We start from the raw sequence: 108,687 nt of genomic DNA, 5'->3' as shown, positions 1-108,687 counted from the left end.
CAAGAAAAAGAAAGTGACAAGCTGCACATGAGAATTTTTGGGAAAAGAAACGACCTATACATAAGTAAGTTTTATAAAAAGTAGAAGAGAAGATTTCAGTTGCAGTAGGTGACACAACGATGTTGAATTATATTCAAATGCAGGTGACCAAAAGAAAAAAATGTACACAGAACTCCAGGTAACAACTAATTTTACTTTCCTGCGCGGAGCCTCTCATCCTGAAGAGTTGGTTGAGCAGGCTGCTGCTTATGGATATAAGGAAATTGCAATAACAGATCGAAATACATTCGCAGGGATCGTACGGGCACATGCTGCCGCAAGAAAATTGGGAATAAGAATAGTAGTGGGTTGCAGGTTAGACTTGCTGGATGGGCCAAGCTTATTGGCATATCCCACTAATAAAACTGCTTACTCTCAATTAAGCAATTTACTTACGTTAGGAAATAGTCGGGCAGAGAAAGGAGAGTGTCATTTATATAAAGCAGATGTTTTTGAGTATGCCAGGGGAGTGAAATTTGTTGCGTTGCCGCCGGATGAATTGAACGGGGCTTTTGAGTTTGACTCATCGTTTGAAACTGCTTTGAAGGAATATAAAGGAGTTTTCCAGGGAGACTTATATATTGCTGCAACCCGCCGCTACCAGGGAAATGACAGCAAATATCTATACCGCCTTAAGCAGTTGTCAAAGGAATTAGCTATACCAATTGTTGCGACTAATGATGTGCATTATCATACTCCATCCCGAAGGCAGTTGCAGGATGTTATGACCTGCATTCGTGAAAAATGTACGATCTATAATGCAGGTTTTCGATTACATTCAAATGCTGAACGATACCTGAAACCGAGTGATGAGATGCTGCGTCTTTTCAGGCAATACCAAGATGCAATCGAGAAGACACATGAGTTGACTGAAGCCTGCAGGTTTTCTCTGGATGAATTGAAATATGAATATCCTGAGGAAATAACGAGTGAAGGCCGAACTCCGCAAGAAGAGCTTACCTACCTCGCATGGGAAGGCGCCAAAGAGAAGTTTGGAGAAGACGTTCCAGTGAAAACAAAGGAGGCAATTAAATACGAACTGGATTTCATCGAGAAGATGAATTATGCTGCTTATTTTCTTACGGTCTATGATATCGTCCGCTTTGCCCGCAGCCAAGGTATTCTTTGCCAGGGAAGAGGCTCTGCTGCCAACTCTACGGTTTGTTATTGCCTTGGGGTCACTTCTGTTAATCCTGCAAAATTTGATTTGCTGTTTGAGCGGTTTATTTCTTCTGCCCGCAATGAACCTCCTGATATTGATGTGGATTTTGAACATGAACGACGTGAGGAAGTCATTCAATACATCTATCAAAAGTATGGACGTGACAGGGCAGCTATAGTTGCCACCGTAACACAACAACATCAAAAAGGAGCAATAAGAGATGTGGGCAAAGCAATGGGGCTTTCTGTTGACACTATCAATCGTTTGTCAAGCGCTATTTGGGAGTTTACAGATGAATGGTTCGAAGGAAAACGAATTGCAGAACAAGGCTTTGATCCACAGAATAAACACCTGCAAAAGGTATTGCAACTTACCAAAGAGTTTATGGGTTTTCCGAGACAATTGGGGCAGCACACGGGAGGCTTTGTAATTACCAATGGCAAACTTTCAGACTTGTGCCCCATCATGAATGCCCGCATGGAAAACAGGACATGTATTGAATGGAACAAAGATGATATTGATGCATTGGGATTTATGAAAGTTGACGTGCTTGCTTTGGGAATGCTTACATGTATAAGAAAAGCTTTTGACCTTACAAAAGAGCATTATGGACTTGACCTCACGCTTGCTAATATTCCACAGGATGATCCAAAGGTGTATGACATGATTTGTCATGCTGATACAATTGGCGTGTTCCAGATAGAGAGCCGGGCACAACAAAGCATGTTGCCACGATTGAAGCCTCGTTGCTTTTATGATCTTGTAATAGAGGTTGCAATTGTTCGTCCGGGACCTATACAGGGAGATATGGTGCATCCTTATTTACGTCGGAGAAATGGAGAAGAACCGGTTGAATATCCTTCAAAAGATTTGGAAGAAATATTAAAACGGACTTTAGGTGTACCACTGTTCCAGGAGCAAGCGATGAAGATTGCAATCGTTGCAGCAGGGTTTACGCCTGCTGAAGCTGATGAACTGCGGAGAAGTATGGCAACTTTTAAAATGAAGGGAGGGGTTTCTAGGTTTCATAGTAAGCTCATCAACGGTATGACTGAAAGAGGCTATAGTTTAGAATATGCAGAACGTGTTTTTAAACAACTGGAAGGCTTTGGAAGTTATGGCTTTCCGGAAAGTCATGCAGCCAGCTTTGCCTTATTGGTATATGTATCTTCGTGGCTTAAATGTTATTACCCCGATGTGTTTGCCTGTGCCTTGCTTAACAGCATGCCGATGGGTTTTTATCAACCTGCACAAATTGTAATTGATGCACGTAAACATGATGTTGAAGTACGAGCAATTGATATCAATTATTCGCATTGGGACAATAAGCTTGAAATGCCTCCCTCTCCGCGAGGAGAGGGACGGGGTGAGGCCGCCCTTCGCCTCGGATTTAGACAGGTAAAAGGGATCCGCGAAGAAGACATGGATTTACTGGTGTCAGCAAGACAAAAAAAATATGAAAGCATACAAGATTTACGAATGATTGGCTTGTCGGATGCTGCATTAGAAAAACTCGCAGATGCAGATGCATTCAGGTCGATTAACCTTGACCGTCGACAGGCGCTTTGGGAAGTATCCACAAAGGATAAACCGGTAGCAATGTTTACGGGGCAGCCATCGGCAGATGAAAAGCTTGAAGATATATCACTGCCTCAAATGTCAACTGCAGAACATGTGGTGCATGATTACGCTTCCACTTCACTTTCTTTAAAAGCTCATCCTGTAAGTTTCGTGCGGGAGAAGTTGCAACAGCTGCACATTTTATCAACCAGTCAACTTGCTACTGCAAAAAATGGACAGCCGGTAAAAGTGGCCGGACTTGTATTAGTACGTCAAAGACCGGGTACAGCAGGGGGCATTTGTTTTATGACCATTGAAGATGAAACTGGGGTTGCTAACCTGGTTATTTTTCAGAATCTTTTTGATGAATATCGAAAAGAGATTTTACAATCAAGATTGATCATGGCCGAAGGTCATTTGCAGGTACAGGGGGAAGTAATACATGTAATCGTAAAACGTTGTTATGATTTATCAAAACTGCTGCGAAAACTAACTCCATCAAATAACGAAACACCACAAGTGCTAACCCTTGCAAGACCTGATGAAAAATCAATTCCGCCGGGATTAAACAAGAGAAGCCAGGTTCGTGAGGATGCGCAGGAAAAACTTTTTCCAGAAGCAAGGAATTTCAGGTAAGTACCTTGCTTCTTTATAAGAAAATCAATAAAGCATACTAAAATCATTTAAAGTAATTTTTGTTGAAAACCAACCAAAAGAGCCAACTTAATAATTCGTCTACGCAAAAGCTTTCTAAATATTCAATACATTTATCGAATTCTAAAAAGCTTTGCCAAATGAATAAATTATCATTTCTGCTGACCGTCCTTTTGTTTTCTAATGCTGTTTTAAAGGCACAACAAAAGGTGATACAGTTATATCCTGGTGCTGCACCCGGTTCTGAAAGCTGGAACTGGAACGAGGCGGAAAGCGATAATAATGCCTGGAAAACAAAAGCTGTCTATAATGTTTCGCACCCGACACTCACTGTTTTTGCTCCAGACTCAATGTCTTTAACCGGAACGGCTGTGATCATTGCGCCCGGAGGTGCATTTCATGCTTTATCTATCAATAGCGAAGGATATGATGTAGCCAGGTGGCTGGTCAAAAAAGGGGTTACCTGTTTTGTTTTAAAATACAGGCTTGCTCACAGTCTTACCACAGATCCCGTTGCTGAAATGACAGCTAAATGGGGGAATGCAGATTTTAATCAAGCCCTCAAAAACACCATTCCACTTTCTGTAGCTGACGGAAAAGCAGCCATTGCTTATGTACGAAATCATGCAAGGGAATATGGGGTTGATCCACATAAAATAGGGATTGTGGGTTTCTCTGCTGGTGGTACCGTAGCTGCGTCTGCCGCTTTCAACTACACTTCAGAAAACCGTCCTGATTTTGTTGCGCCTGTGTATCCTTACTTTCCTCCGGAAATGGTTACTGAGGTTGCGAGCGATGCGCCGCCTTTGTTTATTGCTGCTGCAACCGACGATGGTTTAAATCTTGCCCCTCATAGTACTAACCTCTACCAGCAATGGCTTACTGCAAAACATCCTGCCGAAATTCATATGTACTCTAAAGGTGGCCATGGCTTTGGTATGCGCGTGCAACATCTGCCTTCCGATACGTGGATTGAACGTTTTGGGGACTGGCTTCGATTAAACAATTATCTTAAGTTGTTGCACCCGCCCGAGTGGGCAAAGAGGCTTGAAGACTGGCAGCTCGATGATATAAAGAAGAATGACGAAAACCGTTTTCATAGCGACTGGCAAAATTTAAACCGTTACAAAAAAGCTAACACTGCTTTGGCTTCCAGCAGCTCTGCAAAACCTCGCGTAGTTTTTATGGGAAACTCAATCACTGACGCGTGGATCAATGTTGACTCTTCTTTTTTTGCAGGTAAAAATTATATAGACAGGGGTATTAGCGGACAAACGACTCCCCAAATGCTGATACGTTTTCGTCCTGATGTTATTGACCTAAAGCCAGCGGTTGTTGTCATTCTTGCAGGTATTAATGATATCGCAGGAAACACCGGCCCAATGACCCTTGATGAAACGTTTGGTAACATTGTTTCTATGGCCCAGTTAGCGAAGATGAATAATATAAAAGTTGTCATTTCATCTGTTTTGCCTGCTTATGATTTTCCATGGAGGCCGGGAATGCAGCCCGCAGAAAAAGTAATAAAGCTAAACGCAATGCTGAAAGAGTATGCCGGCAAAAACAACATTGTATACCTCGACTATTTCAATGCGATGAAAGATGAGCGGAATGGTTTGCCTGCTAGCTTATCTCAGGACGGGGTCCATCCAAATCTGAAGGGATATAGAATTATGGGGCCGTTGGCGGAGAAAGCAATCGCTGAAGCTTTGAAGCGTAAGTAGTGCTTTTTTATTTATTGACTTATACTAAAAACTTTGAATAATATTCCGCCAGGAATGCTTTACTCAATAGATGGTAAGGCTGCCATTCCTGTTTATCAGGAAACAAAACTTCTACAGCAGTTGGGTCAGGAAAGGTTTTATAATCGAAGCGGGTACTTCCGGTACTGATGTAGCCAGTATAGTAAAACGTTTTTTTCTGGGAGAGGGCGTATTGCAGCTTCTGCAACATCAGGAATTTGCCTAGGCTATATTTATTGTAATCGGGATGGTAAATGTTCATGATCCCTGCAATTGATTGACTTCCCTTATCAAAATACCCGGTAGCAATTAACTTGTCATCGTCACGCACCTGCACCATCATTGAATCAAAAGGATGAGGTACAATTTCCTGGTGCAAATAATCGGTACAGGTAGTAGATACAGAAAAAGGAACATGATTTTTATAGAGGGCGTACAGACTTTCAACTTCATCATCAACACTAGCAGGTTGGACACTTACGGAAAAGTTTTCGGCCTTTTTCAGAATAGTTTTAGCGGCCCTGTTAAGCCCGCATTGGTTTACGAGCGTGCGTAGCCAAAAGACAGGAACAGCAGGCATGTCTTCTCCTAAAGCTGTGTCGTTGCAGGTAAACATAAGGTGCTGCATCCTATAGTATCCGGCAGCGAGGAGATGATCGAAAGATTCATTCTTGAAAGAATTTTCATCGGCAGCTATGTAGTAAAAAGGTCCCATAAATTTCGCAGCTGCAATTTAGGTAACGATGTTTATCTACAATGATCATTTAGTTAAAACAGAAAAGAACTGCCAGGAATGTCGCAAGCTAAAACGAACGATTAAGCGAGGTTCGCTATGATTTAGTCTAAATATTTCTTTATAAAAAAGGCCTGCATGTGCAGACCTTTTTAGCTTTACAGGTTCTATTTATGGGATTATAATAATTTAGAAAAACAATAAATACTGATGGTTGCGTTTACAATCATGCTTAACGCGAAGCCCAGTAAAACCCACTTCATCTTTGCTTGAGCAAGCGCAATGCTATTTGATAAGAAAGCCAAAGAAATTCCTGGAGCCATCAGGAGAACGGATGCACCAATCATAGGCGGAATAACAACGTTAAAACCTGCTATTGAAACCTGCAGCAAAATTAGAATGGCTGTAACACCGAACCTATTTTCTTCTGCAACTGCGAGTGTCTTATTGAGCCACTTAGAAATTGAAGTTGTTTGAAATTGAACTGATCTTTCTGTTTGTGAGTGGTTTAATGATATCGTTTGCATATATAATTATTTTATACAAATATCTTTTGGAGTATTGGCAAGAAAGATGATCTACATCATCCCGTCTTCAAATTTTTGTCATTTCTCCTTGCGCTTCAAAATTGTCGAACGTTTGTATAATTGGACGTCTTTATCCACGCCAATACTCGGCTAACCTCTCAAACACGTTGCCGCTGTACTTCTTTCTATATTCTCTAATTTGCACTAAAATCATTTGTTCTATGAAAAAATGCCTGCTACTTTTTATCTTTTTTGCTGCATTTATACAGTTCGGGAAAACGCAATCGAAAGGATTTTTTTATGCAAAGGGCAAGGAGATTATTTCTGCTGATGGAAAGCCATTCCTGATTAAGGGAACCAACCTTGGTAACTGGCTGGTTCCTGAGGGTTATATGTTTAAACTGAACAACGCTACTTCTCCAAGGCTAATTAACCAGGCATTTACAGAGTTGGTTGGACCGGCAGAAATGAAAGTGTTCTGGAAGAAGTTCCAGGACAATTATATCACTGCTGCTGACATTCATTACCTCAAAATACTTGGGATGAATTCTATCAGGCTTCCTTTTAATTACCGCTTGTTTACGAATGAGAATTATATGGGACAGAATAACGACCAGCAAGGTTTTATCCTTTTTGACAGGCTTATCGGTTGGTGCAAAAAGGAGCAACTGTATATTATACTCGATATGCATTGTGCACCAGGAGGTCAAACGGGAGATAATATCGATGACGGTTCTGCTTACCCTTTTTTGTTTGACAGTCCCGCCGATCAACAACAAACGGTAGATATCTGGACCAAGATTGCAAGCCGCTACAGCAATGAAAATATTATTTTAGGCTACGATTTGTTGAACGAGCCGATTGCTCATTTTTTTGATAGCTCACACTTTAACCCTACACTCGAACCACTGTATAAAAAGATTGTAGCTGCTATAAGAACTGTTGATAAAAACCATCTTATTTTTCTTGGCGGTTCTCAATGGGACTCAAACTTCAGACCTTTTGGGAAACCCTTCGACAGTAATCTTGCTTACACTTTTCATAAGTACTGGACCCCAGCCGTGAAGTCGGTGGTGCAGGATTACATTGACTTTCGGGATAAGTACAACGTACCGATATATGTTGGCGAAACTGGTGAAAACAGTGATGGCTGGGTAGATAGTTTTAGAGTTGTTTGTGAGCAAAATAATATCGGGTGGCATTTCTGGCCTTACAAGAAAATGGATAGCAAAAGCGGCATTGTCTCCTTTGATAAACCTGCCGGGTACGATTCTATTATCAATTATGCAGACGCGCCAAAAAAGAGTTTTCAGGATATCAGAGATTTAAGGCCGAAAAACATTCAAACCACAAAGGCTTCATTTAACCAGTTGTTAGATGCAATACTCTTTAAGAAGTGTCAAGGAAATGAAGGGTATATAAAAGCTTTAGGTTTGAAGTATGAAAGCATACGATAGGCGTGGAAGGAACAAACTGATGAACAGTTGTCCCCAAACAAGCTTTAATAAAATGGTTAATTGAATTTGAATATTTTAATGAAGTTGTTTGTAGTTTTTATGATGGTATCTCAATCGATAAACACGCAGGCCCAGCAAAATGAGGAGTTGAAATCATTTAGAAACAATAAGGTAATACCGGCTGCGGTAGAAAAAAATGTGCTTAAAGCTCTTTCGTTTTACCCTGAATTAATTCCTGCCAACATCAGCTTTATTTTTAAAAAGAACATTAAGACATCAGTGATGCAGGCGCAACCTGTTTTTATGACCTTACTAAGCAGAAGAAAAAACAGGCGTTACAGAGTCAATATAAGTAAGCAGTTCAAGCTGATACATTCACAAATGCCTATTGAGCAAATACCAGACGAAGTAATGGTGGGATGGATAGGACACGAGTTGGGCCATATTCTCGACTACGAGAGTAGGAGTAATGTGGGGATGATCTCGTTTGGCTACAAGTACTATTTTCACTCATCCTTTGTAAAACATGCAGAAATGCTGGCAGACTCGCTGGCAGTTGAGCGCGGAATGGGGAATTATATTGTCGCCACCAAACGTTTTATTCTCGATCATGCAGAACTTCCGCAAGCTTATAAAGACAAAATCCGGAGGCTGTATCTCTCACCTGATGTAATTGTAGAGCAAGTAAGAAAATTAGAGGAGAAGAAGCTGCTTGAGAAGCAGAAGTAGAATCAGCTACCTGTTATCCTTTAAGTCAAAAACCACTTTTGCATTTCTTTGTTCCGTGGAGGAAATGAAGACCTCATGACGCCGGCCGCCTGCAGTAACAATCATTAAAGAAGTATTCGGGGGAATAGAACCCAGGTTATTTGCTACCATAACTAGCTCATGATGCGGATGGTTATAATCAACGAGGATTTTGAATGTCAGGGGTTTTTGAGTAAGGCCAACATTTGCAAACAACATCGTGTTGTTATGATAAATAGTAACTGTATCTCCGTCGATGTCACCATTGTCATACAAGTCGATTCTAATTTCGCCCATCTCGGTTTCGATTCGTTTTACCAGGGGACTTGATCGGGTTGTAAGGTGAGGCGGCAAAACAGGTAAAGCAGAAGGTTGCGGCTTTACCACCGGAACCGTTTGTGCTGCTACCTCTTTTTTAGGTTTTACAATTGGAATGATTTCAGCTTGTTTTTTTGCAGGTCGTGAAATTGCTTTTTTCACAAGCAATGGCGGCGCTTTCTGAACTTTTTTCGGTTGAACAATGGGCTTGGGTGGAGTTGTGATTTTTACAACAGGCTTTACGCATTCGCGGAAGGTGATGTCATCTAGCGCGAAATCATTTCCGCAACCACCAGGAGAAATGTCAATCATGGTAAGGATTAGCGGCGTGGGGGAAGCCGGGGTTGTAAAGTAGGCTTTGTGCTGGGTCCATTGCGGGGACTGTCGCCGCACAAGTTCGCCTGTTCTAAATTGCCCTACCAACTTTCCGGCAACTGTTTCTAACCTCACTATAATTACTGGAAGCAATGGAAAAGGGCATTTTTTTGTGATCTTACAAAGGTTCATCATCCATGCGGCAAATTCATAAGTAGTGTTACCTTTTAACCCGTTGATGGTTGTGCTTAGAAATGCGCCGCCTCTATGAGAAGCATTTACAAGCATCATGTTACCGGCAACATCTCCCGGGGTATGGTCTTCTTCCAGGGTAAACCAGTCGTCCCGAAAACACTTGCTGGTGTAGGGAGTAAAAGTGTAGTGGCCGTCGGTTGGACAGTAATATGAAACAGGTTCGTAATTTTCTAGTGCTGAGCTGTTGAGATCTTGAATGTTGCCCGTACCGAAATTAATACCGACTAGTGGCTGTTTAAGTACACAATCGGCAGGCTGCGCCTTTACTTGAAAAGTAAATAGGAGAGCTATCAAAAAAAGAAAAGACTTGTTCATAAGTCAGGAATTCTTTCCTTATAAAGCTACTGAAAATTTACTGCTGTTCCCAACGCTTTTGCAGGTAATCGGGAGATGTAAGGCGATTATTTAGTGCTCGGAAACAGTTTTTTTTTCAACAACGGCAGAAGCTTAAATACTACTATTAAGCTTGAACTAATTGTTGAACATATTCTCTGAATTCAATAAAATCCTGTTCTTTCATTACCCTTGGGATCTTTGCCTGTCCACCCAGTTTCTTAAATTCTTCACTCCAACTATAAAAGTGTTCTACAGGCACAGCCTCCACTTCAACTCCTTTCAAAGCTTTAGTACGCGCGACTTTGTAGTTTTTATTGTTTTCAGATAATTCGGCGTCAATAATCTCAGATGCTTCCGCCGTATTAATTTCCTTATCGGTGCCGATGACGAATTTCATTTTGTATTCGTCATTTTCAAACACCGTTGACGCAACAAACTCTTTGATCTCCGTATCAAAAACATCTTCGATTTTTTCAATCGCCATGTTCATTTTTTGGACTGACAGTTGCTCACCTACAACATTTAAGTAGTGTTTTGTACGCCCGCTAATTTGAATTTCAGATCTCTTTTTATCAGTGATAATTACTGTATCCCCAATCATATATCTCCATGTTCCCGACACGGTTGAAATAAGCAAAACATATTCGACGTTTTCCTGGGCCTGCTGAAGTGTAAGTACTTCCGCATCTTGTTTAACCCGTCCTTCATCGTCAATGTTTTCTTCTAAGAAAGGGACAAACTCGAAAAAAATACCGTTGTCAACAATCAAAGCCATTGAGTTAGTATTGGGCCTTTTTTGCGTAGCAAGGTAGCCTTCGGAAGCAAGATATGTATCGATGTAAATAAGGGGACGAGCCAACAACTTTTCCATACTTTTTCTATATGGTTCAAAAGCGACACCCCCTGATGTATAAACGTGAAGGTTAGGCCAGATGTCGTGAATTGTATTAAGATTGTTGTGGCTTATAATCTCCTTCAACATTAATTCTACCCACGACGGAATACCGGAGATGCTACCAATATCCCAACCTGGTGCTTCCTCAGCAATCCTCTTAACTTTTTCGTCCCAGTTTTCAATTGAGGCTATTTCTGCACCTGGTTTGTAAAACTTACTAAACCAACCGGGAATGTTTGCAGCGCTGATGCCACTGATTTCTCCCTCAAAATGATCGATCTCTTGTATCAGGCTGGTGCTGCTGCCAAGCATTAGAATTTGCTTTTCAAAAAAATCTGTAGGAAGATCAAAGTTTTTCAAGCTTAACACTTGTTGCATACCCGATTTCTTGATAGCACTAACCATGTCGCTTGTTACGGGGATATATTTTTTATTACTCGTGGTGCCGCTACTAAGTGCAAAGTATTTTTGCCCGCCTGGCCATGTGATGTTTTGGTGTCCTTTTAGCAGATAATGCCACCATTGGTCATACATGCCGTCGTAGTCATGCACCGGTACTTTCTCCTGGAAAGCACGAATTGGGTCAGCACTTTCTAAAATTTCATTAAAATGATAATGCATTCCAAACGCGGTAAGTTTGGCTTTCTTTAAAAGCTGTAAAAGAACTGCTTTTTGTGCTTTACCCGGCTTTACCTCGCGGCTTATTAATCCATTAAAATCTATTGCTTTTTTGATTACTCCACCTAACAGCGCCATGCTCTTTTAATTTTTTTCTAGGTTAAGCAATATTTATACCTGCCGCAGAATTCTGATAAATTCATTATGACAACTGACAGTTTTGCTAAGAAAAAGGGTTAAACCATAAGTTGTAATAGGGTGAAAACAAGACTAATACAAACAAAAAAAGGAACGAGTGTATTCGCTCCTTTTTGACGTTTTCTACATTTCTGCCCCAAAAAGGTTGAAACTATTATAAACTGTCTTTTGCAATAACACTCCAATCATCGTTACCATGTCCCTTGGCTATCCATTGATCCATCACATCAGCAATCGCTGGTATGATTGCTAAATTTGCGCCTGCTTCTTTAGCAGCACTTAGCATTAGTCCCGCGTCTTTGCGAGCCATATTGAGTTCCCATGAAGGCTCGTCGAATTTTCCTTCTGAAATTTTCTTTAACCTGGCGGGGGCGGCTGCACCGGGATTCCAGCTACTGAAAAGATTAAGAATTTCCTGTGTTTCTATGCCATGTGCTTTGGCAAGAGCAAGAGCGTCTGAAAGTCCTGCTGTCAAACTAAGCAAAAACAGGTTACCGGTCAATTTGATACCTGCCGCTCTACCTTCTTGTGGTCCGAAGTTGATCAGCTTTCCCGTCATTTTTGAAAGGTCTCCTTCCACCTTCTCAATCAATTGTTGATCACCTGATACCAACATATAACCGCTACTTTCACGAGCATTCTGAGGGCCCATAAAAACAGGAGCGTGCAAATAATTAATTCCTCTACTTTTCCAGGTCTTGGTTCTTTCGATGGCTCCTTTGGCAGAGGTCGTCGTATGATCAATCACAATTGCCCCGCTTTTAAATGCTTTACTTGCTGTTTCAAGTACTTCGTTCACTGTATCGTCATCCTTCAGGGTCACATGAATTACGTCTGCATCTCTAACCGCATCTTCAACGTTATCAAAGGCCTTCGCCCCGTCAGCTTCAAGGGCTTTAGCTTTAGCCGCTGTTCGGTTCCAGACATGCATCGTTTCGCCTTTTTGAATCATAGCCTTAACGAAGTTTGAACCTAACAAACCCATTCCTATAAATGCTTTCATACTTTTTTTGATTTTTACAAAATTATATAAGAAAAAATTTAGCCATCTACGAATGGCTTTGAGAGACGAGTGGCAAAATGAACAATTTATTTTTCAAAGCGATTACCTACAATTTTAAGATCCCCGCTAAAAAAAGATCTCCTAATAGTCACTCCAAAACTTGTGGTCAGGAGGCTTTCTTATCATTTTGGAAGGAATAACATAGCCTACCTTTGCGAAAAATTGTTTTTGATTGAAACATCTTTCGGCGGTCAATAAGTATTTCTGGAAATATAGATTCAGGTTTCTTGCGGGGATTTTGTTCATAGCAGCCTCCAACTACTTCGCGGTTTTAGCGCCTCAAGTAACTAGTTATGTGGTGAATTTGGTGCAACAACGATTGCCCAATGCTAAACCTGCTACCACTCATGCTATCAATGATCCACTAGTTGAATGGTTCATTGCTGTTCTTGATCCGATTAAGGGAAACTTCATTAAGCTTGTCACCATTTGCAGCGTAACCATATTACTGCTTGCGCTTGCAAGAGGATTACTTATGTTTTTGATGCGGCAGACGATTATTGTAATGAGTCGTCATATTGAGTATGATCAAAAAAACGAAGTGTTTGCTCACTACCAGTTACTGGATACAAATTTCTACAAAACCCATAGCACCGGTGATATGATGAACCGGATAACAGAAGATGTTAGCCGCGTTAGAAGTTATACAGGGCCGGCTATCATGTACCTCATCAACCTGCTTTCGTTGATCGCCTTCTGCGTGATAAACATGGTTAGAAAAGATCCATTGCTGACATTGTATGTTTTAGCTCCGTTGCCGATTTTGGCTGCCACCATTTATATAGTGAACCAGATTATCTATAAGAAGAGCGAAAAAATTCAGTCGCTACTATCTGATCTCACAACAAATGCCCAGGAAAGCTACTCTGGCATAAGGGTAATAAAATCTTTTGTGCAGGAAAAAGCAATGTTTGGATTTTTCGAAAAAAACAGCGTGGATTATAAAAACAACGCCATCGGTCTTGCAAAGGTGGAGTCAATTTATTTCCCTAGTATGGCGTTGATGATTGGATTAAGTACACTAATAACCATTTTAATTGGAGGGGTACAAGCATTGCACGACACAACAAAAGTGGGTGTAATCGTTGAGTTTGTTATCTACATCAACATGCTTCAATTTCCTGTGAGTGCAATTGGATGGGTAGCTAGCATGATACAGAGAGCTTCTGCATCGCAGAAAAGGCTTAACGAGTTTTTACAGACTGAGCCTTCAATAGCAGACAAAGGCAAAGCCATTGAGCATGTAAAAGGAGATATTGTTTTTAAAGATGTAGATTTTATTTATCCGCATACCGGCATCCATGCAATTAAGAAATTTTCGCTAACAATAAAAACAGGTGAAAAAGTATTGATACTAGGTAAAACAGGGTCAGGCAAATCCACCATTGCACAACTATTACTTCGTTTTTATGATGCACAAAAAGGGGATATTACCATAGGTAAGGTTCCCCTGCAATCATATTCAATAAAAAATTTAAGAGAGCAAATAAGCTACGTGCCCCAAGATGTTTTTTTGTTTAGTGATACCGTTGCTAACAATATCAGTTTTGGACTTGAAGCAGCTAATCATCCGCAGGAAATAATAAGTAAAGCAGCCCGCCAGGCAAGTGTCGAAAACGAAATAATGCAGTTTGCAGAGGGTTACGAAACGATGGTAGGAGAGAGGGGCGTAACACTAAGTGGTGGTCAAAAACAAAGATTATCAATTGCCCGTGGATTAATCAAGCAGCCGGAAATTGTAGTCTTTGATGACTGTCTCAGTGCGGTGGATACAGCTACTGAAAATACCATTATATCAAACCTATATCAGTACCTGGAAGACAAAACAGCCATTATCATCACGCATCGCATATTTACTTTACTACACTTTGATAACATTGTTGTCCTGGAAGATGGCAAGATAACCGAGCAGGGAACACATAATGAGTTGATGATGAAAAATGGCTACTATGCTGAGCTTTATAAAATGCAGACTGTTCAAGCGCACACTGAATAATTCGAGGAAACTGCTTTGCTTCATTGCCGATACTTGCTTATAAAAATCGACTTTTTAGTTTGTTGTCAAACCGCCTTTCCGTTTATTATTCAACTTTTCTTTAAAAATTTTGGTAATTGAAAAGTAATTATATATTTGTGTATCATTGTTTTTAATGAAGTCTTAACAAAAAAACCAACTTACTGTGGCGTACGAAAGCAACGAACAAAAAATTGAAAGTGTTTACAGCAAAAGGATCCGTGCGGGAAAAAGAAGAACTTATTTTTTTGATGTAAGGGCTACCCGCAGCAATGATTATTTTTTAACCATTACTGAAAGTCGCAAGAGATTTAACGACAATGGTTATGACAGGCACAAAATCTTTTTGTACAAAGAAGATTTTAATAAGTTTACGAAAGCGTTGAACGAAGCTGTGGATTATGTAAAGACAGACTTAATGCCTGACTTTGATTTTGATGCTTTTAATCATGACAACTACGAAGAAGGTCAACCGGTAAATGAAGTGGTTGCTGTTGAAGCAGAAATTGAAGAAGTAGAGATACCGACTATGCCAACTGAATTAAGCGAAGTAGTAGCATCAGTCTCTATTCCAGCAACAAATCATAGCACTGAAGAAGTAGATAAATGGTAATCTGTTTTATCAATAATTCTTATTGATAAAACAATAGATTTAGAAATAATAAAAAAAGCAGGCATGTCATTCATGCCTGCTTTTTTATTATAATTCCATGTGCTTCTTGCTAATCAGGTATTCGCAGGTATTTCTTCACTTCATCGTAATTGTCCCAATTTATTTTGCTTTCCATACGTGCTGCCTTACCTCCAGGAATGAGAATGTACCTGTACTGCAAATAGTTAAAGTTTCTTATTTTACGTGAACTTAAATTAGCGTTTGACGCCAGTTCAATTGCCTTGTTTGAGTAATAAGGACTCATAGTGACGAGCCCGTTAAATAGAAAGAAGTCAACCATTGGCAATGGCACCACAAATTGAGCATTGGTTGAGTCGCTTCCTAAATTAAGGTAGACCCTTATTTCACCCCTGTTTAAAATAGAGTCTACAAGCAGCGGTGCTGGGATAGTGGCATCATATCCGGTGGAGTCAGTGCCGGTAAAAGTGACATTTAACCATGCCGAATAAACAACGTTGGCGGTCCCAGGTGCACCGGGAGCGCCAGGTACACCAGGTGCTCCCGGTGCACCTGTAGGGCCAGCAGGACCAGCAGGACCGGTTGCGCCAGCAGGACCTTCTTTAGAACATGAAGCAAACAGTATTGCAATGGCTAAAAATAAAGAACAATGAATAGTTAAGAGTTTTTGTTTCATGAGCGTTGACTTTTAATAATTGTTAAAGCTTTTGATAAATAATTAGGATTGCTGAAGAACAATTTAGGGAAAGTTTAGAATAAAAAATGCGCTTCTAAAGATTCTTTGAGAATTACTATTAATTGCGCAGTACATCTGCTTAAGAACTTGTTTTCGTGCATAATTCTTATTTACTGCTATACCATGTAATCCACGATTTGCCGTCCCGTGAACTTACCATGTCGTAGGTTGATCCACTGGTTTGAACAAGGTAGAAACCGGAAGAGTTATATAAGAGTTGTCTTGATGCATTTGCGCCGCCGGTAGTAGGATAGGCGCCGTACATACCTAGTTCCCTAAACAACACTCGTCCATCTGCAGTAAAAGTCGGAATTCTTGGTGCTGAACCGTAATCTACTACTAGAGAATTTGCTGCCTCATCTAAGAAAACAGGTGCAAAAAGGTCGTTAGTAGTACTGTACCTGGGATAGTATATCAGAAAGTAATAAGGCAAACCGCCACTACTTATAAGCTTGTTTACACCATACGCGTCTTCCACTCCGTTCACGTGGAAACCATCAATCGAGTACCAATAATCGTCTGTAGCTGCGGCATAATTCCACCATCGGGAAGGAGCATTAAGATCGACCTTTAGTGGTACAATAACTTCTGCTATAGTTGCTGCAACATTATTGGCAGTAGCGGAAATACTTTGTGAGGTTGTTGAAAAACTTAGGTTAGTAATTTGGGATATTTTTTGATTTCCCACGGTAATCGGTCGTGTAAAACCTATGCCTCCTAAGATTAAAAAGTAATCTGACATTCTTGTGGAGTCCATCAAGTTTCCATTAACGTCTGTCCATTTTATACTTCTCGTAAGCGGGTCGAAATAAAAATCCACTGAGGTCGACCCGATTGTTAACCTCTTATAATAGGTTTGAATTTTGTTGATTAAAAGGCCATTTGCTAACTGTCCACTTGCAAAAGCTGTTGCCTCGGCTTGCGTTGCTTTAACTAAAACTGCCTTACTTCCGTTAAACCTTCCAACAAGATTGATAGTATCGGCAGAGCTTGAATCAAAATAATATTCGAAGTCGGACTGTAAACCTGCACCTACCGGTCCGCCGCTTACGTCAGGGTTAGGATCTGCCAGTACATGCAAATAAGAGTAGGTATCAAACAAAAGGCTAGGCTGCTGAACAGCCTTCAAACGGTAACTACTTTCTTTCATTGTAACTGCGGACGCAGAGTCGAAGCTCGACAGCATCTGCACACGGTTCGAACTATTAAATTTAAAATAGAAAGTATAGATGCCCCCGCTCTTTGGATAAATTAAACCCTTCCACCCGTTTGTTGCACCCGACAATTGAGTTTGATAAGCAGTAAGCGCATCATTAATCCTTTCGTCAGGAGATTTACTAAAAATACTTCCATCATCCTTTTTACAACCAGAAAAAAGGGAAACGGCTGCAACAATTATTATAAGTAGTTTTTTCATTTATTATTGAGCTGTTTAAATTAAAATAGAAGTGCGTTTATTTCTGCTCTTGTTCTTAATTGCAAACTATAAAAATTAATATTCCACGCTTGCTTAAAGTAGTTAATCACAACCGCTTCCTTTTGTCTCAACCTTGCGCGTGCTTTCTCTGCTGTAGTCCCATTAGGTGTAGTACCGGTATAGTTGATAGAGTTCACAAGATTATCGAACCAGGGTTTTCCGTTAACAAGTAACAAAGAAACCATTTCAGCCCAATCTTCTCCTTTTTGAGATTGTGCATAAGGAGTTATGAAGCCATCGTTTAAAGCGTCCTGGTCAAAAACGTTCAGCCAATCTGATGTATATGAACTGGCACTTGACGCACTGAAATCGATCGGAACTTTAATAGTCTGATCTAGAATATGGGCAAACTCATGGTGTATTACATGAAACATTCTTAATACAACATCGTTATCAGCGGAAGAGTACCCCGGCATTCCTTTGATACGAAAGTTGTTGATATTGCTGAGAACTACTTTCCGTCCTCCTTCTGCAAACCCTTCCACTATCGCACCGCGCACATAAATAGGACTGCCAACGAGCACCATAAACTTAGGACTAACAGTCTTGAAAAACTGTTCCCCACCTTCAGCTATGTAAGTGTTTATCCAGACCTTTCTTATTGCCCGCATCACAGGTATGATTTGTTCTTCTTTAGGAGGAACAAGGGTTTTATCCAGGAAATTGTTTATTTCAAACTGGTCCCACTTATACTTGACTGAAATATTATAGGGAACAGTCAGGGTATCGAGTATCCATTTATCTAAGGGACCGCTAGCCCACGTATCACCACCTAAACCCTGAATATTTTCAACGCTACCCACTGCAGCTTCCTTTTTACAAGAAGAGGCCAAAATGGTTAGTGAGAATAAAAAGAAAGCAATTTTTATAATCTTCATAATAATTGTGTTTATAAACTTACCTCGGATTTGCTGCCAACCCTGCAAGCGTTGTTGATTGCGGAAGCTGCAGAACTCTTCTTGGGTCATCAGGAGTAAGTGTAATAATTTGTCCGTCTCGGGTAGTATGAACTACGGGAATTTTATATCTTAAGATGTCGAACCAGCGCATACCTTCATGGATAAACTCCGCTCTTTTGTAATAAAGGATTGCACTAATTAGCGCCAGTCGGGTATCGTTAGTTCCAAACACTGTTCTGACTTTTGCTTCAGTAATGTTATTAGATGCTGTATAATTATTTATCCGCGTACTTGCATAAGCATTCAGATTGGCGATTGCACTGGCGAAGTTGTTAGTATAAGCATAAGCCTCTGCCTGGTTAAACAGTACTTCCTCTGCTGAAAAAAGAGGAACCATTACATAGGGATCGCCAATGTTAGCATTTACCGAAACCTTCACAAAATACTCGTCAATTTTAGGTATTAAAGCATGGGTGCCTTCGAAAACAGAATATTGTTTAAAAGCAAAAGTGCCGCCAGTCAACGGGTCGGGTCGCGGAAATATTTGGCTTTGCTTTTCCTCGCTAACTCCATACCGAACAGTATAGAAATTTCGTGCCCATGAAGATTGGGTTTCAACAAGAAGTAAATTGGCAGCTTCCGTTGATTTAGCATAGATTTTAAAAAGTTCGGTAACGTCTGAAATATCCTGGTAAGTACTATTCCAACCGCGCAAATAGGGAAGATAATTGTTGCCAGGAATAGCTTGATTCGCGTACTGAATTACTTTATTATAATCCTTTTTGAACAGGTAAAATCGCGTTGCAAAAGCATTGGCAGCCGAACGATTAAAATGATACTTTGGAACATTATAGGCCTTATCTTCTATTAACGGAAGACCTTCCAAAATATCTTTTTCAACCATGTCATAAACATATTGCACAGTTTTTCTTTCGTACTGTTTGATCACTACGGTCTCCGGTTGTGTTACATAAGGAATACCCGGATCGGATGAAGCAGTCGTGGCATCATAAGACTTTGAAAAGAAATTGACAAGCATAAAATGCGCATAAGCTCTTGCCAGTAGAGCTTCACCCTTTTGATTCCTAAATACATTCGGATCAGTAGATTTATTAATTGTCTCCAGGGCAAGGTTTGCAGATGCAATGGCGCTGTAGCAAGCGTACCAGTATCCCTCGGGAGAGTCCTGCTGATTTTCTTTAGTATCTATATAAAAATATAAATCGTGAATTGTATTATCCGGCAAGCCATTGCCGATATCTGTAACGTTATCAGAAAGTGTTTCCCCAATAGCCTGGTAGTTAAATTGCGGATAGGCAGTACCTAGTAGTTGAGAAACTTTTTCAGGGCTGTTTAACTTGGCCCTATTGTCGGGTTCTTTATCAAGGTATTTATTGCACGATGATAAAATCAGTACAAATAAACAAGAAGTATATAATAAGATCTTTTTCATAGAAAGTATTTAAAGACCCACTTTAAGTGAAAGTGTAAATTGTTTTTGTATAGGTTGAGCCACTCCACCTGAGTTAAAAAATTCAGGATCCTGACCTTTTAGTTTAGGATCAGAATAAATGAGCCATGGATTTGCAGCAACGGCGGTAACTGCTAAAGATTTAAAGCCTATTCTATCTAATGTTTGTTTAGTGACATTGTAAGTAAGCGATACTGTTTTTAATCTTACGAAACCTCCGTCGGCTATTCGCGCAGTCGAATAGTTGTAATTATTGTACGGGTAAGCGCCTGTTCCACCTAATATGTAACGCTGATAAGCATCCACAATAGAAGGTACATTAGTTAGTTTTTCATCTCCCGGCATTACCCATCTGTCGTTAAACTCTTTAGGCATAGCATCAAAGTCTGTATAGGCAGTTCTGAATGCAGGATAAAGTCGAATTTTATTGCCGGCCTGGTAGGTAACAAAAACATTCAGTGAAAACGCTTTGTAGTTAAAGGTGTTTGAAAACCCGCCTGTTAATGTTGGATCGACCGGACCTTCATAAACAAGATTAGAAGTGTTTTGATCTTGCAAATAAACATTAGAACTGACCTCGCCCTTCTCGTTGACGAATTGAGGGACACCGGTAATATGATCCAGGCCTTTGAAATTAATAGAGAACAAACTATTAACAGGATATCCTTGGGTGTTGCCGCCTTCTGCTTTCACTAAATCGAAAATGAGAGGTATATTCTTTACGTTGGTTATCCTGGTCTCATTGTAGCCAATCGTAAAATTCGTTCTCCAGCTCCAATTCTTTTTACGAATAATAGTTCCGCCAATCAGGGCTTCTGCACCTCTTGATGTCATGTCGGCGTAATTCGCAGCTTTAAGTGCTTCACCACCAATACCAGGTGTTTTTATAATGCTGATAAGATCAAAACTATTTCTTTGGTAAACGTCAAGGCTAATGTTGAGTCTGCCTTTAAATAGTCCCCCATCGAGACCAAGGTTTGTCTGGTAGTTTTTCTCCCACGTCAGGTCTGCGTTTTCCAGATTAGCAAGCCTGATAACTGACTCCCTTTCTGTTGGAAAAGTTCTATTGGTGGTAATACTTCTCAAGACGATATTGGAGTTTGTTGCAGGCCCAAGGCTGGCAGTTAGTCCATAACTTCCTCTTAATTTAAGAAAGTCTATCGCAGTAAGATTCTCCATAAATCCTTCCTCTTCAATATTCCATGCCCCTCCAAAACTCCATGTAGGCAGCCATCTTGCTTTAGGGGAAGAACCTAGCCTGTTAGAACCATCATATCGGACAGTTCCATAGAAGTTATATCTTTTATTAAAGGTGTACTGCGAGTTGAGATAAAAAGCTGCAAAGCGATCGTATTCTTTACTCATTCCATAATAAGGGAAACTACTTTCTATGGTTTGCTTAAGGATACGGTAGTCGACAAACGGAACGCCACCATTTTCGTATTGATAGCCATATCCGGTATTAGAAAAATTCTGGCGGTCTGCATACTTCACCTGCTGCCCGACCAAAATGTTTATATTATGTTTTTCATTAAATGTGTTAGTATAGTTTAAACTATTTCTAACATCGAAATTCAGTAACTGGTCTTCTGTACGATTGTAAAATCCTCCATAAGGCAAAACGACCACCGGCGGCGCAGATGGATTATCAGGGTCTGTATATAAAAACTTATTGGCTGCGGCAATGGTGGCATTTCCGTTTGCCCTATAGGCCTGCGCCATGTTCGCGTTCTCAGTTATCTGGTGTTCGCGCGAAGACTTTACATAACGAAGTGCACCAATGAATTCATAGCGAAGATGCTTATTAAATCTGTAGCCTAACTCGCCCTGTAACTTCAAATCGATTACATTAATGTCAAGGTAATTATTCTTCAATTCGTTGATAATGTTGAAAGGAGCAAAATTCCTCCTAAAAAACTCAAGATTACCCTTGTCATCAACGGCAGTCATTGTTCTACTGGTATTGAGGCCATAACTGAAAGGATTAATATCGAAATCCCTATCAAACTGTCCGGAAACCGGATTGCTAACACGACTTAAAGTTCCGGGTGCTTTTTGCTGGCGCACCGAGCCCACAGTCATAAAACCGGTAGATAATTTGTCCGAAAAGTTATAGTTGTTACGAAAGTTTAGCGTGTATCTTTTTACTTTGTCAGCAATGGTCCATCCGTTGTCATTATAGAAACTGGTAGAGAAAAAGCTTTGAGATTTATCAGTTCCGGAAGAAATGCTGAGTGAATGTTCCTGGGTTAAAGAGTTCTTGAACAAAACATCAAACCAATCTGTGTTAGCTGCTGCATATTTTTTAAGAAAAGCGGATTTAGCTTCTGTAGTATTTGCGAGCGGAAAAGCTCCATAGGCGTCTGGAGTACTAATCAAGTCAAACATTTTGCCGTAAACACCATAGTCTGGTCGACTCAAAATATCAGCCTGTAATATTCCTTTGCGTTCCAATTCCCCCAACACCGACATTTGTTGAGCCGAATTCATGATGTTGTAATTGCTATACTGAGGTTTTAGCTGGGTGCTAAAGTTGCCGGTGTAATTTACTGTCGGCTTACCTGCACGACCTTTTTTAGTGGTGATAACTACGACACCATTCATTGCTCTTGCGCCATAAAGGGCAGTGGCCGCAGCATCTTTCAAAATGTCAAATGTTTCTATGTCATTTGCATTGATACCAGCAACTGAAGAACCTAATAATGTTGTTGGATCTCCACTTGACAATTGCTCATTTGATATATTTACGATGTCTTCCAAAACTACTCCGTCTACCACCCATAAAGGTTTATTTTCTCCATTAATAGAGGTAGCCCCACGAACACGCACCTTAGGAGCGCTACCAAAAGTGCTCGATACGTTCTGAACAGATACGCCCGCTGCACGGCCTTCAAGCATACGACTTACATCTATAACACCTTCAATTTTTACGTCCTCAGCTTTTAACGTGACAGCAGATCCCGTAAATCTCTTTTTGTCAATTCGCTGGTAACCTGTTACCACAACATCCTGGAGGGTACCCAGGTCGGGCAGCATGCTAATATTGATCGTTCTTTGTCCGGAACCAAGTCTTATTTCCTGTGTTGCCAGGCCTACAAAACTGACTACCAATGTAGATCTCTCAGCAACTCCATTTAATTGAAACTCGCCAGCTGCATTAGAACTAGTGCCATTTTTACTTCCTTTTACAACGATCGAAACTCCTTGTATAGGATTTGCAAGCGAGTCTGTGATTTTGCCTCTTACGGTATTACCCTGAGCTGCAGCTGTTGAATCGATTGACAGGAGTATAAATATCAGGCTAACGAGACCGATCAACTTTTTTAGGGTCAGTAGATAGTTATTGGAAAATGCCAACGCATTTTTTATCATAATCTTTTTATTTGTTTCGTTCTTTTTGTTTGTCTAATTCTATTCAAGATCCTATAACTAAAGTTTTTAATAAATACGTAGAGGTAATTAAGAGGGATGCCAAGCCAATAGTTGAGTTATTTGTCTGTTGTAAATAATATTCCGAAAATATGTTAAAAACAGAAATGGATTCATTTAAAATATTTTTTTAAATACGGAAATCAGCCTCAAAATGTTTTAAAGTTGATAACAGAAAAAACTAGTGAGGCTTCAAGCTCGTGAAGTACCCATCAACTTTTTCAATAAGAAATTGAATATTTTCCGCTACTGCGATAACTATAATAAAGCAAAAAGTCTTTTATTATAGGAAAAGTGTAAGACTAAATACGCTGCTTTTAGGATTGAGTAATTCGATATTTAATGGACGAACGGTAGATAGACCAGATGAAAATCCAGAGAAGGATAATCACGGGGTGAACAAAAGTAAAATCGGAGGGGAGTAGCCCGAAAGAAGAAGTGCTTTTTTCTAAGTATTTCCAGAAACAATAACGGCCGTTTCTAACGTTCCTCCAGCCATTGCAAAATAAGGGGGCGTATCATATTTAAAATCACCCAACATACCAATAGGAATAAGATGGCTTCAACGATGTATCTGACAATTTCCATATTGGTTTCGACCTTTTTTAAACGTTTTTACTAAAACGAATCAAACTAAAAAGTATTTCGCGTCACGATTATTTGACCGTCATTTCCCAGATATCTTTCCTGGCAGCAATTCTTGGTAAACTATTGAACGTAAAATTTATCTTTGCAAAAACTGCTCTATGCCATCATTCGACATTACCAGCAAAGTTGATTTGCAAACCTTAGACAATGCTATTAATACTGTAAAAAAGGAGATTGAAAATCGTTTTGATTTTAAAGGAAGCCCGGTTAAAATAGAACTGAATAAGAAAGACTACAAGGTTGACCTGGAAGCTGAAAGTGAAATGAAACTGACGCAGATAACTGATGTAATTCTTAGCAGGAGCATGAAACAAGGAATTTCTCCTGAAGCTTTTGACTTTAGTAAAGAACATTCGCCAAGCGGAAAAGTTGTTAGAAAGGAAGTCCCCGTAAGAAATGGCATAAAACAGGAAGACGCAAAAAAAATCATAAAGGCTATTAAAGACAGTGGATTAAAAGTGCAGTCCCAGATAATGGACGACGTTATAAGAATTACTGCTAAAAAGATTGATGACCTTCAGGAAGTGATCACCCTTTGTAAGAACAGCAACTTTGGAATTGCGTTGCAGTACGTAAATATGAAATCCTAAAGAAGCGTAAATGTTTATTTTACTTTCAATTTCTTTTGGAGGAGAAGTAGCAAACACATAATTTTGCACGTCGAAAATAAAAAAAGCGGCCACTATAAACACAGGAAAATTGTGGCTTCGAAATATCAATACATTTATTATGAAACAAGGTCTTCACCCAGCAAATTATCGTTTAGTAGTTTTTAAAGATATGAGTAATGGTCACAGCTTTTTAAGCCGTTCTACAGCCAACTCAAAAGAAACAGTTCAATGGGAAGATGGTAATGAATACCCGGTAATTAAATTAGAGATTTCCAATACTTCTCACCCTTTTTACACCGGGAAAAATATGCTTGTTGACACAGCAGGTCGTATTGATAAGTTTAAAAAGCGTTACGCAAAGAAGTAGTTCTATTTCAATATTATTCTGCAAGCCCCTCTATTGAGGGGCTTTGTTAGTTTAATCAAATTCCGGGTAGGGGAAATATGGCATTATGATGCAAGCTTTATATCCTTTTTCGACATTGTTGTGTCACTCACTTGTACTGTAAATCTCCATTATCATTGTTTCATAAATTTTTATTCCGCGTATTTTGGAACAGTAAATACTCAAGCGGATAAGTTATGGTCAAGGCAACTACAACCCCAACTGCATAACAAATCCAGTCACTCCACACAAAGCCATAACCAAGCAGAAGTCCGAATGGGTAGGTATGCCTCACTTTTTGTATCCACGGTGCCTGGTATAACTGAAGAGTTTCTATGCACAGACAAATCAGGTAGGCGATCGCTCCAACCTTCGACAATTGTTTTTGTGTTGCAAGAAAACGAACGCCAAAAAAAATACAGGTAGCAAAAAATGTGTCACCTCCATAATTTCGTATTAAGTCAGGTAGAATAACCCCGGTAGAACGAGTTCCGATACCAAGCGGTATCATAATTATAAAAAGTAATAAATAAATCCATCGTTTTGTCTTTGTCATAGTTCTTCGCAAATATAAACTTCAATGTTTGCTCGTGTCATTCAACCCAACGGAGATGTTTCACCTTTGTTCGTAAGAATAACTTTGTAGCGTAAATTTTTAACTGGCCTCCCTCTTTGTAACGGCTAGTGGCTGTACATTTAGTATTTTTGCCAGAAGAATTTCTACCAATACACTTACAATGTCTTCTGTAAAAAGCTACCTCTCTCTCGTAAAATTTTCGCATACTATTTTTGCCATGCCATTCGCCATGATAGGCTTTTTTCTCGGAGTGGTAAGGGCGGGATATATCAATGTAGCTTCGTCGTCAGACGCTGGTAATCATGTTGCTGGTTTTTTTGCTTCGGAAAAAGTTATAAAATTCATCCTCGTTGTTCTTTGCATGATCACTGCACGTAGTGCAGCCATGGCCTTTAACCGTTACCTTGATAAGAATTTTGATGCTAAAAACCCTCGAACTGCTATCAGGGAAATTCCCGCAGGAATTATTTCGGCAAACAGTGCGCTCATGTTTGTAATTATTAATTCTATCGTGTTTATCGCTTGTACCTGGTTCATCAATACAATCTGTTTTTTTCTAAGTCCTGTTGCTTTGTTTGTCATCCTGTTTTATAGTTATACAAAAAGGTTTACTGCGCTTTGTCACTTGGTTCTCGGATTAGGGTTATCGCTTGCACCGATTGGCGCTTACCTTGCTATTACCGGAAGGTTTGATCTTTTACCAGTGCTTTTTTCATTTGCCGTACTTTTTTGGGTTAGCGGTTTTGATATAATTTATGCTCTTCAGGACGTTGACTTCGATATTTCGCAGAACCTTTATTCAATTCCTTCGGTTTTAGGTAAACAGAAAGCACTTAGAGTTTCGGAGTTGTTGCATTTTTTAAGTGCGGTTTTAGTAATTATTGCGGGATTTGTGGCATCATTTGGTTTGCTTTATTGGATCGGTGTCGTCGTTTTCTCGGGAATGCTTATCTACCAGCATTCGATTGTAAAGCCAAATGATCTCAGAAGAGTGAACTTAGCCTTTATGACTGCCAACGGAATAGCAAGCGTAGTGTTTGCTTGCTTTGTTTTAGCTGATATGTTTTTCAAATAGTTTAGAGTTTAATTAAACATAGAACTGAATTTTCGTTAATTCCTAATTATCAATTCCTAATTCTTAATTCTCAAATTCTCCCATTGCCCCGCATACTATCAATAGATTACGGTTCTAAAAGAACTGGTCTTGCAGTCACCGATCCTCTTAAGATAATTGCGAGCGGTCTTACAGGAATTCATACAAAAGACCTTGAAAACTTTCTAACCGAATATTTTAAAAGAGAGGCGGTTGAAAAAGTTATCATCGGTCATCCGACAAATTTGGACGATAGTGATACTCATGCAACTCCACTTGTTCAGGCGTTTATCAATCGTTTTAAAAAGATATTTCCGGCTATGCCAATCATAAAAGTTGACGAGCGATTTACCTCTAAGCTGGCTGTACAAAGTATGATTGACAGCGGCATGAAGAAGAAGAACAGGCAGAATAAGAACCTTGTCGACGAGATAGCAGCTACGATAATGCTGCAGGAATATCTTAACAATAATGGCTGACCTTCCTTTTGTAGTTTGCCTCGTTTAGGGGTAAATTTGCGATTTATCACTAATTGATTCTATTTCATGATATTGCCGATAGTAGCTTATGGTGCGCCTGTTTTACGTAAAGTTTGCGCTGATATTACTCCAGATTTTCCCAACTTAAACAAACTCCTTGAGGATATGTGGGAAACTATGTATGCCAGTAATGGAGTAGGATTGGCGGCACCGCAGATAAATAAAGGCATTAGGCTATTTGTAATAGACAGTCAACAAATTTTCGAAAACCAGGACGAAGAGGATAAAGGAAAATATCCCGATAAGCCCGGTGTAAAGAGAGTTTTCATAAACGCACATATTAAGGAATTTGATGGCGACGACTGGAGTTATAACGAGGGTTGCTTAAGCATTCCGAAAATAAGGGAGGATATCATGCGTCCGGAAGAAGTTGTTCTCGATTACGTAGACGAAAATTTTCAGCCTCACACAGAAAGATTTGTTGGAATAACAGCCCGTATTATTCAGCACGAATATGATCACACAGAGGGCAAACTGTTTATCGACTACCTGAAGCCTTTAAGAAAAAAGATGCTACAGGGAAAACTGAACGACATAAGCAAAGGCAAGCTGAAACTGGATTATAAGATGATGTACGCGAAATAGTTTTATAAATATTTCTAAAACCCTCTCAAATTCATTAAAGGCTTACTCTGTTATAAGCTACAGCTCCATGTAGACTTGTAGGCGAAAGGATTGCGACGCAACAATGTTGCTATGAAAAGCCGATGTTGGTAACACAAAAGAAAATTTCAGAAAGCTCTCTGGCATTATTTCCTTTCTATCTCAACAAGGTAATGCTCCCGGATTTCTTTTCGTTTTCCATCAAATCCTGGTTAAAAAGGGTAAGCGTATAATAATAAGTAGCAACAGGTAAGTTGCTTCCGTTATACCTACCGTCCCAGAAGCTTTGATAACTTTTGGTGTCAAAAACGACTTGTCCGTCTCGATTAAAAATTGTCAGATGGTAGTCTCGGGGAAAGCACTTTATACTCGGTCTGTACACATCATTAATTCCATCACCATTAGGGGAAAAGGCGTTAGGCATTTTGATGTCGCAGGCACAAAGCTTTTGCATCACCGTTACACTATCGCGGTAGCTGCATCCATTTAATGTTGCTTCCGCCCAGTACATTCCACCCTGCCTCGCAGTATAAATAGTGTCTGCAGTATTTGTACTCCAACGAAAGGTAGCGCCGGGATAGGTTGCTTTTAAAGGCAAATCGTATCCGTTACAAATTGTAGTGTCTTTTCCCAGACTAAATATTGGAAGTGGCTTAACTACTACCGTCATACTGCTTGAATGTACGCACCCTTTAAATTCGGCAGCCACATGATAAGTTGCGGACTTATTTATCATGCGGGAGTAATCGGTAGTGCCGTCATCCCACATAATCCTGCTGCCTGATGTTGGGTTAAGAGTTAACATATAACCGGAACTTTCACAAAAGGAGGTATCGTTGGGTAGCTCGAAAGAAGAAATTGGGTTCTCAGACACTTTAACCGTATCTCGTACGAGGCAACCTTTTGTATCTTTTGCTTCAACCCAATAAATTCCAGACTTTGAAGCAATATAGGTAGCTGTCGTGTCGCCTGTATTCCATTTCCATCCACTGACGTTAATCGATGCTTTTGGCGATAGTGTAGTTGGTCTGCCTTCGCAGAGTAACGTATCAGAACTTAAGGTTACGGTAAAAGGATCGAGTTGCTTTACATTAATAGTATCACGGTTTTTGCAACCCTTCGCATCCAACACCTCCACCCAATAACTTCCGGCCGATTTCACGATAATATTCGATGTTCCTTTTTGACTGTTACTCCAGTGATAATTATTCGTTGTAGCGAAATTTGCAACAGAAAGCATCAAACTACCACCGTTGCAAATAGTTGTGTCATCGGCTAAACTGGGTTTGGCAGGAATAGGGTTTACAGTCAGTCGTATGGTTGTGTCGTACGAACAACCGTACGCATCTTTTACATGATAGGTGTAAGGAAATACACCTGCAGCGCGGGGAGAAACCAAAGCCGTCGCCTGATTAGTAGAAACTACACCGACCGCTGGAGCCCACACTTGACTGATAATCGGAACAGTGTAAGTTTCAGCGTTGGGAAAAATTGACTTTTTGAATTCCACTTTCCAGTTAAAAACAAAGCCGTTGTCTATTGCCTGCTTATCGCAAATCTCAATTGTCCACCTGCCGTTCAAAGGAGTTCCTATTAGTGGAAGCAAAGTTTCTTCTGACTTGTAGCTGCCGGCTGGCAGGTAGTAATGTTGCGTAATTACCTGTCCGCCATTGTCAGTATAGCTGTAGTTATACTTACTTACCTCATCCCACATCGTCCCATGCTCAGGGGTATTGCTAAAAGAATAGTCATATCCTTTACCCCTGGTCTTCGAGAAGTTGTTATCAGTAGGGTCGCCCCATAAAGACTCGTCGACAGGCTCACCTAGAAAAGTTCCATCGTTTGCACTGCCCTCTACTGTAGTTTTCAAAAACACTTTTGCACCATTGGGAGCTTCAATCGAAATGGTTAGATCGCCAAGGTAGGAGTGCTCCATATTCATAAAAATTCCTTGCAGGTCTTCTAAGTTTTGCAGGGTCTGATTAGGAGCAAATTGTTCGATCACAATACTACTGGTAAAACATTGCGGAGGATTGTCAGGCAAAAAAACAGAATCACCGGAAACGGGTAAGGTTACAAATGAGCCGACAGGGGTAGTAACAGTGGGCTGTCGGTTTGTTGTAGCGGTTGGTTGTAGGGTAGCAGTATCAAATAAACAAATGTAGGGTGGGGGAGTTATGCTGAAAATCGGTTTCAAACTTGTTCTAACAGGAAATCGAAAAGGCTCAGTATTTGAGCAACCATTGGAGTCGGTAATAGTTAACCGGGCATAATACCCGCCGGCTCTATTGTATAAATGTTTTACAGATAGCAAGTTTTTACCCGTGGTATCTTTTCCATCTCCAAAAACCCAATGAAAGATGGACGTGCTGTCAGATTGATGATAAACAACGTTGTTGTCAGGATATTGTATGGCTGCAGAAAAATTTATGGCGTCACCAAAACAAACATTTGTATAGCCGGTGGCATCTTTAGCAGGTAATGAAAAAATACTACCTGTAATCTTTTGCTTGCACGGGAATATACACCTGATATCCGCCTCCCATCCGCTTCTCTCTTCGAGGCCATTTGAAACAAATTTGAAAGTGATACAACCGCTCGCGTTAGAAAGCGAGGGGGTGTAGTAAAGACCATTTTGAGTACTATTTGTAAAAGTGTCTAAAACCGGGGAGTTGATGCTGTTGCCATCAAAAGAAAATAAAGTATCCCCGGCAGCAATACTTATGGAGCTAAAAACTACCTGGATAATTTTGTTACCGGTTCCCGAACAGAAAGTGACCGAATAGTTTTCGTTTGGGTTGTAGTTATTGGTTGGATCAGAATCGAAAAACTTACCCGTGCAAGTTGTTATTGTAGCTCCGTTGGTGAAACCACGATGTAAGTAATAAGATTGTACCTGTGCAGAAGCTTTAGCCACAAAAAACAGTAGTAGAATGGAAAGGACAAAAAAGTGGTTTTTCATTTTAGAGACAAGGGGGCAATCTATTTATTCGCTGCGCCCTTTTACATATTTCCGCCATTTTTCAATGACTTGTTCAATATCATCAGCGAGAGGAGATTCAAAAAACATATCCTCGTTTGTTACCGGGTGTTTAAAGCCAAGCGTAAACGCATGAAGCGCCTGCCGGTGACAAATTTCAAAACAATTTTCGACGAACTGTTTATACTTCGAAAAAATAGTTCCTTTCAGAATTTTATCGCCGCCGTAGGTGCTGTCAGCAAACAAAGTATGACCGATGTGTTTCATGTGTACTCTTATCTGGTGCGTGCGGCCAGTCTCAAGCTTGCATTCTATTTTGGTTACATAATTAAATCGTTCTAAAACCTTGTAATGTGTGATCGCCTCTTTGCCATGTTCACCTTCCGGGTAAGCATCAAAAAGTTTTCTAAAGCGCTGGTTTCGCCCGACATGTGCTACAACCGTTCCTTCTTCTTCCTCAAAGTCACCCCACACGAGCGCTATATATTTCCGCTGGATAGTATGGTGAAAAAATTGTTTTGCCAGGTGAGCCGCGGCCTGTGCAGTTTTAGCCATCAACAATAATCCACTTGTATTCTTATCAATTCTGTGGACAAGGCCATACCTTGGAAGCGAGTTCTCATCCACTTCCGGGTTTTGTTGTTTCAGGTAATAAGCTATTCCGTTCAGCAACGTACCGCTGTAGTTTCCGCTGCCAGGATGTACTACCATTCCGGCAGGTTTATTTATAATCATTACCGCGTCATCCTCATACACAATGTTTATATCCATTGGCTCCGGAACGACATCTGTCGACTCAGGATGATCGGTAGAATAAATAATAATCTCCTCAAAAGCCTTCACCTTATGATTCGACTTCACCTGTTGCCCGTTCACCGTTATTAGGCCTGCTTCAAGTGCTTGTTGTATTTTATTTCTCGTCGCCCCCTCAATTCTATTCATTAGAAACTTATCAATTCTAATCGGTTCCTGGCCTTTGTCTGTTTTTATAACCCTCGTCTCATACAGTTCTTCGCCGCTTTCTTCTGGCAACAATTCATTTTCCTGGTTCATAGTCAGCAAAGGTAAGGCGGGCCAATAACGAAAAGTTTTTCAAACTCATAACTCAAATCACTATCGATTATTGTGATTGGTTTTACTCAGTTAACAAATTAGAAATCTTTTAAGAACATGATCAGGTCTCCAACAGCACTTTTCATGGCGACATCGTTGTGGCACACCCTTGTACCGCAAATCTTTATTCATCTCTAGCCTTCAAGGTTTGGAGCTTTTTGAAGGGTAAAACACAAATCCTTGGAAACCTTCAGTCCGTTGTAATTCTGCAACTGCTATGTATGCTATAACTTTGCCTGTTCATGAAACAACTTGTTTTATTCACAGATCTGGGCAAAGATCAACCGTACAAAGAAACATGGGATTTGCAGGAGCAATATTTACAGCAAAACTCATCGATAAAAGCTGCGGCACGAGGCTTACCAGGTCATCAGGAAACTTCACATTCAACAACTCGCTCAACAACAAACCATCTTCTTTTCGTAGAACATAGCCCTGTCTATACTCTTGGCAAAAGCGGTGACATTGCTAACGTTTTAATTAGCGAAGAAGACAGGCAGAATAAAGGCATCGATTTTTTTAAAATAAACAGGGGAGGCGATATAACCTTCCATGGCCCGGGCCAGCTGGTAGGATACCCAATTATGGATCTTGAAAAATTCAAAACAGACCTCGGGTGGTATTTAAGAAGTCTTGAAGAAGTAATCATTCTTACAATAGCTGAATACGGTTTAAAAGGCGAAAGAAGCAAAGGCGAAACCGGTGTATGGCTAGACCCTGACATTGGGGGCAGAGAAAGAAAAATTTGTGCAATGGGCATCCGTTGCAGCCGCTGGATTACGATGCATGGTTTTGCATTTAATATAAATACTGATTTAGACTATTTTAATTATATCGTTCCCTGCGGCATTCAAAATAAGCAGGTGACCTCACTGCAAAAAGAACTGGGCTACGAGTTGCCTATGGAAGAAGTGAAAGAGAAAGTGAAAACTAATTTCGAAAAAATTTTTGATGTCGAGATACAACCTGCTGCATCCGAGTCTCTTGCTTTGTGAGCTGTCTCTCACGTCAACCAAATTATTCTCTCTTAAAAAAAACGTGCTTGAAAGGTTTAAAGCTTAAGTGGACTAATGTGAGAATTTCTAAAATTCTTTCGGTACAAACAACCGGTTTTTCTCTTTTAATTTATTGTCCTCGTACAGTTCAAATAAAAACCATCCTGAGTGGATGAAATTCGATTTATCAAGAATTAAGGGAGATTCTTTTACCATATGGATTTCAAAAAGCGCAGTCCCATTTTCTTCGAAAAACTTCACATGATATTTCTTGTCGTTCACCTGCGGGACGGATACATTTATGTAGCCGTCTTTACTAATGAAGACATACGACGACGTCTTGTAAATCTCAACCACCACAAAAGGGCTGAGCCCTATCGAAGTGTCATTAATTGAATAGATCGTATCCTTCGTTTGACGGAGAATACTGTCCCTGAAACTTCTGAACGCAGTCACTGGCAGCTTCCTGAAAATCGAATCCTTTATTTTTATTGCCACCATTCTTTTATCACCAGCGATGGGATTATTAAAAGCACCGTTTGTCAAATCTCTTGCATTGGCAACATCTCTTGAATTGTCAACAGGCGCAGCCGCTACTGGTGCCGATCCAAAAGCTCGCTTCGATCTCGAAAAAAAGTAGGAGCCTCCTTCGAGCACATAAAAAATACGATAGAAAGTACGATTAGTCGCCGGCCTTGGATCTGTGAAACCATTTTGCGGAAGCTGGGGCGAGGTTGCAGAATACACGGTGGAGAAGTTCTTCAAGCTGTCATAAGACCTTTGAATGTTTAACTGCACCATACGTTGATACGGATTTGTCCAACTCACCGTTACCTTATCGCCTCTTTCGGTAATTGTAAATTTTGGTAATGTATCCTGGCTAAATAACCTGCTTGCTATAAACATGACAAGTACCAGGCTAATGAATTTTTTCAACTTCTTTTTCAATTATTGCGGCAAAGATAATGGGTGAAGAATAATTAAAATGCTAAGACTTTTGCCCCTAAACTCTCGTTTCCCTGCAGACCTCCACTATGAATCATCAGTACTTTGCTTCCTGCTTCAAAGTATTTTTTCTTCACCAGGTCCTCGATGGCGTAAAAAGTTTTACCTGTGTAAACAATGTCAAGCGGCAGGCTATGTTTATAATAAACGTCATTAATATAAGCAATCAATTCCTCGGGATGTTTTCCGTAACCACCGAAATGATAATCATGTTTAATTTCAAACAAAGCTTCGCCATTTTCCTGTTCCAGCAAATCCCTTATCTTTTCCTCGATACTATAATTGCCCTTCATCGAGCTTATGCCGATTATTGATTCATTTTTTGTACTTCCCATAACTAGTCCGGCCAACATTGTTCCCGTTCCAACAGCGGCAACGATATGAGTATATGCGGATACCCTTACTGTTTTTAAAATTTCAGAGGCACCTTTTGCTCCTGTCTTTCCATAGCCTCCTTCATCTACCCAGAACCAATTCTCATTTAAAAAGGAGGTTACTATCTCTTGTTTTCTTTGATACTGATCTCTGCTGACATAATGCAGTTCCATATCAAATTCTATTGCCTTAATAAGCGTGTAGGATAGAACGCCTGGTTTTTCGCCCCGAATGATTCCCACGCTTTTTAACCCGGCTTGCTTTGCAGCGAAAGCTGTCGCGATAATATGATTTGACCATGCGCCACCAAAAGTTGCTATAACAGTCTTTTGCTGCTTTTGTGCTTCTAATAAATAATATTTAAGCTTGAACCATTTGTTTCCGCTTACGACTGCATCCATTTTGTCGAGCCTTACAACATCCAGTGAAACATCGTTATCTATAAGCCATTCTGCTTCTATACGCTGAACATCAATTGAACTTAGATCCACTGGTATCGTTTTTGCAAAAGTCAACAAAATTATTTGCTGCATGAGCAGTATAAATTAGTTTCGCAAAGTTTAAAAATTCAATATGCAACCAACACTAGTGATTTTAGCGGCAGGTATGGCAAGCCGATATGGAAGTATGAAACAAATCCAATCTTTTGGTCCTTCAGGGGAAACCATTATGGATTATTCTATTTATGATGCTATCAGGGCAGGGTTTAAGAAAGTGGTTTTTATTATCAGGGAAGACTTTGCAGAAAACTTTAAAAGTATATTCGAACCAAAGCTCAAAGGAAAAATCGAGACAGATTATGTTTTTCAAAGCTTACAATCTTTTTTAGGCAACCAGCAGGTTCCTACAGAGAGAACAAAACCTTGGGGAACGGCGCACGCAGTTTTGTGTTGCAAAGAAACAGTCAAAGAGCCTTTTGCAGTGATCAATGCAGATGATTTTTACGGAAGAGACGCTTTTCAAAAAGCCTATGATTTCTTAACTACCGACGTTAGTGAAAAAGCCCAATGTATTATCGGCTACCAACTGAAGAAGACACTTAGCGAAAATGGAAGTGTTAGCCGCGGAGTTTGTGAGGCAGATGAAAACAACAACCTGATTTCAATTAATGAGCGTACGAGCATTTACCGGAACGAACAGGGAAAAATTACTTACGAAGATGAAACAGGTTTACATGAAGTAAGCGAAGACAGCTTAGTAAGCATGAACTTCTTTGGCTTTTCTCCGGCTATATTTCCGATTATCGAAAAGCAGTTCCAGGAGTTTTTAGCTGAAAATATAAACAAGCCTAAAGCGGAATTCTTTATTCCCCTGGTTGGTGATAATTATATTAAATCGGGTTTAGGTGTTATTAAGGTTATACCAACTGATGCACAGTGGTTCGGTGTTACTTATAAAGAAGATGCTCCCGGCGTTCAAAAAAGTATTGACACGTTAGTGCAGTCCGGAGAATATCCGAATAACTTAATGGCGCAATAATACTAGTTGTAAATGCTGAGTAAACTACAGGAGTAAAAGTGCGCGACGCAACAATGCCTAATTTATTTTATAAAGCTTAGTACAAACAAATTTCTTCTAATAAAAAATCCTGCTAAGAACTTAGCAGGATTTTTTATTGCTGTCAAATCAGATTTACTTGGTAAAACTTTTTACCATGAAAACACAATCTTGTATTTGCTTTATTTGTTGAACTCTGTCTAATCCCTTTAAACTTGAAACTGAAGATGCCTTCAAATTTTGATAGCTGGTATCTTCCTTCTTAAGAGAGTCAATAGCCTGGTAAACGTTTCTAGATTTAATTGCAAAAACAACTCCTTGCGCAGTAGGTTGAGACGTACTTAGGATACCAATCACTTCACCATTTCTATTAAAGACCGGACCGCCACTATTGCCAGGATTTGCGCTCACCGCGATCTGGTAACTCATGGTGTCTCCATTGTAACCTGTTTTGGCACTCATGTAACCTTCATTATACACAATCTCGTCTTTTGGAAACCCAAGAGTATAAATTGGTTCACCTAGGTCAGTTGTGCCTCTACGAATTCTATAGGGCAGGCTTGGAAAGGATTTGAAATCTTCATCGTCAATCTTTAGGATGGCAAGATCTTTCATGTTGTCAATATGAGCAATCACGGCTTTAAACTCCTGTCCCTTATTATTTTGAACAAGGATCGTTGATGAACCTTTCACGACATGAGCGTTAGTAATAAGAAATCCGCTGCCATCTATAAGAAAGCTTGTACCACCATTCAGCGCTTTCTCATACATTGGCACCTTTGACTTCAGCTCATTCAACTGCTTGCTCTGCACATTGTAGCTATGCATCACCTGGTTAATCTTACGGTTAAGCTGTACAATCTCACCTTTGTTTGTAGGAGAAAAATAACTAACCAGTGCGCTGATTACCAAAGCTGTAACGCTTGCAATAGTCGCAGCAATGCTTGTAACCTTTTTATACCGCTTCCATAATTGAACAACTTTTCCTTCACCGGTAACTACACCATTAGAAATTTCTCCCGTCTCTTCAAGACGTTCATGAACTTCATAAAGCTGGTGTTTGTATTCACGGTTTTCCCCGAAAGCCGTTATCTGGTGTAGGAACATGTTATGCTCGACCACCATTTGGTCTACCTCGGGCGTGGTTCGACGCAACTGTTCAAAGTCAGCCTTTTCGGCAGCACTAAGCTCACCTTTCAGGTATCGTTCAGTAGTGTCTAATAGTAAAATGTCATCCATCACTTATTCTCCTATGTTATATTGCGAAAAAAATAGTTTTTTCAATCTTAGCAGACACTTATACTTCTGGTTCTTTGCATTATCGGCGTTGGTATATCCAAAACTTGTGGCGATGTCCGTCATATCTTTCTTCTGCAGGTAGTAGGCTTCAAGTAAACTTCTGCAAGGTTCTCCCAGGCTTCCCAGCGCTCGTTCCATGATTGCAAAATCTGCATTCAGTTTTTCCTGGTATTCGAGATCTTCTTCAACGGCAACAGTTTCTTCAAGACTTTCAGCAGGACTAGTATACCTGTTAAGATGTTGCAACCGCTTTAGCCAAAGCCTTCTACATATACTGTACACATAAGTTTTTATCTGGCAGGTTAAGACAAATGAGTCTGTTTTTGCATTTTCATATAACACAATCATTGCCTCCTGAAAAATATCTCTAGCGTCGTCGTAAGTTCCATTGTTATTTAAAACAAACGACTGCACCATGCTAAAATTATTCTTATATATAGTCTCAATAGCCTTTGCATCACTTTTAGCCAGTCCCTTAAGTAATACCTGTTCGTTGATTTCGGCTTTCACAGATGTTTTATTTAATACCGCTTTATTGCTAAAGTAACCCACGGATTTTTATCGATTTCAAAAATACTGCTTGTTCAAGCTTACCTTCTAAACAATATGGTTTGACTCGAAAATTTATTAACAAAAAATCTATGAATTCCTGGAAAATGGAAAACTAGTTAGTGGTAGTTTATGCGTGATTTTATTATTGATTGAAGCACTAATACTTCAACAGAAAGTAAAGTAATCGTTGATGGCGTTACAATAAATCAGACCGCATTTTTGCTGAAGTTTTTTTTATTGCTTTAAATCAAAAAATTCTTTTTGACAGCCGGGTTACCTTTCTCGTATGATTGTATTAACCTTCAATTATAAACAAACAAACAAAACAAAGAAAAATGAAAAAACTATTATTCGTATTCGTTTTAGGTGCTTTCGCAGCATGTGGTAGTGGAGATTCAACAACAACTTCTGATTCTACAACTGTATCTACTGATGCATCTACATCTACAGGAACAATGAGTACTGATACTACTGGAACTGGTGCAATGAGCACAGATACTACAACTATCGCTCACTAATTCGATTTAGATAAATCAACTGCCAATCTATTTATTACATCGGCGCTTGCATTATAGGTAGTTGACTAAGAATTTTATGGCAAGCAATCGTTAAAGGCCATTTCCATTCGTGGGAATGGCTTTATTTTTTTCTTAAGATTTATTAAAAAAAAATTAAATGACTTGGGTTACTTTTCCTTGGCCCTTGTATTAACACTTAAATTAAACGTTAACATTAAACCAAGAAACAATGAAAAAGTTACTTTTCGTATTCCTTTTAGGCGCATTTGCAGCATGTGGTGGTGGAGATTCAACTTCAACTTCTGATTCAACTACTGTATCTACTGATGCATCTTCATCAACAGGAACAATGAGTACTGATACTACCGGCACAGGTGCAATGTCTACGGACACAACAAGTATGAGCACTCCTCACTAAAATAATTTATGCTTCTGCTCTTATGTTAAAAGTAGTAAAAGCTTGCAAAGCAGAAGTAGTTAAGATTTTCATATGGCAAGCAATCGTTAGAGGCCGTCCCTATTCTTAGGGATGGCTTATTTTTTTTGCATAGTTCCATGGCCGAGTTTTTAACCTTTTAAAAAAAGCATATGAAAAAGCTCTTACTATTACTTCCGCTTGCTGCAATTGTTTCTTGTGGAAACGATAACTCGGCTAACAGTCGAAGTGCAGATTCTACAACAGTCGACACTTCTTTTTCAAAAGGTGTAGTTATAGACAGTTCAATAAGTAATAAAATGAACGCCGACACAACCGGAATGAGCGAGGCAAGATAGAGTTTGCTATACGGGGCTTTTTTTGACCGCTCATATTTCTTAGCTACACAAGCTTTTGCTGTTTTTATAACCAATTTTGCTCAGAGCCAAAAAGTATAACGGCAGGGATATGAGTACGTTGTGTTATGTGGCAAAGCATTAATAGGTATCTAGTCGGCATCACGACCCGGTTATTTTCTTTTTTGGAATCCGGCATTAAGACTCTCTCAAACATTGTTGCGTCGCACACTTCAGCACTTTGTCTAACTTTTGGAATTCGTAAAAAGGAGATAAAAAAATTTGCCTTTTTTATTTCAATTCCTATTTTTACTTCACAATGAAACAAACAATAGCAAACACCTGGTTTAGCTTTTATTATTACTTCTACTTTAGAAAGTGGACCGGGAGCCTATTGAGATTGAAAACTAACTAAACAATCAAAATATAAAGTCCCGGCCAAACAGCCGGGACTTTTTTTATTAACTATGTCTGACGGGAAAAAACAATCAAAAGCAGGGGCATTAACGAAACCGCTAAGAGTTGCGATCCAGGGTTACGAAGGGAGTTTTCACCAGGAAGCAGCACGAAAGTTTTTTGGTAAAAATGTCGAAGTAATTCCTTGCGACAACTTCAGACAAGTGATAAAAGTTGCTTGTGATAAAAATGAAAGCAACGGTGGAGTTATGGCTATCGAAAATTCGATTGCAGGTAGTATTCTTCCAAACTATAATCTTTTACAAAAAAGCGACCTCACGATTGTGGGGGAAAAATACTTGCATATTCGTCAACATCTTTTGGTTAATCCGGGAGTAGAGTTATCAGACATAAAAGAAGTTCATTCGCATCCTATGGCATTGTTGCAATGCATCGATTATTTAGAACAACACCATTCCTGGAAGCTGGTTGAAACTGATGATACTGCCCTAAGTGCCCGTTACATTCATCGGCATAAAAGCAAACATACTGCGGCTATAGCAAGTAAACTTGCTGCGGAGCTATACGAGTTGGACATCATCGCGCCAGATATCCATACACTTAAAAACAACTACACACGCTTTCTTATGGTGCAACGAAAGGGAGAAGCAATGGTAGTTGATGGTGCAGACAAGGCATCAGTGTATTTTGAAACGGACCATAGTAAAGGCAGCCTGGCTAAGGTGCTGACGGCCATCGCAGTCAATGGAGTAAATATGAATAAGCTTCAAAGTATGCCAATACCAGGAAGCGATTTTCTATATGGTTTTTATGCAGATATGGAGATCGAAGGCACTGAGCAATTTAACCAGGTTGTAGATGATATAAAGCCGTTAACTGCGAAGCTTAAAGTCTTTGGTACTTATAAAAGAGGGAATTTAAAATAACAGCAAAACGCATAAGGATGGATATTAAAGTTTCAGAAAGGCTGGAAGGAATTGGAGAATATTATTTTTCTCAGAAGCTGAGAGAAATTGAGGAATTAAATAAACAAGGCAAAAAAATAATTAATCTCGGGATAGGAAGTCCGGATTTGCCGCCTCATCCTGAAGTTGTAAAGGTCCTGCAGGAAGAAGCTGCTAAACCAAATGTGCATGCCTATCAGAGCTATAAAGGCAGTCCTGTTTTAAGAAATGCGATGGCGGCTTTTTATAAAAAATGGTATCAGGCAGATGTCAACCCAGACATGGAGGTGCTGCCTTTGATCGGAAGCAAAGAAGGTATCATGCATATCTGTATGACTTATTTGAATAAGGGTGATGAAGCCCTGATTCCAAATCCTGGCTATCCAACCTACAGCAGTGCAGTGAAATTGGCAGGTGGTACATGTAAAGAATATGCTTTGAAAGAGGAAAATAATTGGGAGCCTGACTTTAAAGCATTAGAAGAAATTGATTTAAGCAAGGTGAAACTGATGTGGATCAACTACCCTGAAATGCCAACGGGCAAACAAGCTTCAAAGGAGCTTTTTGAAAGAATTGTGGCATTTGGAAAAAAACATAATATTCTAATTTGTCACGACAATCCATACAGTTTCATTCTTAACGAACAACCTATCAGCATATTAAGTGCAGAAGGCGCAAAGGAAGTGGCGCTGGAATTAAATTCATTAAGCAAAGCCAGTAATATGGCAGGTTGGAGAGTGGGAATGATGATAGGAGCGAAGGAGAGAATTGAAGAAGTTTTACGCTTTAAAAGTAATATGGATAGCGGAATGTTTTTGCCTGTTCAATTGGCGGCGGCGAAGGCTTTGAGTTTAGACAAGGAGTGGTATGATCAATTAAATGGCATTTATTCAGAAAGAAGAAAATTGGTTCACCAGCTATTAGACGTGTTGCAATGCAAGTATGACAAGGCTCAGGTAGGTATGTTTGTTTGGGCAAAAATACCTTCGTCGTACAAAGACGGCTACGAACTGAGCGATGAAGTTTTATACGATAAGAATGTATTTATTACTCCAGGAGGTATTTTCGGAAGCAACGGTAACGGTTATATCAGGATAAGTTTATGTGCTAAGAAAGAAGTGCTTGAGGAGGCTTTGGAGCGGGTAACAGCATAATGGAACGAAGCCTACAACAGGATCTAACAGAAGGACTATGATTTCAACAGAAAAACATATTAATAAGGTAGATACAGACAAAACGGTGTCCTTGCTTACTGTAACAATTATTGGTACGGGCTTAATCGGTGGATCGTTGGGATTGGTATTAAAAGATAGAGGTCTGGCTAAACATGTAATTGCAGTTGACAATAAACCCGAAAATCAACAACGAGCGCTGGAACTTGGTATTGCAGATGAAGTGTTGCCGATAAAAGAGGCAATTGCCAAAAGCGATTTAATTGTATTAGCCGTTCCGGTCGATGCTTTACACAGCTTATTACCAGCAATTTTAGATGAGGTTCAAGATCAGGTGGTAATGGATATGGGTTCTACAAAAGAAAGTGCGATAGGTCTGGTGGCGGATCATCCGAAAAGAGGAAGATACGTAGCCACTCACCCCATGTGGGGAACGGAATATAGCGGGCCGGCGGCAGCTGTAAAGACAGCTTTTGCAGACAAGGCAACGGTTATCTGTGATGCGGAAAACTCTGATGAGGATGCATTAAGAATGGTTCAGGAAATGTATACTGCAATAGGAATGCACCTGATTTATATGAATGCTACCGCTCATGATTTACATGCTGCTTACGTGAGTCATATATCTCACATTACTTCCTTTGCATTGGCAAATACTGTGTTAGAAAAAGAGAAGGAAGATGAAGCAATTTTTGAACTTGCCAGTGGAGGTTTTGAAAGTACTGTTCGTCTTGCAAAAAGTAACCCTGCCATGTGGGTTCCGATATTTAAGCAAAACAGAGAGAACGTGTTGGATGTACTTAACGAACACATTACACAGCTTAGAAAATTTAAAAGTTGTCTTGAGAAAGAAAACTACGAATACTTACAGGAGTTGATAGAGAATGCAAATGGAATCAGGAGGATTTTGAAATAATTGGCGATTAAATGATATTAACTCAAGTCTTGAAAATTGCTCTTAAAACATCAAAAGTAGAGAGCTCGAATAGTAGAGGCTGAGTAAAAAAATAAAGGCAAAAGTGAGTGACACAACGATGTCGAAAGTAGTGCTACAGTTTGTTCAATGAGAAAAAATTGATTGAGCTAAGCGCGAAAATTGAGGGAGGGAGTTACTATCATTCATCAATCGAAAACTAATGGTCTTACAACAGAAACATAACAACAAAAGCAGCAATACGGCTAGAATTAAATAGTACCTTTGCGCAAATTTTAGATTATATGATGACATTTGAAGGGTTGGGAATTGACGCAAGGTTAATTCAGGCAACCGACGAGTTGGGGTTTGTGAACCCAACCCCTATACAGGAGCAGGCAATCCCGGTGCTATTGAGTGGCACAACTGACTTTGTGGGATTGGCTCAAACCGGTACAGGTAAAACAGCAGCATTTGGCTTGCCATTGTTGCAATTGATTTCGGTAGAGAATAAGCATCCGCAAGCATTAATTGTATGTCCTACACGCGAGCTGTGCATGCAGATTGTAAAGGAGATTGAACTTTTTAAAAAGCATATAAAAGGATTGCATGTTGTAGCTGTTTATGGTGGCGCTTCTATCACCATGCAGATTCGTGATTTAAGAAGAGGTGTTCAAATCGTAGTGGCTACTCCGGGCCGTTTAATTGACCTGATTGAGCGTAAAGCAATCGACCTTGAACAAATTAAATACGTGGTGCTGGACGAGGCGGATGAGATGTTGAACATGGGCTTTAGAGACGATATTGAATTCATTTTAAAGAATACCCCTAACCGTGAAAGCACCTGGTTGTTTAGTGCAACAATGCCGCCTGAGGTAAGACAGGTAAGTAAGCGCTATATGAAAAGCCCCGTCGAAGTAACGGTAGGTAAGGCAAATACGGGAAATAAGAATATCGATCACCAGTATTATGTATGCTCGTCGCAACATCGCTACGAGACGCTTAAGCGGATCATCGATTTTAACCCCGGTATGTATGGTATCATCTTTACCCGTACAAAACTTGATGCGCAAGGAATAGCGGAAAAGCTTACAAGAGAAGGTTACGATATTGATGCATTACACGGTGATTTATCGCAAGGTCAGCGTGATGCAGTAATGGGACAGTTTCGCGATAAAACATTGCAGCTTCTAATTGCAACCGACGTGGCAGCACGTGGTATTGATGTGAAAGAGATAACCCACGTGATCAACTTCGAACTACCGGATGATGTAGAAGTTTACACGCACCGAAGTGGCCGTACAGGTCGTGCAGGTAGCCAGGGAATTTCGATGTCCATCGTGCATTCAAGAGAGATCTTTAAGCTTCGCCAGATAGAGAAAATGGTTCAACAACCTTTTCATAAGTTAGATATTCCTTCCGGTAAAGATGTTTGCCGTAAGCAGTTTTTTTACTTCATGGATAAGTTGCTGCAAACAGATGTAAGTCATGGCGACTACGAAACATATATGCCCATGCTTGCAGAAAAGTTTGCAGACGTAAGCAAGGAAGAAGTGTTGAAAAGGGTGGTCGCTACAGAATTTGACAGGTTCCTAAAATACTATGAAAATGCTTCAGACCTTAATGCCCGTACTGATACACGTGTGAGGGAAAGAACGCCATACGATCGCGGAGACCGAAGTGACTCAAGAGGTGATCGTGCTGATGGACGTACCCGGGACACAAGAGGCAGAGAGTTTTCTGGAGGTGATGGCAACTATGCAAGGTTGTTTGTAAATCTTGGAACCAAGGATGGTTTTTACAAGGCAAGTTTCCTGCAGTTTATTCTAGATATGAGCGAACTAAAGAAAGAAAACTTAGGACGCATTGATATGAAGGAAATGAATAGCTGGATTGAAATAGATAAAAGCGTGGCAGATAAAATGGTGCGCGCGGTCGACGGCAAAACTTTCAAAGGCAGAAGGATCAGGATGAATGATGCTAATAGCAGGGGGTAGAAATCTCATGCTCCAACTCTTTCTTCAGGAGAAGGAGCGGTAAATTAGTTCTTTAATAAGCAGTTCGAACTTCCACGTCAGTAGCAGAGCATTGATAAGCGAATGAAGGATAAGGTTCAAGTTGAAGTGTAAGAAACAAAAGATAAAATAAAAAACGTTCTCCCGACCTCCCTCTCCTTGAGGAGACGGAGGTTGGGTAAGCTCGAATAAGATGCACAACTATCTCGTTAACGCTTCCATACAAATTCTCCCTATTGTACAGGATAAACATCCTTACGAATGGGTTGACGAAGCGATAGTAGTTATACAACAGTCAGGAATAAAACATGAGATTGGACCTTTTGCAACGGTAGTGGAAGGAACATATGCAGAAGTAATGGCCATAGTAAATGCAGTAAACGAGCACTTGCTCTCAAAGAATTGTAGCGAATGGATCGCAAGTGTTCAGATAAATATGAGAAGCAAAAGCGATATCACGGCCAACGAAAAGGTGTCGAAGTTTGGTTTATAAATTAATATTTTTACTTCAATAAATTAAAAATGGAACAAACATTAAATGCTGCGTCAACAATCGATGAAGTACTTTCTAAACGTCCGCTAATTATCTCCGGACCTTGCAGCGCCGAAACTGAAGAGCAGGTAATTGAAACAGCTACCCGTTTAAAAGCAACAGGCAAGGTAGATGTACTTCGAGCCGGTATCTGGAAGCCGAGAACCCGCCCGGGAAGTTTTGAAGGCGTGGGTACAAAAGGTCTTAATTGGTTAAACCAGGCAAAAAAAATTACTGGTCTTCCTATTGCGATCGAAGTTGCTACCGGTAGACAGGTAGAAGATGCTTTGCATTTTGATGTTGATGTTTTGTGGATTGGAGCACGAACCACTGTTAATCCATTCAGTGTACAGGAAGTTGCTGATGCACTTCGCGGAGCAAATGTGCCTGTTCTTATAAAAAATCCAATCAACCCTGACTTAGAGTTATGGATAGGCGCCGTTGAGCGTGTTGCTAAGGCAGGCATCAAAAACATAGGTTTAATTCATCGTGGCTTCTCTTCTTATGGTAACACAGAATATCGTAACGCGCCCATGTGGCACCTTGCTATCGAAATGAAACGTCGTAACCCAAATATGATGATCATTAACGATCCAAGTCATATCTCAGGTAACCGTACGTTGCTGCAAAGTGTTGCTCAAAAAGCAATTGACCTTGATTACGATGGTGTAATGATTGAAAGTCACATTGATCCTGATAAAGCCTGGAGCGACGCAAAACAACAGGTTACCCCAGAAAGACTTGCAGAAATTTTGGATGGCATCAAGTGGAGACACGAAACAACTAATGAAAGAGAATTTGTTGTCGCACTTGAGAAATTGAGAGAACAAATCAACCACATAGATGATGAGTTGATGCAGCTATTAGGTCAACGTATGAAGATAGCCGACAAGATCGGCCAGTACAAAAAAGAGAACGATATCACTATTCTTCAGACAAATCGTTGGAACGAACTTTTGGAAAGAGCCTTCAGAAAAGGTGAATCATTAGGCTTGAGTAATGAGTTCATAACAAAATATTACGACGCGGTTCACATGGAAAGTATCAATCACCAGACTGCAATAATGAATAGCTAAGAAAATACTTCCTGGTCGCCAGCCGTCCGTGTTGGCGACCATTCTTTTTTAAGCCTCTATTCTTTCTTTTCTACAACAGCTATGGCTGTACAATAACCGTTACCTGCAACCAGCAGGGATCACCACTGCTTATGATCAAGAAGTCATTTTCATTTTCCTCTTCCACCGTCAACTATTATTTCAACGCTGATTTCAATTACCTAGAGCAATTAGTCTCTAAAGACAATGCCGTAATTGTAACTGATGAAAATGTTTTTGCTAAACACCAGAAAAAATTCAAAGGCTGGAAATCAATTATAATAAAAGCGGGCGAGCAACATAAGGTACAGGCGACAGTAGACGATATTATACAGCAATTAATAGATGTAGGTGCAGACAGGAACACAACGTTAGTCGGTGTTGGAGGTGGGGTGATTACAGACATTACTGGCTATGTGGCTGGTATTTACATGCGAGGTATTGCATTTGGATTTGTTCCTACTTCAATCCTTGCCATGGTGGACGCCGCAATTGGTGGCAAAAACGGAATTGATGTAGGTCTTTATAAAAACATGGTTGGTTTAATAAAACAACCGGCTTTTCTATTGTATGATTTCTCGTTGCTCAAATCATTGCCGAAAGAAGAATGGGTAAATGGTTTTGCCGAAGTAATCAAGCATGCTTGTATCAAAGACGCTCCGATGTTTAACATGCTGGAGGAAAATAAACTTGATTATTTTCAAAAAGACCCCGAAAATCTTGCAAAGCTTATTCAGCGGAATGCGCTTTTAAAAACTAAGGTAGTCGTTACAGATGAGTTTGAAAATGGAGATAGAAAACTGCTAAACTTTGGTCATACGATTGGACATGCTGTTGAAAATCTCTATAAAATTCCGCATGGTCATGCCGTGAGTATTGGTATGGGTGTGGCTTGTAAATTCTCTGAAGAAATCACCGGTTTTAAAGACACAGCACGTGTTGTGAACGTTTTAAAACAATACGGTCTTCCTCCGCAGTTTGAATTTGATAAAGAAGAAACTTTCAGAATTTTAAAGAGCGATAAAAAGAAAAGCAATCAATCTATCAATTACGTACTTCTAAATAAAATAGGTAAAGCAACGATTGTCCCTTTACCTTTTGAACAAATTCACGCATTAATCAATAATCTATAAAGTTCCCTTCACGGAATTTAGGAGTATGATAGTAAAAATTAAACCTTCCGTTCTAACCGGTTCTGTTATTGCGCCTGCCAGTAAAAGTAGTATGCAACGTGCTTGCGCTGCTGCGCTGCTTTCTGAAGGTGCTTCCGAAATAATAAATCCGGGCAAAAGCAACGACGACCTTGCAGCGTTGGACGTTATTCAGAAACTAGGCGCAAGAGTTGTAGAAAATGAGGATGGATCAATTACAATACATAGCCTCGGAGTTGACCCCATAGAAGAAGAGATTAATTGTGGCGAAAGCGGTTTGGGCATTCGCATGTTTACGCCCATTGCTGCCCTTAGTAACGGGCATATTACAATTAACGGTACGGGTAGCTTATCTACCAGGCCCATGCACTTTTTTGACGAGATTTTTCCAAAGCTGAATATCAAGATTCATTCGAGAGAGGGTAAGCTTCCATTGCAAATACAAGGTCCTTTGGTTCCTTCAGACATTGAGGTCGATGGCTCTTTAAGCTCCCAATTTCTCACAGGGTTGTTGATGGCTTACGGCGCTTCAGTCACAAAGCCGGTGTCAATTAAAGTAAACAATCTTAAAAGCAAACCTTACATCGACCTTACGCTGAAGGTGATGGAAAGTTTTGGCAGAAAAGTGACCCATACCAATTATGAAGTCTTTCATCTTGAGCCGCAGGGAAAAAATTACGAGCCGCAGGTGTACACAGTTGAAGGCGATTGGAGCGGAGCTGCTTTCCTACTGGTAGCAGGTGCAATCTCTGGTAAAATCACCGTAAAGGGATTAGATCTGTTATCAACACAGGCAGATAGAGAGGTGATGCGAGCTTTGAAGGATTGTGAGTGCGATTTAACCGTTGGCCCAAATGCTATTAACATCGGCCCACCGACAGATTTAAAGGCTTTTGATTTCGACGCTACAGACTGCCCTGACCTTTTCCCCCCGCTGGTTGCGTTGGCTGCTTACTGCGGTGGAACGTCAACTATTAAGGGAGTAAGCCGGTTGGCGCATAAAGAAAGTAACCGCGGCCTTACCTTGCAAGAAGAGTTTGGGAAGATGGGTACCAAGATAACCTTGCAAGATGATCTCATGTTGATTGAGGGTGGATCTGAGTTATTTGGTACCACAGTTCATTCACGTCACGATCATCGGATTGCTATGGCGTGTGCGGTTGCTGCATTGCAGGCAGACGACGAAGTAACCATCGAAGACGCTGAAGCTATTAATAAATCGTATCCCGACTTTTACCGTCATTTACAGAAATTAGGAGCGACAGTTAACTTTTAGCTTCACGAGGTTTGCATCTTTTTTAAATCGTTTTTGGTAACCGGCATATAAACACAGATGGATCATTCGTTGCGTCGCACTCTTGTACTGTGTCAATATCTAATCTTTTTGCAATGTCCGAAAACGTGTAATTGGAACCGTGCAACAAAGAACTTAAGGTACAAGTGAGTGACACAATAATGTTGATTGCAGGTAAAATGACGATAACACAAGCAGTTATAATTTCGACCTTTAAGATGCATTTTTCGGTTTTAATAAAGACAATTAATAATCTGAATCAATAAAAAAACTACGCACTTGAATAGTTTCGGCCGCATATTTCGTATTCACATTTTTGGAGAATCACATGGTGAAAGTGTTGGGCTAACGATTGACGGTTGCCCCGCCGGATTATCATTATCGGTAGAAGATTTCCTGGCTGATATAGAACGACGCAAAGGCGGCGCCAAAGGCACTACGCCCCGAAAAGAAGATGATTTGCCGATTTTTAAAAGTGGCCTGTTTAATAACAAAACCACCGGCGCCCCCATCACCATCCTTTTCGAAAATAACAATACCCGAAGTACCGATTATGCAAAGCAGCGGTCGTTTCCAAGACCTGGTCATGCTGACTTTGTGGCCAGCAAAAAGTATGGCGGACACGAGGATTACAGGGGCGGCGGACATTTCAGCGGACGACTTACCGTGTGCCTGGTCGCAGCAGGCGTTATAGCAAAAAAATTACTGGGTCAAGTAAAGGTTGAATCCAAAATTCTAGAGATTGGTGGCGAGCCCGATATTGAAAAAGGATTGCAAAAAGCCATTGATGCAAAAGACACTATTGGAGGCATTGTAGAGTGTCGTGTAGCTGGCCTTCCTATTGGGCTTGGAGAACCTTTTTTCGACTCGGCTGAGTCTGTCATCAGCCATGCGGTTTTTGCAATTCCTGCTGTACGCGGAATTGAATTCGGAACCGGTTTTGAAGCAGCAAGGATGTTTGGAAGTGTACATAACGACGCTATTGAAAATGCTGCCGGCAAAACAGTAACGAACCACGCCGGAGGCATTGTAGGTGGAATAACAAATGGAAACGAATTGGTTTTTAGAATTGCGATAAAACCTACTTCATCGACCCCGAAAGAGCAGCAAACGCTTAACTGGGAAACAGGGGAAGTAGATACATTTTCGGTGAAGGGAAGGCACGATCTGTGCATTGCATTGAGGGTTCCGGTAGTATTAGAGGCGGTAACAGCATTTGTGCTGGCCGATTTGCTAATGCTGGAAAATAGAATCAACCGCATTGTATAATTTAAAAATCAACGAAACATGGATTCTCAGGTTATTTATCATCTAACAACAGTTGAAGAGTGGGAAGACGCACAAGATAAAGGCAGCTATGAGCCACCTTCATTTCAAAGAGAAGGATTTGTACATTGTTGCACGCAGGAACAATTGGAAAGTGTGCAGGAAAGACACTTTAAAGGACAGGAAAACCTGGTGAAACTAGTAATTGATCCTTCACTCCTCAACCAGAAGTTGCAATACGATCGCGATGAACAATTGCAACAAGAGTTCCCCCATGTATACGGTCCTTTAAATTTATCAGCAGTAATTGAGATAGTTTTTCTGGCTCCAATAACTTCGGACAAAGAAAACATCGACAACAGAAGAGTTGATTAGTACAAGGCTTCTTAGTTTGAACATATAAAAGAGAGTTTTTCTTAATTGAAAAACTCTCTTTTGATTATTGCTTACTACTGACTGGAAGCGTTTTTGCTTTTAAAATCCTCTGCAAAAAATGCTTAAACCCTTCTCTCCGCCAAAGGCCTCATACTTTATTTTACTTAAAGGAAATACGTGTGGAAATTTTTCGCCATGTTTCGGCATAAGCTATTGTTTTTCAATGGCATTACTTTTATGCACACTGAAGTAATATTAACTCATCTAAAATATTTATTTTATGGCAAAGGCAACAGGTAAAAAAGCAGCAGCGCCTAAGAAAGCTGCAGCAAAAAAAGCAGCCCCTCCCAAAAAGGCAGCCGCTAAGAAAGCCGCAGCAAAAGTAGCTCCAAAGAAAGCTCCCGCTAAAAAAGCTGCTGCTAAAAAAACTGCTGCTCCAGCAAAAAAGGTAGCAATGAAGAAAATAGCTCCCGTTAAAAAAGCTGCTCCGGTAAGCGACGAAACAATGTTGCAGACGTTGTTCTTAGACTCTTTGAAAGACATTTATTATGCTGAAAAGAGTGGAGTAAAAGCTCTACCTAAATTGGCAAAAGCTGCAACTTCAGAACAATTGAGAGGCGCTTTTGAACAGCATTCGCAACAAACAAACGGACAGGTTCAAAGATTAGAGCAAGTATTTGAAATATTAGGTAAAAAGGCACAAGGAAAAAAATGCGAAGCAATTGAAGGCTTGATAAGAGAGGCTGATAGCATGATTAAGGATACCAAGAAAGGAAGCATGACTCGCGATGTAGCATTGATTATGGCTTCTCAAAAAATGGAGCATTATGAGATTGCCAGTTATGGAAGCTTAGCCACGCTCGCTGCGCAAATGGGAGAGAGCCAGGTAAAAGAACTTTTGGGACAAACACTCCAGGAAGAAAAAGACACAGACATGTTGCTGACCCAAATTGCGGAAAGTAACATTAACCAGGAAGCAGAGGCAGAAGGTGGTGAAAGTGAAGTAAGTGGTGAACAAAGCGAGGGAAAAGATGAAAAGTTAGATGCTGAGGCGGGCGATGATGGTAATACTGAGGATTAGTTTTGGGGTTTATAAAAGAAAGAGGACGGAAATATTTCCGTCCTCTTTCTTTTATATCAGTTTTTCGAAAATGGTCTGGAAACATTTAAACTACAGGGTTGAAAAAAGTTAAGGAAGATGCATTTCTGCATTTGCCGATCCAGAAACTAGTGGCATGAATTTTCTCTAACAATAATATTATTAATAAAATTAACAGGAGGTATCTATGGCTAATGAAGATAAATTTCAAGAACAGCAAAACAATGCTGGAAATGCTGAAAGTAATGCGGAAAGAGACCAGGATCATGGAAATATGAATAATGGTACCATAGGAGGAAATATGGGCATTATTGGCAGCAGTAACGATGCGGACAGCGAAAAATATTCTAAGCACGGGCATGATGGTGGTCCTGCAACTGTGCCTGGAGACACAGGGGGAGGTGCAAGTGATGGTTCTAAAGCCGGAAGTGGACTAGGACCTGATGGAAGCGTAGACAATGCGGCATCAAAACATGAAGGCAGCGCAACACAGCAATAACTAATAAGCGTAAGCAAAAAAGTGCAGGGCTGCAAATGTTTAGCTCTGCACTTTTTCTTTAACAAGAAAGGGGCAATATTATTATGATCTATAATGAAGAAGCAATAAATGCCGTAAAGGATATTTTAATAGAAAGGGAAGAAACAATTGCTGCCGCAGAAAGCGTGACGGCTGGTCATTTACAGGCAGCATTTTCAGCAGGCATCGATGCCTCAAAATATTTCCAGGGAGGAATAACTGCCTACAACATTGGTCAGAAAGCAAGGCATTTACACATCGATCCAATATTGGGTGGAAAGGTCAACTGTGTAGCGGCTAGAATTGCAGATACGATGGCCATTGAAGTAAGTAAAATGTTTTCGAGTGATTATGGAATTGGTATTACAGGCTATGCATCTGTTGTACCTGAGTGCGAAAAAGAAGGCCTCTTTGCCTACTTTTCATTGGCCTATAAAGGACAGGTTGTTGTAGCTGATAGACTGTCCGCGCCGGAACAACTTCCTTATGAAGTGCAGATTGATTATGCAAAACAGGTTGTCAATAAAATTCGGCAACATTTGGAATTTGGCAAAAAGTAGACTGACATCTGAGTTTGATATAAAACGAAGAGGCGATCTTTTTAGATCGCCTCTTCGTTTTATAAATCACTAATTAAAGATCATCTTCGTCGTCATCGTCATCTTCGTCCAGGTCAAGATCGTCATCTAAATCTGCATCATCAATAACAGGCTCTGCAGCAGTTTCATCTACTTCATCAATATCTAAATCATCTACATCATCAAGGTCATCGTCGTCATCATCAATATCATCGTCTTCATCTAAATCATCATCATCGACTGATAATGCAGAGGTGAAAAAACCAGTATTAGTAAGAAAATTTTCGTCACCGCTAGTTACGCCGGTTTCATTGTTTCGAGTGTTGGTTGTTATCATTTGAATAAAAAATTTAAAGAGTGAACTGGAGAAAGAAAGTTAATAAATTAGTTATAAAACCATGCCATTAACAACAAAATAAGTAAAACAGATCTAATAACATTCGTTATGATTTTAAGTTGCAATAATAATATTTTTTGAATGAATATAACATCGATTGTCTTTGTAAATGATTGTAAATGAAATAAAAAGAAAGCTGTAGACTATTTTCCTCGAATGTCTTTAAGAAACTTTTTATATGCTATTCTTTCGTTTGTTTAGAAAAGGCACGAAACTTTCATTGTATTTACATAACTCCCTATTAATGAGAGTTTAGTAAGTGGAGAGGTAATAGAAAATAAAACTTTTGATGAAGTGGAAAGATTGAGCCGAAGTGAGTGACACAACAGGAGACGAACGATGAGCAACAGCAGGTGACATACTTACTCTCCTTTAATTCATCAATAAAAAAAGTAACATTATGAGACCTATTTGGACGGGAGCAATCGGATTTGGATTGGTGAACATTCCCGTAAAAATGTACAGTGCCACTGAACGTAGCGAATTGAACCTTGACATGCTTGATAAGAATGATCTTTCGAGGATTAAGTACCAGCGTATCAATGAAAAGTCTCAAAAGCCTGTTGATTGGGACGCGATTGTAAAAGGATATAAGATTGGCGATAAATACGTGATCTTGGACGAGAAAGATTTTGAAGCTGCCAATGCAAAAAAAACAAAGACAATTGAAATTTCAGACTTTGTAAAAGAAGAGGAAATTGACAGCGTCTATTTTGAAACACCGTATTATTTAGAACCGGATAAAAGTGGTACAAGAGCATATGCGTTGTTGAGAGCGGCGCTGCTTAAGACAAAGAAAGTAGGCATCGCCACGTTCGTAATGCGTAATAAGGAAGGACTGGCAATCTTACGACCGCGAGATAAGGTTATCATTTTAAACCGGATACGGTTTGCCGAAGAAATTCGGGATCCTAATCAACTGGCACTTCCTGATGCGCCCGAAATAAAAAAGGCAGAGCTGGATATGGCTATATCTTTAATTGATCAGTTAACTTCTAAGTTCGACATCACTGCTTTCAAAGATACCTACACCGAGGAGTTGATGAAGGTAATAGAGGCAAAATCGAAGGGTGCGAAACCTGCCCCAGGAAAAATGAAAGTAGTTCACAGCGCAACAGAGGATTTAATGTCTCAATTAAAAGCAAGTTTAAGTACTAAGAAAAAGAAAGCTTCATAACAATGAGTTTAGCCACCTACAATACCAAAAGAGATTTTAAGCAAACATCTGAACCATCCGGTAAGAAAAATAATAGCAAAGACGATACGCTTGCGTTTGTAGTCCAACGCCATAAGGCTTCGCATTTGCACTACGATTTTCGATTGGAAATGGATGGGGTGCTAAAAAGTTGGGCAGTACCTAAAGGACCAAGTCTTAACCCTCATGACAAACGATTGGCTATGATGGTGGAGGACCATCCGTATGATTACAAAGATTTTGCAGGAGTCATCCCTGAAGGAAACTATGGCGCAGGCATTGTTGAAATATGGGACAGTGGTACCTATACTGCTATACAAGACAAGGGCTCCTCCAAAGAAAATGAAAAGCTTTTAAAAGCCGGCCTTGAAGCAGGCAACCTGAAGTTCGTCTTGCACGGGAAGAAATTGAAGGGCGAGTTTGCGCTCGTAAGGTTAAAAGGCAGCAACTCAAACAGTTGGTTGTTGATAAAACACAACGACAGCTTTGCGGTACAAGAAGATTATAACAGTGAAGAAAACACTCCTAAAAACTCTCCTATAAACAAATGGCTTGCTATTAATAGGTTGGATGACAAACAGGCAAAAAAAAAGCCCTGATGGCTGATACTACCTCAACAAGGAAGCTAGAAGAATTCATTCCGGCAATGCTGGCAAAAGATACAGATACCCCGTTCTCGAAGGAGGACTGGATTTATGAAATGAAATGGGATGGGTATCGCGCTATCGCTGAGGTTAACAAAGGCAAAGTCAAGTTGTATTCGCGTAACGGCAACTCATTTCTTTCTAACTACCCGGATGTTGTAGATGCGCTTTCAAAACTAAAAGTAAATGCGGTTTTCGACGGGGAAGTAGTGGTTTTAAATGAAGAGGGCAACCCGGACTTCCAGAAGCTGCAGCACTACGAACAGTTCAGAAACTATCCCTTGCAGTATTACATTTTTGATCTGCTTGAATTGAATGGAAAAAAACTCTATAGTACTCCATTAATTGAAAGAAAGAAATTGCTTGAAGAAACGCTTCCGAAGGATGACGTAATTAAGTACAGCGATCATATAGAAGAAAGAGGGGAAGATTTTTTTGAAATAATAAAACAAAGAAATCTTGAGGGAATGATGGCTAAAAAAAAGAGTAGCGAATATTATCCCGGTAACCGATCTGCAGATTGGCTCAAGATAAAACACCATAAGTCAGACGAAGCAATCATTGCAGGCTTCACTGCTCCAAGAGGTGGAAGAAAATATTTTGGAGCATTGGTCTTAGGAAGTTTTGTAGACGGTAAACTTACCTACATCGGTCACACAGGTTCAGGCTTTGACACTTCTTTGTTAAAAGAGATTTCAGCGAAGCTTCAACCATTAATCATAGAAAAATCGCCATTTGCTGAAAAGGTAAAAACCAATATGCCGGTCACATGGGTTGAACCGAAATATGTATGTGAAATAAAGTTTACTGAATGGACCTCAGATGGAAAATTAAGGCATCCAATTTTTTTACGATTAAGAGAAGACAAAGACATAAAGGATGTAAACACTCAATTTATTAATGCAAATAAAATGGAGATTACAGACACTGTTGAAATCGAGGAAGAAGAAAATATAGAAGAGACGCCGGTTAAAAAGTCGCCTAAAAAAGCAGCGGTCAAAGAGGCTGCTCCAAAAAAAGAAGTTTTGAAAAAAGTGGCTTCAAAAGCTTCAAAGGCGCCAGCTAAGAGCGAGGAAATCAAAAAAGCCAAAGGAGCGAAAAAAAGCGAAGCCAATAAGCCAAAAAAGACAGAAGAAAAACCGGCCGTAAAAGATGTTGTAAAGAATGAGAAAGAAAGAATCTACACGTTTGGCAAGGCGCAAGTAAAAGCGACGAACATAACCAAGATCTACTTTCCTGATGAAGGCATAACGAAAGGCGAAGTGCTCGAGTATTACGAACGTATGGCGCCCCTTATCATCCCGTATTTAAAAGACAGACCGGAGTCTTTATTCCGTACGCCCAACGGTATTAATCAAAAAGGGTTTTTTCACAAAGACGCCGGCGATGAAGCGCCTTCATGGGTCAAGCATATTCCCTTGTATTCCGACTCTGTAAAAAAAGACATCGATTATATCTTATGCAACGATGCAGCTACGCTCGTATACCTTGCTAACCTCGGTTGTATAGAAATCAACCCGTGGCATTCGAGAGTGAAGTCATTGGACAATCCTGACTATTTGATCATTGACATCGATCCCAGTGACAACAATACTTTTGAGCAGGTTATAGAAGCGGCCAACGTCGTAAAACAAATCTTCGATCAAGCCGGGGCTATGAGTATTTGCAAAACTTCCGGCGCTTCCGGCCTTCATATCTACGTGCCTCTTGGAGGTAAATACAATTATGACCAGGCAAAGGATTTTGCGAACATTGTGTGTATGTTAGCAAGCGCGCAAATACCGGAGTTCACTACGCTCGAAAGAAGTTTAACCAAAAGGAGCAAAGACAAAATTTATATGGATTACCTCCAAAACAGGAAGGGGCAAACGATTGCGTGCGTATATAGTTTGAGGCCAAAGAAAGGAGCAACTGTGTCTACGCCATTGGATTGGAGTGAAGTTAAGTCGGGCCTCACGCCACAAGCATTCACGATAAAAACTATACACAAACGAATTGAGAAAAAGGGCGACCTGTTTGCCCCAATGCTTGATGCGAAAAATGCGATTGACTTGGTTAGTTGCATAGAAAGACTCGGAGGATAATGTCGCGTCCAGGACTCGTTTATTTCATTTATTTTGGTACCCTGCATTAGTATTTCAATTGATCATCGTTGCGTCGCATTTCGTTTGTCTGAAACGCCTTAATGTAGCTTTCCTAAATACTTAACCAATTGTACTTGCTCTATAAGTACATTTCAACATTTTTTAAAATTGATCATTAATATGTCTATTCCTCTACAAACAGCTATCTGTTCTTTCGGTATGTCTGGTAAAGTTTTTCATGCGCCCTTTATTCATGCTAACCCAAACTTCAATCTGTACGGCGTTTGGGAAAGAAGTAAAAAAACAGCCCAGCAGTTCTATCCTGAAGTGAAATCGTTTGATACGCTTGAAGAAATGCTATCTGATCAGGCTATCGAACTTGTTATCATCAATACTCCCAATGTTACTCACTTTGAATACGCCAAAAAAGCTTTACAAGCAGGAAAGCATATAATCGTAGAAAAGCCTTTTGTTATCAATACTGCAGAAGGAATAGAATTGATTGAACTTGCCGCAAAGCAAAAAAAGAAGATGTCTGTTTACCACAACAGGCGATTTGATAGCGATTTTAGACTGGTAAGAAAAGTGGTTCAGGGAAATTGGTTAGGAGAAACGAACCAGGTTGAAATAAGGTATGATCGTTTTAAAGAACAATTAAGTCCTAAACTACATAAAGAAACTCCGGGACCTGGCGCTGGCTTGTTTTACGATCTGGGCTCACATTTAATAGACCAGTCATTGCAACTCTTCGGATTGCCTCAAGCCGTTTTTGCTGATCTTACTATCCTTCGTCCCATATCAAAAGTGGATGACTATTTTGAAGTGATCCTTTATTATAACAGAAAAAGAGTCATTCTAAAAGCAAGCAACCAGGTAAGGGAAGGTTTGCCAGCTTATGTATTGCATGGATCAAAAGGTTCATTCATTAAGTCAAGAACAGATATACAGGAAAATGATTTGATTGCAGGTAAAGCGCCGGATAGTGAAGGGTGGGGGATAGAGCCAGAAGATGGTCGAGGGTTGTTACATACCGAGAGAAACAATGAAATTGTCAGAGAACTCGTAACTCCTCCTCAAGGGAATTACATCGATTATTTTAGCCAGTTTTATAGAGCCGTTAGATTCGAAGAAGCTCTCCCTGTAACAGCAGAAGAAGGCCTGGACGTTATCAGAGTTATCGAAGCTGCAATCGAAAGTAGTAGAGACCGACGGGTAGTGGCATTTAACTCTAGTAAATAAATAAGAAGCTTTTGAATTGTCGATTTTGCTTAAGCATTCTCTAACTATAGCGCTGATGTCACGCGCATACTTAAATACTACGGAGTAGAGTTAGGATGGCGGGAAGACTTCCAGTATTCCATAATTTGTTTTAGCTGCCGCTGTATACCGTCGTACGTGTTTTCCTTTACAAAAAAACCTTGTACGCTCAACTCAAAAGCTTCGTACACGGCTTTAGCATCAGCACTGGTTGAGAGAAATATGAAAGGTATTGCCTTGTCCTTCAAATAGGGATTCTGCTGAATTTCTGATTTTAATTGCAAACCATTCATGATTGGAAGGTTTACATCAGAGAGTATAAGAAAAGGTTGTTGATCGCTGGTTAGTAGGTAATCAAGTGCTTTTTGGCCGTTGTCAAATATCTCGACAGGGTTGTCTACTCCTAGTGTTTGCAATGCGTCGATAATAAATTCCTGGTCGTCTATATCATCCTCAACCAATAGGATCGGCCCGCTTTTCAAATTGTTATATGAGTTAGGTTATAATTGATAAAAGTAAACAGAACAGTTAACAGAGAAAAATTAGCTTTAAGCCTTTTGAACAGGCTTTCGTTTATTAGTAAATACTATAAATAAACATTCAAACTGCTAATTAAGTTTCATCTCATATAATAAGGGCCACTTTTTTCCGGTGATGTAAAGAGAGTTTTTTACGCTGTCGAAAGCAATTCCGTTCAACACGTAACCGTTGTCTTTATTCACCGTCTTACCAGATTTTTCCAGCAATCCCGATAGGTCAAGTCTACCTGTAATATGACCGTTGGAAGGATCAATTCTAACAATATAATCTGTGAGGTAGATGTTTGAAAAAACGGCTCCGTTCACATACTCCAATTCATTAAGATTTCCAACAGGACCGTTATTGTCGGTAACGCCCACAATCCTTAATAGTTTAAAAGTTTCAGGGTCTACAAAATAGAGATTACTATCTCCTGTACTAATGATTAGTTCCTTTCCATTATGAGTAATGCCCCATCCTTCATGATCCCACGCAAATTCCTTTATCTTTTTAAAAGTTTTTGCATCATATACATACACCACATTGCTCTGCCACGTTAGCTCATAAATTTTATCATTTAGAATAGTTATTCCCTCACCAAAGACAGCGGGATCAATTGAAATGGATTGTTCTGCTTTACCGTTTTTAAGATCAACTTTCATCACACGACTTTCACCTTCGAGTCCGGTGCTTTCATACAAAGCATTGTTTTGCCAAATTAGTCCCTGGGTATAAGACGACGTGTCGTGAGGGTAGCTTGCAACAATGTTATAATTAATGTTTGCCGGAGCTGCAACTGCATTAGCTGTAGTGGTTGCCGCAGTATTGTCGCTACTCGAAGAGTCATTTTTACAACCTATAACCAACAGCGCAAGAGAGGTAAATGCTAGAAGTCTTTTCATGTTTTAGAGTCTTATAACAAATGTATGCAAGATGAATAATCGCTTCCGTTAAAATTACTTCGCTTCGTTGTTGTCAGTAAGCCTGACTTTTAGCTGATAGCAAAGCAATGACAAAATAGATTTCACGAAAAATATCACTGACAAGTCTATCAACAAGGAAGTTGTACAACTCATTTTTGAAGGAGTTGAAAGGGATATATTACCGGCATTTGTAATAATATATTCTTTAACACTGACTAAGATGGTATTTACCGATCTTTCACTTGAATGGTATCATTTTTGACTTTGCAGCACAAACCATAACATGAAAAAATTTATCCTCTTTACTTCTTTTTCTTTCATTTCCATCATAAGTATAAACGCGCAAGGCCTTAAAGGCTTGATTAATAAAATTTCAAAAGATACTTCGCGTTCATCTTTGGGCAAGGTGATAAATTCTGTTGGAGGTTATAGTGGAGACTCATTATCGACGAACACTATTGCAAGTGGATTAAAGGAAGCGTTACAAGTCGGTACAGAAAGAGGGACATCAAAACTATCAGCAGTAGATGGCTTTTTTAAGAACGCGGCATTGAAGATTTTAATGCCTGCTGAGGCTGTGAAAGTTGAATCGAAATTGAGAGCACTCGGGTTAGGCAAACAGGTAGACAATGCTATCTTGAGTATGAACCGCGCTGCGGAAGATGCAAGTAAAAGCGCTGCGCCGATTTTTATAAATGCTATTAAACAGATGACGATTCAAGATGCTGTCGGCATTCTGAAGGGAGGAGATTTTGCCGCGACTAATTATTTAAAAAGTAAAACAACGGCTAACCTCACTGAGGCTTTTCGCCCGGTGATAGAACAGTCACTTGCAAAAGTAAACGCTACAAAATATTGGAACACCCTCTTTACAACCTACAACACCTTTAGCACACAAAAAGTAAATACAGATCTTTCCGCCTATGTGACTGAGAAAGCTCTGTCAGGCATTTTCCAGGAAGTTTCGTTGGAGGAGCAGAAGATTCGTAAAGATCCCGCTGCACAAACGACAGCGTTGCTTAAGAAAGTTTTCGGAAAGTAAAAGGCAGGTAGGATGGCGTAAGAGGTAATTTTTTAAGGATGTTCAGATTGTTGAACATCCTTTTTCTTTAGTATTAATTTTCGCTACTTTAAACAGAAAAAAGCAGTTTTTCTAGTTGAGCAATATCAACACTTTTGTGTTTTCACCGCTTTCTATTTCTTCATGTAAATTTAGCAGTTCTGCTTCTCTTACAATGACTGCCAGTCAGTTACGTAAGTTTTGTTGCGTCATTTTTTCCGTTATTTCTTTCCGGATTACATTTTGAATACTAATATTCAGTTTTTAAAATAGTTCTCTTAAAACCTCCATACCTGGTGCCAAAAAAGATTAACCAGGTTTGTTGCTGATAAAGAATTTGCAGGAATTTTTCATGAACACCCGTTGCTTATAAAACTCCTGCACAAGTGAGTGACACAACGATGTTTGGCGGAGAACTATGGATGGAACACTATATAGAAATACTAAAATAAAAACATTATTGATATATGAACCTGAACAATTATACCATCAAGGCGCAGGAAATCATCCAGCAGGCGCAGCAACTCGCTTTTAATAATGGTAACTCAAACATTGAGACCAACCATGTATTGAAAGCTTTGCTTAATGACGAAGACAGTCCTGTGGAGTTTCTATTGAAGAAAAACAATGTGAATGTCGCTTTTCTAAAAAGTAAGGTTGAAGAGTCTCTTGGTAAGCTACCAAAAGTTTCGGGTGGCGAACCGGCACAAAGCATCAGCCGTGAATTAAATAATGCACTCTTACGTGCTAATGGTTTATTGAAAACTTTTAAAGATGAATTTGTAAGTATTGAGCATCTTTTGCTTGCATTAATTCAAGGTACCGATGATGTTGCGAGAATGTTGAAAGATGCAGGGGCTAGCGAAAAGGGAGTTAAAGCTGCTATACTTGACCTGCGAAAAGGATCAACAGTTAATTCTCAAACAGCTTCGCAGCAATTCAATGCTTTGCAGAAATATGCCCGCAACTTGAACGATATGGCCAGCGATGGCAAACTCGATCCTGTCATTGGCCGCGACGAGGAGATCAGAAGAACGCTTCATATTTTATCTCGTCGTAGCAAAAACAACCCGATACTTGTTGGTGAACCAGGTGTGGGTAAGACAGCAATTGCAGAAGGCCTGGCTCATCGTATTGTAAATGGTGACGTACCAGAAAATTTAAAGAGCAAAATAATTTTCGCTCTTGATATGGGCCAACTAATTGCCGGCGCAAAATATAAGGGCGAGTTCGAAGAACGTTTAAAAAGTGTGGTGAAAGAGGTTGCTGAAAGTGATGGTGAGATTATCTTATTTATAGATGAAATTCACACCTTGGTTGGCGCTGGTGCTGGTGAAGGCGCAATGGATGCAGCTAATATTTTGAAACCAGCGCTTGCGAGAGGTGAACTACGGGCGATCGGTGCAACTACATTGTCTGAGTATCAGAAGTATTTTGAAAAGGACAAGGCGTTGGAGCGCCGCTTCCAAAAGGTGATGATCGATGAACCTAGTATTGAAGATGCTATTTCAATTTTGAGGGGATTAAAAGATCGTTACGAGACACACCATCACGTGCGTATAAAAGATGAAGCAATCATTGCCGCGGTAGAATTATCCAGCCGGTACATAACTGATAGATTTTTGCCCGACAAGGCCATTGACCTCATAGATGAAAGTGCTGCTAAGCTCCGTCTTGAGATGAATAGCATGCCTGAAGAATTGGATGAATTGGAAAGAAAAATTCGCCAATTAGAAATTGAACGAGAGGCAATTAAACGTGAAAACGACGATGAAAAATTAAAGCAACTCGCTTTAGATATAAGCACGCTTAGCCTTGAAAGGGATACGCTCAAAGCGAAATGGCAGCAGGAAAAAGAGGTGGTTGAAAAAATACAGACTGCTAAGTCGGAAATAGAGAATTTAAAACACCTTGCCGAGCAAGCCGAGCGCAACGGAGAGTATGGACGTGTGGCTGAGATACGTTACGGTAAAGTGCAGGAGCAGGAAAGAATAATTGCAGAGTACTCTGAAAAACTAGAAGAAATAAGCGAAAACAAGCGCTTGCTAAAAGAGGAAGTTGACGCTGAAGATATCGCGGAGAATGTTGCGAAAGCTACCGGTATACCTGTCGCTAAAATGATACAAAGTGAGCGAGAAAAGCTGCTGCGCCTCGAGGATGAATTACACAAGAGGGTAGTGGGACAGGATGAGGCAATCGGAGCGGTTGCAGATGCTATTCGCAGGAGCCGTGCAGGTTTACAAGACCCTAAAAAGCCCATTGGCTCATTTATATTTCTTGGAACAACGGGTGTTGGTAAAACAGAGCTTGCTAAAGCATTGGCCGATTATCTCTTCGACGACGAATCGATGATGACCAGGATAGATATGAGTGAATATCAGGAAAAGCACACCGTAAGCCGTTTGGTTGGTGCGCCTCCCGGATACGTTGGATACGATGAAGGCGGACAGTTAACCGAAGCGGTGCGTCGCAAACCATACAGTGTTGTTCTTCTTGATGAAATTGAAAAGGCGCATCCGGATGTATTCAATGTGTTGCTACAAGTTTTGGACGATGGTCGTTTAACTGATAATAAGGGTCGTACTGTGAACTTTAAGAATACGATCGTTATCATGACAAGCAATATGGGCAGCCAGATTATTCAGGAGGCTTTTGAGAATGTAGATGAATACAACATGGATGAGGTGGTTGAACGTACAAAAGAGGATGTGATGAATGTGTTGAAGCAAACGATCCGTCCCGAGTTTCTAAATAGGATTGATGAGGTGATCATGTTCCAACCACTGATGCGGAAAGAGATCAAGGGTATTATTCGCATTCAATTGGAGAATCTCAAAAAGTTGGTTGAGCAAAATGCTGGTCTTCATCTTGAGTTTAGCGACTATGCACTTGATTACCTTGCTCAGAACGGATACAATCCTCAATTCGGAGCCCGGCCATTAAAGCGACTAATTCAAAAAGAAGTGGTAAACCCATTGAGTAAGAGAATACTGGCAGGAGATATTGATAGGACAAAACCAGTACTTGTAGATGTCTTTGATGGACTGGTGGTATTTAGGAATACCGAAGTTGAGTTAGCTTGAAGCAATACATAAATTAAGTCCCTCGTAATTAATAACGAGGGACTTTTTTGTTTTAGGGTCTTCCAGGAAAGTTGCACAAAAGGTTACTGGTTGATCAAATCTTTGGCCTCTTCTGGTGCTGCGACCCATCCTTTTGCGAGTTCAATATCAGACACAGGGAACCCCTTTGCTTCGGCAGGTGAGATGTAGGTAAAAACATGCGCAAGCTTCTCAACGATTTTTTGGTCGCTTACTATTGCGATTTTGTTCCATTTTGCGAAATGCTTTAAACTCGCTTTTGCATCTTGCATCCATGCGCCGGGTGTGAAGTTTCCTAAGTCTGTTTCTAATACCATTAAGAAATTAATCTCTCCAAATTCTTTTGATGCCTTTTCTAACGCAGGTACTATGGAGGTTTTATAATCCTCTTCTGTAACTTTTCCTAAAGCGCGTACACCTACCACGCCAGTAGGTACATCTTTCATTATTTGTAACATAAGTGATGTTTATTTGTAATATAAATAACAACTGTGCCAGTAAACAAGCCGGAAGAAGTGTGTGTGGAGGGCAGACATGTTTTGATTAAGACGTAGTCTTTTAGAGCCAAAGCTGTTATATAGAATACCTCCTGCGATTTTTTAAGCATCGCACCTTTAAGCAAACATCCTTCAACCTTTCATTACCGTCTTAAAAAAGATGAAAGCGCTTTCTCTTACCCATAACCATTTTATCATAAGTTAGTAAGGTGGAAAGTTTTTTAGAGAACTGTTAATAGTTTCTGTAAAGACGTGATTATTAAAAGTTATATAGAAATTTGCAACCATAGCAGTAAACAGGAGGAGGCTTTGCATGGGCGAGGTCGGGCAGAAAGGATGAATGAATATAAATACCAGAGATGATTTCAAAAGAAGAAAAAGACATTTTGCAAATTCGCTGGAAGGATGCATGGGCGTCGCCGGTATATAGAACAAAATTGATTGTAGGATGGATCTTATATATTGGAGTACTCCTTTACTTGCCACATTTCTTTGCTGCAATACAGCAAAAACAGGGCGTCGAAATAAATGACTTCGTGTTGGCCTACCTGCCTTCGGTTAATATGTCTTTGGTCATATTTGCGCTGTTGTACATGACTGTCATTTATACAATATTTAAGGCTGCTAAATCTCCTTACCTGTTTTTACTTTATCTGTGGGCTACTCTTTTTGTAAGCCTTTCGAGGTTGATTACAAACAGTTCTGTTCCGTTAGAGCCGCCTGCCGGACTTGTATCCCTTGTTGATCCAATCTTACTTCCTTTTTACGGACCCAACGGTATAACCAAAGACCTTTTCTATTCAGGACACACTGCCTCTGTTTTTCTTGCTTATTTAATTCTTAGAAACAAAAGAGAGAAGACAATGGCTTTAATTGCAACGATTGTGGTAGGTATAGCGCTCCTTTTGCAACATATCCATTATACAATCGATGTTGTTGCTGCTCCTGTAATTGTTTATTTTTTATTTATCCTGGCAAGGAAGTTTACTTTGGTTCCTTTAGAGCAGGTTAATGAAAAAGTCGTAAAACAACAAAGCCTTAAACACACTGAAAAAGTGGTTTAAGGCTCGCTTTATTAATTTCTTCCTAGAATATTAAGCTGGTCTAATCCAGATGTTACGAAAACTGATTGGCTCGCTTTTATCGCCATGTGCCTGCAGTTTAATAGGGTTTGCAGGATTGTGTTTTTTGTAAGAAGGCTGACCGACATATTGGGTTGGACCTTTCAATTCTACGTTGTTTTGTACAAGTATTCCATTGAAAAATACAGTAACTCTTGCAGGACTTAGCAAACTGCCATCTTCATTGAAACGTGGAGCTTTCCAGGCAACATCATAAGACTGCCACTGGCCCGGAGGTAGGTTTGGATTTACCAAAGGAGCATACTGCTTGTAAACACTTCCTGCCTGGCCATTTACATAAGTAGGATTATTATAGCTGTCCATTATTTGTAATTCGTAGCCTGCGTCGCCCTTACCAATAGAGGCAAGAAACAAACCGCTATTACCTCTTCCCTGGCTGGTACCCGTGATATTACTAGGTATTTTCCATTCAATGTGTAATTGATAATCCTGGAACGATTGCTTCGTTTGAATGTTACCTCCCGTTTTGTTTACTGTCATAACTCCACCTGATACATCCCACGTTGCAGGCTTTGTTGTGTCGTTAGTGGTAACCCAGTTGTTTAAACTCTTACCGTCAAAAAGAACTACAGCATCTTTTGGAGGAGCCGCAAAATTGGCTGATGTTGGAGTAACCACAGGAGGCACAGGAGTGTAAAACTCAGTGTCTTCATGCTTGGCTTGTGCTGTTGCCATGTTGGCGCTTGCTACCAAAGCAAAGATTGAATAGGCGATTTTTTTCATTATAGGCATTTTTTAAAAAGGCAAATTAGTTAAATGATTGATTATACAACTCTAAAAATTATTAAAGTGAATAAGATTAAAACTAGGTTGAGTCCGCATATTTTGTTTGCCAGTTTATTATTTTGGCTGTGTCAATTCCTCTGATTAGCTCACCTAATTATCGTTAGTACTGATGAAAATTTCATCCTCACACAATATCACACAATTTTTACTGTTATAACGGTTGGTTTTCTGTTTCTATACGCTCGTTCACTTTGAAATATTTTTTTTGCGACAATGTTCAAATTATCAATTAAGAATATTAGCCTTTTTGCCCTTATTTGGTTAAATATCGGTTTTGCATTAGGGTTTACTGTGTTGATTGGTCCGGTTAGATGGATTGCTACTTATTCAAGGCAAAGAAACTATTCGGACAGTCATGAGGCACTGCTAATAAAAGGCGTCATGTTAGTTCTTGCAGCTGTCTCGTTTATAATATCAATGCGGTTGTCTGCAGCAGTCCTTAAAGCAAAATTTAGAAGTGTAAAAATAATTATACCTGTTGCTTGTCTTACGGTGGGAATTCTTGCATTGTATCAACTGCTACATCCCGAGAATTTGAAAATGTTTTCAAGCCAATTGAAAGATAGTGACAACAGGCAATTCGTTTTTGGTTCTTATCCCGGTTTAAAAGAATTAGAAAGTTTAAAAAAGGAAGGATGTAGCAGCGTTATCTCTTTGTTACATCCTGCAGTTACCCCCTTTGAGCCGGTCTTGCTGAAAGAAGAAGAAGAGAATTGTAAAAAAGTGGGGTTAACTCTAATTAGCATTCCTATGCTGCCCTGGATAAGTGAAAATCAAGACGCCTTGAATAAAATTCGGCATCTGGCAGAGCATCCTACTGGTAGATATTATGTTCACTGCTACCTCGGGAAAGACAGAGTAAACCTGGTGAAGCGATTAATAAGTAACTATAATAATTCAGTAAGACTAGACGATAAAGAAAACAAAGGCAGAACCCTTGAAAGTATTAGCAAGTTTGAAAGAGGCGAAATTTTGAAAATAAATAAAGACGTTTATTATACACCTTATCCGACCGATGAAGAGTACTCCAGTTACCTGATTGCCGGTGGTGTACAACAAGTAATATCGTTAATGGACCCAACTGATCAGGAACAGAAGTCCAGGATAGAAGATGAAAAAAAACTGGTTCAAACATACCAAATGCCCTTTCAAAATATTCCCATTAGCTCAATTAAAAACAAAAAGGAATTGGATCTTTTGAAGGAGATTATTGCTAAATCACCAAAACCCCTGGTTATTCACCGTTTCTTTTCAAGTACGGCCGAAGACATTGAAATTTTTGAAGCACTTAGGAAATAATCCGTAAAGACTCATTTGTTGAAATTTCTTTCAACGCGTTTTCGACACTATAAATATAACGGTCAGCTCTCACTCTGGTGTTGCTGAGAAGAGCTCTATTCCCACACTGCCTTCCATCAGTATATTTTTTATCTTGAGAATGTAAAACAACTGCTATGGTAGACACCAGTAATGCTGGCAGGGTCTTTTGGCCTTTGCCCAAAAAAATATTATTCAGGTTCTTCTTTATATATTTCTTGTTGTACGTTTCTCCCTGGTCGTGGGTTGGAATACTGCCTGGAGTAAATTATCTGTTGGGTTTCTACTACGATGTTGTTGAGACGCTTACTACTAAAGCTAATTTTTACTTCTTCCAGGTTTTTAATATCAAAAATGTACATCCTGTATCAAATGGTAGTGGCGACACATCTTATAGCTGGGCCCAGAATTACCTGTTTCTCAGCATTGCTGCCATTGGTTGCATAATATGGACCACTCTTGACAGAAAGAGAAAAGGTTACAGGCAATTAAACTACCTGCTCTGCTTGTTAATAAGGTATAATCTCGTTCTGATTGCTTTTGTTTACGGTTTCAATAAGATATTGTACATGCAGATGCCCTTTCCACTGCTTAGCCAGTTAGCGACGCCTTTGGGAGACCTTCTACCTATGCGCTTCTCGTGGTTATTTATCGGGTACTCTACTCCATATCAAATATTTTCAGGGGTGATGGAAGTGGTCGCAGGATCTCTTTTGTTGTGGAGAAGAACCGCAACAATGGGCGTGCTAGTGGCTACTGCAGTATTTGTAAACGTCATGATGCTGAACCTGTGTTACGATATTCCGGTGAAGCTTTTTTCAATGAACCTGGTGTTAATGTGCCTGTATCTACTCTCGAACGAATATGAACGTATCGCTTGCTTTTTTGTGTTAAACAGGCCGGCGCCTGCTTGTACAGTATATCACCATCCTCTGACCAAGAAATGGATGAGAGTAACTCGAATAGTTTTAAAGCTTTTAGTACTATTTATCATTGTAAGAGGGTTTTACGATAACTGGAAATATTTCAACGAGAACAAGATGCAGGCAGAAATTCCACCGATTAAGAGCGGAGTATATGATGTAATAAGGTTTGCAGTGAATCGGGATACACTTGCGCCCTTGATAACTGATACTGTTCGTTGGCAGGACTTGATATTTGAACGGGGCGGTATGGGTAGTATAAAAACTTTTGATACATCATTCAGGAGACGGTATGGAAGGGGTTACTTTTTCTATAAGCCAGATTCAATAAAACAAACACTCGAGTTTAAAAAGTTTCCAGAAGATAGCCTCCCGATCTTTAGTATGAATTTTCTAATGCCAGATAGCAATACTGTGCGCTTGTGGGGCAAAAAGCAAAACGATTCTTTGTATGTAGAGCTTAAGAAAAGTAACAGGCATTTTCAGCTGGCCGAAAGACAGTTTCATTGGTTGAGCGAGGCAAATAGATGATAAGAGTTTTATCTTATCATCTACAGGTGTTGACAGTGAGAAAACTAGCCAAGGTGATTAAGCACCGCTTTAAAGGCTTGAAATGCATCCTTTAATCTATCTGTTTCAGTTATTCCTCCTTCAAGTTCCAAGCCTAGTACGATTTCTTTGTTAGCGCCAATTTTCCGTTCCCTGATTTTAAAATCAACAACCGGATGTTTTAATAATTCAGAAGAAACCTTTTCATCAGAAAGAACCTTCTTTACCTTATCCACATCATTACTTTGAATGAGAAACTTTTTATCAAATTCACGGTTTCCAATAATTACATCCTGCATTCCAAAAAGCTTTCCTATTTCGTGTTTTATTCCTTGTTTCTGAATCTTAAACCTAAAGCTGGTCTCATCAGGAAGTTGAACAGAAAATGAAGTCACAGGTTTTTCGCCTTCCTCGCCGCGATCTGGATGAATGTCTATATCAAGATCAACACAGTGGTCAGTCGTATTGAATTGAGCCGTATAATCAAGGTCGTCTTTTTTGTTGTTTAATTGATCCGCTATTGTTTTCCAAACTTCATCTTCGGAGTTTCCAGTAATAATGTTTTGATGAGGCATAAGAGTGTTTCGGTTTTTTATTTTATTTATAAATATAGGAAGGCAATATAAGAAACGTCAAAAGGTTTCCGCAAGGAAATACCTAAGAAAGTTTTAGTTCGTAAGGGCAAACAGTGCTTGTGTTCTCTGCCTTTACTTTTCGCAGGGCTGTAAAAGGAACGGTTTCTTGGGAATAGATGTTAACGAGCACCTATTATCTTTGCTTATGCCGCAAACAATATGTCAGAAGCTCAAGATAAAAGATGAGATGAACTTGCTTACGCTTCACGCGCCACCTGATTTTGCATCACAGCTACAACCGCTTCCAAAAGGTGTAAATATCTCAACTAACCTAAAAAAGTATGACCAGGTGCATTGGTTTGTTTTAAATAAAGAACAGCTGGACAAAGAAGTCGAGGGGGTAGTAGCAATGATAAAAGACGCAGTAGTTTGTTGGATTTATTACCCTAAAATCACTTCCAAGATAAAGACAGATCTCACAAGAGATAAGGGTTGGGATTCACTTTTAAAGCATACAGAGTTGCAGTGGCTTAGCCTTGTTGCGTTTAATGAAACATGGTCAGCATTTGCATTTAGATTAAAAACGGCAGCGGATGAAAAAAAGGAATCGAAAGCAGAACCAAGGGAAATATTTAATTATGTTGATTCGGCAAATAAAACCGTTCGCCTTCCGGAAGATCTTGCTTTGCAGTTTGAACAAAATCGGGCAGCTTTTGATCTTTTTCAACAATTATCCTTCACCAACAAGAAAGAATATGTCGAATGGATTGTTACCGCAAAGCGGAATGAAACAAGATCAGAAAGATTGAAAGGCACAGTAGAACGATTGTTGAAAGGTTGGAAAAATCCATCAAATCGATAGGGTGGGTGTATTCCCCTTTACAATTAATCCACATTTTTTTAAAGTTATTCACCAAAAAATTTTTGAATTATAAAGTCTCTTTACATTTATTTATTGAAACTATTAATCAGGTTTTAATTTCTGTGAAAAGGTTAGCTAAGCAAGAGAATTTGATTTCTTAAACACAAACGAAAGCCCTAGTATATGAAAGCAAATCCATCTGAAATAGTAAAACTTCTTGAAAAAGAAAAATGTCCAACTCATAGATACCGCGCTCTAGTTTACCTGGAAACAGAAGCAATTAAAATAAATGCCTGTTGCGATCCTTTCAAATTCCACCTCGAGGAAATGTCTAAACAATTAGTTGAAAAGGAATTGTTTGAACTTAGCGACCAGGAGCATTAGAATTCATTTCCCACATTCTCTATTGTTCCACAACCCCTGTAAGTCTTTGAGGGTAATAGCTACTTCTTAATCAGCATGTAGCCGTACGCACGTGTTTACGGTTATAGAAGGCTTTTAATCATGACGAGCGGTAGGTTAGGTATGTTTTTATAGGTTTATTTTTGCCTGTTAATTACATACATACCCCCAAACTAATGCGCTACTCGTTCTTCGTGATATTATTTCTTTTCTTTTATTCCTACTCTTATTCTCAAGTTCAAAAAAAAGAATTGCCCGCAATTAGAAGCGTGGGTTCGATAAAAATTGATGGGGTACTAGATGAATTGGCATGGAAAGAAGTAAAGTCAGCTACAAACTTTATAGAACAGAGACCTAATGCAGGAAAACGTGAGGACTCAAGCAGCCGGACGACGATGTATCTTCTTTATGATAATACGTCTGTTTACTTTGCTGGATATTGTTACGAGAAAACAAAAGACAGTATTTCAAAGGAACTGATAGGAAGAGACAAAGTAGGTATAAACGATTTTGCAGGGGTTATCCTCGATACTTATAATGATAAAATCAACGCACTTGGTTTTTTTGTTACCCCTTACGGAGAACAGTTCGACATTAAATACTCCACTAACAATGAAGATATAAGCTGGAGTGCTGTGTGGGAAAGCCGCGTAAAAATCAATAGCGATGGATGGTCTTTTGAAGTAAGAATTCCTTATTCGGCGCTAAGATTTGTGAGTAAAGAAACGCAATCGTGGGGATTAAATTTTGTAAGACGGCGCAATAAAACGGGCCAGCAATTTACCTGGAACTCTATCGATCCAAAAGTAAATGGCTTTATTAACCAGGAAGGTCAATGGCGCGATATCGGAAAAATAGAAGCACCTATTCGCCTATCTCTTTCACCTTATTTTTCTTCTTACATCAATCATTACAAACTTGACTCAAAGCCCTGGAACACTTCCATAAATGGTGGTATGGATGTAAAATATGGCATAACCGAAAGTTTTACTTTAGATATGACGTTAGTGCCTGACTTTGGGCAGGTGCGAAGTGATAACCAGGTTTTAAACCTTTCTCCGTTTGAAGTTAAATACAACGAAAACAGGCCTTTTTTTACTGAAGGAACAGAACTTTTTAGTAAAGGAGATCTTTTTTATTCGCGACGAATTGGAGGAGTTCCATTGCATTTTGGAGATGCTTACAATAATCTAGGTGCAGGTGAAAAAGTAACGAGGAATGCGCAGGAAGCAAAGTTGGTAAATGCAACGAAAATTTCCGGTAGAACCAGCAAAGGTTTAGGTATTGGTTTTTTCAACGCTATAACGAATCCGACATATGCTAAAATAGAAAATAGCCTAGGGCAAACAAGGGAGATAGAGACAAACCCCTTGACCAATTACAACATCCTGGTGCTCGATCAGACCTTAAAAAACAATTCCTCCGTTTCGTTCATTAACACAAATGTCTTGCGAAATGGTTCAGACTATGACGCTAATGTAAGTGCTGCCTTATTCAACTTCAACAACAAAAAAAACACTTACAATTGGACCGGCAAGTTTGCTGTCAGCCACCTGACTAATCCTTCTTCAAATGGCATTACTGGTTACTCACATAATCTCGGTTTCGGCAAAACTGGTGGCAGGTGGAACTACCAATTGATACAGGAGATCGCTGACAAAAAGTATGACATCAATGACATGGGTATCCTAAATACCCGCAATTACGTCGACCATTATTTATGGACAGGTTATCGGTGGATAGAACCAAAGAATTGGTATAAGAGAGTGCAGATAAACTTCAATGCGTATCAAAGCAGCTTGTTTCAGCCTTTTGCAAATCAAAAGATCGGTTCAAACTTTCAAAGCTTTAGAACAAATGTGAATGCTAATAGTCAATTGAAAAATCTTTGGTGGGTAGGGCTGTTCGTTGGTTATGTTGCTGAAGGAAATGACTTTTATGAGCCCAGGGAAACCGGATACTCGTTTAAGTCCCCGCAGCGAGTCCAGTTTGCCGGATGGTTTGAAACCAATGAAGCGAAAAAATACTATGCTAGTGTCAATTACTTTGTTGGTATAAGAAAGTTGTTTAATAGCCCTAACCATGAACTTACTTTATTACACCGATATCGCTTCAGTGATAAGTTCTCCTTAACCCAATCGTTGCTTTATAACCCTGCAACCAATGACGCAGGATTTTCTCAAAAGCTTTTTGAAACAAATGCCAGCGGAACTAACGTGCTAAAGAGTATAATTTTTTCAAGAAGGGATGTAAAAACGATTGAAAATGTGGTGGAGGCAAAATACAATTTCAACAATAAATCGGGTGTTACCTTTAGAGCAAGACACTATTGGAGCAAAGTTGAACAAAGGCAGTTGTATGATTTGAATACGGATGGCTCACTTTCACCCGCCAGAGAAACTAACATTGCATTGAGACCTCAAAATTTCAATATTTTCAACATTGATGCTATTTATACGCTTCAGTTTGCACCAGGTAGTTTTATTAATATAGTTTGGAAAGACCAGGGAATCTTATCAAACCAGGCGATCGATTATAGCTACTTCAAGAATTTCGACAGAACTATTTCAGAGCCGCACAACAACAATCTTTCAATAAAAGTTATCTACTACCTCGACTATCTCAATTTAAAAAAGTTGAAAAAAAGTAAAAGCTAACTTTCAGGAAACGTCTAGTCCTGCCTGCTTTAAGTGTGGGTTATTAAATATTTCCATCAGCTCTTTTTCATTATTAAACAACGTAGCCCTACTTTTTTTCCATGTATCGATTTTTGCCTGACCGTACATTTCCATAAGTCGTGCTTTGTCCACGAGGGAGTTTTTAGACCAGTGAAGTGTGTATTTAATGTTCTGAGCTTTCAATCTATTTATTAGTAATTCTTCAAACTTGGGATATTTGGCGTCGTTGCTAATTCCAAACTCAAACACAATAGCGCGGGGCGAATGGTTGGTAAATCCAAATACGGCATGGCCTGGATGAACCGTTCGTGTCTGGAAAACAAGGGGCAGTTTTAATTCTCTCGTAGCTTCTTTTGCTATGTTTATAGTTTCTACAATATCGTTAATTGAAACAGCGAAAGCTGTCTCGTTATATCCTTCGAGGTAAGTAATGGTGGCTGTAAAGAGTTGACCCGACGTACCCCGCACTTCGCTTAACAATCCATTTTTTAAATATTCTTTGAATAGGATTTGATTTTTTTTCTTTCCCGAAACCAGCGGAAGATTAAGTAACAATTTTGTAGTTAAGTCTCCCGGCGAGTAGCCGAGTTTATCAGTAATCACCCAGAGCGGACGTGGGTTGGGAAGACCTTGTTCATAAATTACCTGCGTTCCTTCGACAAGGTAGAAAGTATCGTCCTCATAGGGATTGAAAACCATTTCAAGGTGACGAATATTAGCGTAATAGGATGGGTCGCGAAACAACGCCGTTACTTTACTCAAATTAATCTCCTGGATTTTCGGAAATTTCATGTGATAGATTTTTTCAGTTTCTATCGCATAAGCGGTAATTATTCCAAAGGCACCAAAGCTTACTAAGGCAGAATTAAAAATATTGGTGTCGGGAAGAAGCTTTGAATTTACTTTTTCAATGAACACATCGTTCATTACCCGGTAGTCTGCCCGTTCAATCCATATAGGTTTTTCTGCACCAACGCATACTTGAATTGCTACCACAAAATCAGGTATGGCGCCAAAGTTAACTGCGGCACCATGTGTATTTCCAGATACCGCACCAACGATGGTTTGACCGGCGCCTATTCCAACTGTTTTCAAGGAACGGGCTATCCTGTTTTTGTTTTTGGGGAGTTCGAGGTATACATTCAATTCGGCTATTGATATTCCGCATTGAACAATTACCAACAGTTGTTTTTTATCTTCCGGGTAAGTTTCGTGAAAAGCTTCTTTGTCTACTTCAAAACATTCGTTTAATAGTTTGGTATTTAAAAGCCAGTTTTCTGTTACCTGGATGTGTGACAACGCCCATCCTGATCCAATCGCCCGGATGTGCTTCTTTTTTATTCGCGCTTCTTTGATCAGATCATTGATGTCTTTAGACGCCTGGTTCAATAGCTCGTACTTAGTTTGTGAAAACCCTTGCGCATTAGAGTTGTCGATATCGATTAAATCTTCAAGCGTTAGATTAACAGTAGCATGAATATTCTTCCAACTCTTTGTACCATTTCTTCTAATCATGACTGGTGGTTTTAGGTTTGGCACATCTCCAACTGATTTTGACTGGCTCCCAAATGCCAAGTGTTAAGACTGTAGCTACAATGCGACCGAAGTTTTTTTCAACTTTAATTTCTTCAATATTCAAACGCGATCCATCACCGAGAACACAGTTTTCAATTTTCACATCTTGCCTTATTGCGCCCCATAAAAACGTACTTGTTGGCTTGCTTTCCCACTCAGTTCCCGGCTGGTTACCGCCTTCCCGTCCTTGCGGTCCGCCTGCCTGGTAAACATGTACTGTGCTGCAACCATTATTAATTGTTGCCAGCATAAATAAGAGAATGATTAATAATGCAGGTCTTTTACGAATAGTGGATTTCCTCATGTTTATAGATTTAAATTAAAGGGAGTTCAATAAAGGTTGTCACAATACAATTCCAATCCTTGCTATTAATAGGCTTTCTCTACCTCTTGACTGGCAATCAAAATAGCAATAATTATCAGTGAATCATAGGCAAAGAAAGTGAGGTAGTTTGTTTATGATCAGTGCAGCACGTACAAACGATAGCTTAAGTTCAACTGTACAAGAAAGTTGATGTTTCAGATAATGCTATTGGCTTCTAACAAGAGTATGCCGAAAAAAAATTAAAATGTTTTAGCGGCAAATGGAAAAGCAGAATATGAAGGCACAGGCATAGGGCTGGCTTTAGTGAAAAATTAGCAGAAAATCATAAAGGTTTATTACAGCTCAGCGCATCCATGAGTGGGCGGTACTTTCAACGTATTTCTGCCAATAAATTAAAATTGAGAAAATAGGGTTTGAAATGATCAAAGCTTACATATTGCACCGTCATCAATTCCTGCAAGGCGCCTTAAAAAAATACGGTAAACTTGGCTCTGATAAAGAAGGGTGTACCAGGCGTAAAGTTTAATTCGCTAATGGGCGAAGGTTCGTTTTGAAGCCTGCTTTCTGTTGCAAACTGCGCTTCATTCCACTCATTGTTTAATATGTTTTCCATAGCTAGTCCTACCTCATATTTGGGTTTGGAGTAGTTGACAGACGCATCTAACAAAAAGTAGCCTTTTGCAACAATTGAGTTGTCTTCATTGGCGGGTCTGTTCTTTATATATCTATATGTCACTCCTCCGTTAAAGCCTTCTTTCTTTTTATAAAATAATCCTCCCGTACTTGTAACCCTTGGAGCCAACGGAATATAATCAGCACCCTTTGGCTCACCAAGAGACCTCGGTTTGGTAAAGTTGATATTCGTATTTGCAAAGAGGTATTTTGTAAGTTGGTAGCGTGCAATTATGTCAATGCCCGTTCTCTTTGTTCTGCCACTGGGTTCAATATTACCGTCGTCGCCGACGTATACAAACTCTTGGTTTAGATGTAAATAATACGCGGCTATATTCACGACAAGGTTGTTAATGGGTTTAAAGATGACGCCAAGATCAACCCCATAGGCAGCAGGTAAAATTTCCTCTCCTTTGTTTGCAACTACCACTCTAGTATCATTTGAATGAAAACCTTTACCCGCTTTTACATAGACCTCCATTGCTGGTGCCAAGGCGTATTGAACACTTATTTTAGGACTTAAGATCGTTTTACTCCGTGCGGGCTCGCTTGGTTGTAATTTGTCTAAATAATTGAAATGAAGGTAATCGAACCTTAGACCGGCATCTATTACCCATTTACTAAAAGTTGCCTGTTTTTGTATAAAGCTATAAGCATTAGCTTCTCTTATATTACCCAGTTTCACGTAATCAAGAAACACTCTTTTAACTGAATGGGCGAGGTAGCTATTCTTTGTTGCATCATAACGAACTCCAATCCCATAGGTAGAATTTACCGTCCAACTATCGTAAATACTCTTCTTAATCAGCTTTGAACTATAACCAAAAATGTCTCTTTTTTCCGCCTGGTTTATTTCGTCTCCATTAACAGGATCGTTAAGATAAAAAGTGAAATTTGAGAATAAGCTAAAAATATTCCTTGTATAAAATCCCTGGTTTATTAGGGAAAGACTTTCTGAAAATGCATGGGTATGAATGACATTTGCATTATACCTTTCAGTATGTCCACCTTCTGAAGGGTCTATTGAACCAAAGCGATCAACACTACCATCTATTACTGCTCTCACAGGTATCTGCCCCGACGCATCCCACTTACTTTTAAAACCTGAACCGGAAATCGTCAATTGTGTTGCAGGAGTTATCGCAAGGTTATACTTACCAAAAAGATTGAAGCGGTTAAAATTTTGTTTGTTGATGGTAGCTCCATTAGTGTAATTAAATTCTCCTGCAACATAAGCGCTTTGCTTCTCCTTATTCTTCTTTAATAAATCGATAACGGCCAGAGTGCGAAAGGTGTTATAGCGGCCTGCTTCTACCTGTACCTGGCTTTTTTGAATGTTATTATAAGTTGAAAATGCAACGTAACCGGCTGTATTTAAGTTGCCGTGTGGCGTGTAATAAGGACCGGTACCATAGTCGATATTATTAATAGTTTCCGGAATAATAAAGTGAGCGTCAGCATATCCTTGCCCGTGGGCGTGCGATACCATATTAACCGGAAGTCCATCTACACTCACCTGTATATCTGTTCCATGATCACAGTCAAATCCTCTTAAAAAGATCTGTTCTGCTTTGCCTCCTCCAGCGTGTTGCGCTACAAACAAACCAGGAACAACTCTTAATAGTTCCTGTGTATTTCGTACCGGGTGTAAGTCCAGGTCCACTTTTGCGAGAGTTGCAAACTTTTGCTGTACGTTTTTATTATCAAGCACAACATCCTTTAGATTCACAGAAGCAGGCTGCAATTCTATCCTTGCATTTTGTTGTGCCGTAACGGTGATGCTTGCAGATTGGAAGCCTATAAAAGAAACTATGAGCTTTGTGGTTACACTGCTTACACGAATTAAGAAATTACCATCCTGGTCAGAAAGGGCAGTATGCTTTTGGTTGCCCTCTTCCGCTATACTTGCTGCAACAAGTGGTTGCCTGCTCGTTGCATCTATTATTTTCCCTGATACAATTCTTTGAGCGTTAGAAACAGTTATAGCGAAAACAAGATTTATAAAAATTAGGAAAAGACCGCGGCTTAGTCCGCATCTTTTGAGTAGAGATATTGACATAAGATAAATGTTACCTTAAGGAGGTAGATTTTTTACCGTGAAGATTAGCGCAGCTTACCTCATGCTTTTTTGTATTATCCAACAGCCGTACATCAGCCAATAGCTTTAAAGCTTATGGAGGCAATATTTAAAAAATACGGAAATACCTAGCAGATGGGGGAATGCTGCAATGGGGATTGCGAGATGCGTATTTAACAACGAAGTTTAGGAGGAGGCCCTTCACGGGATATAAAAACACACAGGAGTTTGTTATAATGAAATAGCTGGTATTGTGTGTCGCTTGAAATTGAAATATTGAAACTTTCAAATTGTTGCTCTAAAACATGAAAAGGAACCGGGTCTTGAGACTTTACAGAACCGCCGTTGTTATGACTTTTCTCTGACGTGTTTTCTGCCATATCTTTTTCAAGATGATGGTTCCCATAAACCATGTGAACCTTGATCTCATGTTGAATAGGGTTAAACTCATGCTCATACCAATCGGTAACCGCGGGCAAAAACGGCTTTATCATTATGGTTGCATAAAGCAACAAAAGGTAATATGCTGTATGAAACTTCAATTACTGTCTCGCTATCTGGTGAAGGTGGATACCAGATGTACGGGATAGAGATAAAATTAGATTTGCGAAGTGCTTTTATACTTGCAAACCATATCGAGTGCAGGCAAAGATTTAGTGCTGACATTAAAGTAAGGAAGTCAATGCCTTGACTTCCTTACTAACAAGCTCGGGTAGAAAAATAAAAAAAGTTATTTTTATAACTTCCATTCCGGGCGAAGGTAATGGCAGGTATAGCCGCCCGGATATTTTTGAAGATAGTCCTGGTGTTCCTTTTCTGCATCCCAGAAATCGCCTGCCGGTACAACCTCTGTTACAATGGTTCCCGGCCACTTTTTTGATGCCGTCATTTCTTCAATCAACCTGTTTGCGGTTTCTAGTTGTTCTTCATCCAAATAAAAAATGGCAGACCTGTACGAGGTTCCTCTATCGTTACCCTGCCTATTGCGCGTGGTGGGGTCATGAATTTGAAAAAAGAATTCCAACAGTTTTCTATAGCTAAGAATATCCGAATCGAAGGTTACTGCAATGGCTTCAGCATGAGTACCGTGATTTCTATACGTGGCATTAGGAACGTCACCACCTGTATAGCCTACGACGGTATCTATTACGCCTGGTAAATTCCTTATAAGCTCTTCAACTCCCCAGAAACATCCGCCGGCGAGAATTGCCTTTTCAATTTTCATAGTATGCTGTTTTAATATTTCTTCCGCAAAAGTAATTAAAACAAAAACGAATTGAAGGATGCGAAGAAAGAGGTAACCTTAACCGGGCTCGTTACTAGAGTCAGTATTATTCTCCGCGTATTTCTTGAAGTTGTTTAACACTGCCTGGCAAAAATCCTTCTGCACGTCAAGAGGCGTTTTAGCTTCCACTTCAAACGCTTCGGTTATCAATACCTCGTCTCCATTAGTAGAAAATGTGTTTGTCGTTTTTCTTCCGTCGGAAGTTGTAAGCTCAATCAACTCGTGCATTTTTATTTTATCATATTTACCGCAATAGTCAAAACCATCGCTACCGTCTTTCAATTGCATGGCAAACAGGAAAGAACCTCCTTCCCGAAAGTCGACTTCAACTTTCACATTGTGCCAGTCATCCGAAGGATTGTTCCAATGAATAATGTCGGATGGAGTAGTCCAACATTTCCAAACCTTTTCCGGGCTTGATTTTACAACTGTTTGAACCGTGATGATTGGATTTGACATAAGCGCATGGGTAATGAGTGTTTAAATTATTTGTCTCTTGAAGAAGTACGGTTATGCACAGAAGCAGCGAATGATTCTTAAGGTTTAAGCCTTTCTGAAACAGTTTCTTTACATCGGATAAATTCCACTCGCGTCGATTATTTTTTCTCCCCACAGTTAAACATCCAGTTGACTCCAAACTTATCGGTACAACTTCCATAATAGTCACCCCAAAACATATCCTGTAAAGGCATGGAAACCTTGCCGCCTTCCTGTAAAGCATCGAACAATTTTTTGGTTTCATCCCTCGTATCCGGCTGAAGATTTATATGTACGTTATTGCCGAACGTTACCTGAAACCCAAAAGACTCCGGTGCATCTGTTCCCATCAACATATGACCCCCAACAATTGGCAGTTCAATGTGCATGATCAGATTTTTGTCTTCCTCTGAAATAGGAGGCATGCCTTCCATAGGAGGAACTTCGCTAAACCTCATAGGTTTTCCGAAGAAGTCTCCACCGAAAACAGTTTTGTAAAAGTTAAAAGCTTCTTCTGTATTGCGGGGAAAATTAAGGTAGGTGCTTGTACTTGCCATGGTTGTTAGTTTTTGTTTTTTTAAATATTTGTACTCGTAAAACTACTTCGAGCAAGTGATTGTAAGGATGTGTAAAAAAGACAATTTAGAGGGGCATTTGCGTCAGGAAAAACTTGTAAAAGGAGAGATAAAGTCTTTAGACATTCCGGGCGAGCATCTTACTCGTACACACATGATGTATGAGCCCTTTGTTAAGTATGTAGCGGAGGAACTAAAAAAATATTTGAGTTGAATAAATTTTGATAAAAAAGAAAAAGTCATTCTTAATTCAATCAAACTGGTGGCAGGAATTACGTGAGCTATTTAGCTACCACAAGCACTTGAAAGACCCAAATTAGTTTTTAGGTTTTAGAAAAAATTAAACCCGTTCTAAGCGAAGTGTGTCATTGCGCTTAGCGGTAGCCGAAACGGCGGCTATGCTACTTCATTAGCAGCACGTTTCTTTAGCCGCTCAAACAACCCGACCGTTAAAATCAACCAGGCAAAACCAATACATATGCCGGCAACAACATCGCTGGGATAATGTACTCGTAAGTACACGCGGCTGAAACCTATCAACAGTGAAAAAAGGATAAGAACCGAACCAATTAAAAATTTGTACACCTTCCTGATTTTTGTTTTCCACACGAGGTAAGTAAGCAATCCATAAAAAATAAACGCAGAAGTAGCATGACCGCTGGGAAAGCTGAAATTCTGCAATTTCTCAATGAGCGGATGAGGTGGACGAATGCGTTGAAAAGATATTTTCATAAAATAATTTACCATAAAACCACCTAATCCGATCGCTGCAATTTCTAAAGCCCTTTTTACATTTTTTTTGAGGACATAGAAAAACACAAGCACACCGTAAGCAATCTGTAAAAAGGTCGCCGAAGCGAAGTAGGTGACACCTTTCATAAAGGGTGTTAGTCGGTTGCTGATTACATTAGCCGAAAGAAAAGCAAAAACGCTGTTGTCGGCTTCCACCTCTTTTTCAGACAGCACTTCGTGCATGATAAATACAAATGAAAATATCGATGCGGCAAAAAAGATTAGAAGTATAATTAAGCCGAAGGGCAGCTTTTTGAAATATTCTTTATTAAACTTCCTGGTGCTTTGCATGATACGAATTAGTAAAAAAATTACACCTACTTTTATTTTTGCAATTAGTAAAGGCCCTGGTAAACCTGGATATTTCTACTTACCCCCCTGACCGCACTACAAAAAACGTACGAATGAAAGCAAGTTTTCAAACTGTTGATGAGTACATAAAAAATTTTCCGGAGATTGTACAAGTGATACTGCAACAAATCCGCGAAACCATTAAACTGAATGCGCCGGAGGCTGTTGAAAGTATTGCCTATCAAATGCCTGCTTATAAAACAAATGGAAAGCCGCTCATTTATTTTGGCGGCTATAAGAATCATATCGGGCTTTATGCGACGCCTTCGGGTTACAGTGAGTTTGGTGAAGAACTTTCAAAGTACAAGCAGGGAAAGGGCTCTGTCCAGTTTCCTCTTAATAAGCCAATACCACATGGGCTGGTACGAAAAATTGTATTATTTAAAGTGAAAGAAAATGCAGCAAAGGTGAAATAACCTCGTGAAACTGGAGTAATACAAGTCTTTCAATACTCAATATATTTTAGCAGATGGAATTGCTATTTACTAAGCAGCCTATAAAATTCATCATGAAGATAATACTTGTCCCGGTTATTATTACTTTGCTTGCTTTCCACGGTAATGCGCAAAGTGTTAGCAGTTCTTCTTCCACTTACAACGAACCACATCGTCCTCAAATTCATTTTTCTCCTGAAGCCCATTGGATGAATGATCCCAATGGCATGGTCTTCTTCAATAATCAATATCATTTATTTTACCAGTACTACCCTGATAGTACGGTATGGGGACCAATGCATTGGGGACATGCTACCAGTAAAGATTTAATACATTGGCAAAATCTTCCGATTGCCCTGTATCCCGACAGTCTTGGCTATATTTTTTCCGGAAGTGCTGTCGTAGATATAAATAATACTTCTGGATTTGGTAAAAACGGCAAAGCTCCCCTGGTTGCTATTTTTACCCACCATGATCCCAAGGGAGAAAAATCAGGAAGCAATACATTTCAAAACCAAAGCCTCGCCTATAGCCTCGATGAAGGCATTACATGGAAGAAATATGATTCTAATCCTGTGTTGAAAAATCCGGGAATAAAAGATTTCCGCGATCCAAAGGTGAGTTGGTTTGAACCTGATAAGAAATGGATTATGACATTGGCAACATTGAATGACATTACTTTTTATTCATCAAAGGATTTAAAGGATTGGACAAAAGAGAGTGAATTTGGTCAAAAGCTAGGAGCGCACGGTGGAGTATGGGAATGTCCTGATCTATTTCCACTTACGTATAATGGTCAGAAGATTTGGGTGCTGATCGTTAATATCAATCCTGGTGGACCAAATGGAGGTTCCGCTACTCAGTACTTTACCGGCAATTTTGACGGCCATACTTTTACTCCTAATCAAACAAATACAAAATGGCTTGACTACGGGCCTGATGAGTATGCGGGCATTACCTGGTCTAACACCGGCAGTAGAAAAATTTTCCTCGGCTGGATGAGTAACTGGCAATACGCCAACGTCGTTCCAACGGAGAAATGGCGAAGCGCAACCACGGTTCCCCGTGAACTGGGTATCGAAAAAGTAGGACAGCAATTTTTAGTTACATCAAAACCTGTTTCAGAGCTAAGCACTTTGGCAGCTGCGCCTGTAGCGATAAAAAATATTAAAGCCAGGAAATTCGATGTTACTGCAAAGGCAGGTAAAATGGAAGGACCGTTCAGGTTAGAACTTTCTGCTGATAAGTTAGAAAGCTATTCCATTACTTTTTCAAATAAGCTGGATGAAAATGTTGTGGTTGGTTTTGATAAAGCCGCTAACGAATATTATATAGATCGAACTAGATCAGGTAAAGTTGATTTTGAAAAAGGATTTGCTAAAAGGCATACAGCTCCGAGGTTTTCATCCAGACAAAGCGAAAAAATGACCTTAATAGTAGATAATGCTTCTATTGAATTGTTTGCCGATAATGGACGTTCGACAATGACTGCGATCTTTTTTCCTCATGAGGTGTATTCTAATATTCAAATTAAGTCAACCAGTAATTTGAATATTAAATCACTAGTGTTGACAAAGCTGAAGCGGATCTGGAAATAAGATGCTTTACATTTTGTTGATGTTGTCGCGTGCCAGGCTTTCATCCAATAACGCTACCACTCCAACCTATATTTTTCCGCCGAACTCTTCATTTAACCGTTTAACCCAACCACACATTTGTGCGGTTGTCTGGCCTCTTTTAAAGTGCTTTTTTTGAATATAATAATTTTAAAAGCACGGTCTTATGCGTTATAATATTTTCAATAAAGCTCACTTTCCTCTTAAAACATCGTTACTATCGGCTTGCGTTTCCATTGATAAAATAGCAACACATGGGGTAACTTTTGCGGCAGATGCAGTTGAGAAAGTAAAGAATGTCTTACAGGCCTACAATGAAACAATTGTGTTCGAGGGTCTTCATATTTTTCCGCTTGTCTTTGAGTATGAGCCTTCAGTTTGGAACAACTACGCAAGTGAACATAATCGAATGACCCGCCTGGCCAATTATCTAAAGAGCCTCATTCAATCTTATTATCATCAGTCGAAAGCTAAAGACAAATTGGATCTGATAGCATCCATATCGAAAAGCTACAACGAATTTATGATGGCCAATTTTGATCACATGAATGACGAGGAAGCCGTGTTGAACGAAATATTGTGGAGATATTACCGGGACCAGGTTCTATCGCAGTTGGAAGAAAAAATGCACACATTACCCGATCTTATCAAAACGCAATCATACGAGAGGAAACTTCAAATTGCTACAGCAGCATAAAGAAGAACAATGGTAAGTGATTTCAAAGTGGAAAATAGAGGAAGGGTGACTGGTCAAATCATATTTGTAATTGCTTTATAAGCACTGTCGACTACAGCAGTCATCTTTTTAAAATCAAGTGTATCAATTGTATCTGACTTCATATGGTAATGGGGGTTCCTGATAAAGGCTGTGTCATTTATCATTAGGGCGGGATAGCCAAACTTCCAATAACTACTTTGATCAGAAAGTCCGGCCAGTCCATTATCCGGAGGAAAGCTGATTACCTGCACATCTACTGCTGAGTCTTTCGACATCAACTTGTGAACCTTGTTATTAAAAGCCGCGTACTTCTCAGTACCGATAACAATAATAAAATTAGCTGTAGGCGGATAAAGTTTTGCCAAGTCGGCCGATGGGTAAGGTTGTGAATTAGGCGCATCTGAAAAGTAGCCAATCATTTCAAGAGAAATCATTCCGATAACGCCAACGTTATTCTCATGTAAAGACTTTGCATGAACATAACTACCCATCTTATCACTGGCAAAAAAAGGTGGTTCTTCCAAACAATAAGCAACAAAGTCAATCCGGTAATCAAGAGTTGGTTTGCTTTCAAATGTTAGCCGGACGATCTCGATTAGTCCTGCAACCGCACTTGCATTATCATCTGCGCCTGGTTGATCGCCGCATACATCGTAGTGTGCTCCTACAACCAGTCTTTTTGGTTTGTCCGCATTATAAGACGCGCTCACATTGACGTACTCTTTCCCCTGAACATTCCACTTTTGTAACTCCGCATTTGCGCCTGCTTTGGAGAACTGATCTTCTATGTATTTGTATGCTTTTTCCAGAGAAGAAAGGTTTTGAAAATTTCTTGGGGGATTTAATGATGTTAGAAATTCAACAATCTCATACAATCTCTCGGTATTTGCTTTCATCATTTTTCTTTTTGTAGCCCGCTGGGCTATAGTTTCGTTTTCGGTTAATTGATCCTTATTTCCCGTTTCTTAAAAAAGTGCCTAAAAATATTCTTACCTGATAATATTCCATCTGTTATTAGCTTTACGCCTGTACTAGTTTGAACCAAAAACCGCACCTTTTAATTTTTGATCAATTATATCTTGTCATGAAAATAGCCACTTACAACGTAAACGGAATTAATGGTCGCTTGCCCGTGCTTCTTAAATGGCTGAACGAAACTGAGCCCGACATCGTATGCTTGCAGGAATTAAAAGCGCCGCAGGAAAAATTTCCTGAAAAAGCGATACAGGATTTGGGCTACCATGCAATTTGGAACGGACAAAAGAGTTGGAACGGGGTTGCTATTTTGTCTCGCACAGACGAGGTGCAAGAGATTTGTAGAGAGCTTCCAGGGGACGAGGAGGACATCCAAAGCCGTTATCTCGAAGCGATGGTTGCCGGTATTCACGTTTGCTGTCTTTATCTACCTAATGGAAATCCTGCTCCGGGACCGAAGTTTGATTATAAGCTGCGTTGGTTTGAAAGGTTAACAACACATGCTGCAGAACTTCTCGCTTCCGGTAAACCAGTTGTTTTAACAGGAGACTATAATGTAATGCCGACCGAGTTGGATGTGTACAAGCCTGAGCGCTGGCATGAAGACGCTTTGTTTAGACCCGAAGTGCGACAAGCTTTTAAAACCCTTGTAGACCAAGGGTGGACTGATGCGATCAGGAAATTATATCCAGATCAAACCATTTATACCTTCTGGGATTACTTTAGAAATGCTTATGGACGAAATGCTGGTTTACGGATTGATCATTTTTTACTTAGCCCTAGTATCGCTCCCCGTCTTACGGCTGCCGGTGTTGACTCCGCAGTAAGAGGATGGGAGAAAACAAGCGATCACGCGCCGGTTTGGATTGAGTTGTCGGATGAGTAGAGCCTGAAATTAATTACAACGTCAGAAATTATTTTTGATAAACCCTCACGTAATCGACCATCATCTTTTGGGGAAATATGCTGGTTGCATCAGGACTTCCAGGCCAATTACCACCCACGGCAACATTTAGGATAAGGAAAAAATCTTTATTAAAAGGATTGTTACCTCCGGTAACGTCTACCTTGTTTACACTATTGAATCTGTTTCCATCATAAAACCAAACGATTGAATTGGCATCCCACTCTACAGAAAAAACGTGGTAATTGTCGGAAAAATAACCTGACGGGAGAGTATAAAAGCTGCCTTTGCTTAAATGGGTGGAAGTGTTGATTCCCCAATGCGCTGTTCCGTAAATTTTTGAAGGCGTCTCCTTATTGATTGCTTCCATTATATCAATCTCGCCACAACTTGGCCAACTAACCTGGTCTATATTTTCACCCAACATCCATATAGCCGGCCATAGCCCGGCTGTTGCCGGTACTTTGGCTTTTATTTCAATCTTGCCGTAAGTAAATTTTCTTTTACCTTTTGTAGTAAGTCTTGCTGACGAGTAAGCATTGTTACCAGACCTTTCCTTTTTTGCCTCTATTACTAAATTCCCATTTTCAATATATGCGTTATTAGTGCCACTGGTATAATTCTGCAATTCATTATTACCCCATCCTCCTCCGCCCACCTCATAGTTCCAATCGGCGGTATTGACGGAGGTTCCGTTAAACTCATCACTCCATACAAGCTGGTAATCAAATCCCGGATTTTCAATAAATACTGTGGCTTGGTCCACTTTTAAATTGGCATTTACTGCGTTTGACAGTTTTACAGTAAAGTCTTGTGTGCTACTCAAAAGCTTTCGACCAATTAGCTGCACAGGTATTTCCGCGCTTGCTGCGTTGGCGTTAATAGTTAAAGTACCTGAAGTAGGCACAAAGTCAACATTCGTTTTAGCGGTACCGTCGACAGTAGTATAAGCAACGGTAATAGTTTTGCTGCTTACCGGCTCAACAGTTACCACTAGTTTTATTGTCGTGTTTACGCTGTCTCTAACAGGAGAAATATTGGATATAGATATGCCAGAAGTGGCTTCATTTCCGCCGATGCTTTTTTTGCAATAGACAAAGGGGATTACCAGTAATAGACAAACAACGGTTAAAAGTTTTGGGGTGTTTTGCGGAAGCATCGTTAGAAGCCGTTAAGGTGAAGGCTCATGCAAATCTATGGATTACAATTTCTAATCAACTTTTAGTGCGTGAAAACATGTCCGAAAAAAAGAAGCCCCTGCAATTTTCATTACACGGGCTTCTGCATCTTTTATTTTAATTCTAGCTGCTGTAAGCGTTTCCTTCACCGAAATGAGAATTAGCGCTTGCAGTACCACTTGTAGAGCTACCTGCAGTACTACCGCTATTTTTAGAAAAAAGGCTTTTGTACTTTTCAGGTACATACTCGTCATACAGCTTTTGTCCCTTAGCTTTTAGATCACCGAACAAGTTTTCTTTTTCCTCTGAGCTAAGCTTTGAGTATTTATAATATGCAAAGGCAGCTAATCCTGCTAATAATAAACCTCCGGTTGGTCCTTTCTTATTGTGAAGCATAATTTTATTTTTTAATGGTAAATAATATTACTTAGTTTAATAAAAACCGTGCCTTAATCATTCATAGCTCTTGAAAGTACTGTTGCTTCTTAGCTAGCGAAACCAGGAAGAATTATCTCGCCAACTCCTGGTGAATTAAATTTTCCCACTCTTTTTGCTTTGTTTTATTCTTACTGTGCCTTGTTTGGTCATCATACTTTTTTTGCAGTTTTTGTAGTTCCCGAGTATACCTGTTGAAGATCCTGGTAATTTCATTCTTATAATTCTTAGTATAAACGGTTTGTTCTGCCTCTTTTCTGAATTCTCTACTCACTACCTCACAAATATCGAAATGTAGCTGCTCATGCTTGAGGGTGTTAACGGTCTGTTCCGATCTTTTACTCCACGACTTCGTTTTGTCGAACGCTGCATTTATTTCAAAGCTGACCTCAACAGCTTTTCCTTTGGAGACGGAATTATATTTATAATTGATGCCCACTGCTGACATAGCTGCAAACGGACTACTTGTTTCTACTACACCTTTAAAATCTGCCCACCTGATTTTAGTGTTGTCGTGCCAGTTGATATAGTTATTCTGACTGTATCCTTTAAGAAAGGTGACGGCAGTGAATAGAGCTGTGAATAATATTTTCATTTTAGAAGAATGACCAATTAAACGATCGAAACTAAAGTAGAAATTAATAGAAGTATACTTTCAGTTTGCTAAAATGTTGCTGCAAATAAGGTGAGAATATAGAACCCATTTTTGAAGGCCTGGTATGAACAAGAAGAGATGTTCATGTGATTAACGTAAAATTATTAAGTAGTCAGCAAAAGCTATTTCTTTTCTAAATGCCGTAATTACAATCTGATATGCTGCTGCAGTTAAAAATGTTAGAGACATTATTCCTCATTTTTAAGAAACACGAGCAACAGGTGTTTAATGCAATTTCTTAAAAGTCTTTAATAAATAAACAAAGTACAGTGGAACGATTTGTACAACCTGTCTCAAAACAAAAATTGTAATTATGGACTTTATTAAAACAATTGACTCGTCTTCAGGAGAAGAAGTGCAACTATCTTTTAAGGATTATGGAAAGGGTAGACCTGTAGTTTTAATACACGGTTGGCCATTGAGCAAAGAGATGTGGGAGTACCAGATTGATGATCTTGTAGAGGCAGGCTTCCGGGTGATTAAATATGATAGAAGAGGGTTTGGTAAGTCATCGAAACCGTGGGGTGATTATGATTACGATACGCTGACTTCAGATCTTCATTCAGTTATGGAAACTCTTGATCTTCGTGATGCAGTGTTGGTCGGTTTTTCTATGGGTGGAGGAGAAGCGGTTCGTTACCTAAGCAAATATGGAAGCGAAAGAGTTTCGAAGCTTGTATTGGTTAGTGCCGTAACGCCATACTTGAAAAAAGCTGACGACAACAAGGATGGTGTTGCCAATGAAGTGTTTGAAGAAATGATGACTGAAATGAAAAAGGATCGTATAGCTTTTCTCGACGACTTTGGAAAGAAATTCTTCGGCGTTAATCTTATTAACCACCCGGTTAGTGCGCCTTTGCTTGAGTACTACCGGGCGCTGGCTTCTGTTGCTGCGCCGATAGCTACTCAGCAATGTGCAATTGCGTTTGCATCCACTGATTTTAGGGCAGACGTAAAATCAATAAAAATTCCTACACTCATTATTCATGGTGATGATGATCAAACCGTGCCGATCAAAGCCAGTAGCGAACGGACATCTACAATGATACCAAACGCTGTTTACAAAGTGTATGAGGGAGCACCTCATGGTTTATTTTATACGCATCGCCAAATGCTTAACAAAGACCTGATTGAGTTTTGTAGATAAGAAAATGTTTAGTTGATTTTGGAATAGCGGCATCATTGCCGCTATTCGTTTTTATGGGAAAAATCTATTGACCGTCGCTGCGTTCCTATCAACTGTACAAGGGAGTGACACAACAAAAGCAAGGGGAATAATACCACGGCTGGCAACATAAAAATCAGAAGGTTTAGATCTTTTTAAACCTATTTATTCTTTAAGAGAATAATGAGAATAGAACCCGCTATCATAATCATGGAACCAATCAACTTCTTACGGATGTCCTGTTCGTGGAAAAACCGATGTCCTAGTACGACACTTACAATGATAGAAAGTTGAAAAAGGGATAAGGCGTAGCCAACGGGCATGTGCCCGAACGTATAATTGGTAGAATACTGCATGGTGCCGATGCAAATAATAAGAAATAGGTATTTGCTAAAGTCCCTGAAACGTATTCTTTTCATTTGAGACACGACGTTAAGCTGGTAGACAAAAAGTAGAAGAAACGAAAACACCGCACCGAACCAACACCAGCTAATAAAGGCAATTGTTGCAGACGATGCGAGGATGATTTTTTTTAGAAAGACCGCCTCAACAGCGGTCAGGATTAGCGCCCAAAGTCGGAACTGGATTTCGCTTTTTTTAAATAAACCCCATGAAAACCTTTCTTCTGTGGTGTCTAAAACAAAATAGCTTCCGTAAACAATTAAAGCAATCCCAAGAACGCCCCAAACGTTAGGGATTTCTTTTAAAAGAAAAATGCCTACAATGATTCCGACAACTGATTTGTATGCGTTTATTGGACCGAGAACAGAGAGATCGCCTTTTTGAAGTGCCTTTACCAAAAAACCATTTCCCAGTGCTCCGACTATACCTGCTAAAACAGAATAAAGCCAAAATTCTGCAGGAAGCTTTTGCCAATTGATGTGCAGTGCAAATGCAAGGCAAACAAAAGATAAAAGAAGGTAAGTTAGAAAGTTGATTAGTAGAGGGTGATTACCTCTTGCAGTGAGTTGTTTTTGAAACACGTTTCCAACGGGATTTGAAACTATTCTTAGTACAACTGCTGCAGAGGTTAAAAGAGTTTCTATCAACTATCTCAAGTTTATTACTGCAAAAGTACAGCAGGGATTTACTACGGTAGAGCTACCGTTTAAGCTTAATAAGAAAAGTTGTACCGACACCAGGTTCGCTTTCAATCGCGATTGAGCCTCCGGTAGATTCTATCTGAGATTTGATTATAAAAAGCCCGAGGCCTTTGCCTTCAACTTTGTCATCAAACCGTTGGTAGAGGCCAAAGACTCTTCCCTTATGCCTGTTCAAATCTATCCCTATGCCGTTGTCAGTAAACTTTATACAGACGTAATTATTATCCTCCTCTTTGCTCTCGACCTGTATTACCAGGTTTCGATGTGGAGAATGATATTTAACGGCATTTGAAATGAGGTTGATGAAAATACTTTCGAGAAATACTTTTTTTAGTTTTACTGAGGGTGATTTAAAATCAGCAATAACTTTTCCGCCGATTTCATTGATGGCGCCAGTGTAAGTTTTAAGTACATGATTAAAAGTCTCTTCGAGATTTAGGTCAGCAGGATCAGGATTTACATTATTCTTAATTATAAGAATCTGCGTCAAATCTTCGATAGTAGTGTGTAGTTGATGGGAAGTAGATTTCAACATCTCTACCAGTCGACGATTGTGCTCATCTTTTTGGTCTAAATCAAAGAGGTTTAAGATGCCTTGGATATTTGATAAAGGCGACCTCAAATTGTGAGATGTGATATAGGAAAATTGTTTGAGGTCAGCGTTAATTGCAATGAGTTCCTTCATTATAACGTCTCGTTCAGTCTCCTCTTCTTTTCGTTTTGTGATTTCGTTTACGACGCCATCTACCCTTACCAACAAACTATCTTTGAAGAACGGAATCAATGTTAATTCAATCCATTTCAGCGTTCCATCTTTATGTATGATCCTGTACTGGGTATATACTTCTTCTTTGTTTTTTAAACGTTCATTGTCTCTTTGTACTACAATTCTGTCTTCCTCAAAAATCACTTCATACCAAAGTCTCCTATTCTTAAAAAACTCTTCAATCTTATAACCGTAAATTTTTTCACAGCCTTGAGATAGATAGGTGTAGCTGTCGGTGATTAAGTCGCGTGAAAAGAAACCGTGGTTTACGCTATTCAAAATTCTGCCGAGCTCGGCGTGTGCCCGCTCTAATTCTTCGGCCTCATTTCTTAACCCGGTGTTTATTTCGTTTGTTGAATAAGTATTGTGAGATAGAGGGAGATTGCAAGATGTGATCTTATTCTCAAATTCATCGTAAGTATCGCTTACATCTTGTAAGAACTGGTCCCAATTCCCATTCTCGATTTGTAATGTTTTGGAGTATTTCTGTACCTGTTCCTTCAAACGTTCATTCCACATTCTTAGCTATGTTAGGAGTAATATTAAAGTTTTTTTATAAACCTTACTGCTTATAGAAGTACAAATTAAGCACTATAGTTCCAAAATATCTAGTTCAGTCAGTTATGTTTTGTAGCACCTAAGAACTTATGGAGGAAGATTAAATAGGAAGAAAATTGAAGTAGTAGCCAGCGAGATTTAAGCGCAAGTTCGGACTAACGCTTCCTGTTGGATTTGTAGTAAAAGAATTAGTTGAGGTTTTTATTTGCCTCTAGAGAGTTTAGACCGCGTAGGCCTTGAAAAAGATCTATCACCGATGAACTATTGATCATCGATGATAGATTAGGGCAGCTTGGAAAAGGCAATTGTTAAGGCAACGGCAATTACCTGGGAGCAAGTGATACTGTGAAATAGGTATACTGCTATAAGATCAATTTTCTGATGCAGCGAAGTTCTTTTTCTCTTGCAGGTTCTCTATTACGGCGATCCCTTTTGGTAGAATTTTAGCCCTTATTTCTTCGGTATTACCAAAATTTTCTACGCTATAATAATCCTCATCGATTTGATAAACCTCCCTGTCCGTACATATCAGTGCATCATTGCGCAAGTTGTAGATGTACCTATAAGTGTCCTTCTTTGATTCGAGGTTAAGTTCTTGTTCATCCAGTCTATAAAATTTATTATCATCCTTAAATTGGTAAAGAAATTTGATAATGTTAAAATGCGAATGATTCGTAAAGTCTGCTTTCACTTTGTTCCTTTTTAAAATTAAATAACGAATTAATGATGCCTTAAGTTTTATTTAAGTTGCATGTATTCAGTGTTGACGCTTGTTTGAATTAATTTATCTTTCTCAAGCTGCAATACTCTTCATTCGGCATAATCAATATTTATTCCACGCCGCTGATTCCTCATTTCTTGTAATTCTTTAGTGGAGTAAGTAGTCCTGTTGTAGGAACGGTATTTATAGTTTATTACATCAAAAAGGCACTCTCTCACGGCTTACTCTTGTATCACTTTCGCTACCGGCTAATTATTTTATTTCCTCGTTATCAGCAAATTACCAAGGCCTTCAGTGCACTCCCTCGCGGCATCGGAACTTAGTAGATTTTTCTAAAAAAACCGTGTGAATACTGGTTGCCAAAAAGGGACGTTATTCTTTCTTTTTTATCATTTAAAAATTCGTCGCACGCCAGTTTCACCCCCGGATTGGCGTCGAAGCCCTTATCATTAATTGAGCTATCATGATAATCCATCAATATGCATATTGCTCCACTACTCATTCTTGGATAAATATGGTCGAGACAATCCAGCACGACTTCTTTATGCTTTAACGGGTCTCCTGCAAAGCCACAATCAATATGGGCGAAGGAAATAACTGGCGGTAAATCTCCTGGTATAGTTACATTAAAATATCCCGCGTGAATAATAGGTTCTTTTAACTCCGCTGCTTTAAAGTTCTCCTTTAATACCTCGAGAACACTACCCTCGATTGTAAACTTCGACGAGAAACTGTCGTACAAATGCAGTTGTTTAGTGGACTGCATCATCTCGATCGTCTTCTGAAACAGCATTGCGCAGTGCCCAGTAAAGCAACCTAATTCGACTACATCTCCTTCTATTTTATTTGCAATTATATTTTCCAGGAGAAGGAAGAAGTTGATGCGCTGTTCTATTGTGTTCATGTCCTCAACGGGGTTGGGAAGCGGATTAAGCTGGTAATTAAACCTTGAACCGCGTAAAGCCTTATTTACAAAACTTGCAAGCGGACGGTCCTGCTTTAGCGCAAAGGGTTTTTCATGAATGAAGAAATTATGAAGTGGTAAGTTAGGCTCAGGTATCATAAGTTTTGAAGCAGGCTTCTGTTTAGTTGCATTGACTGTTCTTGTAACAGATGAAATACTATCACTAAAAGTTGTAACTAATCGATGGAAAGCTTCTATTTAATGCTTTTTGGGTAAACGTGCCTGATACAACCAAAGTAAGCAAGCTTGAAGTAGTAGAATTGTTTCGAAATTAAATAGGGTACCAAGGCTTATGTGAGTGACTTCAATATCAGGACAACAATGTTTGTTCACTATACTTTAAAGGCCAGGTTATAGTGCCGATGCTTTGTTCAGTCGAAAGGACGAATGCGCTCAACCAACTGAACTGCGTCTAGGTTTAGTTGCAGTGTTCAAAAACCTGAATAACGGACTTGCCAGCGGAAACCGGGCGAGTTAGTTAATTGATTTCTCCGCAGTTCTTAACCCTTGTCTTACTTAGCGGTCTTGTAATGCTGTTTTCTTTGAAGAAAAAAGGTTGAGTCGATTGCTGCTGCTTGTAATGGTTCAGGAACTTGCTACCTGGTTATTTGATTTTTGTTCACCGACAATACGAGACAATCAATAATATTATAATGTCTATCATTTGGAAGGGATGCCTATAAAGCTTCGATTTGTCTTTCCTGAAGTAATAACAACATAGCCTACATTTGACCAGTACAAATTTTGTAAACATGAAACTTGCACTATTTATTGTATTAGTCGTTCTTCAGACAGGAGCATTTGCACAGGGCAAAAAAGAGACAGTAGCAAAAGAACAGCTTACCATTGGCAAGAATGAAAACGTCTGGATGCTTACTTACTTCGTCAACGTTATCCAACCCGTATTGAAATTGATTCAAAAGGAAATACAGTTGAAGTACCCTTGCCTAACCCCATGCAGGTAGAAAAGTTGCACATCGCTTTATCAACAGATGGACGTCATTGGACTCCCTTAAATAACAACGAGCCGGTCTGGGAGCAACAGATGCGAGATCCCTTTGTTCGTCGCGGACCGGATGGTTTGTGGCGGATATTGGCAACAGGTGGGGGAAGAGTTGCCGACCGTGAAAAAGTAGGGCCGGGCTGTCTCTACGCAACTTCTAAAGATCTGCTTCGCTGGCAGGTTGAAGCGCCTCTGCGGTTGATGAAAGACGTACGAAATGACTTCGGTGCTTTAGCTAGAAATATTTGGGCTCCTGAGTGGTTTTATGATGATAAAACAGGAGAGTACATTTTATTCTGGTCATCATCGTTCAGAGATGCGGGGTGGAAAGAGAGCAGGCTTTGGTACTCAAAAACGCGTGATTGGAAAACTTTTACACCTGCAAAAATGTTTTTCAATCCTCCTTATTCCGTTATTGACGGGACTTTATTGGAACGTGGCGGAACTTATTATTTGTATCATAAAGAGGAAGAATTTGGGGTAAAAACGGGCGAAAGGAGAGCTATTCGCGTTGCCACATCTAAGAACCTCGAGGGGCCATACAGCATAGTTCAAGGACATTTAAACAATGGCCAGATTGTTCCGGTAATTACTGAAGGGCCTACTGTAATGAAAGACCCTGTAAAGCCCGGTTGGTTATTGTTATATGATTATTGTATGACGAATCGTTTCGGTGCTTCTTACTCGCCGGACCTCATTCATTGGGCAGTTGAAAACGACGTTAATTTTCCCTCTGAAGCCAGACATGGTACAGTTTCTCGATTGACCGCAGCAGAAGCTAAGACATTAATTGAGAGTTATTCAAAATAGAAATTAAGCTATTGACTTTTTAGCTCTTCCAATAATCATAGGCAAATGGCTCATGCGTCATTGTAATTGAAGATAGAAGCACCGAACCGTAAGATTATGACGCTTGCCTTGAAACAAAGTCTGTAAGCACAACTTCTGTGACTCCGTCATGTCTGGCAACTTTCATTTTGGTAGGGAAGTAACCTGTTGTCTGAAACTTAGTAGGCTGTGGGATGGACCTCTCAAAAGTGGTCGTAGCTTTTAGAAAATCGAGAGTAATCATCGGTTCGTAAAAAATTACCTTCCCGTTATAAGTACCATAGATAAAAGTTTGAGTAAAGGGTTGAGGATTAGTTGGACTGACTTCGGGGGAAGTAGCATCTATCCAATGGGCACCCATCATCGGAACACCGCCGCCCGGATTAATATAGGTTGGAGGCAGGTAAGCAGCATTAGGTGAATTTTTGAACTTAACAGAATCTGCAGTATAAACAGGAATGGCCATCCTTTCTGCTTCACCAATCATATAAAAATGAAAATCAAAATGAGGTTTGCCGTAGATAAAAAGAGGATCGTGGCCATTTGGATTCCAGTCGAGCCCGGCATGCATAAAAGGTAGCTTAGAAGCACGACTGTCGAACTGTAAAGAGTTTTCGAGTCCGGCAGCAGTTCCACCGACGGGTAGACTATTTAATGCCGCATCGTCTATAACAAATCCTGATGAAATGGGGTTTCCGTCTGCATCTAACTGTACCCTCGTCCATGCTTTTCCACCATACAAAGTAGCTTTTGGTCCATCAAATGTTCCACCTTGAGCGTCCTCTTTATCGCAGGACGATAGCACAACCGTAATGACAAATAGAGCAACAATAAAGTTTTTCATTTTTATAAAATTTCAATGTTATAATATTTCAACAATAGTATATATAAAAAGCCTAACATGCAATAAGTGGATGCGGAAAGGCTAGCTTACTTTGAACTTTTTTTGGCAAGTTTTAGAGGAATACTTAATAGTTATTGGCTGACTTATTTGGGTCATTATCGAGTGGGGAGCAGGCCAAAGAATAAAAGTGGGAATTGGTTAGTAGGAGGGACGGGCTTTCCAATCATTTAATTTGGAAAAGCGTATAAGTCCTTTGAGGGACGAGAAAAAACAAATTGTCTTTGTAATACCCCATATAAGCATTATAAAAAGAACTCCAAAGAGGTAGACCAGGTAAACAGGCGAAGCTTTAATCATAAAACAGATATTCTGCCGTAAGATCATAACTTTCTGCTGTTCATTTTAATATATGAAAAGTTTTAATTGACTTTTAATGGCGACTTCTCAATTACGAAGGGCTTTTTAATTTTAATTTATTATTCTTAATTCCGCATCTGTCGGTCTTCCTCTTTTCTGATGAAAGAAAACGACCTATGAATGTTCCCCAGTTTGAAATGCTGTTTTTATTATCAGCATTTCAGCCTCAAGCAATAGAATAAGTTTTACATTGCTTGTCAAATTAGCCCTTAAAATGTTTAAAGCCTGCTTATGAAGAAAACATTGCTTTCCATCTTATTGCTTTCCACCATTTTGCCTTTCGCGGTAAGCGCACAAAGCGGTAACACGTTACAACGCAGCACGCCAGAGGCAGAAGGTATGTCTGCATCTGCAATCAGTGCGTTCCTGGATTCCATTGCAACAAGTAAGCATGAGTTTCACAGTTTTATGTTGATTCGTCATGGTAAGGTGATTGCGGAAGGTTGGTGGAATCCTTATCGTCGTGACTTACGTCATTCGTTGTACTCATTAAGCAAAAGCTTCACTGCTACAGCAGTTGGCTTTGCCCGGGCTGAAGGAAAGCTTTCACTAACAGATAAAGTGGTCTCTTTTTTTCCAACTCAAATGCCCGATACTACCAGCGAGTACCTGAAACAACTCACTTTGAAGGATCTGCTCACGATGTCAGTAGGGCAGGAGCCTGATCCTACCGGTATTGTTGTACAGGACACTAATTGGGTGAAGAGATTCTTGACTATCCCTATAAAGTACCAGCCTGGTAGCAAGTTCCTATACAATTCAACTGCTACCTATATGCTTTCCGCCATTGTATCCAAGGTAACGGGTCAAACGGTGCTTGACTATCTGCAACCAAGGCTTTTTGAACCATTAGGTATAGCAAAGCCCGACTGGGAAGAAAGTCCGCAACAAGTTAACACGGGCGGGTGGGGACTTCGATTGAGAACAGAAGACATTGCAAAGTTTGCACAGCTATTTCTGCAAAAAGGAAATTGGAACGGCAAGCAAGTACTTCCGCAGGGGTGGGTAGAGGAAGCAAGTACTGCTCACATTATTCAACATCCTGACTACCCGCAAGAGAAACGAGAGGCGAGTGATTGGGAGCAAGGTTATGGTTACCAAATGTGGCGATGTCGAAACAATGCCTATCGTGGCGACGGTGCATTTGGCCAATATGCGATCATTATTCCTGACCAGGATGTCGTCATCGCCATTACATCCGAGACAACAGATATGCAGGGTGAATTGAACCTGATTTGGAAAATCTTGTTGCCGGTGATGCAAAAAGGTACACTTCCTGCAAACGCAGCAGCAGATGCAGAATTGAATAAAAAGTTGGCTGCACTGGCTCTGCCGGTAAAGAAAGATGTAATAGCTCCGTCGCTTACCGAAGGGAAGACTTTTTCAATAGAGCCAAATGCTCAAAACATAAAATCTCTTCAATTCAAATTTCAGAACAAGGTTTGTGAGGTGATAGTGAAACGGGATAACGAGGTTTACCCTATCAGCTTTGCTGCAAATACCTGGCAACAAGGTGAGACGAAACTAAAAGGCCCGTACTTGGTGAGCGGTGCAAGAAATAGCCTGGCGGGCTTACCTCCTTTTAAAGTTGCAGGCGAGTACACCTGGATTGACGCAAATACCCTTGAACTTGTTCTACGGTACATAGAAAGTCCGCATACTCAGACCATGCTGTGCCACTTTTCCGGTGATAATATAACAGTTGATTTAAAGCGTAGTTTCAATACCAACGCGCCTGACGCAGTTTTAACCTTAAAAGGAAAACGGCAATAGAATCATCAAAAGCTGCAAATGAAAATTGGCAATCAACAGGGACAACGAAAAGACATGCAATGATTTCTTTTAGTTGGAATGGAGATGATGCGCATCAACTATTATCATTAAAAATGTGTATCCGGTAGAACTTACTTTAAGCGATTATCCTCTAATTTTTACAGATTGATAAACCTTAAGCTTTTATTCAAAACACATAATACATAGTCAAGTGCCGTTGAGTCATTGGCAGCTTTTTTAGTTTAATAATTTAAAAAGATGTAAGCCTTTAGCTTCAAAAAAAGGGTATATATTTCCTTCAAATTCCATTCACATTCTCAAACATACTTTTAGTATACCAAGCTGCTTTTAATGAGGGTTAAATTATTGTATTCTACATCACTGTTGTATTTCCTTCTCTTTTCAACAACAGTGCAGTCACAATTACGCAAACTATATCTGCATCCTAAAACAGTCGCAAGAGAAAAGCAAACAAAATTTGTTGACTCATTAAGATTTATTCCGCTGGAAATAAAGGAGGATATCGAGATAAGTAATAATTACAATATCGAAGTGACAGGAAATTATATACTGTTGATCGATTACATGAATAAACGGCTACTTGTGTATTTGAAGAATGGGAAGTTTTTGAAGCAGATAGCTTATAACAAGCTAGGTGACAGTTTTTATCCTAACTACCAGGAGGTAACTAACCAGGTTACTTTCTTTGGAAATAATAAGAACTATTCGCTTACGCCAAAAGACTTGGTAAAGATCAAATTAGATTGGAACAATCCACGTAACAAAAAGTATTTTAAGAAGTACACGCTTAATCTAAATGATCCTTTACTCACTATTAAAAAAGGTGTTCCTGCTGAAAAAGACATTGTACAGGTCCGCCACTTTTATGATGATTATTATGTGCAAAGCCAAATTACTGTAAGCCCTCTTTTTGCCGACAGCGTGGATTATGAATTTAAGGTGTACAAAAGCAACCAACTGGTTAAAACCTTTTTTCCGTACAACCGCATCAATGAGCCAAGGTTTTTATATACCCAGGAGAATGTTAGTTTTAATAAAACAGATACGGCCAACATTCATATTCTTACCCGGCCTTTTTACGATACTATCTACAAAATGAAAGGAGATAGCCTCTTTGCTGCTTACCAGCTGGTGCTACCTTTAGAAAACACGTTACCTCCTTCATTTTACAACAAGCCTTTTAAAAATAAAACAGAGCGGGAAAATTTTTATAGAAACAATGGCTGGATGCTGCAGCAGATTTATAGCTTTTATGAAACTCCCCGGTTCATCTATTTTATGGTCAGATACCTCTCCAACTTTGATTCTTACATCTATGAAAAACAAACCGACGTTACTTACAAAACCAGGAACGTTAAGGCGGATAGCAGTCAGTATAATTTGCAGCTATTTCCGACGTTTGGTTTGATGAGGGAGCGGGATAAATTCTACAAATCTCAAAAGGCCAGTGACCTACTCGATTTTTTTGATAAGAACAAAAATGTCGCAGTACCCAAAGAACTCGAAGAATTTATAAACAGCAAACCACCGGCTAATACACCTGTAATCGTAGAATTTAAATTTAAAAACTAACCTGTGAAGCACACCCTCTTTATTTGTTTACTGCTTTTTTGGTGCACCAGAGCTTTGTGTCAAACAGGTGTATTAATAGGTTCGGTTCAAGACGCCAAAAGTAAAACGCCATTAGAGCTGGCAACGGTAAGCATACTAGGTCAGGATTCAACTCTTATCACTTACAAGCTATCCGACAAAGATGGAAGGTTTTTATTGGAGAAACTCCCGGTGAAAAAAAGGCTTATTGTGAGTGTTACTTATACCGGGTATCTCGGTCACTATGCAGCTATACAATTAGAGCCGGGAAAGCGTGACACTCTCAATGTTTTGTTGGCTTTTAATAATAAGGATACAAATGCTGTAGTTGTTACCACCACTGTTCCTATTCGTATGAATGGTGATACTTTGGAGATTAATCCGGGAGCTTTTAAATTGAAGCAAGATGCAGTAGTAGAGGAAGTCTTAAACCAGGTATCTGGAATTACCATTTGGTCTGATGGTAGCATAACAGTGAACGGTAAAAAGGTTTCCAATTTATTAGTAGATGGAAAACCTTTTCTTGGGTCAACTGATACACGTGTTGCCACTCAAAACCTTCCTAAATCAGCTATCGATAAAATTCAACTCTACCAGGAATATGATAGAAGTAATATAAGCCAGGTAGCGCAGCCACAGGATTCGCTGCTGACTATGAACATTAAATTAAAGGAAAGCAGTAAAAAAGGTTTCTTTGGCAAAGCCGGCGCAGGTTATGGCACAACGGACCGCGCCGAAGCCGATCTTTCGTTGCAGGTATACAATAAAACAAGCAGTGGCGGTATCGGTGGAGGTTTCAATAATATTAATAAGAATATTGGGAATCTGCAGGAGATGCTGCAGAACAATACTTACAGAAATTACAATCCCAACTTATACAATGTAGGTAGGTTCGGCGCCAGTGGTATCAATAAGAATTACTCTATCGGAGGTTTGTTTACCCACAGTTTTATTGAGACAGCTAACAGCAGGCAAAACAACCGTGTCGCCATTACCTATAACAAATCTGGAACGGACACTTATACTACTGACGTGAATTTGCAAAATAGAACTACAATTAATAATCCGCAGTTCATCCGCGATGATGGTGTTCAAAATAACAAGGGCGACAGGCACGATGTTACAATTAACTATGTAAAAACTAACAGTTACAATGATAACCTCAATGTAAATGGAGCAATAAATACGAGTAATGACAAGGGCAATTCAACGAGGTTTACGGAAGTAAGAGACAGTGCGAACCGTTTGCAGAGTACGAATAGTTCGGTATCACTGCAACAGCGGCAAACGCATAACGAGTCGCTAAACCTAAATTTTGCCAAATCAGACCGTGAAGACCCTATAAAAGGCTTTACTGTTCAATTTGATGCAAGACAGGGAAAATCGGTATCAGACAGAGATGTAAAGAGTGTATTTCAATCATTTGTTGACGCAAACAAAAACACGTCCTATAACCGGCATTACACTACAGATAACAATTCAAAAAACATAGGAGGATCAATTGATTATCTAGGCTTCAAAAGGCTGTTGTTGGGGAGGTATAATTTGTTCGGGATAAATTTGAATTTTACACAAAGGCTAAATTATAACAGCCAGTCGGACGATAACCAGGTAACGGACTTCGACAGTACTGTTAAACGCTATATTATCAACAGTAGAATTTCAAACGTAAACAAAAGGGAACTCTTTGAATACACTCCTTCATTGTCACTGTCAAAGAATTTTAATAAATACAGCGACGTCTACTATAGAAGTGTAAATATTCAATTAAGATTGATAGACGAGTTTAAAACGGATAATAACTCTTCAACGATAGTTCAACGCAACCTTGACCGTTCGTTCCAGTTCTTCCGATACGAGGGAAACATAAACTACAATTATACTAAGCAGAGAAAGTACTATTATTATGTATCAGCGGGGTATTCCAAGAACTTTCAGTATGCTCCAGTCGATCAGCTCTATACTGTTGTAGATGATATAAATGTCTATGATACGCGGGTTGGTAATGCCTTCTTACAAAACAGGATTAATCACACTTTTAGCCTAAACAGTAATTTTAATACACAAAAGCCTGAAGCAATATATTCCGTTAACGGCAGTGTTGGAGGTTCATATACCCGGTCTTTAAATCCTGTAGTAGATAGTACTATTAATGATCCGTCTGGCAGAAGAATTAGTTATCATACGAATGCAGATAAGAGCAGCAATCTGAACCTAAATTACAATTTTAACATTTCGAGAAAAGTAAAGAAAAACAATTTGCAGTTGATGTACGACGGCAGGTTTAACACCTACAGTTCTCCCAATTATATTGATAGGGTTTATAACATTAGCGAAACGCGTAGTCTATACAACAATTTAACCTTCCAGTTTTCGCTCAGTTCACTGCTAGTGTTGACTATTGGCGAAAGCTTTCAGTACTACAATACAAGGCAAACAGCTGCGGGACTTACTTCGTTTAAAAATTCAAATAATACTACCAGGTTAGGCGCTGTTCTCAATTACCCGAAGAATTTTACTTTCAGCAGTACGCTCGATCGTGTTGGTAATTCAAACTTAGATAAGCCGACTAATCTTTGGAATGCATTTGCGTCGTACCGGTTCATGAAGCAGCAGGGTGAATTGAAATTCTCCGCCATGGACATTTTAAAGCAGTACAGAAACATCACCAACAGTGTCAGTTCTTATGGTACTACAACTAGGATTACCAACGGGCTGCAGCAGTATTTCCTACTAACTTTTTCTTATTACCCAAGAAAGTTCGGTAAAACTTAGACGAAGCAATATGGTTAGAGATCTGGTTTGACAGTGAGTGTTCGAAGTACTTCAACAGTACGTAAGAGAGAAGCTCAGAGTTTATTGTGAGGCATGTCCTTTCCCCTTCATTTCCTAGCAGGCGACAAGCGTTCTATTCTCCACATTTTTGATGTAAATTAAAGCTTGATCGCCCAACTGTTTCAAGACAAAACTTAAAGACGTGGTTGAACAACAACTAGTAAAACATGGGTAAACTCTTTATAGCTGCAGCCTTCTGTTTCATTTTTTGTATCCTTAACTGCCAGGGACAAAAGCTTTTCGGATATGTTTTGGAACAGAACAGTAATAACAAACCAGTTCCAGGGGTTATGGTCAAATCAGGGTTTGCCAACCAGACAGCAACAACTGACAATGGAAGTTTTACCCTCACGTTTCAAAACGGAAAACCAGGTTATAATACGGTGCTGGTTTTGGAGAAAGAACAATGGGTAATAACGGAGAAAAACAGGCTGGAGGTAAACTTGCCCCTTGATCCTTTCAACCATCCACATACAATTATCATGTGCCGGGCAGATGTTTGGGCAAAGCAAAACCAGGACAACTTTAAACTGTTAAACAAGATCTTACGCGAGGCCCTACAGAAGAAAAAAGCGGAATTAAATAAACAAAGCAAAGACTTTCAGAAAATAACAGACTCCCTCGACGACCAATTTGTTCGATCAAAGAGGAATCTTTACGAGCTCGCTGAAACTTTAAGCAGGGTAAATCTCGACCAGGTATCAGAAACAGAAAAAGCTGCTTATGCATACTTTGCTCAAGGCAAAATAGAGGAATCGATTCTGCTACGCGAGACGTTGCAAAGCGAAAAAAATTTGCTGTTAGCCAACGAGAGATTAAAGCAGTTAAATAAGAATGGACAAGATCAGGACTCTGCGTCGCGGCTTATTTATAACACTATAGACCTTCATAGACGAAATCTAAAAGAAGAAATAAATCTTTCAAAGCTTCGCTTTGATTGGAAAACCGCCGAGCGGAAGTTGAAGTTTTTGGCCGAAAATGATAGCTCGGATTACGAAAACGAACTGCACTATGGCGAATTTTTACAAGGCCAGAACGATTTCGACAAAGCCCACGTAATCTTAAAAAAGGCATTAACCACCTACACAAGATTAAAGCAAGCAAACCCCGGTGCATTTAGTTCAAACCTTGCAAGAGCTCAGTATGATTTAGGACTTGTCTTGAAAAGCAAGTATCAATATAAGGCATCGGAGGAGGCCTTGAAAGAAGCCTATAACCTCTATAAGCAACTTTCTAACAGCAACCCTGTTTCCTACTCTAAAGGTGCATGCGAAGCGCTAATTGGGTTATCACAACTTTACGTAGATAAACATCTTTATAAAGAGGCAGAAAGTGAATTGAGGCAGGCGCTGGCTACTTACAAATCGGTTGAACAAACGAGCCCGAAATTATATGAAGCGGGGGTCGCAGAGGTTCAAAACAATTTAGGGGTGTTTTATCTTAAAAGAGAAAATTATAAGTCGGCAGAAACTACATTTAAACAGGCCCTCGAGCTTCGAAAAAATCTGAACGAAACGGACCCTCTATCAAACGAAATTGAAATAGCAGAAATTGAAAATAACCTGGGGCAGTTGTACTTAAACCAGAAAAAGTATGACGGTGCCAAGGTCGCACTGGAAAATGCGTTGGCTGTTTACAGGAAGTTTCAACAAACTTCTCCTACAGTATTCGATCCTTATGTTGCTAGTGTTTTAACCAATTTAGGAGGCCTATACACGGCCCGTAGTGACTTGGGAACTTATGCTGTAGAAAAACATGACAGTACTGCTGCACGTAATTATCTTGGTAAAGCAATGGAGATAGCAAAGAGTCTTGCCACTCGTGCTCCCGGTGTTTACGAACCTGTATTAGCAGAGACATACAATCAAATGGGAGTGTTTTTTAGAGAAGCAAATGACAGAGATTCGGCTGAGGCATTCTTTACAGAGACGCTATTGATTTTTGAGAAATTTTCGAAACTTGTACCAGAAATGTTCGAACTGCCACTGGCGGGGGTACAACATAGATTGGGGCAACTCTACCCAACAAGGAATTCAGCTTCAGCCAGACTATTATTTAACAGTGCCCTTGCTATTTATCAACGTTGGTCTTTGACTAATAAAGAAAATTTAGAAGAAGAGATAGCAAGTTGTAGATATGATATTGCCGCCAATGACTATCACTCACGTGTATTTTACTCAAAGCAGGAAAATGAAAATAGTATAAGAAAATCTTTGAGTCAGTTTCAGGAGTTATTAGAAACGTACAATAGTTTAGAAGCAAAGAATCCCGGCAAGTACATCGAAGACGTAAAGTCGTTGAGAAATTTTATAGGAAGCATAAACAACGAATTGAAGCGCACTCAAGCAATTGATCCGTCTATTTACCGTTCAAAGACAGACAAAGAAAGAGTTGAAGATGAGTTAAATGGTCTCGTTGCCGACATCGAGTCTGCTAATACAACTTACAATAAACTTATCCTGCACCAATTGCTGGTTCAAAAGAAGAGAGATTATATTAAGAGCGGAAAATTTTCGGACATCCTTTCTTATGGCCACGATCTTAATGGTCTATCCTGGTACTTATTATTAAATAGAAGATATGCGGAGGCAGAGCAAGCTGCCCGCGAAGCATTAACCCCGTGGTTTACAAAAACAGGCTTGTACGATAAAGAGATGGAGTATGTAAATGCGAACCTTGCAGTGGCACTGTTGCTCCAGAATAAATTTGAAGAAGCAAAGAAGGTGTATCTATCGTTGAAGGGTAAATCGTATGATGATAGAAGCTACGTAAGCATGTTCCTCGACGACTTTGCGCAACTGGAAAAAGCTGACATTACCCATCCAGACTTTAATAAAATAAAAGGTCTTCTCGTCGACTAGAATTATGATGACTTATGGTAGAAAATCACACAGCAAAAGACATTTTTATATCACACAAAAGCGCGGATGCTGAACTCGCAAAAGCACTTAGCCACTACCTAACATCAAAGGGTCTATCAGTGTTTCTATCCTCAGAAACATTACCACAGCTTGGAAGCAGCGACTATCGAAAGGCTATTGACAAAGCCCTAGATGAATGCAAACATATGATTGTAGTAAGCTCTAAAGTAGAGTATCTAAGTTCACCATGGCTTGAAGCTGAATGGGGATTTTTTATAAGCGAAAAAAGGGCGGGACGAAAACACGGAAATATTCTTACCGTTGTCACAGACGATATCGAGATAAAAGACCTTCCTGCTAGTTTGCGTTATTTCGAGGTCATTTTCTATAAAGGCGAAAATTTCGAACGCGTTGCGGCTTATGTTGGCAAGGACTACCAGGATCCTGTTTATAAGCGAAAACGGGAAGGGCTCCTGAAATCGAAATGGCTGATGCCGGGCATTTCGCTACTGGTGCTTTTAGCCGTGCTATCATACTATTTAAATGAAAAAAACAAGCCTTTTGATGCCACCGTTTTCGTAAGGCCGGATGCTGCATTAAAACTTCATCCCAATTACCCTGCATTTGAAGGTGGGGATATCAGCTTTTTTATTGGCAACAAAGAAGATAAGAAAAGCATCCTGCCTAATCAGTCTATAACCTTTCAGCAAATTCCTATTTCATTTAGCGGAAAAAAAATTGGTGCAGAGCTCAACGCAAGGAATTGGAAGCTCAAGACTGACTCAGTTATTTTAAATAAGAGTGAGACATATATTTCAATTGTACCAGATGGTACCTTAGCATCAGTGTATGGAAATATAAGGGATGGTAAAGGCAATGGAATTGAAGGGTGCTCAATTGCAATAGATGGCGATACAATTATCCGGAGTAATGCTGGCGGAATTTTTAAAGTAAATCTGCCGTACCAAATGCAAAAAGATCAATACATTTTATCGGTAACCAAAAAAGGTTTCTATTCTCAAAAGCTTGACTACTTTCCTGGCTCAGGCAGCGTTGACATTATTTTAAAAAAGGATCATTCATAAGATCAGTCGTCTAAATGCTTTTTATAATTTCCAGATGTCTCATTCGTTATGCGATCGTGGGACCAGTCTCCACCTTATACCTGTTAGTAAAATGTTTATTTGGGGATACGAATTGGACTCGTATCCACATAAATAACTAGCACCTTCCGTAGTCAAAAACTTTTTGCCTTTCAACGCATCTTTTTTTGCTATAGCCCGTCTTAAGTATATATACTATTAAACCCGTAAAATTACGGTTAGCTAAACCGGTGATCATCTCTAGTTTAAAGCTTCTTTACCTGGTATATTTTATCCTCTTATTCTACAACTAAAGCCTCAGTTAGTACCTGTTGTAATAGACCAATCCATCATTCTGAAGAATTAAAAAACATGCACTATTAACATTTTTAATAATTGCATCGGTTCTGTCTTTTTTAGATTTTTTGATTGTTAACCAACAACAACTACTTAAGGTGCGAAAAAAAATTTTGAGCATTACGGGCAATAAGCCTATGAATTATCTTTTGAAAACGACCCTATCAGAAAGTTATAGCCTGATACCTGCAGATGATATTGCCGCCGGTATTACTAAACTGAAAACGATTGGGAATATCGATCTTCTTATCGTAGATGCAGACTTTGAGACACAGGAAAGTGTTGACTTAATACAATTCTTAAGCAACAGTTCTCTTTATTCAAAACCCGTTATTCTGCTTCTGACCGATCAGAAAATAATAAAGAAGTTTGACCAGGATATCCTTCCTCATTACTTTCTCAAGCCATTTGATCCGGTCAAATTGATTGCAGCCGCAAATAAAATCTTACAACAACAGGCACTTACTTATGTAGCGTAACTAAGTGTATAACATTTTAATTCAATAGCAAGGAATTATGAATTTAGAAAGTGAACTAATACCGAGGGAAAATTTTAAGAGACAATGGTTCCGGACTTCAGATTTTTTCGACAGGCCTGAAACTAAACTTCCTATTTTTTTTATTGAAAGTTCAAACGCTTCTTTCTCTAACAACTACATTGGTAAACGATATGTTGCAGGAGATTTTACTGAAGCAAAAAAACAGGTTCTTGCAATTGCCAGCCACACATATAGAGTGGTGGTTATTGACATTGCTTTGGCAGTGGCCACCCTCGAAAGGTTCACATCCAGCATCAAAGAAAAAACTAACACTATTATTATTTACAACTCACGGAAGCTGACTAAGAACGAAGCCAAGTTTTTGAAGGCTTTCGAACTGGTGGACGAAGTAGTAGACATCGAATCAGAAGACCTTGATTTGGTAGTAAAGAACGCTATAGAGGGAAAGAATACAAGCAATCGTAAGCGGCTATACTATAACTCAAAAGAGTTACGTGTACACGGTAAAATGAAAGCCCGGGATTTTTCTTTTTTCTTAAAAAAGGTGTTTGACATGTCCGTCGGAGCTGTGCTCATTTTACTGTTGTTACCTCTATTAATCTTAATATCCATCGCTATACGACTCGATTCAAAAGGGCCAATCTTTTATAGCTCTTTGCGCGCAGGAAGAGGCTATAAAATTTTTAAGTTTTATAAGTTTAGAACGATGATAAAGGACGCAGATAAAAAGATTAGTGAGCTAGCTCATCTTAACCAATATGATTTAACCAAAGATGGCCCCCTGTTTTTTAAACTTAATGATGATCCCCGCGTAACACGTGTCGGCAAATTTTTACGTAACAGTAGTCTTGATGAATTGCCTCAACTTTTCAATATTTTGTTAGGTGACATGTCCCTGGTCGGCAACCGACCTCTTCCATTGTACGAGGCCGCTACGTTAACTACCAACGATTTTGTAGAACGATTTTCAGCCCCGGCGGGGATGACCGGTTTTTGGCAAATCAAAAAAAGAGGAAAAGCTGAAATGTCCGTCAAAGAGCGAGTAGATCTTGACATTGTGTATGCAAGAAGAGCAAGCCCTATTTTCGATCTATATATCATGGCCAACACTCCGGCAGCTTTGTTCCAAAAAAGTCAAGT

The 108,687-nt window shown here is 39.6% G+C and carries 96 protein-coding genes (1 of these 96 cut by a window edge); 56 read left to right on the top strand and 40 right to left on the bottom strand.

From position 1 onward, the window contains the following. The first annotated feature begins 160 nt into the window (after window positions 1-160). Window positions 161-3,397, top strand: a complete 3,237-nt coding sequence (locus tag SAE01_RS17010) for an error-prone DNA polymerase (protein ID WP_147204996.1) — start codon at window positions 161-163, stop codon at window positions 3,395-3,397. Window positions 3,398-3,555: 158 nt separating this feature from the next. Further along, window positions 3,556-5,139 carry a GDSL-type esterase/lipase family protein gene (locus SAE01_RS17005; RefSeq protein ID WP_147204995.1) on the top strand — a complete coding sequence of 528 codons (1,584 nt, stop codon included), beginning with the start codon at window positions 3,556-3,558 and terminating at the stop codon, window positions 5,137-5,139. A gap of 19 nt (window positions 5,140-5,158) precedes the next feature. Here the strand turns inward: SAE01_RS17005 and SAE01_RS17000 are convergent, their stop codons facing one another. Both SAE01_RS17000 and SAE01_RS16995 read right to left on the bottom strand, forming a co-directional pair. Beyond that, window positions 5,159-5,872, bottom strand: coding sequence for a GNAT family N-acetyltransferase (locus SAE01_RS17000; RefSeq protein ID WP_147204994.1), 714 nt, complete (start codon window positions 5,870-5,872; stop codon window positions 5,159-5,161). Between the two features lie 197 nt (window positions 5,873-6,069). After that, window positions 6,070-6,417 (bottom strand): hypothetical protein, encoded by a 348-nt coding sequence (locus tag SAE01_RS16995; protein ID WP_147204993.1) that lies wholly within the window; start codon window positions 6,415-6,417, stop codon window positions 6,070-6,072. A 221-nt stretch (window positions 6,418-6,638) separates the two neighbouring features. Between SAE01_RS16995 and SAE01_RS16990 the strand changes: the two genes are divergently transcribed. After that, window positions 6,639-7,874: a glycoside hydrolase family 5 protein gene (locus tag SAE01_RS16990; RefSeq protein ID WP_147204992.1), complete on the top strand. Its 1,236-nt coding sequence runs from the start codon at window positions 6,639-6,641 to the stop codon at window positions 7,872-7,874. Between the two features lie 78 nt (window positions 7,875-7,952). Then, complete coding sequence (locus tag SAE01_RS16985) at window positions 7,953-8,603, top strand: hypothetical protein (protein WP_246113266.1); 651 nt, start codon at window positions 7,953-7,955, stop codon at window positions 8,601-8,603. A gap of 6 nt (window positions 8,604-8,609) precedes the next feature. On the opposite strand, the gene SAE01_RS16980 is transcribed toward SAE01_RS16985, so the two are convergent. The 3 genes from SAE01_RS16980 to SAE01_RS16970 all read right to left on the bottom strand — a co-directional run bounded on the left by SAE01_RS16980 (window position 8,610) and on the right by SAE01_RS16970 (window position 12,571). Next, the gene (locus SAE01_RS16980; RefSeq protein ID WP_147204991.1) at window positions 8,610-9,824 is read right to left on the bottom strand and encodes a hypothetical protein; all 1,215 of its coding nucleotides are present in this window, start codon (window positions 9,822-9,824) and stop codon (window positions 8,610-8,612) included. 145 nt (window positions 9,825-9,969) lie between these two features. Further along, window positions 9,970-11,496: a GH3 family acyl-acid amido synthetase gene (locus SAE01_RS16975; RefSeq protein WP_147204990.1), complete on the bottom strand. Its 1,527-nt coding sequence runs from the start codon at window positions 11,494-11,496 to the stop codon at window positions 9,970-9,972. Window positions 11,497-11,710: 214 nt separating this feature from the next. Beyond that, window positions 11,711-12,571, bottom strand: coding sequence for an NAD(P)-dependent oxidoreductase (locus tag SAE01_RS16970; RefSeq protein WP_262713373.1), 861 nt, complete (start codon window positions 12,569-12,571; stop codon window positions 11,711-11,713). A gap of 220 nt (window positions 12,572-12,791) precedes the next feature. Between SAE01_RS16970 and SAE01_RS16965 the strand changes: the two genes are divergently transcribed. Continuing rightward, a complete protein-coding gene (locus tag SAE01_RS16965; RefSeq protein ID WP_147204988.1) occupies window positions 12,792-14,615 on the top strand; it encodes an ABC transporter ATP-binding protein in 1,824 nt (607 codons plus the stop codon). A 184-nt stretch (window positions 14,616-14,799) separates the two neighbouring features. Next, the gene (locus tag SAE01_RS16960) at window positions 14,800-15,246 is read left to right on the top strand and encodes a DUF3276 family protein (protein ID WP_147204987.1); all 447 of its coding nucleotides are present in this window, start codon (window positions 14,800-14,802) and stop codon (window positions 15,244-15,246) included. Window positions 15,247-15,355: 109 nt separating this feature from the next. Here the strand turns inward: SAE01_RS16960 and SAE01_RS24720 are convergent, their stop codons facing one another. The 5 genes from SAE01_RS24720 to SAE01_RS16935 all read right to left on the bottom strand — a co-directional run bounded on the left by SAE01_RS24720 (window position 15,356) and on the right by SAE01_RS16935 (window position 23,219). Then, a complete protein-coding gene (locus SAE01_RS24720) occupies window positions 15,356-15,940 on the bottom strand; it encodes a collagen-like triple helix repeat-containing protein (RefSeq protein WP_176599714.1) in 585 nt (194 codons plus the stop codon). Between the two features lie 166 nt (window positions 15,941-16,106). Then, a complete protein-coding gene (locus tag SAE01_RS16950; protein ID WP_147204986.1) occupies window positions 16,107-17,417 on the bottom strand; it encodes a DUF4302 domain-containing protein in 1,311 nt (436 codons plus the stop codon). 20 nt (window positions 17,418-17,437) lie between these two features. Next, window positions 17,438-18,355, bottom strand: a complete 918-nt coding sequence (locus SAE01_RS16945) for a substrate import-associated zinc metallohydrolase lipoprotein (protein ID WP_147204985.1) — start codon at window positions 18,353-18,355, stop codon at window positions 17,438-17,440. Window positions 18,356-18,374: 19 nt separating this feature from the next. Then, complete coding sequence (locus SAE01_RS16940; RefSeq protein ID WP_147204984.1) at window positions 18,375-19,829, bottom strand: RagB/SusD family nutrient uptake outer membrane protein; 1,455 nt, start codon at window positions 19,827-19,829, stop codon at window positions 18,375-18,377. Window positions 19,830-19,838: 9 nt separating this feature from the next. Further along, complete coding sequence (locus SAE01_RS16935; RefSeq protein WP_147204983.1) at window positions 19,839-23,219, bottom strand: SusC/RagA family TonB-linked outer membrane protein; 3,381 nt, start codon at window positions 23,217-23,219, stop codon at window positions 19,839-19,841. 803 nt (window positions 23,220-24,022) lie between these two features. Here SAE01_RS16935 and SAE01_RS16930 point away from each other — a divergent pair. After that, entirely contained in the window at window positions 24,023-24,514 is a 492-nt protein-coding gene (locus tag SAE01_RS16930; RefSeq protein WP_147204982.1) for a YajQ family cyclic di-GMP-binding protein, read from the top strand. A 139-nt stretch (window positions 24,515-24,653) separates the two neighbouring features. Beyond that, complete coding sequence (locus SAE01_RS16925; protein WP_147204981.1) at window positions 24,654-24,902, top strand: type B 50S ribosomal protein L31; 249 nt, start codon at window positions 24,654-24,656, stop codon at window positions 24,900-24,902. A 160-nt stretch (window positions 24,903-25,062) separates the two neighbouring features. Here the strand turns inward: SAE01_RS16925 and SAE01_RS16920 are convergent, their stop codons facing one another. After that, complete coding sequence (locus SAE01_RS16920) at window positions 25,063-25,476, bottom strand: ribosomal maturation YjgA family protein (protein ID WP_147204980.1); 414 nt, start codon at window positions 25,474-25,476, stop codon at window positions 25,063-25,065. Between the two features lie 181 nt (window positions 25,477-25,657). On the opposite strand from SAE01_RS16920, the gene SAE01_RS16915 reads away from it, so the two are divergent. The 3 genes from SAE01_RS16915 (at window position 25,658) to def (ending at window position 27,714) form a co-directional block, all read left to right on the top strand. Then, complete coding sequence (locus SAE01_RS16915) at window positions 25,658-26,572, top strand: UbiA-like polyprenyltransferase (RefSeq protein WP_147204979.1); 915 nt, start codon at window positions 25,658-25,660, stop codon at window positions 26,570-26,572. 83 nt (window positions 26,573-26,655) lie between these two features. After that, window positions 26,656-27,069 (top strand): Holliday junction resolvase RuvX, encoded by a 414-nt coding sequence (gene ruvX / locus SAE01_RS16910; RefSeq protein ID WP_147204978.1) that lies wholly within the window; start codon window positions 26,656-26,658, stop codon window positions 27,067-27,069. 66 nt (window positions 27,070-27,135) lie between these two features. Next, window positions 27,136-27,714: a peptide deformylase gene (def, locus tag SAE01_RS16905; protein WP_147204977.1), complete on the top strand. Its 579-nt coding sequence runs from the start codon at window positions 27,136-27,138 to the stop codon at window positions 27,712-27,714. A gap of 175 nt (window positions 27,715-27,889) precedes the next feature. Here the strand turns inward: def and SAE01_RS16900 are convergent, their stop codons facing one another. Together SAE01_RS16900 and SAE01_RS16895 are read right to left on the bottom strand one after the other, a co-directional pair. After that, window positions 27,890-30,694 carry a T9SS type B sorting domain-containing protein gene (locus SAE01_RS16900; protein WP_147204976.1) on the bottom strand — a complete coding sequence of 935 codons (2,805 nt, stop codon included), beginning with the start codon at window positions 30,692-30,694 and terminating at the stop codon, window positions 27,890-27,892. Between the two features lie 24 nt (window positions 30,695-30,718). Beyond that, window positions 30,719-31,765: an RluA family pseudouridine synthase gene (locus SAE01_RS16895; RefSeq protein WP_147204975.1), complete on the bottom strand. Its 1,047-nt coding sequence runs from the start codon at window positions 31,763-31,765 to the stop codon at window positions 30,719-30,721. 302 nt (window positions 31,766-32,067) lie between these two features. Between SAE01_RS16895 and lipB the strand changes: the two genes are divergently transcribed. Beyond that, on the top strand, window positions 32,068-32,820 hold the full coding sequence (gene lipB / locus SAE01_RS16890; protein ID WP_147204974.1) for a lipoyl(octanoyl) transferase LipB: 753 nt from the start codon (window positions 32,068-32,070) through the stop codon (window positions 32,818-32,820). Between the two features lie 87 nt (window positions 32,821-32,907). On the opposite strand, the gene SAE01_RS16885 is transcribed toward lipB, so the two are convergent. Beyond that, window positions 32,908-33,756 carry a hypothetical protein gene (locus SAE01_RS16885; protein WP_147204973.1) on the bottom strand — a complete coding sequence of 283 codons (849 nt, stop codon included), beginning with the start codon at window positions 33,754-33,756 and terminating at the stop codon, window positions 32,908-32,910. Between the two features lie 44 nt (window positions 33,757-33,800). Further along, complete coding sequence (locus SAE01_RS16880; protein ID WP_170234185.1) at window positions 33,801-34,691, bottom strand: 1-aminocyclopropane-1-carboxylate deaminase/D-cysteine desulfhydrase; 891 nt, start codon at window positions 34,689-34,691, stop codon at window positions 33,801-33,803. Window positions 34,692-34,773: 82 nt separating this feature from the next. On the opposite strand from SAE01_RS16880, the gene SAE01_RS16875 reads away from it, so the two are divergent. Next, entirely contained in the window at window positions 34,774-35,679 is a 906-nt protein-coding gene (locus SAE01_RS16875) for a sugar phosphate nucleotidyltransferase (RefSeq protein WP_147204971.1), read from the top strand. A gap of 153 nt (window positions 35,680-35,832) precedes the next feature. Here the strand turns inward: SAE01_RS16875 and SAE01_RS16870 are convergent, their stop codons facing one another. Further along, window positions 35,833-36,936, bottom strand: coding sequence for a S1C family serine protease (locus SAE01_RS16870; protein WP_246113265.1), 1,104 nt, complete (start codon window positions 36,934-36,936; stop codon window positions 35,833-35,835). 3 nt (window positions 36,937-36,939) lie between these two features. Then, window positions 36,940-37,506 (bottom strand): RNA polymerase sigma factor, encoded by a 567-nt coding sequence (locus SAE01_RS16865; protein WP_147204969.1) that lies wholly within the window; start codon window positions 37,504-37,506, stop codon window positions 36,940-36,942. A 377-nt stretch (window positions 37,507-37,883) separates the two neighbouring features. Here SAE01_RS16865 and SAE01_RS16860 point away from each other — a divergent pair, with 377 nt between their 5' ends. The 16 genes from SAE01_RS16860 to SAE01_RS16785 all read left to right on the top strand — a co-directional run bounded on the left by SAE01_RS16860 (window position 37,884) and on the right by SAE01_RS16785 (window position 52,186). Further along, window positions 37,884-38,066: a hypothetical protein gene (locus SAE01_RS16860; protein WP_147204968.1), complete on the top strand. Its 183-nt coding sequence runs from the start codon at window positions 37,884-37,886 to the stop codon at window positions 38,064-38,066. A gap of 229 nt (window positions 38,067-38,295) precedes the next feature. After that, complete coding sequence (locus SAE01_RS16855) at window positions 38,296-38,484, top strand: hypothetical protein (RefSeq protein ID WP_147204967.1); 189 nt, start codon at window positions 38,296-38,298, stop codon at window positions 38,482-38,484. 170 nt (window positions 38,485-38,654) lie between these two features. Beyond that, a complete protein-coding gene (locus SAE01_RS16850) occupies window positions 38,655-38,840 on the top strand; it encodes a hypothetical protein (protein ID WP_147204966.1) in 186 nt (61 codons plus the stop codon). A gap of 464 nt (window positions 38,841-39,304) precedes the next feature. Then, window positions 39,305-40,180, top strand: coding sequence for a prephenate dehydratase (locus SAE01_RS16845; protein WP_147204965.1), 876 nt, complete (start codon window positions 39,305-39,307; stop codon window positions 40,178-40,180). Between the two features lie 17 nt (window positions 40,181-40,197). Beyond that, the gene (locus SAE01_RS16840; RefSeq protein ID WP_147204964.1) at window positions 40,198-41,352 is read left to right on the top strand and encodes a pyridoxal phosphate-dependent aminotransferase; all 1,155 of its coding nucleotides are present in this window, start codon (window positions 40,198-40,200) and stop codon (window positions 41,350-41,352) included. A gap of 37 nt (window positions 41,353-41,389) precedes the next feature. Next, the gene (locus SAE01_RS16835) at window positions 41,390-42,286 is read left to right on the top strand and encodes a prephenate dehydrogenase (protein WP_147204963.1); all 897 of its coding nucleotides are present in this window, start codon (window positions 41,390-41,392) and stop codon (window positions 42,284-42,286) included. A gap of 302 nt (window positions 42,287-42,588) precedes the next feature. Then, a complete protein-coding gene (locus tag SAE01_RS16830; protein WP_147204962.1) occupies window positions 42,589-44,280 on the top strand; it encodes a DEAD/DEAH box helicase in 1,692 nt (563 codons plus the stop codon). A gap of 211 nt (window positions 44,281-44,491) precedes the next feature. Continuing rightward, window positions 44,492-44,791 (top strand): thiamine-binding protein, encoded by a 300-nt coding sequence (locus SAE01_RS16825; protein WP_147204961.1) that lies wholly within the window; start codon window positions 44,492-44,494, stop codon window positions 44,789-44,791. Between the two features lie 29 nt (window positions 44,792-44,820). After that, the gene (locus tag SAE01_RS16820) at window positions 44,821-45,906 is read left to right on the top strand and encodes a chorismate mutase (RefSeq protein ID WP_147204960.1); all 1,086 of its coding nucleotides are present in this window, start codon (window positions 44,821-44,823) and stop codon (window positions 45,904-45,906) included. A 131-nt stretch (window positions 45,907-46,037) separates the two neighbouring features. Then, the gene (gene aroB, locus SAE01_RS16815) at window positions 46,038-47,057 is read left to right on the top strand and encodes a 3-dehydroquinate synthase (RefSeq protein WP_147204959.1); all 1,020 of its coding nucleotides are present in this window, start codon (window positions 46,038-46,040) and stop codon (window positions 47,055-47,057) included. Window positions 47,058-47,082: 25 nt separating this feature from the next. After that, window positions 47,083-48,351: a 3-phosphoshikimate 1-carboxyvinyltransferase gene (gene aroA, locus SAE01_RS16810; protein WP_147204958.1), complete on the top strand. Its 1,269-nt coding sequence runs from the start codon at window positions 47,083-47,085 to the stop codon at window positions 48,349-48,351. A gap of 297 nt (window positions 48,352-48,648) precedes the next feature. After that, window positions 48,649-49,638: a chorismate synthase gene (locus tag SAE01_RS16805; RefSeq protein WP_147204957.1), complete on the top strand. Its 990-nt coding sequence runs from the start codon at window positions 48,649-48,651 to the stop codon at window positions 49,636-49,638. A gap of 18 nt (window positions 49,639-49,656) precedes the next feature. Further along, the gene (locus tag SAE01_RS16800; protein ID WP_147204956.1) at window positions 49,657-50,010 is read left to right on the top strand and encodes a DUF952 domain-containing protein; all 354 of its coding nucleotides are present in this window, start codon (window positions 49,657-49,659) and stop codon (window positions 50,008-50,010) included. 280 nt (window positions 50,011-50,290) lie between these two features. After that, a complete protein-coding gene (locus SAE01_RS16795; protein WP_176599713.1) occupies window positions 50,291-51,091 on the top strand; it encodes a YciE/YciF ferroxidase family protein in 801 nt (266 codons plus the stop codon). Window positions 51,092-51,296: 205 nt separating this feature from the next. After that, on the top strand, window positions 51,297-51,608 hold the full coding sequence (locus SAE01_RS16790) for a hypothetical protein (protein ID WP_147204955.1): 312 nt from the start codon (window positions 51,297-51,299) through the stop codon (window positions 51,606-51,608). An 83-nt stretch (window positions 51,609-51,691) separates the two neighbouring features. After that, entirely contained in the window at window positions 51,692-52,186 is a 495-nt protein-coding gene (locus SAE01_RS16785) for a CinA family protein (protein ID WP_147204954.1), read from the top strand. Window positions 52,187-52,259: 73 nt separating this feature from the next. On the opposite strand, the gene SAE01_RS24545 is transcribed toward SAE01_RS16785, so the two are convergent. After that, a complete protein-coding gene (locus SAE01_RS24545; protein ID WP_170234184.1) occupies window positions 52,260-52,541 on the bottom strand; it encodes a hypothetical protein in 282 nt (93 codons plus the stop codon). A 460-nt stretch (window positions 52,542-53,001) separates the two neighbouring features. Between SAE01_RS24545 and ku the strand changes: the two genes are divergently transcribed. The 4 genes from ku to SAE01_RS16765 all read left to right on the top strand — a co-directional run bounded on the left by ku (window position 53,002) and on the right by SAE01_RS16765 (window position 57,763). Next, window positions 53,002-53,778, top strand: coding sequence for a non-homologous end joining protein Ku (ku, locus tag SAE01_RS16775; protein WP_147204953.1), 777 nt, complete (start codon window positions 53,002-53,004; stop codon window positions 53,776-53,778). A gap of 2 nt (window positions 53,779-53,780) precedes the next feature. Beyond that, window positions 53,781-54,395 carry a DNA polymerase ligase N-terminal domain-containing protein gene (locus SAE01_RS24540; RefSeq protein ID WP_170234183.1) on the top strand — a complete coding sequence of 205 codons (615 nt, stop codon included), beginning with the start codon at window positions 53,781-53,783 and terminating at the stop codon, window positions 54,393-54,395. Then, on the top strand, window positions 54,395-56,524 hold the full coding sequence (ligD, locus tag SAE01_RS16770; RefSeq protein WP_170234182.1) for a non-homologous end-joining DNA ligase: 2,130 nt from the start codon (window positions 54,395-54,397) through the stop codon (window positions 56,522-56,524). Before SAE01_RS24540 ends, ligD begins: the two co-directional genes overlap by 1 nt. A gap of 180 nt (window positions 56,525-56,704) precedes the next feature. After that, the gene (locus tag SAE01_RS16765) at window positions 56,705-57,763 is read left to right on the top strand and encodes a Gfo/Idh/MocA family oxidoreductase (protein ID WP_147204952.1); all 1,059 of its coding nucleotides are present in this window, start codon (window positions 56,705-56,707) and stop codon (window positions 57,761-57,763) included. 77 nt (window positions 57,764-57,840) lie between these two features. On the opposite strand, the gene SAE01_RS16760 is transcribed toward SAE01_RS16765, so the two are convergent. Beyond that, window positions 57,841-58,263, bottom strand: a complete 423-nt coding sequence (locus tag SAE01_RS16760) for a response regulator (RefSeq protein ID WP_147204951.1) — start codon at window positions 58,261-58,263, stop codon at window positions 57,841-57,843. A gap of 126 nt (window positions 58,264-58,389) precedes the next feature. Further along, entirely contained in the window at window positions 58,390-59,202 is an 813-nt protein-coding gene (locus SAE01_RS16755; protein WP_147204950.1) for a glutaminyl-peptide cyclotransferase, read from the bottom strand. Window positions 59,203-59,506: 304 nt separating this feature from the next. On the opposite strand from SAE01_RS16755, the gene SAE01_RS16750 reads away from it, so the two are divergent. Both SAE01_RS16750 and clpB read left to right on the top strand, forming a co-directional pair. Next, on the top strand, window positions 59,507-60,265 hold the full coding sequence (locus SAE01_RS16750; RefSeq protein WP_147204949.1) for a DUF4197 domain-containing protein: 759 nt from the start codon (window positions 59,507-59,509) through the stop codon (window positions 60,263-60,265). 485 nt (window positions 60,266-60,750) lie between these two features. Then, the gene (gene clpB / locus SAE01_RS16745; protein ID WP_147204948.1) at window positions 60,751-63,366 is read left to right on the top strand and encodes an ATP-dependent chaperone ClpB; all 2,616 of its coding nucleotides are present in this window, start codon (window positions 60,751-60,753) and stop codon (window positions 63,364-63,366) included. A gap of 83 nt (window positions 63,367-63,449) precedes the next feature. Here clpB and SAE01_RS16740 read toward each other — a convergent pair whose 3' ends face one another. Next, window positions 63,450-63,842: a SpoIIAA family protein gene (locus tag SAE01_RS16740; protein WP_147204947.1), complete on the bottom strand. Its 393-nt coding sequence runs from the start codon at window positions 63,840-63,842 to the stop codon at window positions 63,450-63,452. A 398-nt stretch (window positions 63,843-64,240) separates the two neighbouring features. Here SAE01_RS16740 and SAE01_RS16735 point away from each other — a divergent pair, with 398 nt between their 5' ends. Next, entirely contained in the window at window positions 64,241-64,945 is a 705-nt protein-coding gene (locus SAE01_RS16735; protein WP_147204946.1) for a phosphatase PAP2-related protein, read from the top strand. 30 nt (window positions 64,946-64,975) lie between these two features. Here SAE01_RS16735 and SAE01_RS16730 read toward each other — a convergent pair whose 3' ends face one another. Continuing rightward, window positions 64,976-65,746 (bottom strand): 3-keto-disaccharide hydrolase, encoded by a 771-nt coding sequence (locus SAE01_RS16730; RefSeq protein WP_174834620.1) that lies wholly within the window; start codon window positions 65,744-65,746, stop codon window positions 64,976-64,978. 276 nt (window positions 65,747-66,022) lie between these two features. On the opposite strand from SAE01_RS16730, the gene SAE01_RS16725 reads away from it, so the two are divergent. Beyond that, complete coding sequence (locus SAE01_RS16725) at window positions 66,023-67,108, top strand: protein-tyrosine phosphatase family protein (protein WP_147204944.1); 1,086 nt, start codon at window positions 66,023-66,025, stop codon at window positions 67,106-67,108. Window positions 67,109-67,263: 155 nt separating this feature from the next. Further along, a complete protein-coding gene (locus SAE01_RS16720; protein ID WP_147204943.1) occupies window positions 67,264-68,580 on the top strand; it encodes a hypothetical protein in 1,317 nt (438 codons plus the stop codon). 44 nt (window positions 68,581-68,624) lie between these two features. Here SAE01_RS16720 and SAE01_RS16715 read toward each other — a convergent pair whose 3' ends face one another. After that, entirely contained in the window at window positions 68,625-69,173 is a 549-nt protein-coding gene (locus SAE01_RS16715) for a hypothetical protein (protein WP_147204942.1), read from the bottom strand. Between the two features lie 205 nt (window positions 69,174-69,378). On the opposite strand from SAE01_RS16715, the gene SAE01_RS16710 reads away from it, so the two are divergent. The 3 genes from SAE01_RS16710 (at window position 69,379) to SAE01_RS16700 (ending at window position 73,094) form a co-directional block, all read left to right on the top strand. Then, window positions 69,379-70,035: a YdeI/OmpD-associated family protein gene (locus SAE01_RS16710; protein ID WP_147204941.1), complete on the top strand. Its 657-nt coding sequence runs from the start codon at window positions 69,379-69,381 to the stop codon at window positions 70,033-70,035. A gap of 183 nt (window positions 70,036-70,218) precedes the next feature. Further along, window positions 70,219-70,419, top strand: a complete 201-nt coding sequence (locus SAE01_RS16705; RefSeq protein WP_147204940.1) for a hypothetical protein — start codon at window positions 70,219-70,221, stop codon at window positions 70,417-70,419. A gap of 269 nt (window positions 70,420-70,688) precedes the next feature. Then, a complete protein-coding gene (locus tag SAE01_RS16700) occupies window positions 70,689-73,094 on the top strand; it encodes a DUF5916 domain-containing protein (RefSeq protein ID WP_147204939.1) in 2,406 nt (801 codons plus the stop codon). A 3-nt stretch (window positions 73,095-73,097) separates the two neighbouring features. Here the strand turns inward: SAE01_RS16700 and SAE01_RS16695 are convergent, their stop codons facing one another. The 4 genes from SAE01_RS16695 to SAE01_RS16680 all read right to left on the bottom strand — a co-directional run bounded on the left by SAE01_RS16695 (window position 73,098) and on the right by SAE01_RS16680 (window position 78,258). Beyond that, complete coding sequence (locus SAE01_RS16695; RefSeq protein ID WP_147204938.1) at window positions 73,098-74,630, bottom strand: FAD-binding protein; 1,533 nt, start codon at window positions 74,628-74,630, stop codon at window positions 73,098-73,100. Continuing rightward, complete coding sequence (locus SAE01_RS16690; RefSeq protein WP_147204937.1) at window positions 74,623-74,994, bottom strand: hypothetical protein; 372 nt, start codon at window positions 74,992-74,994, stop codon at window positions 74,623-74,625. The genes SAE01_RS16695 and SAE01_RS16690 overlap by 8 nt, the downstream gene beginning before the upstream one ends. 487 nt (window positions 74,995-75,481) lie before the next feature. After that, entirely contained in the window at window positions 75,482-77,746 is a 2,265-nt protein-coding gene (locus SAE01_RS16685) for a TonB-dependent receptor (protein WP_147204936.1), read from the bottom strand. Between the two features lie 191 nt (window positions 77,747-77,937). Continuing rightward, window positions 77,938-78,258 carry a hypothetical protein gene (locus SAE01_RS16680; RefSeq protein WP_147204935.1) on the bottom strand — a complete coding sequence of 107 codons (321 nt, stop codon included), beginning with the start codon at window positions 78,256-78,258 and terminating at the stop codon, window positions 77,938-77,940. 29 nt (window positions 78,259-78,287) lie between these two features. Between SAE01_RS16680 and SAE01_RS24535 the strand changes: the two genes are divergently transcribed. Continuing rightward, entirely contained in the window at window positions 78,288-78,455 is a 168-nt protein-coding gene (locus SAE01_RS24535) for a hypothetical protein (protein WP_170234181.1), read from the top strand. 45 nt (window positions 78,456-78,500) lie between these two features. On the opposite strand, the gene msrA is transcribed toward SAE01_RS24535, so the two are convergent. The 4 genes from msrA to SAE01_RS16660 form a co-directional block, all read right to left on the bottom strand. After that, on the bottom strand, window positions 78,501-78,989 hold the full coding sequence (gene msrA, locus SAE01_RS16675; protein ID WP_147204934.1) for a peptide-methionine (S)-S-oxide reductase MsrA: 489 nt from the start codon (window positions 78,987-78,989) through the stop codon (window positions 78,501-78,503). A 78-nt stretch (window positions 78,990-79,067) separates the two neighbouring features. Then, window positions 79,068-79,508, bottom strand: a complete 441-nt coding sequence (locus SAE01_RS16670; RefSeq protein WP_147204933.1) for an SRPBCC domain-containing protein — start codon at window positions 79,506-79,508, stop codon at window positions 79,068-79,070. A 137-nt stretch (window positions 79,509-79,645) separates the two neighbouring features. Then, window positions 79,646-80,083 carry a VOC family protein gene (locus SAE01_RS16665; protein WP_147204932.1) on the bottom strand — a complete coding sequence of 146 codons (438 nt, stop codon included), beginning with the start codon at window positions 80,081-80,083 and terminating at the stop codon, window positions 79,646-79,648. A gap of 414 nt (window positions 80,084-80,497) precedes the next feature. Beyond that, the gene (locus SAE01_RS16660; protein ID WP_147204931.1) at window positions 80,498-81,184 is read right to left on the bottom strand and encodes a phosphatase PAP2 family protein; all 687 of its coding nucleotides are present in this window, start codon (window positions 81,182-81,184) and stop codon (window positions 80,498-80,500) included. A gap of 113 nt (window positions 81,185-81,297) precedes the next feature. Here SAE01_RS16660 and SAE01_RS16655 point away from each other — a divergent pair, with 113 nt between their 5' ends. The 3 genes from SAE01_RS16655 to SAE01_RS16645 all read left to right on the top strand — a co-directional run bounded on the left by SAE01_RS16655 (window position 81,298) and on the right by SAE01_RS16645 (window position 83,991). Beyond that, on the top strand, window positions 81,298-81,660 hold the full coding sequence (locus SAE01_RS16655) for an iron chaperone (RefSeq protein WP_147204930.1): 363 nt from the start codon (window positions 81,298-81,300) through the stop codon (window positions 81,658-81,660). Between the two features lie 92 nt (window positions 81,661-81,752). Continuing rightward, window positions 81,753-83,276 (top strand): glycoside hydrolase family 32 protein, encoded by a 1,524-nt coding sequence (locus SAE01_RS16650; protein ID WP_147204929.1) that lies wholly within the window; start codon window positions 81,753-81,755, stop codon window positions 83,274-83,276. Window positions 83,277-83,460: 184 nt separating this feature from the next. Beyond that, on the top strand, window positions 83,461-83,991 hold the full coding sequence (locus tag SAE01_RS16645; RefSeq protein WP_147204928.1) for a hemerythrin domain-containing protein: 531 nt from the start codon (window positions 83,461-83,463) through the stop codon (window positions 83,989-83,991). Window positions 83,992-84,044: 53 nt separating this feature from the next. Here the strand turns inward: SAE01_RS16645 and SAE01_RS16640 are convergent, their stop codons facing one another. After that, window positions 84,045-84,911 (bottom strand): M28 family peptidase, encoded by an 867-nt coding sequence (locus SAE01_RS16640; protein ID WP_218029175.1) that lies wholly within the window; start codon window positions 84,909-84,911, stop codon window positions 84,045-84,047. 185 nt (window positions 84,912-85,096) lie between these two features. Here SAE01_RS16640 and xth point away from each other — a divergent pair, with 185 nt between their 5' ends. After that, window positions 85,097-85,873: an exodeoxyribonuclease III gene (gene xth, locus SAE01_RS16635; protein WP_147204927.1), complete on the top strand. Its 777-nt coding sequence runs from the start codon at window positions 85,097-85,099 to the stop codon at window positions 85,871-85,873. A gap of 28 nt (window positions 85,874-85,901) precedes the next feature. Here the strand turns inward: xth and SAE01_RS16630 are convergent, their stop codons facing one another. The 3 genes from SAE01_RS16630 to SAE01_RS16620 form a co-directional block, all read right to left on the bottom strand. Beyond that, entirely contained in the window at window positions 85,902-87,050 is a 1,149-nt protein-coding gene (locus tag SAE01_RS16630; protein ID WP_147204926.1) for a family 16 glycosylhydrolase, read from the bottom strand. A gap of 142 nt (window positions 87,051-87,192) precedes the next feature. After that, complete coding sequence (locus tag SAE01_RS16625) at window positions 87,193-87,465, bottom strand: hypothetical protein (RefSeq protein ID WP_147204925.1); 273 nt, start codon at window positions 87,463-87,465, stop codon at window positions 87,193-87,195. Window positions 87,466-87,577: 112 nt separating this feature from the next. Continuing rightward, window positions 87,578-88,099: a DUF922 domain-containing protein gene (locus tag SAE01_RS16620; RefSeq protein WP_147204924.1), complete on the bottom strand. Its 522-nt coding sequence runs from the start codon at window positions 88,097-88,099 to the stop codon at window positions 87,578-87,580. A 373-nt stretch (window positions 88,100-88,472) separates the two neighbouring features. Here SAE01_RS16620 and SAE01_RS16615 point away from each other — a divergent pair, with 373 nt between their 5' ends. After that, window positions 88,473-89,306, top strand: a complete 834-nt coding sequence (locus SAE01_RS16615) for an alpha/beta fold hydrolase (RefSeq protein ID WP_147204923.1) — start codon at window positions 88,473-88,475, stop codon at window positions 89,304-89,306. A gap of 179 nt (window positions 89,307-89,485) precedes the next feature. Here SAE01_RS16615 and SAE01_RS16610 read toward each other — a convergent pair whose 3' ends face one another. From SAE01_RS16610 to SAE01_RS16595, 4 genes are all read right to left on the bottom strand, one after another. Next, entirely contained in the window at window positions 89,486-90,373 is an 888-nt protein-coding gene (locus SAE01_RS16610; RefSeq protein WP_147204922.1) for an EamA family transporter, read from the bottom strand. Window positions 90,374-90,425: 52 nt separating this feature from the next. Then, the gene (locus tag SAE01_RS16605; RefSeq protein WP_147204921.1) at window positions 90,426-91,712 is read right to left on the bottom strand and encodes a sensor histidine kinase; all 1,287 of its coding nucleotides are present in this window, start codon (window positions 91,710-91,712) and stop codon (window positions 90,426-90,428) included. A 409-nt stretch (window positions 91,713-92,121) separates the two neighbouring features. Further along, window positions 92,122-92,442, bottom strand: a complete 321-nt coding sequence (locus SAE01_RS16600; RefSeq protein ID WP_147204920.1) for a hypothetical protein — start codon at window positions 92,440-92,442, stop codon at window positions 92,122-92,124. Window positions 92,443-92,791: 349 nt separating this feature from the next. Beyond that, on the bottom strand, window positions 92,792-93,535 hold the full coding sequence (locus SAE01_RS16595; protein ID WP_147204919.1) for a TylF/MycF/NovP-related O-methyltransferase: 744 nt from the start codon (window positions 93,533-93,535) through the stop codon (window positions 92,792-92,794). Between the two features lie 653 nt (window positions 93,536-94,188). On the opposite strand from SAE01_RS16595, the gene SAE01_RS16590 reads away from it, so the two are divergent. Together SAE01_RS16590 and SAE01_RS16585 are read left to right on the top strand one after the other, a co-directional pair. Then, window positions 94,189-94,401 (top strand): hypothetical protein, encoded by a 213-nt coding sequence (locus tag SAE01_RS16590; protein WP_147204918.1) that lies wholly within the window; start codon window positions 94,189-94,191, stop codon window positions 94,399-94,401. Further along, on the top strand, window positions 94,392-95,249 hold the full coding sequence (locus SAE01_RS16585) for a glycoside hydrolase family 43 protein (protein ID WP_147204917.1): 858 nt from the start codon (window positions 94,392-94,394) through the stop codon (window positions 95,247-95,249). The genes SAE01_RS16590 and SAE01_RS16585 overlap by 10 nt, the downstream gene beginning before the upstream one ends. Before the next feature lie 94 nt (window positions 95,250-95,343). Here the strand turns inward: SAE01_RS16585 and SAE01_RS16580 are convergent, their stop codons facing one another. After that, complete coding sequence (locus tag SAE01_RS16580) at window positions 95,344-96,111, bottom strand: DUF5602 domain-containing protein (protein WP_147204916.1); 768 nt, start codon at window positions 96,109-96,111, stop codon at window positions 95,344-95,346. Window positions 96,112-96,759: 648 nt separating this feature from the next. Between SAE01_RS16580 and SAE01_RS16575 the strand changes: the two genes are divergently transcribed. From SAE01_RS16575 to SAE01_RS16545, 7 genes are all read left to right on the top strand, one after another. Beyond that, complete coding sequence (locus SAE01_RS16575; protein WP_147204915.1) at window positions 96,760-98,301, top strand: serine hydrolase domain-containing protein; 1,542 nt, start codon at window positions 96,760-96,762, stop codon at window positions 98,299-98,301. A gap of 351 nt (window positions 98,302-98,652) precedes the next feature. Beyond that, window positions 98,653-99,894, top strand: a complete 1,242-nt coding sequence (locus SAE01_RS16570) for a 6-bladed beta-propeller (protein WP_147204914.1) — start codon at window positions 98,653-98,655, stop codon at window positions 99,892-99,894. Window positions 99,895-99,897: 3 nt separating this feature from the next. Beyond that, entirely contained in the window at window positions 99,898-102,687 is a 2,790-nt protein-coding gene (locus SAE01_RS16565; RefSeq protein WP_147204913.1) for a TonB-dependent receptor, read from the top strand. A 227-nt stretch (window positions 102,688-102,914) separates the two neighbouring features. Continuing rightward, complete coding sequence (locus SAE01_RS16560) at window positions 102,915-105,608, top strand: tetratricopeptide repeat protein (RefSeq protein WP_147204912.1); 2,694 nt, start codon at window positions 102,915-102,917, stop codon at window positions 105,606-105,608. A 14-nt stretch (window positions 105,609-105,622) separates the two neighbouring features. Next, window positions 105,623-106,693, top strand: a complete 1,071-nt coding sequence (locus SAE01_RS16555) for a toll/interleukin-1 receptor domain-containing protein (RefSeq protein ID WP_147204911.1) — start codon at window positions 105,623-105,625, stop codon at window positions 106,691-106,693. Between the two features lie 452 nt (window positions 106,694-107,145). Continuing rightward, window positions 107,146-107,526: a response regulator gene (locus tag SAE01_RS16550; RefSeq protein WP_147204910.1), complete on the top strand. Its 381-nt coding sequence runs from the start codon at window positions 107,146-107,148 to the stop codon at window positions 107,524-107,526. Between the two features lie 37 nt (window positions 107,527-107,563). After that, window positions 107,564-108,687, top strand: partial view of a sugar transferase gene (locus tag SAE01_RS16545; RefSeq protein ID WP_147204909.1) — the 5' portion only. 4 nt of this gene lie beyond the right edge of the window; 1,124 of the gene's 1,128 nt are visible here — the first part of the coding sequence; its start codon is at window positions 107,564-107,566; its stop codon lies beyond the right edge, outside the window.

Origin of the sequence: Segetibacter aerophilus, assembly GCF_007991655.1 — a bacterium.
GTDB lineage: Bacteria > Bacteroidota > Bacteroidia > Chitinophagales > Chitinophagaceae > Segetibacter > Segetibacter aerophilus.
Note: the sequence above shows the minus strand (reverse complement) of the source record. Positions and strands in the feature narration are given on the sequence as shown.

Bases quoted from the DNA above. Each gene is read 5' to 3' on its own strand.
- SAE01_RS17010 (WP_147204996.1), top strand. From the start codon at position 161: ATGTACACAGAACTCCAGGTAACAACTAATTTTACTTTCCTGCGCGGA.
- SAE01_RS17005 (WP_147204995.1), top strand. From the start codon at position 3,556: ATGAATAAATTATCATTTCTGCTGACCGTCCTTTTGTTTTCTAATGCT.
- SAE01_RS17000 (WP_147204994.1), bottom strand. From the start codon at position 5,872: ATGGGACCTTTTTACTACATAGCTGCCGATGAAAATTCTTTCAAGAAT.
- SAE01_RS16995 (WP_147204993.1), bottom strand. From the start codon at position 6,417: ATGCAAACGATATCATTAAACCACTCACAAACAGAAAGATCAGTTCAA.
- SAE01_RS16990 (WP_147204992.1), top strand. From the start codon at position 6,639: ATGAAAAAATGCCTGCTACTTTTTATCTTTTTTGCTGCATTTATACAG.
- SAE01_RS16985 (WP_246113266.1), top strand. From the start codon at position 7,953: ATGAAGTTGTTTGTAGTTTTTATGATGGTATCTCAATCGATAAACACG.
- SAE01_RS16980 (WP_147204991.1), bottom strand. From the start codon at position 9,824: ATGAACAAGTCTTTTCTTTTTTTGATAGCTCTCCTATTTACTTTTCAA.
- SAE01_RS16975 (WP_147204990.1), bottom strand. From the start codon at position 11,496: ATGGCGCTGTTAGGTGGAGTAATCAAAAAAGCAATAGATTTTAATGGA.
- SAE01_RS24720 (WP_176599714.1), bottom strand. From the start codon at position 15,940: ATGAAACAAAAACTCTTAACTATTCATTGTTCTTTATTTTTAGCCATT.
- SAE01_RS16950 (WP_147204986.1), bottom strand. From the start codon at position 17,417: ATGAAAAAACTACTTATAATAATTGTTGCAGCCGTTTCCCTTTTTTCT.
- SAE01_RS16945 (WP_147204985.1), bottom strand. From the start codon at position 18,355: ATGAAGATTATAAAAATTGCTTTCTTTTTATTCTCACTAACCATTTTG.
- SAE01_RS16940 (WP_147204984.1), bottom strand. From the start codon at position 19,829: ATGAAAAAGATCTTATTATATACTTCTTGTTTATTTGTACTGATTTTA.
- SAE01_RS16935 (WP_147204983.1), bottom strand. From the start codon at position 23,219: ATGATAAAAAATGCGTTGGCATTTTCCAATAACTATCTACTGACCCTA.
- SAE01_RS16930 (WP_147204982.1), top strand. From the start codon at position 24,023: ATGCCATCATTCGACATTACCAGCAAAGTTGATTTGCAAACCTTAGAC.
- SAE01_RS16925 (WP_147204981.1), top strand. From the start codon at position 24,654: ATGAAACAAGGTCTTCACCCAGCAAATTATCGTTTAGTAGTTTTTAAA.
- SAE01_RS16920 (WP_147204980.1), bottom strand. From the start codon at position 25,476: ATGACAAAGACAAAACGATGGATTTATTTATTACTTTTTATAATTATG.
- SAE01_RS16915 (WP_147204979.1), top strand. From the start codon at position 25,658: ATGTCTTCTGTAAAAAGCTACCTCTCTCTCGTAAAATTTTCGCATACT.
- def (WP_147204977.1), top strand. From the start codon at position 27,136: ATGATATTGCCGATAGTAGCTTATGGTGCGCCTGTTTTACGTAAAGTT.
- SAE01_RS16900 (WP_147204976.1), bottom strand. From the start codon at position 30,694: ATGAAAAACCACTTTTTTGTCCTTTCCATTCTACTACTGTTTTTTGTG.
- SAE01_RS16895 (WP_147204975.1), bottom strand. From the start codon at position 31,765: ATGAACCAGGAAAATGAATTGTTGCCAGAAGAAAGCGGCGAAGAACTG.
- lipB (WP_147204974.1), top strand. From the start codon at position 32,068: ATGAAACAACTTGTTTTATTCACAGATCTGGGCAAAGATCAACCGTAC.
- SAE01_RS16875 (WP_147204971.1), top strand. From the start codon at position 34,774: ATGCAACCAACACTAGTGATTTTAGCGGCAGGTATGGCAAGCCGATAT.
- SAE01_RS16870 (WP_246113265.1), bottom strand. From the start codon at position 36,936: ATGGATGACATTTTACTATTAGACACTACTGAACGATACCTGAAAGGT.
- SAE01_RS16860 (WP_147204968.1), top strand. From the start codon at position 37,884: ATGAAAAAACTATTATTCGTATTCGTTTTAGGTGCTTTCGCAGCATGT.
- SAE01_RS16855 (WP_147204967.1), top strand. From the start codon at position 38,296: ATGAAAAAGTTACTTTTCGTATTCCTTTTAGGCGCATTTGCAGCATGT.
- SAE01_RS16850 (WP_147204966.1), top strand. From the start codon at position 38,655: ATGAAAAAGCTCTTACTATTACTTCCGCTTGCTGCAATTGTTTCTTGT.
- SAE01_RS16845 (WP_147204965.1), top strand. From the start codon at position 39,305: ATGTCTGACGGGAAAAAACAATCAAAAGCAGGGGCATTAACGAAACCG.
- SAE01_RS16840 (WP_147204964.1), top strand. From the start codon at position 40,198: ATGGATATTAAAGTTTCAGAAAGGCTGGAAGGAATTGGAGAATATTAT.
- SAE01_RS16835 (WP_147204963.1), top strand. From the start codon at position 41,390: ATGATTTCAACAGAAAAACATATTAATAAGGTAGATACAGACAAAACG.
- SAE01_RS16830 (WP_147204962.1), top strand. From the start codon at position 42,589: ATGATGACATTTGAAGGGTTGGGAATTGACGCAAGGTTAATTCAGGCA.
- SAE01_RS16825 (WP_147204961.1), top strand. From the start codon at position 44,492: ATGCACAACTATCTCGTTAACGCTTCCATACAAATTCTCCCTATTGTA.
- SAE01_RS16820 (WP_147204960.1), top strand. From the start codon at position 44,821: ATGGAACAAACATTAAATGCTGCGTCAACAATCGATGAAGTACTTTCT.
- aroB (WP_147204959.1), top strand. From the start codon at position 46,038: ATGATCAAGAAGTCATTTTCATTTTCCTCTTCCACCGTCAACTATTAT.
- aroA (WP_147204958.1), top strand. From the start codon at position 47,083: ATGATAGTAAAAATTAAACCTTCCGTTCTAACCGGTTCTGTTATTGCG.
- SAE01_RS16800 (WP_147204956.1), top strand. From the start codon at position 49,657: ATGGATTCTCAGGTTATTTATCATCTAACAACAGTTGAAGAGTGGGAA.
- SAE01_RS16795 (WP_176599713.1), top strand. From the start codon at position 50,291: ATGGCAAAGGCAACAGGTAAAAAAGCAGCAGCGCCTAAGAAAGCTGCA.
- SAE01_RS16790 (WP_147204955.1), top strand. From the start codon at position 51,297: ATGGCTAATGAAGATAAATTTCAAGAACAGCAAAACAATGCTGGAAAT.
- SAE01_RS16785 (WP_147204954.1), top strand. From the start codon at position 51,692: ATGATCTATAATGAAGAAGCAATAAATGCCGTAAAGGATATTTTAATA.
- SAE01_RS24545 (WP_170234184.1), bottom strand. From the start codon at position 52,541: ATGATAACAACCAACACTCGAAACAATGAAACCGGCGTAACTAGCGGT.
- ku (WP_147204953.1), top strand. From the start codon at position 53,002: ATGAGACCTATTTGGACGGGAGCAATCGGATTTGGATTGGTGAACATT.
- SAE01_RS24540 (WP_170234183.1), top strand. From the start codon at position 53,781: ATGAGTTTAGCCACCTACAATACCAAAAGAGATTTTAAGCAAACATCT.
- ligD (WP_170234182.1), top strand. From the start codon at position 54,395: ATGGCTGATACTACCTCAACAAGGAAGCTAGAAGAATTCATTCCGGCA.
- SAE01_RS16765 (WP_147204952.1), top strand. From the start codon at position 56,705: ATGTCTATTCCTCTACAAACAGCTATCTGTTCTTTCGGTATGTCTGGT.
- SAE01_RS16755 (WP_147204950.1), bottom strand. From the start codon at position 59,202: ATGAAAAGACTTCTAGCATTTACCTCTCTTGCGCTGTTGGTTATAGGT.
- SAE01_RS16750 (WP_147204949.1), top strand. From the start codon at position 59,507: ATGAAAAAATTTATCCTCTTTACTTCTTTTTCTTTCATTTCCATCATA.
- clpB (WP_147204948.1), top strand. From the start codon at position 60,751: ATGAACCTGAACAATTATACCATCAAGGCGCAGGAAATCATCCAGCAG.
- SAE01_RS16740 (WP_147204947.1), bottom strand. From the start codon at position 63,842: ATGTTACAAATAATGAAAGATGTACCTACTGGCGTGGTAGGTGTACGC.
- SAE01_RS16735 (WP_147204946.1), top strand. From the start codon at position 64,241: ATGATTTCAAAAGAAGAAAAAGACATTTTGCAAATTCGCTGGAAGGAT.
- SAE01_RS16730 (WP_174834620.1), bottom strand. From the start codon at position 65,746: ATGAAAAAAATCGCCTATTCAATCTTTGCTTTGGTAGCAAGCGCCAAC.
- SAE01_RS16725 (WP_147204944.1), top strand. From the start codon at position 66,023: ATGTTCAAATTATCAATTAAGAATATTAGCCTTTTTGCCCTTATTTGG.
- SAE01_RS16720 (WP_147204943.1), top strand. From the start codon at position 67,264: ATGGTAGACACCAGTAATGCTGGCAGGGTCTTTTGGCCTTTGCCCAAA.
- SAE01_RS16715 (WP_147204942.1), bottom strand. From the start codon at position 69,173: ATGCCTCATCAAAACATTATTACTGGAAACTCCGAAGATGAAGTTTGG.
- SAE01_RS16710 (WP_147204941.1), top strand. From the start codon at position 69,379: ATGCCGCAAACAATATGTCAGAAGCTCAAGATAAAAGATGAGATGAAC.
- SAE01_RS16705 (WP_147204940.1), top strand. From the start codon at position 70,219: ATGAAAGCAAATCCATCTGAAATAGTAAAACTTCTTGAAAAAGAAAAA.
- SAE01_RS16695 (WP_147204938.1), bottom strand. From the start codon at position 74,630: ATGATTAGAAGAAATGGTACAAAGAGTTGGAAGAATATTCATGCTACT.
- SAE01_RS16690 (WP_147204937.1), bottom strand. From the start codon at position 74,994: ATGAGGAAATCCACTATTCGTAAAAGACCTGCATTATTAATCATTCTC.
- SAE01_RS16685 (WP_147204936.1), bottom strand. From the start codon at position 77,746: ATGTCAATATCTCTACTCAAAAGATGCGGACTAAGCCGCGGTCTTTTC.
- SAE01_RS16680 (WP_147204935.1), bottom strand. From the start codon at position 78,258: ATGATAAAGCCGTTTTTGCCCGCGGTTACCGATTGGTATGAGCATGAG.
- SAE01_RS24535 (WP_170234181.1), top strand. From the start codon at position 78,288: ATGCTGTATGAAACTTCAATTACTGTCTCGCTATCTGGTGAAGGTGGA.
- msrA (WP_147204934.1), bottom strand. From the start codon at position 78,989: ATGAAAATTGAAAAGGCAATTCTCGCCGGCGGATGTTTCTGGGGAGTT.
- SAE01_RS16670 (WP_147204933.1), bottom strand. From the start codon at position 79,508: ATGTCAAATCCAATCATCACGGTTCAAACAGTTGTAAAATCAAGCCCG.
- SAE01_RS16665 (WP_147204932.1), bottom strand. From the start codon at position 80,083: ATGGCAAGTACAAGCACCTACCTTAATTTTCCCCGCAATACAGAAGAA.
- SAE01_RS16660 (WP_147204931.1), bottom strand. From the start codon at position 81,184: ATGCAAAGCACCAGGAAGTTTAATAAAGAATATTTCAAAAAGCTGCCC.
- SAE01_RS16655 (WP_147204930.1), top strand. From the start codon at position 81,298: ATGAAAGCAAGTTTTCAAACTGTTGATGAGTACATAAAAAATTTTCCG.
- SAE01_RS16650 (WP_147204929.1), top strand. From the start codon at position 81,753: ATGAAGATAATACTTGTCCCGGTTATTATTACTTTGCTTGCTTTCCAC.
- SAE01_RS16645 (WP_147204928.1), top strand. From the start codon at position 83,461: ATGCGTTATAATATTTTCAATAAAGCTCACTTTCCTCTTAAAACATCG.
- SAE01_RS16640 (WP_218029175.1), bottom strand. From the start codon at position 84,911: ATGATGAAAGCAAATACCGAGAGATTGTATGAGATTGTTGAATTTCTA.
- xth (WP_147204927.1), top strand. From the start codon at position 85,097: ATGAAAATAGCCACTTACAACGTAAACGGAATTAATGGTCGCTTGCCC.
- SAE01_RS16630 (WP_147204926.1), bottom strand. From the start codon at position 87,050: ATGCTTCCGCAAAACACCCCAAAACTTTTAACCGTTGTTTGTCTATTA.
- SAE01_RS16625 (WP_147204925.1), bottom strand. From the start codon at position 87,465: ATGCTTCACAATAAGAAAGGACCAACCGGAGGTTTATTATTAGCAGGA.
- SAE01_RS16620 (WP_147204924.1), bottom strand. From the start codon at position 88,099: ATGAAAATATTATTCACAGCTCTATTCACTGCCGTCACCTTTCTTAAA.
- SAE01_RS16615 (WP_147204923.1), top strand. From the start codon at position 88,473: ATGGACTTTATTAAAACAATTGACTCGTCTTCAGGAGAAGAAGTGCAA.
- SAE01_RS16605 (WP_147204921.1), bottom strand. From the start codon at position 91,712: ATGTGGAATGAACGTTTGAAGGAACAGGTACAGAAATACTCCAAAACA.
- SAE01_RS16595 (WP_147204919.1), bottom strand. From the start codon at position 93,535: ATGATACCTGAGCCTAACTTACCACTTCATAATTTCTTCATTCATGAA.
- SAE01_RS16590 (WP_147204918.1), top strand. From the start codon at position 94,189: ATGAAACTTGCACTATTTATTGTATTAGTCGTTCTTCAGACAGGAGCA.
- SAE01_RS16585 (WP_147204917.1), top strand. From the start codon at position 94,392: ATGCAGGTAGAAAAGTTGCACATCGCTTTATCAACAGATGGACGTCAT.
- SAE01_RS16580 (WP_147204916.1), bottom strand. From the start codon at position 96,111: ATGAAAAACTTTATTGTTGCTCTATTTGTCATTACGGTTGTGCTATCG.
- SAE01_RS16575 (WP_147204915.1), top strand. From the start codon at position 96,760: ATGAAGAAAACATTGCTTTCCATCTTATTGCTTTCCACCATTTTGCCT.
- SAE01_RS16570 (WP_147204914.1), top strand. From the start codon at position 98,653: ATGAGGGTTAAATTATTGTATTCTACATCACTGTTGTATTTCCTTCTC.
- SAE01_RS16560 (WP_147204912.1), top strand. From the start codon at position 102,915: ATGGGTAAACTCTTTATAGCTGCAGCCTTCTGTTTCATTTTTTGTATC.
- SAE01_RS16555 (WP_147204911.1), top strand. From the start codon at position 105,623: ATGGTAGAAAATCACACAGCAAAAGACATTTTTATATCACACAAAAGC.